The 105,484-nt window shown below is 70.8% G+C and carries 89 protein-coding genes, 2 tRNA genes and 1 riboswitch; of the genes, 52 read left to right on the top strand and 39 right to left on the bottom strand.

From position 1 onward, the window contains the following. Window positions 1-95: 95 nt before the first annotated feature. The 7 genes from ACWD26_RS34695 to ACWD26_RS34725 form a co-directional block, all read right to left on the bottom strand. Entirely contained in the window at window positions 96-629 is a 534-nt protein-coding gene (locus tag ACWD26_RS34695) for a hypothetical protein (protein WP_451276062.1), read from the bottom strand. Between the two features lie 112 nt (window positions 630-741). Then, entirely contained in the window at window positions 742-1,344 is a 603-nt protein-coding gene (pth, locus tag ACWD26_RS34700; RefSeq protein WP_451276064.1) for an aminoacyl-tRNA hydrolase, read from the bottom strand. 72 nt (window positions 1,345-1,416) lie between these two features. Then, window positions 1,417-2,010 carry a 50S ribosomal protein L25/general stress protein Ctc gene (locus tag ACWD26_RS34705; RefSeq protein WP_451276066.1) on the bottom strand — a complete coding sequence of 198 codons (594 nt, stop codon included), beginning with the start codon at window positions 2,008-2,010 and terminating at the stop codon, window positions 1,417-1,419. 202 nt (window positions 2,011-2,212) lie between these two features. After that, a complete protein-coding gene (locus ACWD26_RS34710; RefSeq protein ID WP_451276068.1) occupies window positions 2,213-3,187 on the bottom strand; it encodes a ribose-phosphate diphosphokinase in 975 nt (324 codons plus the stop codon). 110 nt (window positions 3,188-3,297) lie between these two features. After that, window positions 3,298-4,746, bottom strand: a complete 1,449-nt coding sequence (glmU, locus tag ACWD26_RS34715) for a bifunctional UDP-N-acetylglucosamine diphosphorylase/glucosamine-1-phosphate N-acetyltransferase GlmU (protein ID WP_451276069.1) — start codon at window positions 4,744-4,746, stop codon at window positions 3,298-3,300. Between the two features lie 122 nt (window positions 4,747-4,868). Continuing rightward, window positions 4,869-4,943: transfer RNA gene (locus ACWD26_RS34720), tRNA-Gln, on the bottom strand. A 23-nt stretch (window positions 4,944-4,966) separates the two neighbouring features. Then, entirely contained in the window at window positions 4,967-5,827 is an 861-nt protein-coding gene (locus ACWD26_RS34725) for a hypothetical protein (protein WP_451276071.1), read from the bottom strand. Between the two features lie 167 nt (window positions 5,828-5,994). Between ACWD26_RS34725 and ACWD26_RS34730 the strand changes: the two genes are divergently transcribed. After that, a complete protein-coding gene (locus ACWD26_RS34730) occupies window positions 5,995-7,344 on the top strand; it encodes a sensor histidine kinase (RefSeq protein WP_451276073.1) in 1,350 nt (449 codons plus the stop codon). Window positions 7,345-7,477: 133 nt separating this feature from the next. Here the strand turns inward: ACWD26_RS34730 and ACWD26_RS34735 are convergent, their stop codons facing one another. Genes ACWD26_RS34735 through ACWD26_RS34745 form a run of 3 tightly spaced genes read right to left on the bottom strand, consistent with a single transcriptional unit; the run spans window position 7,478 to window position 9,929 of the window. Next, window positions 7,478-8,263 carry an ABC transporter permease gene (locus ACWD26_RS34735; protein ID WP_451276075.1) on the bottom strand — a complete coding sequence of 262 codons (786 nt, stop codon included), beginning with the start codon at window positions 8,261-8,263 and terminating at the stop codon, window positions 7,478-7,480. Next, window positions 8,260-9,231 (bottom strand): ATP-binding cassette domain-containing protein, encoded by a 972-nt coding sequence (locus ACWD26_RS34740; protein WP_451276077.1) that lies wholly within the window; start codon window positions 9,229-9,231, stop codon window positions 8,260-8,262. Before ACWD26_RS34740 ends, ACWD26_RS34735 begins: the two co-directional genes overlap by 4 nt. 26 nt (window positions 9,232-9,257) lie before the next feature. Beyond that, on the bottom strand, window positions 9,258-9,929 hold the full coding sequence (locus tag ACWD26_RS34745; RefSeq protein WP_451276079.1) for a DUF4097 family beta strand repeat-containing protein: 672 nt from the start codon (window positions 9,927-9,929) through the stop codon (window positions 9,258-9,260). Window positions 9,930-10,151: 222 nt separating this feature from the next. On the opposite strand from ACWD26_RS34745, the gene ACWD26_RS34750 reads away from it, so the two are divergent. Then, on the top strand, window positions 10,152-10,913 hold the full coding sequence (locus ACWD26_RS34750) for a helix-turn-helix domain-containing protein (RefSeq protein ID WP_451276081.1): 762 nt from the start codon (window positions 10,152-10,154) through the stop codon (window positions 10,911-10,913). A gap of 253 nt (window positions 10,914-11,166) precedes the next feature. On the opposite strand, the gene ACWD26_RS34755 is transcribed toward ACWD26_RS34750, so the two are convergent. Both ACWD26_RS34755 and ACWD26_RS34760 read right to left on the bottom strand, forming a co-directional pair. Then, a complete protein-coding gene (locus ACWD26_RS34755; RefSeq protein WP_451276083.1) occupies window positions 11,167-11,658 on the bottom strand; it encodes an SUKH-3 domain-containing protein in 492 nt (163 codons plus the stop codon). A 153-nt stretch (window positions 11,659-11,811) separates the two neighbouring features. After that, complete coding sequence (locus ACWD26_RS34760; RefSeq protein WP_451276085.1) at window positions 11,812-12,312, bottom strand: YwqJ-related putative deaminase; 501 nt, start codon at window positions 12,310-12,312, stop codon at window positions 11,812-11,814. Window positions 12,313-12,683: 371 nt separating this feature from the next. Here ACWD26_RS34760 and ACWD26_RS34765 point away from each other — a divergent pair, with 371 nt between their 5' ends. The 3 genes from ACWD26_RS34765 (at window position 12,684) to ACWD26_RS34775 (ending at window position 17,887) form a co-directional block, all read left to right on the top strand. After that, complete coding sequence (locus tag ACWD26_RS34765; RefSeq protein ID WP_451276087.1) at window positions 12,684-13,694, top strand: SMI1/KNR4 family protein; 1,011 nt, start codon at window positions 12,684-12,686, stop codon at window positions 13,692-13,694. A gap of 7 nt (window positions 13,695-13,701) precedes the next feature. Beyond that, window positions 13,702-16,704 (top strand): SUKH-4 family immunity protein, encoded by a 3,003-nt coding sequence (locus tag ACWD26_RS34770; RefSeq protein ID WP_451276089.1) that lies wholly within the window; start codon window positions 13,702-13,704, stop codon window positions 16,702-16,704. A 277-nt stretch (window positions 16,705-16,981) separates the two neighbouring features. Continuing rightward, entirely contained in the window at window positions 16,982-17,887 is a 906-nt protein-coding gene (locus tag ACWD26_RS34775; protein WP_451276091.1) for a cellulose-binding protein, read from the top strand. Window positions 17,888-17,933: 46 nt separating this feature from the next. Here the strand turns inward: ACWD26_RS34775 and ACWD26_RS34780 are convergent, their stop codons facing one another. The 3 genes from ACWD26_RS34780 to ACWD26_RS34790 form a co-directional block, all read right to left on the bottom strand. Continuing rightward, window positions 17,934-19,586, bottom strand: a complete 1,653-nt coding sequence (locus ACWD26_RS34780; RefSeq protein ID WP_451276093.1) for a sodium/solute symporter — start codon at window positions 19,584-19,586, stop codon at window positions 17,934-17,936. After that, the gene (locus ACWD26_RS34785) at window positions 19,583-20,089 is read right to left on the bottom strand and encodes a DUF485 domain-containing protein (protein WP_451276095.1); all 507 of its coding nucleotides are present in this window, start codon (window positions 20,087-20,089) and stop codon (window positions 19,583-19,585) included. The genes ACWD26_RS34780 and ACWD26_RS34785 overlap by 4 nt, the downstream gene beginning before the upstream one ends. Before the next feature lie 337 nt (window positions 20,090-20,426). Beyond that, window positions 20,427-21,923 carry an MFS transporter gene (locus tag ACWD26_RS34790; RefSeq protein ID WP_451276097.1) on the bottom strand — a complete coding sequence of 499 codons (1,497 nt, stop codon included), beginning with the start codon at window positions 21,921-21,923 and terminating at the stop codon, window positions 20,427-20,429. Between the two features lie 402 nt (window positions 21,924-22,325). Between ACWD26_RS34790 and ACWD26_RS34795 the strand changes: the two genes are divergently transcribed. Together ACWD26_RS34795 and ACWD26_RS34800 are read left to right on the top strand one after the other, a co-directional pair. Beyond that, window positions 22,326-23,114, top strand: coding sequence for an ABC transporter ATP-binding protein (locus tag ACWD26_RS34795; protein ID WP_451276099.1), 789 nt, complete (start codon window positions 22,326-22,328; stop codon window positions 23,112-23,114). Next, window positions 23,111-25,690: an ABC transporter permease gene (locus ACWD26_RS34800; RefSeq protein ID WP_451276101.1), complete on the top strand. Its 2,580-nt coding sequence runs from the start codon at window positions 23,111-23,113 to the stop codon at window positions 25,688-25,690. The genes ACWD26_RS34795 and ACWD26_RS34800 overlap by 4 nt, the downstream gene beginning before the upstream one ends. Before the next feature lie 94 nt (window positions 25,691-25,784). On the opposite strand, the gene ACWD26_RS34805 is transcribed toward ACWD26_RS34800, so the two are convergent. Continuing rightward, the gene (locus tag ACWD26_RS34805) at window positions 25,785-27,233 is read right to left on the bottom strand and encodes a DUF2079 domain-containing protein (RefSeq protein ID WP_451276103.1); all 1,449 of its coding nucleotides are present in this window, start codon (window positions 27,231-27,233) and stop codon (window positions 25,785-25,787) included. 339 nt (window positions 27,234-27,572) lie between these two features. Between ACWD26_RS34805 and mfd the strand changes: the two genes are divergently transcribed. Further along, window positions 27,573-31,106 (top strand): transcription-repair coupling factor, encoded by a 3,534-nt coding sequence (gene mfd / locus ACWD26_RS34810; RefSeq protein ID WP_451276105.1) that lies wholly within the window; start codon window positions 27,573-27,575, stop codon window positions 31,104-31,106. Window positions 31,107-31,352: 246 nt separating this feature from the next. Continuing rightward, window positions 31,353-32,072, top strand: coding sequence for an HNH endonuclease family protein (locus ACWD26_RS34815; RefSeq protein ID WP_451276107.1), 720 nt, complete (start codon window positions 31,353-31,355; stop codon window positions 32,070-32,072). A 33-nt stretch (window positions 32,073-32,105) separates the two neighbouring features. Here ACWD26_RS34815 and ACWD26_RS34820 read toward each other — a convergent pair whose 3' ends face one another. Both ACWD26_RS34820 and ACWD26_RS34825 read right to left on the bottom strand, forming a co-directional pair. Continuing rightward, entirely contained in the window at window positions 32,106-32,843 is a 738-nt protein-coding gene (locus ACWD26_RS34820; protein ID WP_451276109.1) for a hypothetical protein, read from the bottom strand. Window positions 32,844-32,935: 92 nt separating this feature from the next. Then, window positions 32,936-33,319: a hypothetical protein gene (locus ACWD26_RS34825; protein ID WP_451276111.1), complete on the bottom strand. Its 384-nt coding sequence runs from the start codon at window positions 33,317-33,319 to the stop codon at window positions 32,936-32,938. A 212-nt stretch (window positions 33,320-33,531) separates the two neighbouring features. Here ACWD26_RS34825 and ACWD26_RS34830 point away from each other — a divergent pair, with 212 nt between their 5' ends. From ACWD26_RS34830 to ACWD26_RS34905, 16 genes are all read left to right on the top strand, one after another. Next, window positions 33,532-35,559: an N-6 DNA methylase gene (locus tag ACWD26_RS34830; RefSeq protein ID WP_451276113.1), complete on the top strand. Its 2,028-nt coding sequence runs from the start codon at window positions 33,532-33,534 to the stop codon at window positions 35,557-35,559. Window positions 35,560-35,765: 206 nt separating this feature from the next. Further along, window positions 35,766-36,374, top strand: coding sequence for a hypothetical protein (locus ACWD26_RS34835; RefSeq protein WP_451276115.1), 609 nt, complete (start codon window positions 35,766-35,768; stop codon window positions 36,372-36,374). A gap of 41 nt (window positions 36,375-36,415) precedes the next feature. Continuing rightward, window positions 36,416-37,909, top strand: a complete 1,494-nt coding sequence (locus tag ACWD26_RS34840) for a protein kinase domain-containing protein (protein WP_451276218.1) — start codon at window positions 36,416-36,418, stop codon at window positions 37,907-37,909. A 186-nt stretch (window positions 37,910-38,095) separates the two neighbouring features. After that, window positions 38,096-38,764: a SurA N-terminal domain-containing protein gene (locus ACWD26_RS34845; protein ID WP_451276117.1), complete on the top strand. Its 669-nt coding sequence runs from the start codon at window positions 38,096-38,098 to the stop codon at window positions 38,762-38,764. 110 nt (window positions 38,765-38,874) lie between these two features. Next, on the top strand, window positions 38,875-39,891 hold the full coding sequence (locus tag ACWD26_RS34850; RefSeq protein ID WP_451276119.1) for a nucleoside triphosphate pyrophosphohydrolase: 1,017 nt from the start codon (window positions 38,875-38,877) through the stop codon (window positions 39,889-39,891). A 190-nt stretch (window positions 39,892-40,081) separates the two neighbouring features. Then, window positions 40,082-40,222 (top strand): hypothetical protein, encoded by a 141-nt coding sequence (locus ACWD26_RS34855; RefSeq protein ID WP_451276120.1) that lies wholly within the window; start codon window positions 40,082-40,084, stop codon window positions 40,220-40,222. A gap of 82 nt (window positions 40,223-40,304) precedes the next feature. Beyond that, window positions 40,305-40,868, top strand: a complete 564-nt coding sequence (locus ACWD26_RS34860) for a hypothetical protein (protein ID WP_451276122.1) — start codon at window positions 40,305-40,307, stop codon at window positions 40,866-40,868. Further along, window positions 40,865-42,193: a cytochrome P450 family protein gene (locus ACWD26_RS34865; protein WP_451276124.1), complete on the top strand. Its 1,329-nt coding sequence runs from the start codon at window positions 40,865-40,867 to the stop codon at window positions 42,191-42,193. The genes ACWD26_RS34860 and ACWD26_RS34865 overlap by 4 nt, the downstream gene beginning before the upstream one ends. A gap of 126 nt (window positions 42,194-42,319) precedes the next feature. After that, on the top strand, window positions 42,320-43,408 hold the full coding sequence (locus ACWD26_RS34870) for a transglycosylase family protein (protein ID WP_451276126.1): 1,089 nt from the start codon (window positions 42,320-42,322) through the stop codon (window positions 43,406-43,408). 183 nt (window positions 43,409-43,591) lie between these two features. After that, a riboswitch (cyclic di-AMP (ydaO/yuaA leader) is annotated at window positions 43,592-43,791 on the top strand. Window positions 43,792-43,795: 4 nt separating this feature from the next. Continuing rightward, the gene (locus ACWD26_RS34875) at window positions 43,796-44,500 is read left to right on the top strand and encodes a transglycosylase family protein (protein WP_451276128.1); all 705 of its coding nucleotides are present in this window, start codon (window positions 43,796-43,798) and stop codon (window positions 44,498-44,500) included. A 365-nt stretch (window positions 44,501-44,865) separates the two neighbouring features. Beyond that, window positions 44,866-46,146, top strand: coding sequence for a phosphopyruvate hydratase (gene eno / locus ACWD26_RS34880; RefSeq protein WP_451276130.1), 1,281 nt, complete (start codon window positions 44,866-44,868; stop codon window positions 46,144-46,146). 131 nt (window positions 46,147-46,277) lie between these two features. Next, complete coding sequence (locus ACWD26_RS34885; RefSeq protein ID WP_451276132.1) at window positions 46,278-46,760, top strand: FtsB family cell division protein; 483 nt, start codon at window positions 46,278-46,280, stop codon at window positions 46,758-46,760. A 58-nt stretch (window positions 46,761-46,818) separates the two neighbouring features. Continuing rightward, window positions 46,819-47,433 (top strand): DUF501 domain-containing protein, encoded by a 615-nt coding sequence (locus ACWD26_RS34890; protein WP_451276134.1) that lies wholly within the window; start codon window positions 46,819-46,821, stop codon window positions 47,431-47,433. Further along, the gene (locus tag ACWD26_RS34895; protein WP_451276136.1) at window positions 47,430-48,371 is read left to right on the top strand and encodes a Ppx/GppA phosphatase family protein; all 942 of its coding nucleotides are present in this window, start codon (window positions 47,430-47,432) and stop codon (window positions 48,369-48,371) included. The genes ACWD26_RS34890 and ACWD26_RS34895 overlap by 4 nt, the downstream gene beginning before the upstream one ends. 493 nt (window positions 48,372-48,864) lie before the next feature. Beyond that, the gene (locus ACWD26_RS34900) at window positions 48,865-50,247 is read left to right on the top strand and encodes an NAD(P)/FAD-dependent oxidoreductase (protein WP_451276138.1); all 1,383 of its coding nucleotides are present in this window, start codon (window positions 48,865-48,867) and stop codon (window positions 50,245-50,247) included. A 327-nt stretch (window positions 50,248-50,574) separates the two neighbouring features. After that, entirely contained in the window at window positions 50,575-51,879 is a 1,305-nt protein-coding gene (locus ACWD26_RS34905; RefSeq protein WP_451276140.1) for a class I SAM-dependent methyltransferase, read from the top strand. Window positions 51,880-52,042: 163 nt separating this feature from the next. Here ACWD26_RS34905 and ACWD26_RS34910 read toward each other — a convergent pair whose 3' ends face one another. Together ACWD26_RS34910 and ACWD26_RS34915 are read right to left on the bottom strand one after the other, a co-directional pair. Next, the gene (locus ACWD26_RS34910; protein WP_451276142.1) at window positions 52,043-54,580 is read right to left on the bottom strand and encodes an ABC transporter permease; all 2,538 of its coding nucleotides are present in this window, start codon (window positions 54,578-54,580) and stop codon (window positions 52,043-52,045) included. Window positions 54,581-54,752: 172 nt separating this feature from the next. Continuing rightward, on the bottom strand, window positions 54,753-55,523 hold the full coding sequence (locus tag ACWD26_RS34915) for an ABC transporter ATP-binding protein (protein WP_451276144.1): 771 nt from the start codon (window positions 55,521-55,523) through the stop codon (window positions 54,753-54,755). 489 nt (window positions 55,524-56,012) lie between these two features. Here ACWD26_RS34915 and ACWD26_RS34920 point away from each other — a divergent pair. Next, a tRNA-Leu gene (locus ACWD26_RS34920) sits at window positions 56,013-56,095 on the top strand. A 372-nt stretch (window positions 56,096-56,467) separates the two neighbouring features. Further along, the gene (locus ACWD26_RS34925) at window positions 56,468-57,349 is read left to right on the top strand and encodes a Bax inhibitor-1/YccA family protein (RefSeq protein WP_451276146.1); all 882 of its coding nucleotides are present in this window, start codon (window positions 56,468-56,470) and stop codon (window positions 57,347-57,349) included. 162 nt (window positions 57,350-57,511) lie between these two features. Here ACWD26_RS34925 and ACWD26_RS34930 read toward each other — a convergent pair whose 3' ends face one another. Continuing rightward, complete coding sequence (locus ACWD26_RS34930; protein ID WP_045556307.1) at window positions 57,512-57,742, bottom strand: DUF4287 domain-containing protein; 231 nt, start codon at window positions 57,740-57,742, stop codon at window positions 57,512-57,514. Window positions 57,743-57,845: 103 nt separating this feature from the next. Between ACWD26_RS34930 and ACWD26_RS34935 the strand changes: the two genes are divergently transcribed. Then, the gene (locus ACWD26_RS34935; protein WP_451276148.1) at window positions 57,846-58,157 is read left to right on the top strand and encodes a hypothetical protein; all 312 of its coding nucleotides are present in this window, start codon (window positions 57,846-57,848) and stop codon (window positions 58,155-58,157) included. A 1-nt stretch (window position 58,158) separates the two neighbouring features. Here the strand turns inward: ACWD26_RS34935 and ACWD26_RS34940 are convergent, their stop codons facing one another. From ACWD26_RS34940 to ACWD26_RS34950, 3 genes are all read right to left on the bottom strand, one after another. Then, on the bottom strand, window positions 58,159-58,941 hold the full coding sequence (locus ACWD26_RS34940) for a hypothetical protein (protein ID WP_451276220.1): 783 nt from the start codon (window positions 58,939-58,941) through the stop codon (window positions 58,159-58,161). 294 nt (window positions 58,942-59,235) lie between these two features. Further along, on the bottom strand, window positions 59,236-60,456 hold the full coding sequence (locus tag ACWD26_RS34945) for an acetyl-CoA C-acetyltransferase (RefSeq protein WP_451276150.1): 1,221 nt from the start codon (window positions 60,454-60,456) through the stop codon (window positions 59,236-59,238). Between the two features lie 261 nt (window positions 60,457-60,717). Continuing rightward, complete coding sequence (locus ACWD26_RS34950; RefSeq protein WP_451276152.1) at window positions 60,718-61,806, bottom strand: SGNH/GDSL hydrolase family protein; 1,089 nt, start codon at window positions 61,804-61,806, stop codon at window positions 60,718-60,720. Window positions 61,807-61,966: 160 nt separating this feature from the next. On the opposite strand from ACWD26_RS34950, the gene ACWD26_RS34955 reads away from it, so the two are divergent. Next, window positions 61,967-63,361 (top strand): cystathionine beta-synthase, encoded by a 1,395-nt coding sequence (locus ACWD26_RS34955; protein ID WP_451276154.1) that lies wholly within the window; start codon window positions 61,967-61,969, stop codon window positions 63,359-63,361. Between the two features lie 381 nt (window positions 63,362-63,742). Here ACWD26_RS34955 and ACWD26_RS34960 read toward each other — a convergent pair whose 3' ends face one another. Next, window positions 63,743-64,192, bottom strand: coding sequence for a hypothetical protein (locus tag ACWD26_RS34960; RefSeq protein WP_451276156.1), 450 nt, complete (start codon window positions 64,190-64,192; stop codon window positions 63,743-63,745). Between the two features lie 148 nt (window positions 64,193-64,340). On the opposite strand from ACWD26_RS34960, the gene ACWD26_RS34965 reads away from it, so the two are divergent. The 3 genes from ACWD26_RS34965 (at window position 64,341) to ACWD26_RS34975 (ending at window position 67,517) form a co-directional block, all read left to right on the top strand. After that, window positions 64,341-65,981, top strand: coding sequence for an aromatic amino acid ammonia-lyase (locus tag ACWD26_RS34965; RefSeq protein ID WP_451276222.1), 1,641 nt, complete (start codon window positions 64,341-64,343; stop codon window positions 65,979-65,981). Further along, window positions 65,978-66,838 carry a MurR/RpiR family transcriptional regulator gene (locus ACWD26_RS34970; protein ID WP_451276158.1) on the top strand — a complete coding sequence of 287 codons (861 nt, stop codon included), beginning with the start codon at window positions 65,978-65,980 and terminating at the stop codon, window positions 66,836-66,838. The genes ACWD26_RS34965 and ACWD26_RS34970 overlap by 4 nt, the downstream gene beginning before the upstream one ends. Window positions 66,839-66,947: 109 nt before the next feature. Beyond that, complete coding sequence (locus ACWD26_RS34975) at window positions 66,948-67,517, top strand: hypothetical protein (RefSeq protein WP_451276160.1); 570 nt, start codon at window positions 66,948-66,950, stop codon at window positions 67,515-67,517. 71 nt (window positions 67,518-67,588) lie between these two features. On the opposite strand, the gene ACWD26_RS34980 is transcribed toward ACWD26_RS34975, so the two are convergent. The 7 genes from ACWD26_RS34980 to ACWD26_RS35010 form a co-directional block, all read right to left on the bottom strand. Beyond that, the gene (locus ACWD26_RS34980; RefSeq protein ID WP_451276161.1) at window positions 67,589-68,950 is read right to left on the bottom strand and encodes an APC family permease; all 1,362 of its coding nucleotides are present in this window, start codon (window positions 68,948-68,950) and stop codon (window positions 67,589-67,591) included. A gap of 144 nt (window positions 68,951-69,094) precedes the next feature. Beyond that, the gene (locus tag ACWD26_RS34985; RefSeq protein ID WP_451276163.1) at window positions 69,095-69,841 is read right to left on the bottom strand and encodes a lipoprotein; all 747 of its coding nucleotides are present in this window, start codon (window positions 69,839-69,841) and stop codon (window positions 69,095-69,097) included. Between the two features lie 104 nt (window positions 69,842-69,945). Then, window positions 69,946-70,320 (bottom strand): roadblock/LC7 domain-containing protein, encoded by a 375-nt coding sequence (locus ACWD26_RS34990; protein ID WP_257544620.1) that lies wholly within the window; start codon window positions 70,318-70,320, stop codon window positions 69,946-69,948. Between the two features lie 16 nt (window positions 70,321-70,336). Further along, the gene (locus tag ACWD26_RS34995; protein WP_451276165.1) at window positions 70,337-70,966 is read right to left on the bottom strand and encodes a roadblock/LC7 domain-containing protein; all 630 of its coding nucleotides are present in this window, start codon (window positions 70,964-70,966) and stop codon (window positions 70,337-70,339) included. A 37-nt stretch (window positions 70,967-71,003) separates the two neighbouring features. Then, a complete protein-coding gene (locus ACWD26_RS35000) occupies window positions 71,004-71,924 on the bottom strand; it encodes a hypothetical protein (protein ID WP_451276167.1) in 921 nt (306 codons plus the stop codon). After that, on the bottom strand, window positions 71,921-72,319 hold the full coding sequence (locus tag ACWD26_RS35005; protein ID WP_009327980.1) for a hypothetical protein: 399 nt from the start codon (window positions 72,317-72,319) through the stop codon (window positions 71,921-71,923). Before ACWD26_RS35005 ends, ACWD26_RS35000 begins: the two co-directional genes overlap by 4 nt. Before the next feature lie 380 nt (window positions 72,320-72,699). After that, window positions 72,700-74,133, bottom strand: a complete 1,434-nt coding sequence (locus ACWD26_RS35010; protein WP_451276170.1) for a diaminopimelate decarboxylase — start codon at window positions 74,131-74,133, stop codon at window positions 72,700-72,702. A gap of 155 nt (window positions 74,134-74,288) precedes the next feature. On the opposite strand from ACWD26_RS35010, the gene hutU reads away from it, so the two are divergent. The 4 genes from hutU (at window position 74,289) to hutI (ending at window position 80,147) form a co-directional block, all read left to right on the top strand. Next, complete coding sequence (hutU, locus tag ACWD26_RS35015) at window positions 74,289-75,953, top strand: urocanate hydratase (protein ID WP_451276172.1); 1,665 nt, start codon at window positions 74,289-74,291, stop codon at window positions 75,951-75,953. 323 nt (window positions 75,954-76,276) lie between these two features. After that, entirely contained in the window at window positions 76,277-77,482 is a 1,206-nt protein-coding gene (locus ACWD26_RS35020; RefSeq protein WP_451276174.1) for an allantoate amidohydrolase, read from the top strand. Then, entirely contained in the window at window positions 77,479-78,828 is a 1,350-nt protein-coding gene (locus ACWD26_RS35025) for a formimidoylglutamate deiminase (protein WP_451276176.1), read from the top strand. The genes ACWD26_RS35020 and ACWD26_RS35025 overlap by 4 nt, the downstream gene beginning before the upstream one ends. Continuing rightward, on the top strand, window positions 78,825-80,147 hold the full coding sequence (gene hutI / locus ACWD26_RS35030; protein ID WP_451276178.1) for an imidazolonepropionase: 1,323 nt from the start codon (window positions 78,825-78,827) through the stop codon (window positions 80,145-80,147). The genes ACWD26_RS35025 and hutI overlap by 4 nt, the downstream gene beginning before the upstream one ends. Window positions 80,148-80,238: 91 nt before the next feature. Here hutI and ACWD26_RS35035 read toward each other — a convergent pair whose 3' ends face one another. Further along, window positions 80,239-82,356 carry a ricin-type beta-trefoil lectin domain protein gene (locus tag ACWD26_RS35035; RefSeq protein WP_451276180.1) on the bottom strand — a complete coding sequence of 706 codons (2,118 nt, stop codon included), beginning with the start codon at window positions 82,354-82,356 and terminating at the stop codon, window positions 80,239-80,241. Window positions 82,357-82,653: 297 nt separating this feature from the next. Next, window positions 82,654-83,556, bottom strand: coding sequence for an RNA polymerase sigma factor SigF (locus ACWD26_RS35040; RefSeq protein ID WP_451276182.1), 903 nt, complete (start codon window positions 83,554-83,556; stop codon window positions 82,654-82,656). Window positions 83,557-83,802: 246 nt separating this feature from the next. On the opposite strand from ACWD26_RS35040, the gene ACWD26_RS35045 reads away from it, so the two are divergent. From ACWD26_RS35045 to ACWD26_RS35060, 4 genes are all read left to right on the top strand, one after another. Beyond that, window positions 83,803-84,174 carry an STAS domain-containing protein gene (locus ACWD26_RS35045; RefSeq protein WP_451276184.1) on the top strand — a complete coding sequence of 124 codons (372 nt, stop codon included), beginning with the start codon at window positions 83,803-83,805 and terminating at the stop codon, window positions 84,172-84,174. Between the two features lie 518 nt (window positions 84,175-84,692). Then, window positions 84,693-85,208, top strand: a complete 516-nt coding sequence (locus ACWD26_RS35050; protein WP_451276185.1) for an ATP-binding protein — start codon at window positions 84,693-84,695, stop codon at window positions 85,206-85,208. 175 nt (window positions 85,209-85,383) lie between these two features. Beyond that, the gene (locus ACWD26_RS35055; RefSeq protein ID WP_451276187.1) at window positions 85,384-86,136 is read left to right on the top strand and encodes an LPXTG cell wall anchor domain-containing protein; all 753 of its coding nucleotides are present in this window, start codon (window positions 85,384-85,386) and stop codon (window positions 86,134-86,136) included. Window positions 86,137-86,203: 67 nt separating this feature from the next. Beyond that, complete coding sequence (locus tag ACWD26_RS35060; protein WP_451276223.1) at window positions 86,204-87,250, top strand: hypothetical protein; 1,047 nt, start codon at window positions 86,204-86,206, stop codon at window positions 87,248-87,250. A 93-nt stretch (window positions 87,251-87,343) separates the two neighbouring features. Here the strand turns inward: ACWD26_RS35060 and ACWD26_RS35065 are convergent, their stop codons facing one another. Further along, window positions 87,344-88,882, bottom strand: coding sequence for a peptide MFS transporter (locus tag ACWD26_RS35065; RefSeq protein ID WP_451276189.1), 1,539 nt, complete (start codon window positions 88,880-88,882; stop codon window positions 87,344-87,346). Between the two features lie 514 nt (window positions 88,883-89,396). Between ACWD26_RS35065 and ACWD26_RS35070 the strand changes: the two genes are divergently transcribed. Continuing rightward, the gene (locus tag ACWD26_RS35070; protein WP_451276191.1) at window positions 89,397-90,074 is read left to right on the top strand and encodes a response regulator transcription factor; all 678 of its coding nucleotides are present in this window, start codon (window positions 89,397-89,399) and stop codon (window positions 90,072-90,074) included. 220 nt (window positions 90,075-90,294) lie between these two features. Next, the gene (locus tag ACWD26_RS35075) at window positions 90,295-91,563 is read left to right on the top strand and encodes an ATP-binding protein (RefSeq protein WP_451276193.1); all 1,269 of its coding nucleotides are present in this window, start codon (window positions 90,295-90,297) and stop codon (window positions 91,561-91,563) included. Window positions 91,564-91,617: 54 nt separating this feature from the next. Here ACWD26_RS35075 and ACWD26_RS35080 read toward each other — a convergent pair whose 3' ends face one another. Continuing rightward, window positions 91,618-92,160 (bottom strand): GtrA family protein, encoded by a 543-nt coding sequence (locus ACWD26_RS35080; protein WP_451276195.1) that lies wholly within the window; start codon window positions 92,158-92,160, stop codon window positions 91,618-91,620. Between the two features lie 249 nt (window positions 92,161-92,409). Between ACWD26_RS35080 and ACWD26_RS35085 the strand changes: the two genes are divergently transcribed. The 4 genes from ACWD26_RS35085 (at window position 92,410) to ACWD26_RS35100 (ending at window position 97,102) form a co-directional block, all read left to right on the top strand. After that, window positions 92,410-93,549 (top strand): 5-(carboxyamino)imidazole ribonucleotide synthase, encoded by a 1,140-nt coding sequence (locus ACWD26_RS35085; protein WP_451276197.1) that lies wholly within the window; start codon window positions 92,410-92,412, stop codon window positions 93,547-93,549. Next, window positions 93,546-94,070, top strand: coding sequence for a 5-(carboxyamino)imidazole ribonucleotide mutase (gene purE, locus ACWD26_RS35090; RefSeq protein ID WP_451276198.1), 525 nt, complete (start codon window positions 93,546-93,548; stop codon window positions 94,068-94,070). Before ACWD26_RS35085 ends, purE begins: the two co-directional genes overlap by 4 nt. A 45-nt stretch (window positions 94,071-94,115) precedes the next feature. After that, window positions 94,116-95,303: a dipeptidase gene (locus ACWD26_RS35095; RefSeq protein ID WP_451276225.1), complete on the top strand. Its 1,188-nt coding sequence runs from the start codon at window positions 94,116-94,118 to the stop codon at window positions 95,301-95,303. Window positions 95,304-95,980: 677 nt separating this feature from the next. Then, complete coding sequence (locus ACWD26_RS35100; RefSeq protein WP_451276227.1) at window positions 95,981-97,102, top strand: dipeptidase; 1,122 nt, start codon at window positions 95,981-95,983, stop codon at window positions 97,100-97,102. A gap of 119 nt (window positions 97,103-97,221) precedes the next feature. On the opposite strand, the gene ACWD26_RS35105 is transcribed toward ACWD26_RS35100, so the two are convergent. Next, the gene (locus tag ACWD26_RS35105; RefSeq protein WP_451276200.1) at window positions 97,222-97,584 is read right to left on the bottom strand and encodes a VOC family protein; all 363 of its coding nucleotides are present in this window, start codon (window positions 97,582-97,584) and stop codon (window positions 97,222-97,224) included. Between the two features lie 97 nt (window positions 97,585-97,681). Here ACWD26_RS35105 and ACWD26_RS35110 point away from each other — a divergent pair, with 97 nt between their 5' ends. Next, complete coding sequence (locus ACWD26_RS35110; protein WP_451276202.1) at window positions 97,682-98,188, top strand: CGNR zinc finger domain-containing protein; 507 nt, start codon at window positions 97,682-97,684, stop codon at window positions 98,186-98,188. A gap of 232 nt (window positions 98,189-98,420) precedes the next feature. Here ACWD26_RS35110 and ACWD26_RS35115 read toward each other — a convergent pair whose 3' ends face one another. Continuing rightward, on the bottom strand, window positions 98,421-99,764 hold the full coding sequence (locus ACWD26_RS35115) for a UDP-glucose dehydrogenase family protein (protein WP_451276204.1): 1,344 nt from the start codon (window positions 99,762-99,764) through the stop codon (window positions 98,421-98,423). A gap of 208 nt (window positions 99,765-99,972) precedes the next feature. On the opposite strand from ACWD26_RS35115, the gene ACWD26_RS35120 reads away from it, so the two are divergent. Next, window positions 99,973-101,130 carry an acyl-CoA dehydrogenase gene (locus tag ACWD26_RS35120; protein WP_451276206.1) on the top strand — a complete coding sequence of 386 codons (1,158 nt, stop codon included), beginning with the start codon at window positions 99,973-99,975 and terminating at the stop codon, window positions 101,128-101,130. Between the two features lie 200 nt (window positions 101,131-101,330). On the opposite strand, the gene ACWD26_RS35125 is transcribed toward ACWD26_RS35120, so the two are convergent. Then, window positions 101,331-102,515: a tyrosine-type recombinase/integrase gene (locus ACWD26_RS35125; RefSeq protein WP_451276208.1), complete on the bottom strand. Its 1,185-nt coding sequence runs from the start codon at window positions 102,513-102,515 to the stop codon at window positions 101,331-101,333. A gap of 140 nt (window positions 102,516-102,655) precedes the next feature. Here ACWD26_RS35125 and ACWD26_RS35130 point away from each other — a divergent pair, with 140 nt between their 5' ends. The 4 genes from ACWD26_RS35130 to ACWD26_RS35145 all read left to right on the top strand — a co-directional run bounded on the left by ACWD26_RS35130 (window position 102,656) and on the right by ACWD26_RS35145 (window position 105,456). Continuing rightward, the gene (locus tag ACWD26_RS35130) at window positions 102,656-103,201 is read left to right on the top strand and encodes a hypothetical protein (RefSeq protein WP_451276210.1); all 546 of its coding nucleotides are present in this window, start codon (window positions 102,656-102,658) and stop codon (window positions 103,199-103,201) included. Between the two features lie 316 nt (window positions 103,202-103,517). After that, window positions 103,518-104,147, top strand: coding sequence for a hypothetical protein (locus ACWD26_RS35135; protein WP_451276212.1), 630 nt, complete (start codon window positions 103,518-103,520; stop codon window positions 104,145-104,147). A 338-nt stretch (window positions 104,148-104,485) separates the two neighbouring features. Continuing rightward, window positions 104,486-104,830, top strand: coding sequence for a hypothetical protein (locus ACWD26_RS35140; protein ID WP_451276214.1), 345 nt, complete (start codon window positions 104,486-104,488; stop codon window positions 104,828-104,830). A gap of 14 nt (window positions 104,831-104,844) precedes the next feature. Next, on the top strand, window positions 104,845-105,456 hold the full coding sequence (locus ACWD26_RS35145) for a hypothetical protein (RefSeq protein ID WP_451276216.1): 612 nt from the start codon (window positions 104,845-104,847) through the stop codon (window positions 105,454-105,456). Window positions 105,457-105,484: the final 28 nt, after the last annotated feature.

Here is a 105,484-nt window from a genome sequence, read left to right on the forward strand (position 1 = left end):
GCCGTACCCGGGGTCTCCTTCGGGGCGGGTGGTGGCCGTGCGGTCGCCGCCACCGTCCCGACACCGTCCACCGGACCGTCAGCCGACAACCCGCCTCAGAGCGCCACCCACGCCGCCGTGATCAGCGCGACGCCCAGCCCGCCCAGCACCCACGCCGACCGCACCATCCGCAACCCACCCGCGACCACGACCGCGGCAAGCAGCAGCGCGCCGCCCAACGGCACCCAGGCGTGCAACAGCCCCGCCGTACCCGTCCGCACCACATCACTGCTGCCCGGCTTCACGACCACCGTGTACGTCCGGCCCGTCTCCACCGCCACCGACCGCTCGATGTCGACCCGGTTCCGCGCCTGCGACCCGGTCGACACCGGCTCGTACGGCCCCCAACAGACCTCGCCGTCGCAGCGGGACACCGTCATCGTCCCCTGCTCACGCCCCTTGCTCAGCATCACGTGCTGGGCACAGCCCCAGGAACCCCACACCCCGGCGACCAGGATCACCAGCGCCACCACACCCATCGCCGCCAGCCGCCCGTACCGCAACGCGACCGACGCACCCCCGCCACCCGGGCGCGGACGGCGCCGCGAACGGGGAGCGGGGGCTTTGGTCTCAGGCATGGCGGGGATCATTGGCCATGGCACAGCGGTCGGTCAACCCTCGCAGGCCAGCGCCTAGGACGGCGAAATCAGGACTTGTCCGGATCGCCTCGGGACTCGTACGGCTCGACGACCGCCCCCGCACTCACGAGTTGTACGTCCCCTGCGCCCGCTCCAGCCCCTCGATCACCAGACACTCCACCGCGTCCGCCGCCCGGTCCACGAAGTAGTCCAACTCCTTGCGCTCGGCGGAGGAGAAGTCCTTCAACACGAAGTCCGCCACCTGCATACGGCCCGGCGGACGACCGATACCGAACCGCACCCGGTGATAGTCCGACCCCATCGCCTTCGTCATCGACTTCAGCCCGTTGTGACCGTTGTCACCCCCACCGAGCTTCAGCCGCAGCGTCCCGTAATCGATGTCCAACTCGTCATGGATCGCCACGATGTTCGCCACCGGCACCTTGTAGAAGTCCCGCAGCGCGGTCACCGGCCCGCCCGAAAGATTCATGTACGACATCGGCTTGGCCAGGATCACCCGACGGTTCCCCGGCCCAGGCGGCCCGATCCGCCCCTCCACGACCTGCGCCTGCGCCTTCCCGGCCCGCTTGAACCTCCCCCCGATCCGCTCGGCCAGCAGATCGGCCACCATGAACCCCACGTTGTGCCGGTTCGCCGCGTACTCGGGCCCCGGGTTGCCGAGGCCGGCGATCAGCCAGGGGGCGCTCGGATCGGTCGTCACGTGCATGTCTCCTTGATACGCGCCAGCCGCTGCCCCCTGAAGGGAACAGCGGCTGACGAACCGAAAACAGAGCGAGGATCAGGCCTCGGCGGCCTCTTCGCCCTCGGCGGACTCCTCCGACGGCTCCTCCGCCTGCGCGGCCAGGACCTGCAGGACGACGGCGTCACCGTCGACGGCCAGCGTGGTGCCCTTCGGCAGGGTGATGTCCTTCGCGAGGATGGAGGCACCGGCCTCCAGGCCCTCGACCGAGACCGTGACGGACTCGGGGATGTGCGTGGCCTCGGCCTCGACCGGCAGCGCGTTCAGCACGTGCTCCAGCAGGTTGCCACCCGCCGCCAGCTCACCCTCGGTGTGCACGGGGATCTCGACCGTGACCTTCTCGCCGCGCTGGACCAGCTGCAGGTCGACGTGCTCCAGGAAACCCTTGATCGGGTCACGCTGCACGGACTTCGGGATCGCCAGCTCGCTGGTCTTGCCGTCGATGTCCAGGGAAATCAGGACGTTCGGAGTACGCAGCGCGAGCAGCAGCTCGTGACCCGGCAGGGTCAGGTGCAGCGGGTCGGAACCGTGACCGTACAGAACACCGGGAACCTTGGAGTCACGGCGGATACGGCGGGCGGCGCCCTTGCCGAACTCGGTACGCGTCGACGCGGCGAGCTTCACCTCGGACATGATCACTCCTCGTAGAAAGTAGGACGGACGTGGTCACCCGGCCACGAACGGCCTGCTACGAAGAGCGCGTCGATAACGGATCGCCGTACGGTCCGTGAAACGGAGTACGGCCTCCCTCGCCGAGCAACTGGAGCAGTCTACTCGGAGAGGAAGGCCGTACCCAAAACGATCTCCAACGATCGCCGGAGATCGCCGACGAGCTCTACTGCTCGTCGAACAGGCTCGTCACCGAACCGTCCTCGAACACCTCACGCACCGCACTCGCGATCGTCGGCGCGATCGACAGCACCGTGATCTTGTCCAGCTCCAGCTCACCTGGCGTCGGCAGCGAGTCCGTGAACACGAACTCGCTCACCTTCGAGTTCTTCAGCCGGTCCGCCGCCGGACCCGACAGCACACCGTGCGTCGCCGTCACGATCACGTCCTCCGCACCATGCGCGAACAACGCGTCCGCCGCGGCACAGATGGTCCCACCGGTGTCGATCATGTCGTCCACCAGCACACACACCCGGCCCTTGACCTCACCGACGACCTCGTGGACGGTCACCTGGTTCGCCACGTCCTTGTCACGCCGCTTGTGCACGATGGCGAGGGGCGCGCCGAGACGGTCGCACCAACGGTCCGCCACCCGCACGCGACCCGCGTCCGGCGAGACCACCGTGAGCTTGTTCCGGTCCACCTTCGCGCCCACATAGTCCGCCAGCAGCGGCAGCGCGAACAGATGATCGACAGGCCCGTCGAAGAAGCCCTGAATCTGGTCCGTGTGCAGATCCACGGCCAGAATCCGGTCCGCACCCGCCGTCTTCATCAGATCCGCGACCAGACGCGCCGAGATCGGTTCACGCCCACGGTGCTTCTTGTCCTGCCGCGCGTAACCGTAGAACGGCACGATGACCGTGATGGAGCGGGCCGACGCACGCTTCAGCGCGTCGATCATGATCAACTGCTCCATGATCCACTTGTTGATCGGAGCCGTGTGGCTCTGGATCAGGAAGCAGTCAGCACCACGGGCCGACTCCTCGTAACGGACATAGATCTCACCATTGGCGAAGTCGAAGGCCTTCGTCGGGACAACCCCGACACCCAACTGCTGGGCGATCTCCTCGGCAAGCTCGGGGTGGGCGCGGCCGGAGAAGAACATCATCTTCTTCTCGCCGGTCGTCTTGATCCCGGTCACAGCACTGTCTCCTCAGAGGTTCTCAGCCGGGCACGCGAAAACCGCTCGCTCAGCTGGGGTGCGGGTGTGCACTTATCACGGTACGACGTCCTCGGCGCACCTGTTTCCGGTCAGCTTCCGCTTTCGCCCTCCCGGGAAGCCGTCTCGGCAGCCTTGGCCGACGCGCTCCCCGGACGCTTACGGGCCACCCAACCCTCGATATTCCGCTGCTGGCCACGGGCCACGGCCAGCGAACCGGGCGGCACATCCTTCGTGATCACGGACCCGGCGGCGGTGTACGCACCGTCCCCGATGGTGACAGGCGCCACAAACATGTTGTCCGAACCCGTCTTGCAGTGCGACCCCACGGTGGTGTGGTGCTTGTGCTCACCGTCGTAGTTCACGAACACGCTCGCCGCACCGATGTTCGAGTACTCGCCGATCGTGGCGTCACCGACATACGACAGATGCGGGACCTTCGTCCCCTCGCCGATGCTCGCGTTCTTCGTCTCGACATACGTACCGATCTTGGACTTCAGACCGAGACGGGTACCCGGGCGGAGATACGCGTACGGTCCCACACTCGCCTGCGGACCCACCTCCGCCCCGTCCGCGACCGTGTTGTCGACGCGCGCGCCGGCCCCGACCGTCGTGTCCTTCAGCCGGCTGTTCGGACCGACCTCCGCGCCCTCGGCGAGGTGCGTCGCCCCGAGGAGCTGGGTGCCGGGGTGGATGACGGCGTCCTGCTCGAACGTCACGGTGACATCGACCCAGGTGGTGGCCGGGTCGATCACCGTCACCCCGCCGAGCATGGCCTCGGTGAGCAGCCGGTCGTTCAGGATGCGGCGGGCCTCGGAGAGCTGCACGCGGTTGTTGATCCCCGCGATCTCCCGGTGATCGCCGGCGACGGACGCACCGACCCGGTGACCCGCCTCGCGCAGAATCCCGAGAACGTCGGTGAGGTACTCCTCGCCCTGGCTGTTGTCGGTCCTGACCTTGCCGAGCGCGTCCGCGAGGAGCTGGCCGTCGAACGCGAACACCCCGGAGTTGATCTCACGGATCGCGCGCTGCGACTCGGTGGCGTCCTTGTGCTCGACGATCGCGGTCACGGCACCCGAGGCGCCGTCCCGCACGATCCGGCCGTACCCGGTGGCGTCCGGGACCTCGGCGGTCAGCACGGTCACGGCGTTGCCGTCGGCGGAGTGGGTGGCGGCGAGGGCCCTCAGGGTGGCGCCGGTGAGCAGCGGGGTGTCGCCGCAGACGACGACCACGGTCCCGTCGACTACCTCTCCGAGCCCCTCCAGCCCCATCCGCACGGCGTGCCCCGTGCCGTTCTGCTCCGCCTGGACGGCCGTACGTACGCCCGGGTCGACCTCGGTCAGATGTGCGGTGACCTGCTCGCGGGCGTGCCCGACGACCACGACGAGGTTCTCCGGGTCCAACTCGCGCGCGGCGGCGAGGACGTGGCCGACCAGGGAGCGGCCACAGATGCTGTGCAGAACCTTCGGTGTGGCCGACTTCATACGGGTGCCCTCACCCGCTGCGAGGACGACGACGGCTGCCGGGCGGGTTGCGCTCACGGGGATGCCCTTCGGCTGTGGATGGGTGAGGTGTGGACATCCGCAGGATACCGGGGCGTTGTGAGGGGGAAATGTGAGCGGGTCCTGACCCGTCTGTCTGGGGTCAGGACCCGAACTGTGCTTGGCTCCCCCGCCAGGACTCGAACCCGGACATATGGCACCAAAAGCCACAGTGCTGCCAATTACACCACAGGGGATCATTCTCAACCAAACCGGACATTTAGTCGGGCTGTCGAGTGGCGCCTTCTACTATGCCGTACCAGGCGCCTTCCGTGCGACGGTATAGATCGGCGCTCTGTCGGACGTAGATGGTCAGGCAGCCATGATAGGTCTCGCCCGTGTTCTTTCGGGCTGTGCGTGGGTTGTGCTTCTTGAGCGTGGCCTTGCTCAATGCGGACACGTCGACGCCGGCGATGTCGGCCCAATATTTCTCCGCGGCCTCAACGTCTGCGGACTCGTGGATGCTGACTCGCAGGGTCAAGCGGTCTGATGTCACGTCGAGGAGCGCCAGCCAGCGCAGGAAGACTCTGATCATGTTCGGATCGCTGTTGATGAATTGCAGGACCTCGGTGCGGCGGTAGGGCTTGTCCTTGGAGCCCTCGGCCCAGTAGAGGCCGACACCCACAAGGAACAGCTCACGGTCCGAGAGCCCACCGACCGCTGCTGCCGCAGCCTGCTTGACGGCCTGACGCTCGCGGCCCTGTTCCGCCCGCAGTCGTGTGAGTCCGGCGTTCATCCGTGCCCGCTGCTCCTCGGGTGTGCGGTGCGGCTCCGGTGTCGGCAAGTCGCGCACCCAGAGTGACACCGAGCTTTTCGAGCAACCCAGCTCGGCCTGGATCTGGTTGTACGTCCAGCCTTGTCGCCGAAGCTCTCGCGCCTTCTCGCGGAGGTCGTCCTTCGCGTTGGGGCGCTTCGTCCATTCCGGAGGTGGTTCGCCTTCAACGAGTCGCTGAAGTGTTTCGTTGTTACGGACGCCGAGTTCGTCTCTGATCTGCCGCAGGCTGCGTCCTGCCCGGCGCAGGGCGACAGCCCGCTCCCGGAGCCCCTCGAAGTCGGCGTACTTGTTGTGTGGATGTGCCATGGGCATACCGTCCAGGCGGAATGATGCGTTCCGGGATCGAACGGTGGGCGATTCGGCAGTTCGAGGGATACCGGGTGGTTTCGCTTCTGTTCGAATGTGGGGCGTGGTGTAGGCCCGTACGGGAAACTCGCCGGAAAAGCGGGGGCGCTCGAACGTAGGCTTGGGTTATGACCACGACGGGGGAAGACCACACCGGGGCCGGGGCGGAGGACAGGGCCGGGCCGTGGTGGTGGGAGCGGTGGCGTGGGGCCCTGCTCGACGGTGGGCTGGCGTTGGTGTCGGCGGTCGAGTGTTCGGTCGAGGGTGTCGAGTTCGCGCAGAGCGCCGGGCTGCCGGAGGCCGTGGGGGTGGTGTTCGGGGCGCTCGCCGGTTCCGTGCTGCTGGTGCGGCGGATGTGGCCCGTTGCCGTCGTGCTCGTCTTCATCGCTGTCGCGCCCGCTCAGATGGGGTATCTGATGGGGCTCGTGGGGCTGTACACGCTGGCGGCGTCCGAGGCGCCGCGGCGGATCATCGCGGCGTTGTCGGGGATGGCGTTCGTCGGTGTGTTCATCGTGTGGTTCGTGCAGGCGCGGCAGAGCAATATGCAGGGGGACGGGGCGGTCGGTGGCGGGGAGGCCTTCGCGACGTTCCTGGCTCTGACGATGGCGATCGGGCTGACGGCGCCGCCGGTGCTGCTGGGGCTGTATGTGGGGGCGCGGCGGCGGTTGATGGAGAGTCTGCGGGAGCGTGCGGATTCGTTGGAGCGGGAGTTGCAGTTGCTCGCGGAGCGGGCGGAGGAGCGGGCGGAGTGGGCTCGGGGGGAGGAGCGGACCCGGATCGCGCGGGAGATGCATGACGTCGTCGCGCATCGGGTGAGTTTGATGGTCGTGCATGCGGCCGCTTTGCAGGCCGTGGCGCGGAAGGATCCGGAGAAGGCCGTGAGGAACGCGGCGCTTGTGGGGGATATGGGGCGGCAGGCGTTGACCGAGTTGCGGGAGATGCTGGGGGTGTTGCGGTCGGGGGAGGGTTTCTCGTCGATGGCGCGGGTGGACGCGGTGTCGGGGCCGGCTCCGGTGCCTTTGGCGGCGGTGGGGGCGGCGGCCGCGGCGGCGGCTTCGCGGGCTGAGGACGAGGCGGGTGAGGGGCCTTGTCTGGCTGAGCTGGAGGTGTTGGTGGGGCAGTCGGCGGCTGCGGGGATGGTCGTCGAGTTGTCGGTGGAGGGGGAGGTGCGGGTGTATGCGGCCGAGGTCGAGCAGACGGCGTACCGGGTGGTGCAGGAGGCGTTGACGAACGTCCACAAGCATGCGGCGGGGGCGAAGACGCATGTGCGGTTGGCGCATCGGGCGGCGGAGATCGCGATGCAGGTGGAGAACGGTCCGCCGCCGGAGCCGGGGGCGGCGGGGGCGGCGCGTCTGCCGAGTGGGGGGAACGGTTTGCTCGGGATGAAGGAGCGGGTGGCTGAGCTGGGGGGCGTTTTTGTGTCCGGGCCTACGGAGGCCGGGGGTTTTCGGGTGTCCGCGGTGATTCCGGCGGCGTGAGGGTGTGCCGGCCTCCCGGGGGCGTGAGGGCGCTTGGCGTGTGAGACAGGGCGGCGTACTCCGACGTGGTGTGTCGGGGACGCCGCCCTTGGGTGGGACGGGTGGCGGGGTGTGGCCCGCGTTGTCATGGCGGTTACTTCGGGTCGTCGTTGAACTTCGAGGTCGACCAGAAGTAGCCGAGGATCGCGAGGCCGAGGCACCAGGCGGTGGCGAGCCATCCGTTGTGGCCGATCTCGGTGCCGAGGAGCAGTCCGCGCAGGGTTTCGATGGCGGGGGTGAAGGGCTGGTACTCGGCGATGGGCTGGAACCAGCCGGGCATCGAGTCGGCCGGGATGAAGGCGCTGGAGACGAGCGGCAGGAGGACCAGTGGCTGCGCGCTGTTGGCGGCGGCCTCGGCGTTCGGGCTGGACAGGCCCATGCCGACCGCGATCCAGGTGAGCGCCAGGGAGAACAGGGCGAGCAGTCCGAGCGCCGCGAGCCACTCCAGGACCGTGGCGTCGGTGGAGCGGAAGCCGATGGCGGCGCCGACGGCGCCGACGAGGACCACGCTGGCGACGCACTGGAGCACGCTGCCGGCGACGTGTCCGATGAGGACGGAGCCGCGGTGGATCGCCATGGTGCGGAAGCGGGCGATGATGCCCTCGTTCATGTCGGTGGAGACGGACACCGCGGTTCCGACGACGGTGCCTCCGATGGTCATCATGAGGATGCCGGGGACGATGTAGGCGATGTAGTCGGAGCGGTCGCTGCCGCCGATGCCCGTGCTCATCACGTCGCCGAAGATGTAGACGAAGAGCAGCAGCAGCATGATCGGGGTGAGGAGCAGGTTGAGGGTGAGGGAGGGGTAGCGGCGCGCGTGCAGGAGGTTGCGGCGCAGCATGGTGGACGAGTCGCGGACGGCGAGGGTGAGGGAGCTCATCGGACGGTCTCCTTGGGCTGGTCGGTGCGGGTGGGAGCGTCGGCGGGGCTGGTGAGGGCGAAGAAGACGTCGTCGAGGTCGGGGGTGTGGACGGTCAGTTCGTCGGCTTCGATGCCGGCGGTGTCCAACTGGTCGAGTACGTCGCGCAGTTCGCGTTGGGTGCCGCCGCTGGGGATCTGTAGGGCGAGGGCCTCGTCGTCGGGGGTGGCCTCGCGGAGTGCGGTGGCGGCGGAGCGGTAGGCGGTCGGGTCGGTGAAGCGGAGGCGGACGTGTCCGCCGGGTATCTGCCGCTTCAGTTCGTCGGCGGTGCCTTGGGCGGCGATTTTGCCGTTGTTGAGGACGGCGATGCGGTCGGCGAGTTCGTCGGCCTCTTCCAGGTACTGGGTGGTGAGGAAGACGGTGACGCCGCCGGTGACGAGTTCGCGGATGATCTGCCACATGTTGTGGCGGGAGCGGGGGTCGAGGCCGGTGGTGGGTTCGTCGAGGAAGATGATCCGGGGGTTGCCGACGAGGGTCATGGCGATGTCGAGGCGGCGTTTCATGCCGCCGGAGTAGGTGGAGGCGGGCTTCTTGGCGGCTTCGGTGAGGTCGAAGCGTTCCAGGAGTTCGGCGGTGACCCGTCGCCCCTCGCGTTTGGACAGGTGGTGCAGGTCCGCCATGAGGAGCATGTTCTCCTCGCCGGTGATCAGGCCGTCGACGGCGGAGAACTGGCCGGTGACGCCGATCGCGGCGCGGACGGCCTGTGGGTCGGTGGCGAGGTCGTGGCCGCCGACGCGGATCGTGCCGGAGGTGGGGTCGGGTGAGATGAGGGTGGAGAGGATTTTGACGGCGGTGGTCTTGCCGGCGCCGTTCGGGCCGAGCAGGGAGAAGATCGTTCCTTCGGGGACGGCCAGGTCGATGCCGTCGAGGACGGTCTTGTCGCCGTAGGTCTTGTGCAGCCCGTTCGCCGCGATGGCCAGGTCGGTCATGAGGGTGCTCCTTGGGTGGGGGCGGGTCAGAGGCTGCGGGCGGTGATGTCGCCGTAGCCGGTGGTGGCGTGGATGTCGAGCTGGGCGGCGGCGCCTTCGCTGTTCTTGAGCGCGTTGTGGATCCGGCCGTAGGAGGTGCCGGCGTCCAGGGAGGCGGAGATGCCGGCGGCGGCGCCGATGGAGATCGCGCCGTGTCCGGTGCGCAGGGTGACGGTGCCGCGTACGGCTTCGGTGACGTGTACGTCGCCCTTGCCGCTGGTGATCTCGGCGGGGCCGCCCAGGCGGCCGACGGTGGCGTCGCCGGCCAGGAGGGTCAGGCGGGCGCTCGCGGTCTCGTCGAACTTGACCTGTCCGTGCGCGCCGTCGACGGTGACGTCGCCGAGTCGTCCGACGCCGCGGAACTCGGCGCCGGCCGCCTTCGCCTCGACGCGGGAGCCGGAAGGGAGCTGGACGGTCACCTCCAGGGTTCCGGAGGGGCCGAAGAGTTCGTTCTTCGCCTTGGGGGCCTCGATGCGCAGCACTCCGTCGCGGTAGTCGACGGTGGTCTGCTCGGCGGCTTTGACGTCGCGGGCCTTGGCGGCGTCGGCGGGCCGGATCTCGACGGTGGTGTCGGGCCGGTCGGCGGCGATGAGTTGCACGCGTCCGGCGGGGATGTTCAGGACGGCGGAGATGGGGGCGGGGGTGTCGAACTTCTGCATGGTGGGCTCCTGCGGCTCGTCGTTTCTGACGATGGAAAAGCTACGTTGCGTTTGTTGTTATAGCAACAAGTTCGTTGCGGCTATTCGTTGAAGCTGCAGGTGAGAGCCGAGAAAGTGTTGCAATGGTTGTGGATTTAACGCAATGAACCCAGAGCGTCCGTTGCAATGTAATGCGGGTGAACGCTATGGTGGAGGCATCCGAGGAGTACGAAGGAGACCGCGATGCCCGGAGGCAGGCTCACCCAGCAGGAACGTCAGCAGATCGCGCTGGGGCTGGCCGACGGCCTCGCCTACGCCGAGATCGCCCGGCGCCTCGACCGCCCGACCTCGACGGTCACGCGGGAGGTGATACGCAACGGCGGCCCGACCGCCTACCGCGCGGACCTCGCCCACCGCGCCACCGAGCGCCGTGCGCACCGCCGCAGGAGCACCGGGCCCCGAGGCGGTCCGAAGGCGCCCGCGCCGGCCCATGGGCGTGACGTCGAGGCCGTACACGAGTACGAGGAGACGTTCACCACCGTCATGATGGCCTCGGGCATGCCCACGATGATGGCGCGGGTGATGGCCTGCCTCACCCTCACCGACACGGGCAGCCTCACCGCGTCCGAACTCGTCCAGCGTCTGCAGGTCAGCCCGGCGTCCGTCTCCAAGGCGATCGCGTTCCTCGACAGTCAGGGCATGGTGCGCCGGGAACGGGACGAAGGCCGCCGCGAGCGTTACGTCGTCGACGACGACGTCTGGTACCAGTCGATGATGGCCAGCGCCCGCTCCCTCGACCAGATCGTCGAGATCGCACGGCAGGGCGTCGGCGTGTTCGGCCCCGGCACTCCGGCCGGCACCCGTCTGGAGAACGTCGCGCGCTTCCTCGACTTCGTCTCCGAGAGCACCGTCCGCGCCGCGGAACAGGCGCGCGAGATCCTCCACACGAAGCCCGGAACACCTCCGGGCGACACGGCCGCCGGGCCGAGTACGGACCGCGGATAGAGGTCGCTCGTCAGCGGTCGGCCCGTCGGTCGGGCAGCGGGTCGGCCCGTCGGTCCCTCAGCCGGTTGTCCCGTCGGCCCGTCGGCCCGTCGGCCCGTCGGCCCGTCGGCCCGTCGTCCGGTCGGGCTGGCAGCCCGTCAGTTCGTCACCGGTCGGCCCGTATACCGGTCATCCGGACGGTCCCTCAACTCCTCGGCCCCTCAGCATGGTGGGCCCTCGGCCCCGGCGGGCCCTCGGTCGGCGGTTGGCGGGCTCAGCCGGACGTCAGGCGTGTCGGGGCGAGGCCGGCCAGGAGGGTGGTGAGGGCTGTGTCGATGGTGGCGCCCAGGTACCAGTCGCCGGTGTGGTCGAGGGCGTAGACGCGGCCCTCGGTGTCGATGGCGATGAGGGCTCGGGTGGTGGTCTCGTGGCCGAGGGGGCAGACCTCGGTGTCGAGGGCGCGGCCGAGGTCGCCGAGGGTGCGGGCCATGTGGAGGCCGTGCAGCGGGTCGAGGTGGAGGTCGGCGGGGGCGAGCTGGCGCCCGGGGCCCTGGGCGGTGAGGCGCAGGCCGCCGAATTCGGCCCAGGCCTCGACCGCCGCCGGGAAGACGGCGTGGCGGTGGCCGGCCGGGGAGGTGTGCTCGCGGAGGGTGTCGGCCCAGATTTCCGCCTGCTTTATGTCCCAGCGGCCCGGCTGCCACCCGGCGGCGCGCAGGGCGGCGTCGACGGGTACGGAGAAGCGCGTGGAGGTGCGGTCGGTGTGCATCTGCCCTTTGTTCGTCGGGGGTTCGTGTGCGGTTTGAACTGTGGTCGGGAGTGTGGCCGGGAGTACGGCCGGGACATCGGCGTACCAGGTGGGTCCGTGTTTCCGGGGCGGTTTCCTGGTTTCTGACGCGATCTTCCCGGGACGGGGTTCCCGTCAGTTGCCCTGTGTCGGGTCCACGATGCGGACGCCGAAGTGGGCGCTGAGGGCGGTGCAGGAGCGGCAGGGGGTGGCGAAGCCGCCGTGGAGAGGGTCGCCGTCCTCGCGGATGTGGCGGGTGGTGAGTTTGGCCTGCTTGAGGGCCTTGCGGGCCTCGCCGTTGGTCATGGGTCTGCGGGCGGCGCGCTTGCTGCGGGCGGCGTCGGCGCTGGTGATGTGGCGGGAGATGAGGATGGCCTCCGCGCAGCGGCCGGTGAAGCGGTCGCGCCGGTCGGTGGCGAGGGAGTCGAGGAACTCCTGCACCAGGGGGTGCAGCGGCGGGGCATGGTCGCCGCGGGCGGCGGTGCCGGTGAGGGTCTCGCCGCGTACGGAGAGGGCGGCGGCCACGGTCGGCAGGATGCCGTCGCGGCGGTGGAGGAGGGCGGGAGTGTGTGGCTGTTCGGCCGTGCTCCAGCCGATGCGAGGGTCGCCCGAAGGTCCCGCCTGCGTCGCGCTCATGGTCCTCATCCCCTCCTGTTACATCCCCCGTCAGCGGACACAGAGTGCCAAACGGCGTGGCGGGTGCGGAAGCTGGGGCAGTGCGACACGCCCGGGCTTCGGCGTTGCGTAAGGGTGGTGTGACGGCTGGTCACGGAAGCGGAGGCCCGGTGACCGGTGTCGTCGTACCGCATAGGCTGTCGACAACCGCGACCCGTACGGGTCCCGTGTTCGAGGGTAGATCGAGAGCAGGCCGAGGCAAGATCGAGGGCTGGTCGCGAGCCGATCGGGCAGGGGCGCAGGGCGGGTCGGGGAGTCGGAACGGGCCCGTCGCGGGTCTTTTCGCAGCCAGCCAGAACAGGTCACACAGAACGCCGCAGGGGGCTACCGCCATGACGACAGGTCGGCTCGGGCAGCAAGCCGCGCCGCCGAACGCGGCCTACGCCGGGCAGGTCGTGCAGTTTCCGGACCCGGTCCGGGCCGCGCGTCATCCGAGGGGTGTCCGTGTTGACGCACACGGCTATCCGGACTTCTCGCCCTATGCGCGTGCCGCGGCGGAGATCGCCGATCCTCCGGAGGGGTTCGGGGTCGATGAACTGCGGTTGACGGACTACGTGTCCGCGAACGCGGCGCTGGCGGCGACGGGGCACGAGCTGTGGGACACGATCCCGCCGGTGGCGACCCCGCACGGCTGGACGTGGCATCACGTACCGGGTGGCCGGCGGCTGGAGTTGGTGCCGGTCGAGGTGAAGGCGCTGCTGCGGCATCACGGGGGCGTGGCGACGGCGCGCGTGGACCAGCACAAGCGGGGCACGCGGCCGTTGCAGGAGACCCGGCCCGCGCACTTCGGGCTGCCGAAGTCGTCGGCGGTGGCGGTGACCGAGGCGCAGGTGCAGGGTGTCGAGGAGGATCTCGGCTACCGGCTGCCGGGCGCGTACCGGTCGTTCCTGAAGGCGGCCGGGGGCTGCGCTCCGGTGGGGGCGGCGCTCGACGCGGAGTTGGGGCTGTTGGTGGACCAGCCGTTCTTCACGGTGCGGGACGAGGCCGCCGTCAACGACCTGGTGTACGTCAACAAGTGTCTGCGCGACCATCTCACCAAGGACTACCTGGGGGTGGCGTTCGCGCAGGGCGGGCTGCTCGCGGTGAAGGTGAAGGGCGACCGGATCGGGTCGGTCTGGTTCTGCGCCTACGACGACGCCCGTGACGTCGATCCGACGTGGCCGCCGGCCGAGCGGGTGGAGCGGCTGCTGCTCCCCGCCGGTGAGGACTTCGACGTGTTCCTGTCCCGGCTCGCGGGCAATCCGCCGGAACTGGAGACGGTGGCCAACCTGATGGTGGACGGTGGCTTCGCACGTGCCGTGCCGGTCGCCGCGGGCGCCGCGGCGTCTTCGGTGGGGGAGTGAGTTTTCGATGGTGACGTTCGCTCAGGCGCAGGAGCGCGCCGAGGAGTGGATCAACGGCGACCTGCCGGCCTACCAGCACCGTGAGGTGCGGGTGCGGGAGTTCGACCTCGGGTTCGTGGTGTGGGCCGAGGACCGGGCGGACGGCCCGCGGTCCGACGGTGGCGCGCAGCGGCTGGTCATCGCCCGGGACAGCGGGGAGGCCACGCTGTGGCCGTCGCTGCCGGTGGGTGAGGTGATCCGCCGCTTCGAGGAGGAGTACGGCCGTACGGACGCGGCTCCGGCTGCCGCGCCGGCGGCTCCGGCGCGGGTGGATCTCAACCAGACGTCGTTCCTGCTGACTCCGCCGGAGTGGTTGCAGGACGCGGCGGACAAGCTGGGTATTCCGGACCACCGGCCGGGACGGGGGGCCGGGGCCTCCGACGGCGCCGGGTCCCGTCCGGCGGCCGCCGCGGACTCCGCGGGCGCCAACGGGGTGTCCGGGGGCGGCGGTTCGATGCCCGAGACGCTGCCGGGGCCGGTGGGGCAGTCGCCGTCGGCCGGGCGTGGGGTGCCCGCCGCGCCGGCCGATGCCACGCCGTGGCCCGCCGCCGCGTCGGTGGACGACGAGGTGCGCGACGCGGTGCCGCCGAGGGACGCCGAGCCGCGGGACGCGGTGCCCGGGGTGCCCGCGGGGGCGACTCCGTGGGCCGGGACGGACACCAACGCCGAGGCCGAGGACGACCGTTCGGTGCCCCTGCCGGATACCGTCTTCGCGCCGCAGCTGTCCGAGGTGAACGACGCGAACGACGCCCCGGTCGCGCCCAGCGCGCCGCCGGAGGCCAAGACCGCGCTGATGTCCGGGGGCAGCCGGCTGCCGCGTACGACGGTGGCGCCGGCCGTGGGTGGCCCGGGCCCCGACCAGGGCGCGCCCGGCGGCCCTTCACAACCGCAACAGCAACCGCCGACGGGTCCGGGGACTCCGCCGCCGGGTGCGCCGCCGAGCGCGCCGTCGTACGGGTACCCGCAGGGGCCCGGTGGCGCGCAGGGTCCGGGGACTCCGCCGCCGGGTGGGTCTTCGTACGGCTATCCGCAGGGGCCCGGTGGCCCTGGTACGCCGCCGCCCGGCCGTTCGCTGGCGGCCAACGCCGGTGACATCGCCGACGCCGCCACGAGCAAGGCGGCGCCGCCTCCGCGCCGGGGCGGCCGGAGCGGTGGTCCGGGCACGCCTCCGCCGCCTGCCCCGCCCGGCACCCCAGGGGCCCCGGGCGCGCGTCCGGGCGCCATGCCTCCGCCGCCCTCCGGGCCCGGGGCTCCGGGCACTCCGGCGGGCGGGTACGTCCCGACGCAACTGGTCTCCTCCCTCGGCCCGGACGGTCCCGAGGGCGGCGCTCCGGGTCAGCCTGGTGGACCCGGGGGCCCCGGCGGTCCCGGTTCGCCTGGGGCTCCCGGTCAGCCGGGTGGTCCCGGTGCGCCCGGTGCTCCTGGCGCCCCCGGTGCGCCGAATCCGCCCGGGAGTACGCCTCCGGGTGGCATGCACCACGCGGCGACGATGCTGGCCGGCCCCGCCGTGGGCGGCCCGGGCGCGCCGCAGCCGCCGGGGCCTCCCGGGGCTCCTGGCCGGCCCGGGCAGCCGGGCCCTCCCGGCGCCCCTGGCATGCCCGGCGCCCCCGGTCAGCCGGGCGGTCCTGGCGCGCCGGGTGCGCCCGGTGCCCCTGGTGCGCCGAATGCGCCCGGCGGTACGCCTGCCGGTGGCGTGCACCACGCGGCGACGATGCTGGCCGGGCCCGCCGTGGGCGGTCCGGGTGCGCCCGGGGCTCCCGGGCAGCCGCCGGGCGCCCCCGGACCCGTGCACCACGCCGAGACGATGCTCGCCGGGCCGCCGCTCGGTGGTCCCGGTGGCCCCGGTGTCCCGCAGCCGCCCGGTCCGCCCGGGATGCCGCCGGGGGCCCCGCAGGGGATGCCCGGTCAGCCGGGTCCGCCCGGGCCGGTCCCCGGTCCGCCGGGGCAGCCGATGGGCGCTCCGCCGGCGTACGGCTATCCGCAGCCGCCCGCCGGGCAGCCGACCGTAGGACCCGGCTATCAGGCCGTCCTGCGGTTCCGGGCGCCGGACGGCTCCGAGCAGCAGGTGATCCGGCGTTCGGCGCCGGGTACGCCGCACCCGGAGTGGCAGATCTTCCATGAGCTGCGCGGGATGAACATCCCGCCGGAGGCCGTGCTGGAGCTGCACACGGAGCTGGAGTCGTGCGAGCTGCCGGGGGCCTACTGCGCGCGGATGATCCGTGAGCAGTGGCCGAACGCGCGCATCACGTCGATCGCCCCGTACGGCAAGGACCATGCCAGCCGGCAGCAGGGCATGGCTCAACTCCTCGCGCACCAGGGCGAGTTGCACCAGGTCGCGGACGGTCCTGCGCGGCCCGCGCCGGTGCGGGCGCCGTTGCCGCCGGTGCCGCCGGCGCCGCCGGTCCCGCCGGAGGCGATCGGGCAGGAGCTGGCGGCCGTGTTCGGACCGGGGGTGTTCCGGTTCGACCAGCAGGCGGTGTCGCGGCAGGGTGTCCCGCCGATCGTGGCGCACACGCTCGTCGTGGCCGGACTGCCCGTCGACATGGGCCCGTTCTTCTGGGCGCAGGCCCAGCCGGGCCGCCCGGTGCCGACGCTGGCGGAGCTCGCGCAGGAGCGCGGGGTGCAGCCGGCGGCCGACGCGGGCTCGTACCTGGTGATGGGCAGCGACTTCGGCAAGGCGCTGTGTGTGCAGTACGGCACGGCGAACATCGTGGCGGTGCCGGTGGAGGCGGGGCCGGGCGGTGCGCCCGTACCGCCGCAGTTCGTGAACACGGGCCTGCCCGAGTTCGCGCGCTGCCTCGCCCTGCTCGGCCGGATGTGGCGTCTTCGCTTCGGCCTGAACCAGGAGCAGGCGGGCCGCTGGACCGTCGACTTCCAGGCCCAGCTCGCCGCCCTCGACCCGGCGGCGCTCGCCTCGCCGGAGAGCTGGTGGTCGGTGCTGCTGGAGCAGATGTGGGACGGGTTGCTGTGATCCGTCGCGGCTGACGGCCGCCCCACACAGGTCGGGCGGCCGACGGCTCGCCTCCCGCTTGTCGCGACGGCTCGTCCCCGCCTGTCGCCCCGTGTGTCGCCAGGGCCCGGCCCGGTCTCGTACGACCGGCCGGGCCCTTCCGCGTGCCCCGCGCCTCCTCCCGCCGCCTCTTCCCGTGCCCCTTGCACGGAGTGTCGCGTTATGAACACTTCCGTCCGATCCATCAGGATGTGCGCGAAATCATCATTTCGTGTGCGTCCGGCGGAGAGGGCCCAGCATGAGCAGCGCACCGACGGCACCCCATGGCTTCGACTTCGATGTCGTACGGCGGGGATACCGCCCCGACCAGGTCGACGCCTGCGCGGCGGCCCTGTGGCGGGACCGGGACGCGGCGTGGGAGCGGGCCGCCCGGCTGACCGTGCTGGCCCGGGAGATGGGCACGGAACTCGACCGGCTGCGCGAGACGGTCGCCGGGCTGACCCCGCAGACCTACGAGGCGCTCGGCGGGCGCGCACGGGAACTGTACGAACTCGGCGTCGCGGCGGCCGAGGCGGTCCGCCAGGGCGGGCGCGACGAGGCCCGGCGGATCGTCACCGAGGCGGAGGAGGCCGGGGCACGGCTGCGGGGGGCGGCGCAGGCGTACGCCGACGAGGTGCGCGGCGAGGCCGAGGAACGGGCCAAGAACCGCTTGCTGGCCGCCCAGGCCGAGGCCGACGACCTGCGGATCACGGCCCGGCGCTGGGTGAAGGAGGGGCGCGGCGAGGCCCTGGCCGCGCTGCGGGAGATGCGGGAGCGGACCGACGGGATGCTCGCCGAACTCGACAGGGAGTTCGACGACCGGGTGGCCGGCATCGAGCGGGAGATCGCCGAACGCGAGGCCGTCTTCGACGCCCGGCACGCCGAACGGGTCGCCCGCGCCGAGGCGGAGCTTCACGCCGCCGAGCGTGCCCTCGCCGACGCCAGGGCCGCCGCCGCGCAGCTGCAGGAGGATGCCGAGGACCGCGCCGCCGAGGCGATCGCGGAGGCCCGGCGCCGGGAGGAGTGGGCGGCCAGGGAGACGGAGAGGGTGCTGCGGGAACACGGGGAGCGATGGGACGAGGTGCAGGGACAGATGGACAACGTACGCAGCAGCCTCGCCGCGTTGACCGGCCATGCCCCGGAGGAGCCGACGCCGCGGCAGTGACGGCCCTTCCCCGGCGGAGCGGGAGCGCGACGCCGGCGCGCGCCCGTCACTCGTTCCGACGCGCCGCCCCCGCCAGGATCCAGCCCTCCACCGCCTCGTACTGCCTGCGTTGTTCCTCCGCCTTGGTGCGGCCAGAGAGCGTCGTGCCCAGCCAGCCGAAGGCGAAGCCCAGGGGGATGGAGAGCAGGCCTGTGGTGGTGAAGGGGAACCAGTTGAAGTCGGCGTCCGGGAAGGCGGAGTGGGGGGAGCCGGAGACGAGGTTGGTGCCGGTCATGAGGACGAGGACGGAGAGGGTGCCGCCGATGAGGGTGCACATCAGGCCGGTGCGGGTGTAGCGGCGCCAGAAGAGGCCGTAGACCAGGGCGGGGGCGATGGCGGAGGCGCCGAGGCAGAAGGAGAGGGTGACCAGGGGCTGCAGGCTGCGGTGCTGGACCAGTGTGGCGAGGACGATCGCGGTGACGCCGACCGCGCCCGCGGAGAGCCTGGCGATGGTCATCTCGCGGCGGGGGGTGAGGGGTGTGGTGGCGAGGGCCGCGAAGACGTCGTGGGCCAGGGAGTTCGCGCAGGCCAGGATCATGCTGGCCACGGAGGCGAGCAGGGTCAGGAAGACCGCCGTCGTGACCGTGGTGAACAGCAGGGTCTCCGCCGTGGACACCTCCGCGCCGAACGCGGCCATCGAGCCCAGCAGATAGGCCGTGTTGCCCTGGGGGTCGGCCGCGGCGATCACCTCGCGGCCGACCAGGGCCGTCGCGCCGAAGCCGATCACCGAGATGACCAGCACGAAGAGGGCGACCGAGGGGACCGCCCAGGACATCGAACGGCGGACCTGACGGGCACTGCTCGCCGTGTACATGCGCATGGTGACGTGAGGGAGGCAGGCGCCGCCGAGGACGACCGTCAACTGCGCGGTGATCATGTCGAGTTCGGGGTGCGGGCCGCCCGCGAACTGCAGCCCCGAGTGGAGGTATCCGGTGCCGATGCCGCTCTTGTCGGCCGCCGCGCCGAGCAGCAGGCCGGGGTCCCAGTCGAACTTGTGCAGGATCAGTACGGCGACAAGTCCGCCGGAGCCGAGCAGCATCACGATCTTGACGATCTGGACGAGGGCGGTGCCCTTCATCCCGCCGATCGCCGCGTAGCCGATCATCAGTGCGCCGACGATCACCACGACACCGGTTTTGAGGCTGTCGCTGGAGAATCCGAGGAGGAACGCCAACAGATCGCCCGTGCCCGCCAGTTGGACCAGCATCATCGGCATCAGCGCGGCGATCGTGACCACGCAGGCGGTGACGCGGACGCACCGGCCGGGCATCCGCCGCGCCAGCGCGTCGCCCATGGTGAAACGGCCCGCGTTCCGCAGGGGTTCGGCCAGCAGGAACATCAGCAGCATCAGGGACAGGGCCGTGCTGAGCGCGAGGACGACACCGTCGTAGCCGAAGAGGGCGATCACTCCGCCCGTGCCCAGCACCGTCGCCGCCGAGATGTAGTCGCCCGCGATGGCGAGGCCGTTGCGCACGGGGGAGAGCGAGCTGTAGCCGGTGTAGAACTCGTCGAGGTCGTCGCGGTCCGGGCCCGTCATCACGCACAGCAGCAGCGTGATCGTGGCGATCGCCGTGAACCCGACGAGCGACATGGTCTGGGCGGATCCGCCGAACTCGGCGAGACCGCCGGCGCCGATGACCGAGGAGCCGGCGGGGTTCATCGGCCGGCCCCCTGCCGCGCGTCACGCCTCACGCCACGTCTTGCGTCATGTGCCGCGTCATGCCTCGCCTCCCGTCGCGCGTCCACCGCCGCCAGGCCGCGTATGCGGTCGGCCAGCGGGTCGACCCGGCGGCGCGCGGTGTGCTCGTACAGCCAGATCGCCAGACAGGTCACCGGGATCTGCGCCAGCCCCAGCAACAGTCCCGTCGACAGTCCGCCGGAGACCGTGCCCCGCATGAACGACGGGGCGAACGCCGACAGGACGAGGAACAGCACGAAGTAGCCGAGCGCGGTCAGCGTCGCCACCCGCCGCTGCCACCGGTACGCGCTCCGCAGCACCCGCAGGTCGCTGTGGTGGCCGAGAGGGGAGTGGCGGGGGGCCGGCTTCGGCGCCGGGGCCGGGACCGGTTCCTGGGGTGTCCAGGGGTAGGTGAGGTACGAGGGGGACGAGGTGTGCGGTGGGTACGGCGGCTGGTGCGGGGGTGACGAGAAGGCGTCGGTCATCCCTTGATCTCCTTGCGCGGCTCGGGTCCGTGTGGACCGCAGGGAGTGGGGGGTGGGCGGGCGCGACGCTACTCGTGGGTGCGGAGGTGCGCGGGCTTTTCGACAAACTGAGCGGTCGGTATGCGCTTACTTGACGAATCTCGGGCTGACCTGGGGTGTTACCGGGATTAACTCAGGTTTTTCGCAGCGACTCCTGGGGCACCGGTCGTCCGCGACTCGGCTGACCTACAGTCCGCGACTTGGCTGACCTCGGTCCGCGACTTGGCTGACCTCGGTCCGCGACTTGGCTGACCTCGGTCCGCGACTCGGCCGACCTCAGCCCTTCACGCGGCCGGCCTCAGTCCTTGAGGACCGGAAACCTGCGCGGCGCCACCACCAGCAGCACCAGGAACGCCACCGCCGCCGCGCACGCCGCGCCCAGATACACGGCGTCGACCGCGTCCGCGACGGCCCGGCGGACCGGCTCGGCGGTCGTGTCGGCGTCGAGGGAGTGTGTGACGGCGTCCAGGTCTCCCGCGCCGCCGCCCAGCCGGGACGCCAGCACCCCGTTCGCCACCGCGCCGAACACCGCCGCGCCCAGGGTCTGACCCGTCTGGCGGCAGAAGAGGATCGACGCGGTGGCGGTGCCCCGCTCCTCCCACTCCACCGTCGACTGGACGCCCACGATCAGGGGGAGTTGGAACAGGCCCAGCGCGGCGCCCAGCAGGAGCATGAGCAGGGTCGGTTGCCAGGCCTCGCCCGGGTAGGGGAGGAACGGGAAGGCGAAGAGGAGGGCCGCCGCTGCCGCCATGCCCAGCAGGGCCGTGTCGCGGAAGCCGATGCGGCGGTAGACGTGCTGGCTGAGGGCCGCCGACACCGGCCAGCTCAGCGTCCAGACGGAGACGACGAAACCGGCGGCCACCGGTGCCAGGCCGAGCACCGACTGCGCGTAGGTCGCGAGGAAGACCGTCGGCGCCACCATCAGCAGGCCCAGCGCGCCGAGCGACAGGTTCACCGCCGCGATCGTGCGGCGGCGCCACACCCAGCCGGGAATGATCGGCTCGGCGGCGCGGCGTTCGATCAGCACCAGCGCCGCGATCAGGGCGACTCCCGTGCCCAGCAGGGTCAGTGAGGGCCAGGAGAGCCAGTCCCAGGCCACCCCGCCCTGCACCAGCGCCGTCAACAGGGCGCCTCCGCAGGCGAAGACCGTCAGCGCGCCGGCCCAGTCGATGCGCGGCCGGCTCGTCGACTCCCGCCGGGGCTCGTGCAGATGACGGACCAGCAGCCACAGCGCCGCCGCGCCCAGCGGGAGGTTGATGAGGAAGATCCAGCGCCAGTCCGCGTAGGCGGCGAGGACTCCGCCCACCCCGGGGCCCGCCACCGCCGACACCGCCCACACCGTGGACAGCTTGGACTGGATCTTCGGGCGCTCCTCCAGGGGGTACAGGTCGGCCGCCAGCGTCTGCACCGTGCCCTGCAGGGCCCCGCCGCCCAGGCCTTGCACGATCCGGAAGGCGATCAGGGACGCCATGTTCCAGGCCAGCGCGCACAGCAGCGAGCCCAGCAGGAACAGGACCGCGCCGACGATCAGTACCGGCTTGCGGCCGAAGGTGTCCGAGAGCTTGCCGTAGACGGGGAGGGTGACGGTGACGGCCAGCAGGTAGCCCGAGAACAGCCAGGAGAAGACGGAGAAGCCGCCGAGGTCGGCGACGATCTGCGGTACGGCGGTCGAGACGATCGTGGAGTCCAGCGCGGCCAGGCCCATCGACAGCATGAGGGCGGCGGTCACGGCTCTTCGTCTGCCGGTTCCGGTGTGCTGTGCCGAGTCGCGTACCGCGGGTCGCGTGTCGCCCACCGGATTCCTTCCCCCTGCATCTATCTGCCGGAGACCAGCTTCCCACTTGACCCTCACGCCACGGCAGGGTGCAACCTGGCTGCGCCGGAAGGAGGAGGCCAACCCTGAAGCGGCCTCCTCTCGGCGGGCGAGATCCCCTAGGGGTGCCTCCGTACTACGGCTGGGGGCGGGTTGGTACCGCCGGAGGACGAGAGTGGCTACCTCCCGTCCTTAACCTGGCTTTACGCCGCTGGGGGGCGGTGGACCGGAGCGGTGGGGGTGGGGTTTTCCCCAGCAGAAGACTGCGCTGGGCACCAGCGCGCCGGCCCCCCTCCGGGGGCCAGACTCATCGACACAGCACCTCGTACGAACCGGCACCTCGCCTCGTACGACTCATTCGCTGCCCGACTTAGGAGACATACCGTGACATCGGCTGTGACCATCACCAGGCACGGGGGTACTGGAGGGACTACGGCCGTTGCCGCGCGGGCGCGGCAGGTCGTGAAGGCGTACGGGTCCGGGGAGACCCGTGTCGTCGCCCTCGACCATGTGGACGTGGACATCGCGCGGGGACAGTTCACCGCGATCATGGGTCCCTCGGGGTCCGGAAAGTCCACCCTCATGCACTGCCTCGCCGGGCTCGACAACGTGACGTCGGGTCAGATCTTCCTCGACGACACCGAGATCACCGGGCTGAAGGACAAGAAGCTCACGCAGCTGCGCCGGGACCGGATCGGGTTCATCTTCCAGGCGTTCAACCTGCTGCCGACGCTGAACGCGATAGAGAACATCACGCTCCCGATGGACATCGCGGGGCGTAAGCCGGACAAGGAGTGGCTGGGCCGGGTCGTCGACACCGTCGGCCTGAGCGACCGGCTCAAGCACCGGCCCACCCAGCTCTCCGGCGGTCAGCAGCAGCGTGTCGCCGTCGCCCGGGCGCTGGCCGCGCGGCCGGAGATCATCTTCGGTGACGAACCGACCGGCAACCTGGACTCCCGGGCCGGCGCCGAGGTGCTCGGCTTCCTGCGCACGTCGGTCGACGAGCTCGGCCAGACCATCGTGATGGTCACGCACGACCCGGTGGCCGCCTCGTACGCGGACCGTGTGCTGTACCTGGCCGACGGCCGCATCGTCGACGAGATGTACCGGCCGACCGCCGAGGCCGTCCTCGACCGGATGAAGGACTTCGACGCCCGGGGGCGTACGTCATGAGCGTCATGAAGACCTCGATGCGCAACTTCTTCGCGCACAAGGGACGAATGGCCCTCTCGGCCATCGCGGTCATGCTGTCGGTGGCGTTCGTGACGGGCACCCTCGTTTTCACCGACACGATGGGGACGACGTTCGACAAGCTGTTCGCGGCCACCGCCTCCGACGTCACCGTCAGCGCCAAGGGCGCCTCGGACAGCGGTGAGACCCAGTCCGACAACGGCAAGCCGCCGGTCATGCCGGCGTCCGTCCTCGACAAGGTGGGCGGCGCGGACGGCGTGAAGTCGGCCGAGGGCACCGTCTTCTCCACCTCGGTGACGGTCGTCGACGCCGACAAGGACAACCTCTCGCCCACCAGCGGCGCCCCGACGATCGTCGGCAACTGGAACGCCAACGACGCCCGCACGATGAAGATCTCGTCCGGCAACGCGCCGCGCGGCCCCGACCAGATCGTCGTCGACGCGGACACCGCCGACAAGCACGACCTGAAGCTCGGCGACGAGATCGGTGTGATCAGCGCCGTCGGCACACACCGGGCGAAGGTCTCCGGCATCGCCGAGTTCCAGATCACCAACCCCGGCGCGGCGATCTTCTACCTCGACACCGCCACCGCCCAGAAGACCCTCGTCGGCGAGAGCGGCGTGTACACCAACGTCAACATCACCGCCGCCGCCGGCTTCACGGACGCGCAGGTGAAGAAGAACGTCCTCGCCCAACTGGGCACCGGCTACCAGGTGCAGACCGCCAAGGAGGTCGCGGACGCGGGCGCCAAGGACGTCGGCGAGTTCATGGGCGTCATGAAGTACGCCATGCTCGGCTTCGCCGGGATCGCCTTCCTCGTCGGCATCTTCCTGATCATCAACACCTTCTCCATGCTGGTCGCCCAGCGGACCCGCGAGATCGGCCTGATGCGCGCCATCGGCTCCAGCCGCGGCCAGGTCAACCGGTCGGTCCTCGTCGAGGCACTGCTCCTCGGTGTCTTCGGCTCGGTCCTCGGCGTCGCCAGCGGCGTGGGCCTCGCCATCGGCCTGATGAAGCTGATGAGCGCCACCGGCATGAACCTGTCCACCGACGACCTCACCGTCGCCTGGACGACCCCGGCGGTCGGCCTGCTCCTCGGCATCGTCGTCACCGTCCTCGCCGCGTACATGCCCGCCCGGCGCGCCGGCAAGGTCTCCCCGATGGCCGCCCTGCGTGACGTCGGCGCCCCGCTGGACGTCAAGGCCGGAGTCGTACGGGCCGTGATCGGCCTGCTCCTGACCGGTGCCGGCGGCTACTGCCTGTACCTGACGTCCGCGGCCGAGAAGGCGAGCGAGGGCTCGATGTGGCTGGGCGTCGGTATCGTCCTGTCCCTCATCGGCTTCGTCGTCATCGGCCCGCTGCTCGCCGGCGCCGTGGTGCGGGTGCTGGGCACGGTCGTCCTGCGGGCCTTCGGACCCGTGGGCCGCATGGCCGAGCGCAACGCGCTGCGCAACCCGCGCCGTACGGGGGCCACCGGCGCCGCGCTGATGATCGGCCTCGCCCTGGTCGCCTGTCTGTCGGTCGTCGGCTCCTCCATGGTCGCCTCGGCCACGGAGGAGCTGGACAAGACGGTCGGCACGGACTTCATCATCCAGTCCGACACCGGCCAGCTGATCACCCCGCAGGCGGTCGAGGCCGCGCGCTCCGCCGAGGGCGTCGACCGCCTCACCGAGTACAAGTGGACCCAGGCCGACTTCACCACGCCCGACGGCAAGACGCTCAAGGACACGGCCATCACGGCCGCCGACCCGAGCTACGCCACCGACCTCGCCACCAAGACCGTCGAGGGCAAGCTGGCCGACGCCTACAAGCCCGACTCGATGTCCGTCCACGAGGAGTTCGCCAAGGACCACGGCGTCGAACTCGGCTCCAGGATCTCCGTCGCCTTCAAGGACGGCTCCACGGCCCAGCTCACCGTCCGCGCGATCACCAGCAGCGACACCGTCATCGACGCCGGAGCCATGTACACGGCCATCGACACGATGGCCAAGTACGTCCCCGCCGACAAGATGCCCCTCGACCAGCTCCTCTTCGCCTCGGCGAAGGACGGCCAGGAGGCGGCCGCGTACAAGTCCCTCAAGGGCGCGCTGCACGACTACCCGCAGTACGAGGTCCGCGACCAGACCGACTACAAGGAAGCGCTCAAGGCCCAGATCGACCAGCTCCTCAACATGATCTACGGCCTGCTCGCCCTCGCGATCATCGTCGCGATCCTTGGCGTCGTGAACACCCTGGCGCTGTCGGTCGTCGAGCGGACCAGGGAGATCGGCCTGATGCGCGCCATCGGCCTCTCCCGCCGCCAGCTGCGCCGCATGATCCGTCTGGAGTCGGTCGTCATCGCCCTGTTCGGCGCGCTGCTGGGCCTCGGCCTGGGCATGGGCTGGGGCGCCGCCGCCCAGCAGCTCCTCGCCCTGGAGGGCCTGAAGGTCCTCGAGATCCCGTGGCCGACGATCACCGCGGTCTTCGTCGGCTCGGCCTTCGTGGGCCTGTTCGCGGCGCTGGTGCCGGCGTTCAGGGCGGGCCGCATGAACGTACTGAACGCCATCGCGACCGAGTAGCCACCGGGCACGGGGACACGGGGGACACGGGGGAAACCGGGGGAGAGCCCGGCGCCGGGAAGCGGATGCTTCCGGGTGCCGGGCTCCACCGCTGTCAGGACGTACGCTTCAGCAGCACATACCCCTGGATGACACCTTGCAGCGCGTACTCGTCGCGCGGATGCAGCTGACGGGCGTACCCGGGGACGTCCTTCACCCAGCCCGAGGCGTTGTTGAAGACGATGTAGTCGGGCGCGAGCCCCTTCGTCCGGCCGATCCAGAAGACACGGCAGCGTGAGGTCAGCCGGCTGATGGGGCCGACGTTGGACTCGACGGTGGCCCCGTCCGGGATGGTGTCCAGCAGCCTCTCGACGGCCCGGACACGGTCCGGGACGCGGTAGGCGTCGGCCTCGGTCAGGGTGCCGAGGGGCAGCGCCGTCGTCAGCGCGAGCGCCGCCGCGAGGACGGCGGTGGGCAGATGGACGGCGTACGAGCGCAGCCACGGGCGGGGGCTCTGGCGGGCGGCGGTCAGCGCGTCGACGAGCGCGAGGGTGATGATCGGCATCAGCACGGCGCTGTAGTGCCAGTCCGTGCCCCAGTAGTGGTCGTCGGCGGAGACGAACCGCCAGCCCAGGGTGGGCAGGACGGCGAGCACGATCGGGGAGCGCAGGGCGAGCAGTCCGCTGGTCGGGATCAGCAGCCAGAGGACGGTACGGATCTTGACGTCCGCGCCGGTCAGGGGCCCGGTGCCGCCGACCTTGGACAGGTAGTCGGAGGCGCCGCCCGTGTTGAAGGCTGGGATGATCATGGTGAAGGTGACCAGCGTGGCGACCGCGCCGAACGACGCGACCGCGACGGCGTACGGCACCGCCCGCGACGCACCGTGCCGCCGGGCCCGTACCGCGACGACCACGGCGATGACCGCCAGCGTCAGCCCCTGGTCCTCCTTGACCACCACCAGCGGCAGCGCCCATAGCAGGGCCGCGCGCCACCGGTGCCGCAGCAGCGCCTCCAGCGAGAACGCGATCAGCGGAACCGCGAAACAGATCTCGTGGAAGTCGAAGTTCACGGCCCTCTGCATCCCCCACGACAGCCCGTACGCCACCCCGAGCGCGAGCCCTCGCGCGCGCCCCAGCAGCCGCATCGCCACCCGCGTCACCGGCACGGCCGACAGCGCGAACAACGCGGCCTGGACGACCAGCAGCGTCACCGGGGACGGAAACACCCGGTAGAACGGCGCGAGCAGCATGGTGACCGGGCTGAAGTGATCCCCGAGCACGTTGTACCCGGGCCCCTTCAGCTCGACGATCGGCGCCTGGAAGTGCGCGTACGCCCGCACCGCCTGCTCGTAGATGCCCAGGTCGTACGAACGGGTGCCCATCCGCCGGTACCGCCCGACCGACACCGCCGCGTACGCCACGAACAGCACGACCGCGAGCACGTACGGCTCGCGTCCCGTGAGAGAGAGCCGCCGGCCGGGGCGAGCGGGCGAGCCCGCAGCCACGACCGGCGCGGGTATGAGCGCCGGCGCCGACGGTTGCGTGGACGGGGCGCTCGGGACCATGGGGGCTCACGTTCGGGTGGGGGCGGGGATGACGGGCGTGCCACAAGAGACTAGGCGCCCTGAGAAGCAGGAGGCGGAGCCCCTGCTTCTCAGGGGCGCGGGGAACTGCGCGAGCAACCCCCACCGGACCCGCGCCGGGGGGTCGAAGGGGCGCAGCCGCTTCTGGATGGGACGGGTAGGGGCGGCGGGGGCGAGACAAAACCGGTCCACAGCCCTCGCACCGCGCGTCGTACCCTGGACACCCCGGCCCCGTCACACGAGTCCGGGCGTTCGTGTTGCCCCGCCGTACCTCCCTCCCTGCCCACCCCCCTTGCCCACCCCGGACGGGAACCGCCCTTCATGAGCCTCCACGGTCTGCTAGACGCCGTAGTCAAGGACGCCCCCCTCGCGGAAGCGATCAGGACGGCAGCCGACGGCCACCGCACCCACCTCGACCTGGTGGGCCCCCCGGCCGCCCGCCCCTTCACGGTGGCCGCCCTCGCCCGTGACGCCGGCCGCCCCGTACTCGCCGTGACGGCGACGGGCCGCGAGGCCGAGGACCTGGCGGCGGCCCTGCGCTCGCTGCTCCCCCCGGACGGCGTCGTGGAGTACCCGGCGTGGGAGACGCTCCCGCACGAGCGGCTCAGCCCGCGCAGCGACACCGTCGGCCGCCGCCTCGCGGTTCTGCGCCGCCTGACCCACCCGACCTCCGACGACCCGGAGACCGGCCCGGTCTCGGTCGTCGTCGCCCCCATCCGTTCGGTCCTCCAGCCGCAGGTCAAGGGCCTCGGCGAGCTGGAGCCCGTGGCCCTGCGCACGGGCGGTTCGGCCGACCTCGACCGTACGGTGGAGGCGCTGGTGGCAGCGGCGTACTCCCGGGTCGAACTGGTAGAGAAGCGCGGCGAGTTCGCCGTACGCGGCGGCATCCTGGACGTCTTCCCGCCGACCGAGGAGCACCCCCTCCGAGTGGAGTTCTGGGGCGACGACGTCGAGGAGATCCGGTACTTCAAGGTCGCCGACCAGAGATCGCTGGAGGTCGCCGAGCACGGTCTGTGGGCCCCGCCCTGCCGTGAGCTGTTGTTGACGGACGAGGTCCGTGAGCGCGCGCGGGTCCTCGCCGAACGCCACCCGGAGCTGGGCGAACTGCTCAACAAGATCGCCGAGGGCATCGCCGTCGAAGGCATGGAGTCCCTCGCCCCGGTCCTCGTCGACGACATGGAACTGCTGATCGACGTCCTGCCGAAGGGCGCCATGGCGGTCGTGTGCGACCCGGAGCGCGTGCGTACGCGCGCGGCGGACCTGGTGGCGACCTCGCAGGAGTTCCTGCAGGCGTCCTGGGCGGCCACGGCCGGTGGCGGCGAGGCGCCCATCGACGTCGGCGCGGCCTCCCTGTGGTCCATCGCGGACGTCCGCGACCGGGCCCGTGAGCTGGACATGATGTGGTGGTCGGTGTCGCCGTTCGCGGCGGACGAGGAGCTCGACGCGGACACCCTCAAGCTGGGCATGCACGCGCCGGAGACGTACCGCGGTGACACGGCGAAGGCGCTGGCCGACACCAAGGGCTGGCTCGCCGACGGCTGGCGCACGGTCTTCGTGACCGAGGGCCACGGCCCCGCCGCCCGTACGGTCGAGGTCCTGGGCAGCGAGGGCATCGCGGCCCGCCTGGAAGCCGACCTCGGGCAGATCGCCCCCTCCGTCGTGCACGTGGCGTGCGGTTCGATCGACTACGGCTTCATCGACCCCGCCCTGAAGCTGGCGGTCCTCACCGAGACCGACCTCTCCGGCCAGAAGGCGGCCGGCAAGGACGGCGCCCGCATGCCCGCCCGGCGCCGCAAGACCATCGACCCGCTCACCCTCGAACCGGGCGACTACATCGTCCACGAGCAGCACGGCGTCGGCCGCTACATCGAGATGGTCCAGCGGACCGTGCAGGGCGCGACCCGCGAGTACCTGGTCGTGGAGTACGCCCCCGCCAAGCGCGGTCAGCCCGGCGACCGCCTCTACATCCCCACCGACCAGCTGGAACAGATCACCAAGTACGTCGGCGGCGAGGCCCCGACCCTGCACCGCCTCGGCGGCGCCGACTGGACGAAGACCAAGGCGCGGGCGAAGAAGGCGGTCAAGGAGATCGCCGCCGACCTCATCAAGCTGTACTCGGCCCGGATGGCGGCGCCCGGACACGCGTTCGGCGCGGACACCCCCTGGCAGCGCGAGCTGGAGGACGCCTTCCCCTACGCGGAGACGCCCGACCAGCTGACGACGATCGCCGAGGTCAAGGAGGACATGGAGAAGACGGTCCCGATGGACCGCCTGATCTGCGGCGACGTCGGCTACGGCAAGACGGAGATCGCGGTCCGGGCCGCCTTCAAGGCCGTCCAGGACGGCAAGCAGGTGGCTGTGCTGGTGCCGACGACGCTGCTGGTGCAGCAGCACTTCGGCACGTTCAGCGAGCGGTACTCGCAGTTCCCGGTGAACGTCCGGGCCCTGTCCCGCTTCCAGACGGACACCGAGGCCAAGGGCACGCTGGAGGGCCTGCGCGAGGGCGCGGTCGACATCGTCATCGGCACCCACCGCCTCTTCTCCTCCGAGACCAAGTTCAAGGACCTCGGCCTCGTCATCGTCGACGAGGAGCAGCGCTTCGGCGTCGAGCACAAGGAACAGCTGAAGAAGCTCCGCGCGAACGTGGACGTGCTGACGATGTCCGCGACACCGATCCCGAGGACGCTGGAGATGGCGGTGACCGGCATCCGCGAGATGTCGACGATCACCACCCCGCCGGAGGAGCGCCACCCGGTCCTCACCTTCGTCGGCCCGTACGAGGAGAAGCAGATCGGCGCGGCCATCCGAAGGGAACTCCTTCGAGAAGGCCAGGTCTTCTACATCCACAACCGGGTGGAGTCCATCGACCGCGCGGCGGCCCGACTGCGTGAGATCGTCCCCGAGGCGCGCATCGCGACGGCCCACGGCCAGATGTCGGAACAGGCCCTGGAGCAGGTCGTCGTCGACTTCTGGGAGAAGAAGTTCGACGTGCTCGTCTCGACGACGATCGTGGAGTCGGGCATCGACATCTCGAACGCGAACACGCTGATCGTGGAGCGGGGAGACACCTTCGGTCTCTCTCAGCTGCACCAGCTGCGCGGCCGGGTCGGCCGCGGCCGGGAGCGGGGGTACGCGTACTTCCTGTACCCGCCGGAGAAGCCGTTGACGGAGACGGCCCACGAGCGCCTGGCCACGATCGCCCAGCACACGGAGATGGGCGCGGGCATGTACGTGGCGATGAAGGACCTGGAGATCCGGGGCGCGGGCAATCTGCTGGGCGGCGAACAGTCCGGCCACATCGCGGGCGTCGGCTTCGACCTGTACGTCCGCATGGTGGGCGAGGCGGTCGCGGACTACCGGCGGCAGCTGGAGACCGGGGAGGTCGAGGAGGAGCCGCCACTCGAGGTCAAGATCGAGCTGCCGGTCGACGCGCACGTCCCGCACGACTACGCGCCCGGGGAGCGGCTGAGGCTTCAGGCCTACCGTGCGATCGCCTCCATCAACAACGAGGCCGACGTCGCTGCCGTACGCGAGGAACTCGTCGACCGCTACGGCAAGCTGCCCGAGCCCGTGGAGAACCTGCTGCTGGTGGCCGGCCTGCGGATGCTCGCCCGGGCCTGCGGGGTGGGCGAGATCGTCCTCCAGGGCACGAACATCCGCTTCGCGCCGGTGGAGTTGCGGGAGTCGCAGGAGCTGCGCCTCAAGCGGCTGTATCCGGGCACGGTCATCAAGCCCGCTGCCCACCAGGTGCTCGTCCCTCGGCCGAAGACGGCGAAGGTGGGCGGGAAGCCGTTGGTCGGGCGGGACTTGCTGGGGTGGACCGGGGAGTTCCTGGCGTCGATTCTGGGGTCTTAGCGGTTCCGGGAGGGCCGGTGTGAGGGCGTAGCCGTTCTGGGTGGTGGCGTCACGGCGTCACGGCTGTGGTGGGGGCACGGCCGCCCACTCACCACCGCAGGTACGCCCGGCGTGCACCTTGATGACCGTTGATGACGGTCGGGTGCCGGTCTGGCCGCACCGGGCGGCGGCTACCGTGTCGAGCAGGGGAGACGGGGAACCCCACGCAGGACCGCGTGAGTGCACGGACGAAGGAAGGGGTGTCGCGTGGTGCGTCTGAGGGGTGGGGTCGCCGCCGTCGCTCTGGTGCTGGTCGCCGCCACCGGTTGCGAACTGGACGCGGAGGGGTCGGGCGCCGGACCGCAGGAGAACCCCGGCGGGGGCGGCGCCGCGTTCGCCGCCGCGGAGGCGTTGACCGTCAAGGGGCGGGCGCCCAAGACCAACTACGACCGCGGCGAGTTCGGCAGCCCCTGGGCCGACACGGACTCCAACAGCTGCGGCACCCGCGACGACATACTCAAGCGCGACCTGAAGGAGGTGAAGTTCCGGGACGACGACTGCACGGTGGTCTCCGGTGTGCTCGACCCGGACCCGTACACCGGCGGGGACGTGCCGTACGTACGCGGCCGCAGCAAGATCGACGTGGATCACATCGTGGCCCTCTCCGACGCCTGGCAGAAGGGCGCCCAGCAATGGGACGACAGCAAGCGCATAGCGCTGGCCAACGACCCGCTGAACCTCCTCGCGGTCGACTCCGGCACCAACCGGAGCAAGGGTGACGGCGACACCGCCACCTGGCTCCCGCCCAACAAGGCGTACCGCTGCGCCTACGTGGCCGCGCAGGTCGCCGTGAAGACCAAGTACGGCCTGTGGGTCACCTCGGCCGAACAGTCCGCCATGAAGCGCGTTTTGACGACCTGCCCCAACCAGAAGCTCCCCACCGGCGGCAACCCGACCAAGGCCCCGGCCCGCTTCCACGCGGACTGAAGCAGCCGCGGTGCCGCCTCGCGGAAGGGCGCGTCAGCTGAAGTCCTCGTCCAGGTCGATGACCTTGCCCTTGGGCGCCTCGGCCGGGACCGGCTTGTCGTAGTCGGTGAAGGTGAGGTCGCCGGGCTCGTCGGCGGACTTGCTGACGACCCGCAGGAGGTACGGCTTGCCCTCGGTGGCCACGTACAGGGTGTAACTGTCCTTGCCGTCCTTCTCGTTGAGGACGATCGCGGGGGTGCCGGCGACCGCGGCGGTCTTGCCGCGCTCGGCGTCGGAGTTCACGTCCTCGAAGTCGGCGAGCACGGTGTCGAGGTCGCAGAAGCCCGCGATGTCCTTGGAGTCCTCGGCGGTCGCGGACGTCTTGGTCCACTTGTCGGCGAGCCACTCGACGGCCATGTCGGCCTCCTCCTTGGAGGCGTCCTTCGACTGGGCGCGCAGGAAGGCCTCGTCGTACTTCATGTAGATGGTGTCGCCGACCTTGATCAGCTCGGCCTCGCCCTCGCCGTCCATGCTCAGCGTGCCGGCGCAGTCGCCCTTCTTGTTCATGGCCATGTCCATCTGGACCGTGCCGCCGGCGGAGTCGTCCTGGACCTCGCCCTTCATCCGGAGCGAGTCGGCGTCCGAGGTGGCCTTCACGGCCTTGTCGGCGATCTCGCCGCCGGTCAGCCCGGCGAACGGGCCTTCGGGCTTGTCCTCGCCGGGGAGGCAGCCGGTGAGCGAGAAGGTGGCCGCGGCGGCGATGCAGACAGCGGCGAGTGCGGTGCGACGCATGGGAGTTCCCCCCTGGGAATCGATGGGTGAGTCGGTGAGTGAGGTGAGTGGAACGAGTGGTGTGTTTCGCGCGGGTCGGTGAGCGGCGCGCGTCAGTACGTGCGGGTGTCGAGCGGTTCGCCCGCGGAGTCGTAGACCGTGACGCGGCCCCGCTCACCGTGCTTCCAGTCGGCGAAGGCGGCGGAGATGAGCCGGGCGGGACCGAGGCCGCCGCCCGACGGCCCGCCGGTTAAGTCCGTGTGGACGTCGGCCGAGTCGGCGTCGCCCGCGGGCGGGGCGGGCCTGTGAACCTCGGTGACATGAGAGACGGCGGCTCGCTCGGCGGAGGTGCCGTGACTGTTCACAAAGGCCTTGAAGTGGTCGGCTGAACCGCTGCCACTCACGATGCTGTCACCGCTCCCGGCGTTCGCCGAGACCACACCGATGACGAGAAGTCCGACCGCCGCGTTCGTCGCGATCTGGGCTTTCATCCCCATGGCCGTGCTCCTCCCCCGGTGTGTGACAACGCAGCCGACGTGTGACCACCCGGATCGGGCGGCCGGTCGTTTGATGGGTCAATGACAGCAGATCGTGTGAACCGAGTCAACGCGGTTCACGAGATGGAGCGTGTACACGGCGTGTATGGGTAGATCTTGCGTACGTCGGTATGCTCGACGCCACACACCAGGTACAGAGGGGAGCCGGGCGCGTGCAGGGGAACGGGACAGAGGTCACCGCCGCGGACATCGCGCGGCTCGCCGGCGTGGGCCGCGCCGCCGTCAGCAACTGGCGCCGCCGCCACGCCGACTTCCCCAAACCGGTGGGCGGCACCGAGACCAGCCCGGCCTTCGCGCTCGGCGAGGTCGAGGAGTGGCTGCGCAAGCAGGGCAAGCTCGCCGAGGTGCCCCTCAAGGAGCGGGTCTGGCAACAGGTCACCGGCCACCCCGAGGGCCCCGTCACGGCCCTGGTGCACGCGGGCTGCGCCCTGCTGTACCTCCACGACCGCCCCCTGGCGTGGCTGGAGTTCAGCGCCTGCCCCGACGACGAACAGCTGGCCCGGATCCTGCCCGAGCCGCTCTGGCACGTCCTCACCCCGCGCTTCGGCCTGGTCCGCGAGCCGGCCGTGCCCCACCCCACGCCTGCCGAGTTCCTGCCCTCGATCCCCCTGCTGCGCGCTGCGACCGAGCTCGCGGCCGACCTGGGCGCGCGGCAGACCTTCGAGTTCCTGCTCGCCCGCCACCTCGACGCCAACCCGCGCCAGTACACGCTCACTCCGGGCGAACTCGCCGAGCTGATGGCCGAACTCGCCGGTTCCGCCCGCTCGGTGCTCGACCCGGCCTGCGGCACCGGCGCCCTCCTGCGTGCCGTCGCCGCCCGCCCCGGCCAGGAGCTGTACGGCCAGGACAGCTCCCGTGAACTGGCCGCCCTCACCGCGCTCCGCCTCGCCCTGCGCACCAAGAGCACCATCCGCACCGCTCCGGGGGACAGCCTCCGCGCGGACGCCTACGAGCACCTCAGGGCCGAGGCCGTGCTCTGCCACCCGCCGTTCAACGAGCGCAACTGGGGCCACGACGAACTCGCCTACGACCCGCGCTGGGAGTACGGCTTCCCGGCCCGTACGGAATCCGAACTCGCCTGGGTGCAGCACGCCCTGGCCCGCCTGGAGGACGGCGGCACGGCCGTCCTGCTGATGCCGCCGGCCGCCGCGAGCCGCCGCTCCGGGCGCCGTATCCGCGCCGACCTGCTGCGCCGCGGCGCCCTGCGCGCGGTGATCGCCCTGCCGGTGGGCGCGGCACCCCCGTACAACATCCCGCTGCACCTGTGGGTGCTGCGCAGGCCCGGCAAGACGCCCACGCCGCCCGAGCTGCTGCTCGTCGACACCGGGCGGCTGGCCGCCGAAGGGCGCGGCGGGTTCGACTGGGCGGCGGTGCGCACCGCCGTGCTCGACGCCTGGCGGCCCTTCGACCGGTCGGGCGAGGTGACGGAGCGGCCGGGGCTCAGCCGTTCGGTGCCGGTCATCGAACTGCTCGACGACGACGTGGATCTGGCGCCCGCCCGGCATCTGCCGCCCCCGGCCGCGGGCGGCGGCGCCGAGGAGCTGACCGCCGTACGCGAACGCCTCGGTGAGACCCTCCGCCTGACCGCCGACCTCACACCCCCGCTCGCCGACGACGCGCAGCCCGCGCGCTGGCCCCTCACCACGGTCGGTGAACTCGCGCGCGGCGGAGCCCTGATGCTGCGCACGGGCGGAAACGGCCCCCACGCGCGCGTCCTCACCGATCACGACGTCCTGGCCGGCACGGCACCGTCAGGGGCACTGCCCGAGACCGGCGAGGAGCCCGTGCTGGTGGAACTGGGCGACGTCGTCGTCCCGGTCCTCGGCGGCGGCGGTGTCGCGCGGGTCGTCGACGAGGAGACCGCAGGCGCCGCCCTCGGCCGCAACCTGACGCTGCTGCGCCCCGATCCGGCCGCGCTCGACGCGTGGTTCGTCGCCGGCTTCCTGCGCGGCACCGCCAACAGCCGCCAGGCCAGCAGTTACGCCTCCACCGCGACCCGCCTCGACGTACGCCGCCTCCAACTGCCCCGGCTCCCGCTGGATCAGCAGCGCCGCTACGGCGAACGGTTCCGCGCCCTCGCCGCCTTCGAGGACGCCCTCCGCCAGGCCGGCCGCCTCGGCGAACGCCTCGTGCGCGGCATGTACGACGGACTAACGGACGGTTCGGTCGCCCCGGACTGAACCGGCGGGCGGCGGTCCGGCCCCACCAACTCCCTCCACGCTCCCCACGATCACGCCTACCGGACGGAACCACTCCGCGTCGGGCGGCGTGACCTGCACTGCGGTACTACAACGGTTGTCCACAACCCTGGACCTCATGTCGTGACCGACCTATACCCTCGGAACGACATCGCTCGTCCGCTCTCATCAGGCCCTCAGGAGCAGCCATGCACGGCCACGGCTACGCGCCGACACCGCCCCCCGGCCCCGACCAAGGGGGCCAGGTCACACTCCGTGTGATCTTCGTGGTGGTCGCGGTCATGAGCTGTGGCCTGCTCGCCTGGGCGTGCCTGCTGCGGCTCGCCTCGGTGACCCGCAGGCCCCGCGACTGGTGGCTGTTCGCGCTGGCGCTGGTCCACATCATCGTGACCCTGTACATCATCGGCACCGACCCGGGCAAGGAGGAGTTCACCACCTGGCGCGGCGACGTGGGCATGTCGTTGCTCTTCGGCGGGCTCGCGGCGATCGTCGCGTACTACCTGTACGCGGACATACGCCACTTCAGCCCGCCCCGGATGGCCCCGCCCGTGTCGTACACCCAGACGACGGCGTACTCGCAGCAGACCGGCTACGGCTACCCGCCGGCCCAGGCCCCGCAGCCCTACATACCGGCCCAGCCGGTCCATCCGCAGCCCGTCCAGCCGCAGCCCCAGCCTCCGCAGCAGCCCCAGCCGGGGCCGGAGCCCCAGCGCCCCGGGCCCGCCCGGCTGGACCAGGTGCGCGCCGAACTCGACGAGCTCAGTGACTATCTCCGCAAGCACGAGGGAGACAGGTGACCCAGCAGGGGACCGGACGCCTGATCACCGGCCGCTACGAGCTGTCCACGCTCATCGGACAGGGCGGCATGGGCCAGGTGTGGACGGCGTACGACCAGCGCCTCGACCGGCGCGTGGCGGTGAAGCTGCTGCGCCCGGACAAGGTCGCGGGCCAGGAGGCCGACGAACTGCGCCGCCGCTTCGTGCGCGAGTGCCGCGTCACGGCCCAGGTCGACCACCCCGGCCTGGTCACGGTCCATGACGCGGGCAGCGAGGGCGAGGAGCTGTTCCTCGTCATGCAGTACGTCGACGGGGCCGACCTCGCCGACCACCTCGCCGAGCACGACCCCTACCCGTGGCAGTGGACGGTGTCGGTCGCCGCCCAGCTGTGCGCGGTGCTGTCCGCCGTGCACGCGGTGCCGATCATCCACCGCGACCTCAAGCCACGGAACGTGATGGTCAAGCAGGACGGCACGGTCACCGTCCTGGACCTCGGCGTCGCCTCCGTCATGGACACCGACACCACCCGTCTGACCCACACCGGCTCACCCATCGGCAGCCCCGCCTACATGGCCCCCGAACAGGCCATGGGCGGCGCGGTCGGCCCGTACACCGACCTGTACGCGCTCGGTGTGCTGATGCACGAACTGCTCAGCGGTAACGTCCCGTTCACCGGCTCCACGGCCCTCGGCGTCCTCCACCGCCACCTCTACGAGCCGCCCGTCCCCGTCCGCCGACTGCGCCCCGAGGTCCCGGAGAACCTGGAGACCCTGGTCCTCCGGCTGCTCTCCAAGGACCCGCAGCACCGCCCGTCCTCCGCACAGGAGACATACGAGCAACTCCTCCCGCTGCTCCCCGCGCGCGGCATGCCCACCGGCTCCCCGCTCGACCCCACCCGCCCCTTCCTGCGCCCACACGCCCCCTGGCCGGACCGCGCCCGCATCCCCGCGCCGCAGCCCTCCGCCGCACCCGACCCCGCGCCCGCGGTCGACAAGCCCGACGTGGCCGGCGCCGTCGACGAGGTCAAGCGGCTCCTCGGCGAGGGCCGCATCACCCAGGCCGTCGACATCCTCGGCGCGATCCTCCCGGCCGCCGCCGCCCAGCACGGCGAGCACTCACCCGTCGTCCGCACCCTGCGCAAGCAGTACGCGGCCACCCTCATGGACGACGGCCAGTACCGCCGCGCCCTGCCGGAGCTGCGCCGCCTCGCCGACGAGCGCGCCGCCGAGGCCGGCCAGGCCGACCCGCAGTCCCTGCGCTTCCGCTACGAGTCCGCCCAGTGCCTCGAACAGCTCGGAGAACCGGCCGCGGCCCTCGCCGAGTACCGCTCGCTGCTGCCGTACTTCGAGAACCAGTACGTCGGCGGCGACCCCGAGCTGTCTCTCGACGTCCGCCGCCGCATAGGCCACCTGCTCCTCGCCCTCGGCGACCGAGGCGCCGCCCACGAGACCCTGGGCCGCCTGCTGCTCGACGTGGAACGACTGCGGGGCCCAGGCCACCCGCTGGCAGCCGAGGTCCGGCGCACACTGCAGTGGCTGGGACAGGTACGAGGCTGACGCATACGGCGGCCGAAGCGAGCGCGGACCGGTGGTGTGGGTGGGCTGAGCCGGACATGGCACGGGGCGGTGCCCGAAGTCGGTGTGAATCGTTGGTCGAATGGCTGGCCGAGAGCAGGGCCACTGCCTAACATCGATCACCGCAAGACTTTGTGCACCGCCGCACAATCTCCTCGGGAGGCCCACTTGCACCGCCGCCGTCGCACCGCGCTCCTCCTCTCCGCAGCGATCGCCGCCGCGGCCCCGCTCCTGACCGCCTGCGGAAGCGAGGCGCATCCCGGCGCGGCGGCCGTCGTCGGCGGCGACCGGATCACCGTCGCGCAACTGGAGAACCGGGTGAACGAAGTGCGCGCGGCCCAGCGCGCCGCCACCCCCGACCAGGCCCAGTACCAGCAGGTCGTCGCCCAGACCAGCGCCCTGACCCGCAACACCCTCAACGGCATGGTCCTGGAGAAGGTCCTCGACCAGGCACTCGCGGACGCCGGCGTGACCGTCACCCGCAAGGAAGTCCAGAAGTACCGTTCCGACCTGGAGTCGGACGCCGGTGGCGCCGAAGCCCTGGAGCAGGCCTATCTGCAGCGCTACAGCGTCGCCCCCGAACAGCTGGAAGAGAGCCTCCGCAGCGACGTCGAGGTCCAGAAACTCTCCACCGCCCTCGGCGCCGACCTGAACACGCCGCAAGGCGGCACCGTCTTCTGGCAGGCCCTCTCCGAGGCGTCCAAGAAACTCGACGTCGACCTCAACCCCCGCTACGGCAGCTGGGGAGTCGACCAGAACGGCCGGGTGGGCCTCGTGGACGCTAAGACACCATGGCTGCGACAGGTCACGGCCACGGACACACAGCAGCCGGCGTAACGACCACGGACGGGGGGCGGGTCGGCGGCCGCGCCGCGCAGGAACCGACCCTTCCTCCCGGCCTGTGGATAACTTCGGAGGTCGTCCGTGACGTGGGTTACGTTCGTGGGGTGAACGCAAACCGCCCCGACGGCGCTCCCGACACCACGGCCGCGGCCTCCGCCGACGAGACCGCCCCCGGCCGAGTCGTCCTGCTCACCACCAGCCACCGTGTCGCGCCCGGCCTGCTCTCCTGGCCCGCCTGGCGAGCGCTCCACGGGGCCGACCGCGTCCTCTGCGCGGACGAGGCGCACCCCCAGCTCCCCTATCTGCGCGAGGCCGGCATCACGGTCGAGCAGGCGACCCCGACGGCCGAGGAACTGGTCGACACCTGCGCCGGCGACCGCACGGTGGTCGTCGTGGCGACCGCCGAGGGCGAACCGCACCTCACCGACGGCCTGGCCCGCCTCGCCGGCTCCGGCCGCGTCCGCATGCCGTCCCTGGAGCTCCTCCCCGCCTCCTACGACCTCCCCGGCGCCCGCCTCCTCGACCTCGTCCAGGTCATGGACCAGATCCGCGCCGAATGCCCCTGGTCCTCCCAGCAGACCCACAAGGGCCTGGCCAAGTACGGCATCGAGGAGGCCTACGAACTCGTCGAGGCCATCGAGGAGGGCGACCGCGACGAACTCCGCGAGGAACTGGGCGACGTCCTCCTCCAGGTCGTCTTCCACTCCCGCATCGCCGAGGACGACCCCGACACCCCCTTCTCCATCGATGACGTCGCCGCCGGCATCGTCACCAAACTCATCCACCGCCACCCCCACGTCTTCGGCGACGAAACGGCCACCACCCCGGAGGAGGTCAAGGCCCACTGGCTCCGCACCAAGGCCGTCGAGAAGCGGCGCGAGTCGGTGACGGACGGCATACCCCTCGGCCAGCCGGGACTCGCCCTCGCCGCCAAGCTCTCCTCACGGGTACGGACGGCAGGCCTGGACGTCCCCCTCCCCACGGGCGAGGGCGCCGGATACGAGCTCCTGGCGCTGGCGGTGCGGGCGGAGGCCGCCGGCGTCGATCCGGAGGCGGCCCTCAGGGCTGCGGCGCGGACCTACAGGGACGCGGTGCGGGCTGCCGAGGGACTGGACGCTTAGTACGGTTGACCTCACGGCTGGTTGCGACGCGGGGGCGTGTGTGGACCGCGCAGGACCTGGAACCCGTGCCGGACGAGGTGTGTGGCTGTTGCCGGACGAGGCCGAGGCAGGTGCGCCGATTGGGCGTGGAGCCGTACTGGACGCGGCCCGGGCGGCGCTGCATACGCGTGTCGAGGCGGGAGAAGCGCCCTTGATCTTCGCCTTGGCCGAGCGCACAGGGGGTGACGAGCGGCAGGAACTGCTGCGCAGGGCGGCGGACGCGGGACACCCACAGGCGGCCGAGGAGTGGGCGGAGCACCTGCTGCACACCGGGGACGAAGCGGGGCACTGAGGTATCTGGAAGCCGCGGCGGAGAGCGGAAGTGTCAGCGCCGCGCGCGAGGCGGGACGGGTACACCGGGAGCGCGCCAAGCGGTGCTGCGCAGGGCCGCCGAGACCGGTGACAGTGATGCCGCGCGCCAACTGGGTGACCTGTTGTTCGGAAGCGGCGACGACGACGAGGCGTGGAATCTCTACCTGACCGCGACCATTTTCGGCAACGCCCAGGCCGCGCTGAGCATGGGCAGGTGGCACCTCAGGTGGAACGAGGGCGAGGTGGCCCAGGCCTGGCTGCGACGCGCGGTGGACGCGGGCAGCCGGACGGCGGCGGAAATGCTGCAGCACGCGCAGAACCCGCCCCAGACCTTGGCGGAAGCCGAAGAGCACTTCGAGGACACCGACGGCTACCCCTTGGACTGCGCCCACCACGGCCTCGTACTCGAGAAGCAGGGGCGGCTCACGGAAGCGTGCGCGCAGTACGTGGAGGGCTACGAGGCCGGCGACTCCTATGCCGCCTATCGCCTTGCCGTCCTGTTGCACAAACAGGGCACGTTCGACGAGGCCAGGCGCTGGTGCCGCAAGGCCGCCGACATGGGTTACCCGCGTGCGCTGACGGCACTCGACGGGACCTCGGAGACTCCGGCTACCGTCGGGGAGTGACCAACCAGCCCCACCCCGGCCCCGCGGCGCCCCCCGACCTCTTCACCTGGGAGTTCGCCACCAACCCCTACCCGGCGTACGCCTGGCTCCGCGACCACGCCCCCGTGCACCGCACACAACTCCCCAGCGGGGTGGAAGCCTGGCTGGTCACCCGCTACGGCGACGCCAAGCAGGCCCTCGCCGACGCGCGCCTGTCCAAGAACCCGGCGCACCACGACGAGCCCGCGCACGCCAAGGGCAAGACCGGCATCCCCGGTGAGCGCAAGGCCGAGTTGATGACGCATCTGCTGAACATCGATCCGCCGGATCACACGCGACTCCGCCGCCTCGTCTCCAAAGCGTTCACGCCCCGACGGGTCGCGGAGTTCGCCCCCCGCGTCCAGGAACTCACCGACCACCTCATCGACCAGTTCGCGCAGAAGGGCGAGGCCGACCTCATCCACGAGTTCGCCTTCCCCCTCCCCATCTACGCGATCTGCGACATGCTCGGCGTCCCCCGGGAGGACCAGGACGACTTCAGGGACTGGGCCGGGATGATGATCCGGCACGGCGGCGGCCCCCGCGGTGGCGTCGCGCGATCGGTGAAGAAGATGCGCGGCTACCTCGCCGACCTCATCCACCGCAAACGGGACGGTCTCACCGAGCATCCGACCCCCGGCGAAGACCTCATCTCCGCGCTCATCCGCGCCTCCGACCACGGTGAGCACCTCACCGAGAACGAGGCCGCGGCGATGGCGTTCATCCTGCTGTTCGCCGGGTTCGAGACGACCGTCAACCTCATCGGGAACGGCACGTACGCCCTCCTCACCCACCCCGAGCAGCGCGCCGGCCTCCAGGCATCCCTCGTCGCCGGGGAGACCACGCTGCTCGAAACCGGCGTCGAGGAACTCCTCCGCTACGACGGCCCCGTCGAACTCGCCACCTGGCGCTTCGCCACCCAGCCCCTCACGATCGGCGGGCAGGCCATCGCCCCCGGCGACCCCGTCCTCGTCGTCCTCGCCGCGGCCGACCGTGACCCGGCCCGTTTCCACGACCCCGACACCCTCGACCTCTCCCGCCGCGACAACCAGCACCTCGGCTACGGCCACGGCATCCACTACTGCCTCGGCGCCCCCCTGGCCCGCCTCGAAGGTCAGACGGCCCTGGCCACGCTCCTCACCCGCCTCCCGGACCTACGACTCGCGGCGGACCCGGCTGATCTGAGGTGGCGCGGCGGGCTCATCATGCGTGGATTGCGCACGCTTCCGGTGGCATTCACTCCGCGCGAGCGGCCCGTAGCAGTACCCCGATCCACGCCAGAAAATGACACACCCTCAAGTCTGTGATCTTCACGTGATCTGCGCTGCATTGACTTGTGACAACTGATCAACTGTCGATACGTTCACACGTCAGTGCGAAGGAGTCACCACATCCCTCGCGCAGGTCACTGCTGTCGCGTGAAAGGCAACCGCATGCTCTCCGGGACCGGTCGTCACCGTCGCCCCCGCCAGGCTCCGGCCCTCCTCGTCGCGGCCGGGGTGACCGGCTCGGCCATCGCGATCCCACTCCTCGGCGCCACCGGCGCGAGCGCGGCCAGCGGAACCACCTGGGACCAGGTGGCGGAGTGCGAGAGCGGCGGCTCCTGGAGCGCGGACACCGGCAACGGGCGCTACGGCGGCCTCCAGTTGACGCAGGAGAACTGGGAGACGTACGGCGGCCTCGACTACGCGACGAGCGCCGACCAGGCCAGCCGTTCGCAGCAGATCGCGGTCGCCGAGAGGGTGCTCGCCGACCAGGGCGTCGGCGTCTGGTCCACCTGTGGCGTGCTCCACAACCTCGCCGGCGACTCCGGCTCCGCCGATGTGGACCCGGGGGGCGCGGGCGACTGGACGAAGTCCGACGATTCCTCCAGTTCGTCCAATACTTCCAGTTCCTCCGGTTCGCCGGATTCGTCTTCTTCGGCTGGATCGACCGGATCGACCAAGTCGGCTGATTCCGCCGACTCCACCGACTCCACCGACTCCGGCGACTCCACCGGCTCCAACGATCCGAAGCGCTCCAGCGGCTCCGGTGACTCCGCTGACTCCAGCGGTTCTGGCGAATCATCCGATTCATCGGAATCGTCCGCGCATGTCAATGAAGGGTCCACCAAGGCCGCCTCGGGCGCCGACTCCGACGATTCCGCGAAGTCCGGCACCGACAACTCGGACGACTCGTCTCAGAGTGGCGGCTCCTCCACGGTCGACGGCAGTGAAAGCAGCGCCGGTCGTCACCGTGGCGCCAGTGCCTCCGAGGGTGCGGGCGCCGCCGACGGCTCGCGCGCCGATTCCTCACCCTCCGGCCGTCACGCCTCCCGTGGCGGCGACGCGGCCCGCGAGGCCGTGGAGGGCTCGTACACCGTCCGTGCGGGCGACAATCTGACGGGCATCGCGAACTCGCTCGGACTCGACGGCGGGTGGCGGGAGCTGTACGCCGAGAACGAGGGCACGGTCGGAACTGACCCGGACCTTATCCTTCCCGGTCAGACCCTCGAAGTCGGTGCCGAAACGGGCGAAAAGTAGCGGGAGTTCGGGTTGGGGTTCGCCCCTGAATGCCCGATTTGATCTCGGTGGGAGATGAATCACAGACCCCCTGATCGGCTTTGAAATTCGGCGAATCACGTGTTTACGGTCGTGACCGCTCGCCACAGCGGGCCCCTGCGGTCGGCACGCCGAATCCTGCCAACGGCCGTATGGGAACAGTCGTCGCGTCAAGCGCCGTAGGCAGGAGCGGGGGACCCAAGGTAAGTGCCGGGTCCGGAAGTTGAGGCCCTTCGGGGTCGCACGACCGGAACCGGCTCGGGGTGAAGCCGCGCGACGTGAGCCGAAAGGCGAGCGAGCGCGGCCGGGCAACTCAACCGGCCCGAACCCGACAGCTCACCTCGCAGGCGTCGGTGAGGGGATCACTCCATGCTGTTTTCCAGCAAGGGCAAGCACCGCCGCCCGTCCAAGGCCGCCCGTGCCATCGCCGTCGCCGGTGTCACCGGCGCCGCCGCCGTCGCGGCTCCGCTGATGGCCGCCGGCAGCGCCTCCGCCGCCACCGCCTCCGAGTGGGACGCCGTCGCCCAGTGCGAGTCCGGCGGGAACTGGTCCATCAACACCGGCAACGGCTACTACGGCGGTCTGCAGTTCTCGGCCTCCACCTGGGCCGGGTACGGCGGTACGAAGTACGCCTCCACCGCCGACCAGGCCAGCAAGGCGCAGCAGATCGAGATCGCCGAGAAGGTCCTCGCGGGTCAGGGCAAGGGCGCCTGGCCGGTCTGCGGCAAGGGCCTGTCCGGTGCCTCGTACAGCGGTGCCGCCGCCTCCGGCAGTGGCTCCTCGAACTCGAACTCCGGCTCGAACTCCGGTTCCTCCTCGCAGGAGAGCACCCAGAAGAGCACTCAGGAGACCCGCGCCTCCCGCTCCTCCGAGCGCGCCACCGTCGAGACCCCGACCGGCAAGAAGGTCAAGAAGGGTGACGGCGAGTACAAGGTCGTCAGCGGTGACACCCTCAGCGCCATCGCCGAGAAGAAGAACGTCAAGGGTGGCTGGGAGAAGCTCTACGAGCTGAACAAGGACATCATCGACGACGCCGACTTCATCTACCCGGGCCAGCAGCTCCACCTGAGCTGACCCTGCATGGCCGGACCGGATGTGGCCGGGCTGAGCTGGGCCGAAAAACAGGCCGCTCCCCAGCTGAACCACAGCCCGCTCACATCCGTGTCCTCCATAGTGAAGACCTCGTGAGGGCCGTCCCCCCGTCCCCACGGGCTCCCCGCCTCGGTGCGCATTCCCCCGTACGCACCGGGGCGGGGCTTTTTCCTTCCTGCGGGGCCCATTTCCCTTCCTGTTCACCTCTCCTGTTCACCACGGCTTTGTTCCGGGTGGGAACAATGGATACCGTCTGTCTGTCCATGGGGCGGTCGGTCGAGGACCGAGGGCCCCGTGGCGGTTAGGCTCTAGTCGCCATCGCGTCACATCCCAAGAAGGAGATGCTCGTGCCGTCCATCGACGTCGTCGTAGCCCGGGAAATCCTGGACTCCCGAGGCAACCCCACGGTCGAGGTCGAGGTCGGCCTCGACGACGGCAGCACGGGTCGTGCCGCCGTCCCCTCCGGCGCCTCCACGGGTGCCTTCGAGGCCATCGAGCTCCGTGACGGCGACCCCAACCGCTACCTCGGCAAGGGCGTCGAGAAGGCCGTCCTCGCGGTCATCGAGCAGATCGGCCCGGAGCTCGTCGGCTACGACGCCACCGAGCAGCGCCTGATCGACCAGGCGATGTTCGACCTGGATGCCACCGACAACAAGGGCTCCCTCGGCGCCAACGCCATCCTCGGCGTCTCCCTCGCCGTCGCCCACGCCGCCTCCGAGGCCAGCGACCTCCCGCTCTTCCGCTACCTGGGCGGCCCGAACGCGCACCTGCTGCCCGTTCCGATGATGAACATCCTGAACGGCGGCTCGCACGCCGACTCCAACGTGGACATCCAGGAGTTCATGATCGCCCCGATCGGCGCGGAGTCCTTCTCCGAGGCCCTGCGCTGGGGCGCCGAGGTCTACCACACCCTCAAGAAGGTGCTGAAGACCAAGGGCCTGTCCACCGGCCTCGGCGACGAGGGCGGCTTCGCCCCGAACCTGGAGTCCAACCGCGCCGCCCTCGACCTCATCCTCGAGGCCATCAAGGAGGCCGGCTACACCCCCGGCGAGCAGATCGCCCTGGCGCTCGACGTCGCCGCCTCCGAGTTCTACAAGGACGGCTCCTACGTCTTCGAGGGCAAGGAGCGCTCCGCCGCCGAGATGACCGAGTACTACGCCGAGCTCGTCGAGGCGTACCCGCTCGTCTCCATCGAGGACCCGCTGTTCGAGGACGACTGGGCCGGCTGGAAGATCATCACCGACAAGCTGGGCGACAAGGTCCAGATCGTCGGCGACGACCTGTTCGTCACCAACCCCGAGCGCCTGGCCCGCGGCATCGAGGAGGGCGCGGCCAACGCCCTGCTGGTCAAGGTCAACCAGATCGGTTCGCTGACCGAGACCCTGGACGCCGTCGAGATGGCCCAGCGCAACGGCTTCAAGTGCATGATGTCCCACCGCTCCGGCGAGACCGAGGACGTCACCATCGCCGACCTCGCCGTCGCCGTGAACTGCGGTCAGATCAAGACCGGCGCCCCGGCCCGCTCGGACCGCGTCGCCAAGTACAACCAGCTCCTGCGCATCGAGGAGATCCTCGACGACGCCGCGGTGTACGCGGGCCGCAGCGCCTTCCCGCGCTTCAAGGGCTGAGCCGTCGGCTGACCCGTTAAGGGCCGAGCCCGAGCCAGTCGTACGTACGTCCCCGTACCGGTCCCGTACCGTGTGCGGGGACGTACGCACATGCGCGCAGGAGAAGGCAGAAGCGGAAGGGGAAGCGGGACATGGCCGTGAAGGACCGGGACCGGGACCGTTTCTCCACCGCGACCCGGCTGAAGGTGCTCGGCGAGCAGACGGCGGCCCGGGTCTACCGCTCCCAGACCAAGCGCCAGGCCCGCCGCTCCCGGCTGACCGGCCGGGCCGCGCTCCTCGCCCTCGTCCTCTGCTCGATGATCGTGGCGCTCGCCTATCCCATAAGGCAGTACGTCTCCCAGCGCGCCGAGATCGCCGACATGCAGCGGCAGCGCGAGGAGGCGCGCGAGCGTGTCGAGGAGCTGCGCGACCTCAAGGCGCGCTGGCAGGACGACGCGTACGCCGAGCAGCGCATCCGGGAGCGGCTGCACTACGTGATGCCGGGCGAGACCGGCTACACCATGATCGACCCGGACGCGGTGAAGCAGTCCCGTACGACACAGGGGGCGGCCGACCGCCCCTGGTACAGCAACGTCTGGGACGGGGTCGACAAGGCCGACGCCGCCGACAGCTGAACGGCCACCTTCGTGACCGTCAACCGATGAGCCACACCGAGGACTTGAGTAGCAGGTTATGCAGACCCCTCCGCCGCCCACCCCGCGCACCGAGCCGACCGACGCCGACGTCGAGGCCTTCCAGCAGCAGCTCGGGCGCCCGCCGCGCGGGCTGCGCGCCATCGCGCACCGCTGCCCCTGCGGACAGCCGGACGTCGTCGAGACGGCACCGCGCCTGCCGGACGGGACGCCCTTCCCCACGACGTACTACCTGACGTGCCCGCGTGCGGCCTCCGCGATCGGCACGCTGGAGGCGAACGGCGTGATGAAGGAGATGACGGAGCGGCTGTCGACGGACCCCGAGCTGGCCGCCGCGTACCGCGCCGCCCATGAGGACTACATCGCCCGCCGTGACGCGATCGAGGTCCTGGAGGGCTTCCCGAGCGCGGGCGGCATGCCGGACCGCGTGAAGTGCCTGCATGTCCTCGTCGGGCATTCGCTCGCCGCCGGACCGGGCGTCAACCCGCTGGGCGACGAGGCGATCGAGATGCTGCCGGAGTGGTGGGCCAAGGGCCCCTGCGTGGTGCCGTCCACGCCGCCCGCCGGCGAGGGCACGGAGGTGGACGAGGGCGAGTCCGGCCACTTCGCGGCCAAGCCCCTCGACGAGGACGAGTCCACGGAGGCCGGCAAGTGACCCGGGTCGCCGCCGTCGACTGCGGTACGAACTCCATCCGGCTCCTCGTCGCCGACGCCGACCCGGCCACGGGTGAACTCGTCGAGCTGGACCGCCGGATGACCATCGTCCGGCTCGGCCAGGGAGTGGACCGTACGGGCCGGCTGGCCCCCGAGGCGCTGGAGCGGACCTTCGCGGCCTGCCGGGAGTACGCGGAAATCATCAAGGAGCACGGCGCCGAGCGGATCCGTTTCGTCGCGACCTCCGCCTCCCGCGACGCCGAGAACCGGGACGAGTTCGTGCGCGGGGTGCTGGACATCCTCGGCGTCGAGCCCGAGGTGATCTCCGGCGACCAGGAGGCCGAGTTCTCCTTCACCGGCGCGACCAAGGAGCTGAAGGGACGCGCCGACCTCACCAAGCCCTACCTGGTCGTGGACATCGGCGGCGGCTCCACCGAGTTCGTCGTCGGTGACGACCACGTGCGCGGCGCCCGTTCCGTGGACATCGGCTGCGTACGGCTGACCGAGCGGCACCTCGTACGGGACGGCGTCGTCGTCGATCCGCCCGGGCCGGAGCAGATCGACGCGATCCGCGCCGACATCGAGGCCGCCCTCGACCTCGCCGAGCGGAACGTCCCGCTGCGCGAGGCGCACACGCTGGTCGGGCTCGCCGGGTCGGTCACGACCCTGTCCGCGATCGCCCAGGACCTGCCCGCGTACGACTCGGTCGCCATCCACCACTCCCGGATCCCGTACGAGCGCGTCCGGGAGATCACCGAGTGGCTGCTGCGGTCCACGCACGCCGAGCGGGAGGCCGTCCCGTCGATGCACCCGGGGCGGGTGGACGTGATCGCCGCCGGCGCCCTCGTCCTCCTCTCGATCATGGACCGGATCGGTGCGGCGGAGGTCGTGGTGAGCGAACACGACATCCTGGACGGAATCGCCTGGTCCGTGGCGTAGGTTCCGGGCGGGTTCCGGGGCTCTCCCAGCGGTGCGGCGGGGCTTGTGAGCGAGTGTTTACTACTCGTCGGTAGCCTCGCCTGAGCTGTTCGGATAACGTATGAGCGCGCCCAAGGGGTGCTCCGGCACACCTCGTCGATCCCTCGTCGGGAAAGTTCGTGAAGTTCTTCACAAGAGAATCGGCCCTGTTGGGCGACCTTTTGAGGCTCCGCAGAGCCTTCGGGGGTTCCAGGGGGTCAACAGGGCGCCGTGGAGGGGGTCCCGCGAGGGTCTCGTCCGGGTGAAATCGGGGGCCGGTTCGGGGTGTCCTCAGGGGGTCCGAGAGGCCGGAACGGCAGTTCACGCGGCCTTGACATCGACCTGTCGTACAGTCGGGTTCCCGGTCGGCGCCATGGGGTGCGTCACGAGGGTCGCGCAGTGTAGCAGAGGGTGTGGGTAAGCTTGTGAAGGGGCGCACGAGCGACCCCCGGACGGCGGGTACATACTCGATGGCATGAGCACCACGGAGCGTCCCAGGATCCTCGTAGTAGGCGGTGGGTACGTAGGCCTGTACGCAGCTCGGCGCATCCTCAAGAAGATGCGCTACGGCGAGGCGACCGTCACGGTCGTCGACCCCCGGTCGTACATGACCTACCAGCCCTTCCTCCCCGAAGCCGCCGCCGGCAGCATCTCCCCGCGGCATGTCGTCGTCCCGCTGCGACGCGTGCTCCCCAAGGCGGAGGTCCTCACCGGCCGGGTCACCACCATCGACCAGGACCGCAAGGTCGCCACCGTCGCGCCGCTGGTCGGCGAGGCGTACGAGCTGCCTTTCGACTACCTGGTGATCGCGCTCGGCGCGGTCTCCCGCACCTTCCCGATCCCCGGCCTCGCCGAGCAGGGCATCGGTATGAAGGGCATCGAGGAGGCCATCGGCCTGCGCAACCACGTCCTCGAGCAGCTCGACAAGGCCGACTCCACGACCGACGAGGACGTCCGCCGCAAGGCGCTGACCTTCGTCTTCGTGGGCGGTGGCTTCGCCGGCGCGGAGACCATCGGCGAGGTCGAGGACATGGCCCGCGACGCCGCGAAGTACTACAAGAACGTGTCCCGTGAGGACATGCGCTTCGTGCTCGTCGACGCCGCCGACAAGATCCTCCCCGAGGTCGGCCCGAAGCTCGGCCTCTACGGCAAGGAGCACCTCGAGGGCCGCGGTGTCGAGGTCTACCTCAACACCTCCATGGACTCCTGCGTCGACGGCCACGTCGTGCTGAAGAACGGCCTCGAGGTCGACTCCAACACGATCGTCTGGACCGCCGGCGTCAAGCCGAACCCGGTCCTCTCCCGCTACGGCCTGCCCCTCGGCCCCCGCGGCCACGTCGACACCGCCCCGACCCTCCAGGTCCAGGGCACCGACTACATCTGGGCCGCCGGCGACAACGCGCAGGTGCCCGACGTCGCCGCCCGCAAGGCCGGCGTCGAGAACGCCTGGTGCCCGCCGAACGCGCAGCACGCGCTGCGTCAGGCCAAGGTCCTCGGCGACAACGTGGTCTCCGGTATGCGGGGCTTCCCGCAGAAGGAGTACGCGCACTCCAACAAGGGTGCGGTGGCGGGCCTCGGCCTCCACAAGGGCGTCGCGATGATCGTCATGGGCAAGATGAAGATCAAGCTCAAGGGCCGTCTCGCCTGGTACATGCACCGTGGCTACCACGGTCTGGCGATGCCGACCTGGAACCGCAAGATCCGCGTCTTCGCCGACTGGACCCTCGCGATGTTCCTCAAGCGCGAGGTCGTCTCCCTCGGCGCGATCGAGACCCCGCGCGAGGAGTTCTACGAGGCGGCGAAGCCGGCGCCGGTCGCTGCCGCGAGCAAGCCCGCGGAGAAGGCCAAGGCCTCCTGACCCCTCTCGGTCACTCTCTGCTCGACCCGAAGGACCTCCCGCCATCCGTGGTGCGGGGGGTCCTTCGGCGTTCGCGTGAGAGCTCGGGGGTGGGATTCGTTCGGCGGGTGCGGGTGGGTGGGGGTTGCTCGCGCAGTTCCCCGCGCCCCTGAAGAGCAGGGGCTGCGCCCCGTGCTTTTCGTTTTTGGGGGCGCGGGGAACTGCGCGAGCAACCACCCACCACCCGCAGCCGAACAACACACCTCCCCGCGGGAATAGGGCGCAGCCCCGCAGGTGATTACGTTGGCGTTGGACATTCCGGGATCTCTTGTCACGGAGGTGTGCGCCATGCAGGACGCCGCGTCGCGGCTGAAGACCCTGTTCGAGCAGATGCTGGGGGCCCCGCTCCCGCTCCGGCTGCGGGCATGGGACGGTTCGGAGGCCGGCCCCCCTCAGGCCCCCGCACTGGTGGTACGGAACCGCAGGGCCCTGCGCCGGCTGCTGTGGAAGCCCGGCGAACTGGGCCTCGCCCGCGCATGGGTCGCCGGCGACCTCGGCATCGACGGCGACCTGTACGCCGTACTGGATCTGATGGCCGGACATGTGTGGGAGCGGGACGAGGACGCCCGGAGCCTCGCCGACGCCCTGCGCGACCCGGACGTACGGGCTGCCGTCAAGGGCCTGCTGAAGCTGGCCGGGCCCGCCGTCCTCCTCCCGCCCGAACCGCCCCGCGAGGAGGTCCGCGCCACTCGTCACCTGCACACCAGACGCACCGACAGACGGGCCGTCAGCCACCACTACGACGTGGGCAACGACTTCTACGAGCTCGTCCTCGGCCCGTCGATGGTGTACTCCTGCGCCTACTGGTCGGCCGGCGACGGCAGCACCACCCTCGAAGCCGCCCAGTACGACAAACTCGACCTCATCTGCCGCAAACTCGACCTGACCCCGGGCACACGGCTCCTCGACGTCGGCTGCGGCTGGGGCTCCATGGCCGTCCACGCCGCCCGGGAGTACGGCGCCCACGTCGTCGGCGTCACCCTCTCCCAGGAGCAGGCCGCGTACGCCCGTAAACGGGTCGCCGACGAGGGTCTCACCGACCGCGTCGAGATCCGCGTCCAGGACTACCGGGACGTCGTCGACGGGCCCTACGACGCGATCTCCTCCGTGGGCATGGCCGAACACGTCGGCGCCGACCGGTACTTGGAGTACGCCCAGCACCTGTACCGGCTGCTCGCCCCCGGCGGCCGGCTGCTCAACCACCAGATCTCACGGCGGCCGCAGCGCGACGAGAACACGTACTCCGTCGACGGGTTCATCGACGCGTACGTCTTCCCGGACGGCGAACTCGCCCCCGTCGGCACCACCGTCACCCTGCTCGAACGCGCCGGGTTCGAGGTCCGCGACGTGGAGTCCCTGCGCGAGCACTACGCCCTCACCCTGCGGGCCTGGGGCACCAACCTGGAAGAGCGGTGGGCCCAGGCCGTCGACCTCGTCGGCGCCGGCCGGGCCCGCGTCTGGCGCCTCTACATGGCCGCCTCCGCCCTCGGCTTCGAACGCAACCGCCTCGGCATCAACCAGGTACTGGCCGTACGGGCCCCGGAAGGGGGTGCGTCGGGGCTGCCGCTCAGGGCCCGGACCTGGGGTGCCTGACCGCCCGTACGGGGGCGTGAGCGGCCCTGCACGGGCGTGCGGCGAGGCTCCGTGCGCGGGTCCATGAGCGGCCCTGGCAGAGCCTCGTGCACGTGAGTGTGAGTGGCCCCCGTTCCGGTGCGGAACGGGGGCCCACTCGTCTGCTGTCACGCCTCCCGCGCGGCTACTCCGACTTGATCGCCGCCAGCATGTTCAGCTTCGCCGCGCGGCGGGCCGGCCACAGGGCGGCCAGGATGCCGACCGTGGCGGCCAGGAGGAGGAAGACGGCCATCCGCGCCCAGGGCAGGACCAGTTCGTACGTCGGCAGACTGCTGGCGAGGAGTTCGCCGGCGGCCCAGCCGAAGAAGACGCCGAGACCGATGCCGAGGACGCCGCCGAAGAGGGAGATGACGAGGGACTCCAGCCGGACCATCCGCTTGATGCCCCGCCGGTCGAGGCCGATCGCGCGGAGCATGCCGATCTCCTGGGAGCGCTCGAAGACCGACATGGCCAGGGTGTTGATGACACCGAGGACGGCGACGATCACGGCCATGGCCAGCAGGCCGTACAGCATGTTCAGCATCAGCGTGAACATGCTCGCGACGTCGTCGGAGAGGTCCTGCCGGTCCTGGATCTTGATCGCCGGGTTCTCGCCGAGTGCCTGCTCCAGGCGGTCCTTGACGGTGTCGGAGGCACCGGCCGAGGTCTTGACCATGACCATCATGTCGGCCGGGTCGGCGGAGGCCGGCAGCCGCTCGGTCAGCGTGGCGTTGTCCAGGAGGATGCCCCGGATGAGTTCGTTGTTCTCGTAGATCCCGGAGACCGTCAGCTTCTCCTTCTCGCCGCCCTGGAACCCCGCGGTGATCTGTGAGCCGGCCTTCCAGCCGCGCCGGGCGGCGGTGTCCGCGTCCACGACGACGTCCGTGCCGCCCACCTTGAACGTCCCGTCCTCGACGGGGAGGTCGGTGAGCTTCCCGATGGCCGAGCCGTTGACGCCGGTGAGGTACTCGGTCTCACCGCCGATGCGGGACTCGGCGTTGCGCAGCGGCGAGACGTCGGTGACGCCCTCGGCGGCGGAGAGCTTCTTCTCCACGTCCGGGGAGAGGTAGTTGCCGTTGGCCATGGAGACGACGTAGTCCGCCTTGATCGCGTCGGCCGCCATCTTGTCGATGGACTTCTGCAGACTGCCCGCCATCACCGTCATACCGGTGATCAGCGTCAGGCCGATCATCAGCGCCGAGGCGGTGGCGGCCGTGCGACGCGGATTGCGTACGGAGTTCTGCCGGGCGAGCTTGCCGGAGACCCCGAAGACACGCATGAGCGGGGCGGCGGCCGCGATCAGCGGGTGGGAGAGCAGCGGCGTCAGGACGAAGACGCCGATGATCAGGAGCACCGCGCCGATGCCCATCGGGGCCTGGCCGTCCGAGCCGTCCATGGTGGTGGCGTACAGGACCGTGGCGATGCCCACGCCGGCGAACAGCCCGCCGATCGTGTTCCGTACGACGAGGGACTTGGTCGTGGCCTTGGCGTGCACGCTGCCCATCGCGGCGACCGGTGGGATCTTCGCCGCGCGGCGGCCCGGCAGCCAGGCGGCCAGCATGGTGATCAGTACGCCGACGAGCAGGGCGGTGGCGACCGTGCCGGGGGAGACCACCAGCGGGCCCTCGGGGACGGTCTCGCCGAGGGTGCCGATCAGGTCCCGCATCCCGGCCCCGATGCCGACACCGGCGGCGAGACCGGTGACCGCGGCGACCATGCCCACCACGAACGCCTCGAGCAGCACGGACCGCGTCACCTGGCGGCGGGAGGCGCCCACCGCGCGCATCAGCGCCAGCTCCTTGGTGCGCTGGGCGACGAGCATCGTGAAGGTGTTGGCGATGATGAAGGTGCCCACGAACAGGGCGATCCCGGCGAAGACCAGCAGCGCGTTCTTCATGCCGCTCATCTGGTCGGCGATCTGTATGGCCTGCTGGTCGGCGAGCTGCTGTCCGGTGATGGTGGAGGCGGTGTCCTCGGGGAGGATCTTGTCGATGGCCTTCTGCAGCTGGGCCTGGCTGGTGCCGGGCGCCGCCGTCACGTTGATCGCGTCGTACTCGCCCTCCATGTGGAAGAGCTTCTGCGCGGTCGGCGTGGCGAACAGGGCGAGGCTGCCACCTGCCGCGACATTGCCGTCGTCCGTCGTGAAGATCGCGGTGATGGTCGGGGTGAGGACCGGGCCGTCGACGGACATCCGGGCGGTGTCGCCCACCTTGTACCCGGCCCGCTCGGCGGTCCGCGCGTCGATGGCGATCTCGTTCTCGCCCAGGGGCGCACGGCCCTCCCGGATCGGATACCGGGGGTCGTCGGTCCCCCAGTAGTTGCCGCCCTGCGACTGGAAGCCGCCGCCGACCAGCTTGCCGTCCTTGCCGGCGAGCGCGGTGAACCCGCTCACCGCACCGATCGCCGACTCGGCGCCGGGCGCCCGCTCGACCTTCCTCAGCAGCTCCGGGGTCAGCTTCGGCTGCTCGGTGACACTGTCGCCCTCGTCCGGCCGGTACCCCGGCTCGATCGCGACGTCCACATGGTCGAAGCCCTTGGCCGAGCTCTTCTGGAAGGCGTCCGAGATGGTGTTCGTGAAGACCAGCGTGCCGGACACGAAGGCGACGCCGAGCATCACCGCGAGCACGGTCATGAGAAGCCTGGCCTTGTGCGAGAGCACGTTGCGCAGGGCGGTACGGAACATGAAGGGGTCCCTGTTTCGGGGTCGGGGCACACGAATCAGCCCGTCCGGCGATTGAGGACGAGGCCGAAGGCCGATGGGGGTCCGGGGGGCGCGGCCCTCAGGACAGTCGGGGTCGATGGGGCGGTCCCCCTGGGAGGGGACGGGTACGGGGGCGGGGCGGGGGCGAACTCCCCTAGCTCGTGCGCCCCTTGCTGTCGAACCTCTTCATCCGGTCCAGGACGGAATCCGCCGTCGGCTCGTGCATCTCGTCCACGATGCGCCCGTCGGCGAGGAAGATGACCCGGTCCGCGTACGCCGCCGCCACCGGGTCGTGCGTCACCATCACCACGGTCTGCCCCAACTCCCGTACGGAGTTGCGCAGGAAGCCCAGCACCTCGGCGCCCGAACGCGAGTCGAGGTTTCCGGTCGGCTCGTCGCCGAAGATGATGTCCGGCCGTGAGGCGAGCGCCCGTGCCACGGCCACGCGCTGCTGCTGGCCGCCGGAGAGCTGCGCGGGCCGGTGGCTCAACCGGTCGGCCAGGCCCACCATCCCGATCACGGTGTCCAGCCACTGCTTGTCCGGCTTGCGGCCCGCGATGTCCATCGGGAGGGTGATGTTCTCCAGCGCCGTCAGCGTCGGCAGCAGGTTGAACGCCTGGAAGATGAAGCCGATCTTGTCCCGGCGGAGCTTGGTCAGCTGCTTGTCCTTCAGCGAGCCCAGCTCGGTCTCACCGATGCGGACGGAGCCGGCCGAGAAGGTGTCCAGACCCGCCACGCAGTGCATCAGCGTGGACTTGCCGGACCCGGAGGGACCCATGATCGCGGTGAACTGGGCCTGTCGGAAGTCGACGGTGACCTGGTCCAGGGCGACCACCCGGGTCTCGCCCTGTCCGTAGACCTTCGACAGATCCGTGGCACGGGCGGCCACGGCGGTGGCCCGGTCGGCGAGGGGAGTGGTGGTCACGGGTGGGAACTCCTGTCGGACGACGGCGTTTGGGGCGTACGAGGGACGGCCGGGCGCGTCGGCGGGGTGCCGAGGGGCGTGCCGGAGGCCGTTCGTTTCGGATGCCTCCATCGTCCCGACGGAAGGGCGCGGTGTAGTCAGCCGCTGTTCTGGTTCCGGGGGCAGACTTCTGACGGACGGTGGGGCGTCGCGTCATACCTGGGTATGACGGCGGGCCTTGACCGGGTCTCCGGGGCGCCATGACCGACACGAGTCACCGCGTCACCGCGCGTGCTGCCGGTGGGTCCGCTCGTTCGGGCGGTGAAATTCCGTCATTCCGCATACACCCGGCCGTGCCGTCCGAAAGGCTACTGGCAAGTGCGGATGGCGTGTTCCGTGGGCTGATGCACCCTCAGACGTCAATAAAATAAGACAACATCGGTCCGCTCGCCGACTGTTCGGGGGAAGCCTCCCGATAGGCTCAGAGCCTCAGCGCGGAGCCCATGGCCTGCCCGGATGGTGGAATGCAGACACGGCGAGCTTAAACCTCGCTGCCCCTCGCGGGCGTACCGGTTCAAGTCCGGTTCCGGGCACCTCCGACCAACGTCGAACATTTCCCCACACACCCGTACGCCTCTCCTCGCCCCTCTTCCAGGCGACCCGCGCTCGACATCCGGGCGCGCGGCGGGGGCGCCCGGCATCCGGGGCGCTCGGGATCTGAGCGCCCGGCATCTGAGCGCCCGGCATCGCCGAGAAGCTCCCGGTCGCTTCCTTGATCTCCGGCGGGTCGCGGGCTTGTACCGGGTTGGTCATGGGTTGAGGGGGGTGGGGCGGGGAATCAGGGAGACGCGTAGCGTGTTCGATGTCAGGGCAAGGGAAAGATCCTCCCCAAGCACTAGAGTCAATCCTTTGCCTACCTATTACTCTTGAGCCAAGGCCACGCAGGGTGGCCATGGAGGAGTGAAATGAGGAGCAGCAACCCGGTCTTCTCGCGACGGGGGTTCAGCCGCGACAACGGCTACGCGGGCTTCAACACCGCGCCGCAGGCCGGGGGAGCAGCTGTCGGCACCCAGGGCAACCCCTACGCCCAGCAGGGTGGCAACCCGTACGCGACGAACCCGTACGCCCAGCAGGACGTGCAGCACGGCGTCCCGCCGCAGGCCCCGGCCCGCACGGGCGCCATGACCATGGACGACGTGGTCATGCGCTCGGCCATGACGCTCGGCACGGTCGTCGTCGGCGCGGTCCTCGCCTGGGCCCTCCTGCCGGTGTCGCCCACGAGCTACGGCCTGGCCATCGGCGCCGCGCTCATCGCCTTCGTCCTGGCGATGGTGCAGTCCTTCAAGCGCAAGGCCTCGCCCGCGCTGATCCTGACGTACGCCGCCTTCGAGGGTGTCTTCCTCGGTGTGCTCAGCGAGATGTTCAACTCGCAGTGGAGCGGCGCGCCCTTCCAGGCGGTGCTCGGCACGATGGCCGTCTCCGGCGCCACCCTCCTGGTCTACAAGGCGGGCTGGATCCGGGTCACCGCGCGGTACGCCCGTATCGGCATGACCATCGCGATCGCCTTCATCCTCGTCATGGCGGTCAACCTGCTGCTGGTCGTCTTCGGGCTCGCTCCCGACGGCGGACTGCGCAGCATGGGCCCGCTCGGCGCGATCGTCGGCATCCTGGCGATCCTGCTCGGCGCGTTCTTCCTGACCCTCGACTTCAAGCAGATCCAGGATGGCATCGCCTACGGCGCCCCGCGCGAGGAGGCCTGGCTGGCCGCGTTCGGCCTGACCATGACCCTCGTGTGGATCTACGTCGAGATGCTCCGCCTGGTCGCCATCTTCAGCGGCGACGACTAGGGCGCCCTGTAAGGGCGCGGGGAACCGCGTGACCGGCCCCCACCGGGGCCACCGGCCCCCATCCGGGGCCACGGCGCGGTGACAACGTGACAACGGTCGAAGGGCCCGCGAACCGGACGGTTTGCGGGCCCTTCTCGGTTCTCGGCTGCCCGAACGTCCCCGTCAGAGCAGCTTTCGCGCGGCCCTCCTCAGGTCGTACTCATGGATGATCGCTTTGGCGTGGCCGTACGCGAGGTCGTACTCGTGCCGGAGCCAGCTGACCTTCTCCTCGAAATTGAAGAGAGCGGGGCCTTCGTCGACTTTGCGGAGCCAGTCGGAGACTTCACGACCGGTGCAGTGGGGGATGCGGGCGAGCAGATTGCGATGGGTCTCCTCGGAGAAGACTTGGGACATCGGCGCCTCCGGACGAAAGGGAATGTAAGCCGGTCCTTCAGGTCACGTTGCCTGAGTGGCGGCCTGTTGGCAACAGTCAGGCCGGGGCGCGTACGCTCGCGGCGTGCTTGATACGACGCCGTTGACCCGTGCCGTGGACCATTTCGCCGACCGGTTGCGGGCCGCTCCGCAGAGCCGGCTGCAGCGGGGCGCTGCCGCGGAGGCACTGGGGCTGGCCAGGGAGTTGGCACTGCGTGCCCAGCGGTTGGAGTCCCCGGACACCGCCGCTCGGGAGATGCCGGACGCGGGGATGTTCGCGGCGGCTGATCAGGTCATGGTCGCCGGAAACGATCTCGCACTGGCCCTGGCGGACGAGCGGGAGCTGGCGGAGGCGGTGGCGCTGGTGGAGGAGGCCCAGCGGCGGGCCGGAGTGTGAGTCAGAGGGACGCGATCACCCTGTCGGCGAGGATGTAGACCATGTCGTCGCCGCACTCGAAGGTGAGGGTGTACGCGCCCGATATGCCGGAGCCGCCCAGGAGGACGGGGGTGTCCCCGGCCTGGAGGGCCGCGGCCAGGCGTTCGGCGGTTTCGCGGTGGCCGGGGGTCATGCAGAGGGTGGTGCCGTCGGCGAAGACGTAGACGTCGAGGGTGCCGAGGGGACCGGGGCGGACGTCGGCCAGCTCGGTACGGGAGGCGGCGAGGTCCTCCAGGCAGGCGACCGTGCGCTCGTGGTCGTTGGTGACAGGTGACTGCACCGGCACGAAATCGGGGTGCGAGGGGTGGCGGCGGCGGGCCGCGGCCAGCTCCGCGGACTCCCCGGCGAACTCGTCGCCCTCGAGACTGGGCTCGATCACAGGCTCCAGGTGCTCCAGACCCGCGAAATCGGACTGCCGGGGCAGGAACAGCTCACTGTCGGGCAGACCCAGCAGGGAGGGCGTGTCGGTGACGTCACGGGACTCCTGGGCGGCCCAGAACGCCCGCGCCTCGGCGAGCTCACGCTCCCGCTCCTCGGCGAGCGCCTCGGCGACGGCGGCGCGTATCTCCTCCGTGTCGGCGGGCGGCCGGGCGGCCGGTACCAGGGCGCGCGCACCGGAGGCCCGGCTCTCGGCGAGCTCGGTGCGCAAGGCAGCGACCTGTCGGCGCAGCCCGCTGAGGGTGCGCAGGACGGCGACGCCCACGGCGGCGGTGGCGGCCGTGGTGAGCAGCAAGGCGATCGGCATGGCGCTCACTGACGTACTCCCGGTTCAAAGTCGACCCCCGACTTCCTACATCAGCTTGAAGGGCGGACTAACCAGCTGTCAGTGCGTAACATCACGAAACGGACAGGACTTCGCGCCCATGTTTGGTGGTGAAACGGCTCTGACCTGCGTAAATCGCTCTCCGGCGGGAGATAGGTCACATCCTGGGGGAGATTGGATCACAAAACGGCCCGGAGTCCCGCAGGAACAGGGACTCCGGGCCACAGCATCACGGTGCGCATCCGTACGGTCACGGGGTCACGCGGGCGCGGTCGGTCAGCTGAGGCGCTCGACGACCATCGCCATGCCCTGGCCGCCGCCGACGCACATCGTCTCCAGACCGAACTGCTTGTCGTGGAACTGGAGGGAGTTGATCAGCGTGGCGGTGATGCGGGCGCCGGTCATGCCGAAGGGGTGGCCGACGGCGATGGCGCCGCCGTTCACGTTCAGCTTGTCCAGCGGGATGTTCAGGTCGCGGTAGGAGGGGATCACCTGGGCGGCGAAGGCCTCGTTGATCTCGAACAGGTCGATGTCGTCGACGGTGAGGCCCGCGCGGGACAGGGCCTGCTTCGACGCCTCCACCGGGCCGTAGCCCATGATCTCGGGGGAGAGGCCGGAGACGCCGGTCGAGACGATCCGGGCGAGGGGCGTGAGGCCGAGCTCGCGTGCCTTGGTGTCGGACATGATCACGAGGGCGGCGGCGCCGTCATTCAGGGGGCAGCAGTTGCCGGCGGTGACCAGGCCGTCCTCGCGGAAGACCGGCTTCAGGCCCTGCACGGCCTCCAGGGTGACGCCCGCGCGCGGACCGTCGTCCTTGCTGACGACCGTGCCGTCCGGCAGCGTCACGGGGGTGATCTCGCGCTCCCAGAAGCCCTTCTTGATGGCTTCCTCGGCGAGGTTCTGCGAGCGGACACCGAACTCGTCCATGTCCTGGCGGGTGACGCCCCACTGGCGGGCCAGGTTCTCGGCGGTCTGACCCATCGCGATGTACGGGTCGGGGAGCAGGCCGTCCTCGCGCGGGTCGTGCCAGGAGGCGCCGACCGACTTGGAGACGGCCTCCGTACGGGCCTCCGCCTCGGCGAAGAGCGGGTTGTGCGTGTCGGGCAGGCCGTCGCTGGTGCCCTTGACGCTGCGGGACACGGTCTCGACACCGGCCGAGATGAAGACGTCGCCCTCGCCGGCCTTGATGGCGTGCAGGGCCATGCGGGAGGTCTGGAGCGAGGAGGAGCAGTAACGGGTGATCGTGCAGCCCGGAAGGTGGTCCATGCCCAGCTGTACGGCGACGATCCGGCCCAGGTTGTGGCCCGCCTCGCCGCCGGGAAGGCCGCAGCCGAGCATCAGGTCGTCGATGTCCTTCGGGTCCAGCTCCGGGACCTTGGCGAGGGCGGCCTCGACGATCGTGGCGGTCAGGTCGTCGGGGCGCAGGTCCTTCAGCGAGCCCTTGAAAGCGCGGCCGATGGGGGAGCGGGCGGCTGAGACGATCACGGCTTCGGGCATCACGGCTCCATTGGCATGCGTAAGGAAAGCTGGGCTGTGGGGGAAGTTACCCGTACGTATGGTCCGGGTCACGGGCATCAGGGTGTGACTCCGACCGCACTTTTCTAAGCGCTTGCTTTTTTTGCGGCGCCTAGGGGGCTGGGGGGCTTCCCCGCGCCCCTGAAAACCCCGGGCGCCACCCATGCTTTTAAGGGGCGCGGGGAACTGCGCGACCAGCCCCCACGCACCCGCACCCGCCAACGAACACGCACCCCCGAGCTACTAGGCGCCCGGCTGCGCCTCGGCGGCAGCGTTGGGCGCGGGGTCCGCCTCCGGCACCCTCCGCCGACGCCGCCGCTTCAGCAGGGCCCAGGGCCCGCGCGGCCCCGTGGGCATCGCGGCCGTCACCTCGGTGCCGGCTTCCGACGCCGCCTCGGCGGCGGCGCGGGCCACCGGCAGGAAGCCCTCGCGGCGGCTGACGTCCGGCCGCTCCTCCTCGGCCGGCCACAGCCCCAGCGCCGCGCAGACCGTCGGCAGGACGGCCATCGCCGCCGTCGCGTACCCCTCCGCGGAGGGGTGGTAGTTGTCGGGTCCGAACAGCTCACGCGGGTTCTGTTCGAACTCGGGGCCGAGAAGGTCGCCCAGCGACACCGTGCGGCCCCCCTGCTCGACCGTGCCGATCGTCTGCGCGGCGGCCAGCTGCCGTGAGGCCCGGCGGGCGAGCCAGCGCAGCGGCTGCTGCACGGGCTCGATCGTGCCGAGGTCGGGACAGGTGCCGACCACCACCTCCGCGCCGGCCGTGCGCAGCCGCCGTACCGCCGCCGACAGATGGCGGACCGAGCGGGTCGGGGGCATCCGGTGGGTCACGTCGTTCGCGCCGATCATGATGACGCAGACGTCGGGCACCTGGGCCGGGTCCTCCAGGACCAGTGCCACCTGCCGGTCCAGGTCGTCCGACTGGGCGCCCGGCAGCGCGACGTTCCGCAGCAGCACCGGGCGCTCGGCCACCGCCGCGAGCCCCGAGGCGATGAGGGCGCCCGGGGTCTGCCGGGACCGGTGGACACCCTGGCCGGCGGCCGTGGAGTCGCCGAGCATGACGAGGCGGAGCGGATCGTCAGGGGCGTCGTACGAACTCCCGTAGGAGCCGTAGCCGTACGCGCGGCCGTACCGGCTGCCGTGCGTGTGGCCGTACACGCCCTCCGCGCTCGGCGGGTGCGGGCTGTGCCCGTTGCCCACGATGCGCTTGGCCATCCGCACCTCGGCCAGCAGCACACCCACGGCCGCCGCACCGAGCAGCCCGATGCCGCCACCGCCGTACGCCGCGCCCGCCGCGATGCGGCGGGCCACCCTTGCTCTGGACATGCTCGTCATGCGTCGCCGCCACCTCCTCGTACCCGTACAACCACTCATTGCCCCGTACCGGCCCTCGGCCAATCCCGACGGGAGGTGAACAGGGAGAAGAAGAGTGAGGCCGGGGCTTAGGCTGGCGGAACATCACGGCCATCCCCTTTTTGCAGCTCCGGAGACAACGGTGCAATTCCACGACTCGATGATCAGCCTCGTCGGCAACACCCCGCTGCTGAGGCTCAACAGCGTGACCGAGGGCATCCAGGCGACCGTCCTGGCCAAGGTCGAGTACTTCAATCCCGGCGGTTCCGTGAAGGACCGCATCGCCCTGCGCATGATCGAGGCGGCGGAGCAGAGCGGGGAGCTGAGGCCCGGCGGCACGATCGTCGAGCCCACCAGCGGAAACACCGGCGTGGGGCTCGCCATCGTCGCCCAGCAGAAGGGGTACAAGTGCATCTTCGTGTGCCCCGACAAGGTGAGCACCGACAAGATCAACGTACTCAGGGCGTACGGCGCCGAGGTCGTCGTCTGCCCCACCGCCGTCGCCCCCGAGCACCCCGACTCGTACTACAACGTGTCCGACCGGCTGGTCCGTGAGACGCCCGGTGCCTGGAAGCCGGACCAGTACTCCAACCCCAACAACCCACTTTCCCACTACCACTCGACCGGCCCTGAACTGTGGGAGCAGACGGAGGGGCGGATCACCCACTTCGTGGCGGGCGTGGGGACCGGCGGCACCATCTCCGGCACCGGCCGGTACCTGAAGGACGCCAGTGACGGCCGCGTCCAGGTCATCGGCGCCGACCCCGAGGGGTCCGTGTACTCGGGCGGGTCCGGGCGGCCGTACCTCGTCGAGGGCGTCGGCGAGGACTTCTGGCCGACCGCGTACGACCGGACCGTCGCCGACGAGATCGTCGCCGTGTCCGACAAGGACTCCTTCCAGATGACCCGCCGGCTGGCCAAGGAGGAGGGCCTGCTCGTGGGCGGCTCGTGCGGCATGGCCGTCGTCGCCGCGCTGAAGGTCGCCGAGCGGCTCGGTCCTGACGACGTCGTGGTCGTGCTGCTGCCCGACAGTGGACGCGGATACCTCAGCAAGATCTTCAACGACGAGTGGATGGCCGACTACGGCTTCCTGGAGGACGAGGGCCCGAGCGCGCGCGTCGGTGACGTCCTCAGTCACAAGGAGCACGGCGCCATCCCCTCCCTCGTCCACATGCACCCGGACGAGACGGTCGGTCAGGCGATCGAGGTGCTGCGGGAGTACGGCGTCTCGCAGATGCCGATCGTGAAGCCGGGCGCCGGTCACCCGGACGTCATGGCGGCCGAGGTGGTCGGGTCCGTCGTCGAACGGGAGCTGCTCGACGCCCTGTTCACCCAGCGTGCCTCGCTCGACGACCCGCTGGAGAAGCACATGTCGGCGCCGCTGCCGCAGGTCGGTTCCGGTGAGCCGGTCGGCGACCTGATGTCCGTGCTCGGTTCGGCGGACGCGGCGATCGTGCTCGTCGAGGGCAAGCCGACGGGTGTGGTCAGCCGGCAGGACCTGCTCGCGTTCCTCGCCAAGGGCGGGGTGAAGCAGTAGACGTGCCCGATCGCGGGACGGAACACCCGTAAAAGTCCTCCGTGTCGCAGATCTGCCCGGAGATCTGCCCGGTCGGGGGTTTGAACTTCGCAGAAGTGGTACGAGCGCGTCACGTCCGCGCAGCACCCGCTTAACACGGGTCCGGCACATTGGTGGATGTCGGCAGGGCGGGAGCGGCTCCCCGCCCGGGCCGGCACCGAAACGGCGCCAAGGACCTCCGGAGCGGCTCCCGGACCTCCATGGACGCCACGGACGCGTAAGCCCGGTCCTGACCCGGCCCGCGTCCCTCGCGGGGACCGCCGTCGTCCCGCCCCCCGTCACACGGGGGTGCGGCGGTCCCCGCGCATATCTCTCGCGGTCCCCTCCGGGATCTCCCCGGGGTCACTCCTGCCAGTCCCGGTCCCCGCTCCTGGCCTCCCCGCGCCCGCGCAGGGCCGAGGTACCGCGCAGGGCCCACGCCAGGTTGACGCCCACGATCCCCGCCCAGGTGACGAAGAGGCCCGGGAGTTCGGCGACGGCGCCGCCGATGCCGGAGAGGGGGATGGCGACGACGAGGGAGACGACGCCGAAGCCGTAGCGTTCGCCCCAGGTGTCGGTCGACTTGGGGGAGCGGCTGCCCCGGGCCACCACCATCTGCTGCTCGGCGACCTGACGCCGGACCCGGCGGTCGACCGCGCCGTCGATGCGCTGGTCGACCTTCTCCAGGAACGACTCCACGAGCGCGGACTCGTAGTCCTCCCCCAGCTCCCTGCGGGCGTGCAGGGTGGCGGCGAGTTCCTTCTTCAGCTCGGTGTCCCCGAGCTGTGCGTCACGGGCATCCATACCGGTCATGCCGTTCACGGTAGGGAGCCGGGGGGCGCCTGGCACTGGGGATAGCCCCCCTGTTCCCTCGCTCCCTTGCCTGGTCTGTATAACCTCATGCAGAGTTCTCGGTGTCTGAATATATGGCGTCTGTCTGAGGTTGAGGAGGCTGCGGATGATGGCGTCTCGGATGGGTGCGGCCAAGGCCCCCGCCGTCACCGCCGCGGCGGTTCCGGTCGCTCCGGCGGTTCCGGCTGGTGCGGCTCTGCCGGCCGGTCCCGTCGTCCTCGACGGGGACGGGCTCGGGGTCGCCGATGTCGTACGGCTCGCCGACGGGCTCGCGCGGCCCGTGCCCGACGGCGCGGCGATGCGGCGGGTCGAGGAGGCCTGGGAGGCCGCGCGGCTGATCGCGGCCGCCGGGCGTGTGTACGGCCGCTCCACGGGCGTCGGCGCCAACCGCTCCGAGGACGTGCCCACCGAAGCCGCCGCCGAACACGGTCTCCGGCTGCTGCGCAGCCACGCCGGGGCCATCGGGGAGGAACTGCCCGCCCGGCAGGTACGGGCCATGCTCGCCGTACGCGCCAACCAACTGCTCGCGGGCGGCGCCGGGCTCCGGCCGACCGTGGTCACCGCGCTCTGCGACGCGCTGGATAGCGGCGCGCACCCCGTCGTGAACGAGTTCGGCTCGGTCGGGACCGGAGACATCGCGGCCCTGGCCCAGGTGGGGCTGGCGCTGGCGGGGGAGCATCCGTGGCGGGCGACTCCGGGACCGACTCCCGGAGCGGGGGCGGGGACGGAGGCGGGGGCCGGGGGCGGCGGTGTTCCCGATGCGCAGCCGCTCGACAACAACGACGCCCTCGCCCTGATCAGCAGCAACGCGCTCACGCTCGGCCAGGCCGCGCTGGCGCTGCACGAGTTGCGGGGGCTGATCGCCGCCACGCAGGTCGTCGCCGCGCTGTCGCTGCTCGCGGTGGACGGCTCGCACGAGGCGTACGCGGCGCCCGTGCACCTCGCGCGCGCCCACCAGGGGTCGCGCGAAGTGGCGCGGCGCATGCGGGAGTTGATCGGCGCTGCCGACCGGCCCACTCCGCCGCTGGGGCGGATCCAGGACCCGTACGGCTTCCGGTGCGTGCCGCAGATCCACGGGCCCGCGCTGGACGCGGCGGACGCGCTGGGGGGCGTGCTGGAGGTGGAGATCAACGCGGCCGCGGAGAACCCGCTGATCTGCCCCGAGGACATGGCGGCCTACCACCACGGCGGCTTCTACCAGGCCCAACTCGCCCTCGCCCTGGACCACTTCCGACTGGCCGTGACCCAGGTGGCCCGGCTGTCGACGTCCCGGCTCTCCTCGCTCAACGAGCCCGCGTACACCCGGCTGCGGCCCTTCCTCGCCGACCACGAGCCCGCCTCGTCGGGCGTGATGATCCTGGAGTACGCCGCCGGGGCCGCCCTCGGTGACCTGCGGGCCTTCTCCGCGCCCGCGTCGCTCGGCCACGCTGTACTCTCCCGGGGCGTCGAGGAACAGGCCAGCTTCGCCTCGCTCGCCGCACGTCAGACCCTGCGGGCGTGCGGCGCGTACCGGCTGGTCGTCGGCTGCGAACTCGTCGCGGCCGTGCGGGCGCTGCGCCAGCGGGACCTGCGGCCGGATCCGCGGCTGCCCGTCGGGCGGGCCCTGGAACTGGCGGAGGCCGTCCTCGACGCCGACCCGGCCGACCGGCCGCTCACGGCGGACGTGAGCGCGGCGGCCGTACTGCTCGATCGGTTCACCGAGATCTGGACGGACGTCCAGGCGGACCCAGTGAGGGGGAGCGCGTCATGAGCGCGAACAAGGGCACGGGCGTGACGGACACTCCCGGCGCCCGGCTGCAGGCGCTCTTCGAGGGGCACCGGCTGACGCCCACCCAGCGGCGCATCGCGCACAGCATGGTGCGGCGGGCGGCGGACGTGCCGTTCCTGTCGAGCGTGGAGCTGGCGGAGCTGGCCGGCGTCAGCCAGCCGTCCGTGACGCGCTTCGCGGTGGCGCTCGGCTTCGACGGCTACCCGGCGCTGCGCAGGCATCTGCGGGACGTCGCGCCCGCCGAGCCGGTCGCGGACACCCTCGCGTACAACGAGTACCAGCAGGCCGTCGAGGCCGAGATCGAGAACCTGCGGCATCTGGCGGACGTGCTCGCCGACCCCGCCCCGGTGACGCGGGCCGGGCGGCTGCTGGCCGGGTCCCGGCCACTGCCGGTCCTCGGGCTGCGGGCGGCCGCCTCCCAGGCGTACGGCTTCGCGTACTTCGCCGCCAAGGTCCACCCCGACGTACGGCTGCTGCACGAGGGCGGCAGCATGCTCCACGACCGCGTCGACGCGGCCGTACGGGCCGGTGCGACCGCCCTGCTCTGCTTCGCGCTGCCCCGGCATCCCCGCGAAGTCGTCGAGACCCTGGCGTACGCCAAGGAGGCCGGGCTCTTCGTCGTCACGGTCGCCGATTCCGCCTTCGCGCCCGTCGCCAAGGTCTCCGACCTGCTCCTGCCCGCCGCCGTCGGCACCGGGCTCGCCTTCGACACCGCCTGCGCCCCGATGCTGCTGGGCCGGGTGCTCCTGGAGGCCATGTGCGACGACCTGCCGGAGGCCCAGGCCCGCCTGGAGGAGTTCGACGCGAAGGCCGCGCAGCGGGGCCTGTTCGTGGAGTAGCCCGTCCGTTCGGCCGCGAAGTTTCGCGATTCTCAGGCGCGTTTCACGTTCGCTGGTTACCGTGCCCGGCGACTGTCGTACGACCTGGGGACAGCGGGAGGCGGGGAGCATGGCGCGCGGAGGGCAGGGGCTGGCTCGGGTGGCCGTGGTGGTGCGGGCCGGGGCGGCGCCGCTGTGGTGGCTCGGAGTGGTCGCGGCGGGGGTCGGCGTGCTGCCGTCGGGGCTGACCGGGCGGCGGATCGGAGTGCTGGCCGGGGCGGCGCTGTTCATCGTCGCGGCGGTGGTGGTGGCGGGCGTGCGGCGCGGGCGCCACGCGGAACTCGCGCGCGGCGCCACCCGCGCCGCCAAGCACGACATCCTCCAGGACCGCGCCGTCACCCTCCGCACCTGGCGCCGCGGACACCGCTGGTGGCTGCTCCTCGGCTTCCTCGCCGCCCTCGGCTCCTCCTTCGCCGTCCCCGCTGCGGGCGGCCTCCTCCTCGCCGGGCTCGGCACCGGCCTCCGGCTCAGGGCGGCCTGGCTCGGCCGCCGCGAACTCTCCACCGGCCGGCTGCTCTGGGTCCGCGTCGACTGGCTCTCCGCCCGTGGCGGCCGCCCGACCGGCAAGCGGGTCGCCGGGTACCGGGTCACCGGCATCGACGCGGGGGACGCGGGGCCCGGGGGAGGGCGGCGGAAGTAGGGCCGCTCGACGGTAGTGCTGTTCGACGGCCCCCGACCTGAGGCTGCCCCTCCACGGGGTCGGCGTGGGCGCTACTCGCCCCGGGCCCGGAGGACCAGCTTGTTCACCGCCCACAGGGCGATGCCGATGGCCAGGAGGACGCCGGCGCGGATGTAGACGTCGGCGGGGCGGTCGGCCAGGGGGCTGGCGAGGATGAGCGCGGTGAGGGCGCCGAGGACCGGCAGGACCGTCGGGGTGCGGAAGTGGGCGTGGTCGACGCGGTCGCGGCGCAGGACGAGGACCGCGATGTTGACGACGGCGAAGACGCACAGGAGGAGGAAGGCGGTGGTGTCGCCGAGGCCCTCGATCTCGCCGGTGGAGACCAGGCCGATGGCGAGGAGGGTGACGAAGACGATGCCGACGACGGGTGTGCGGCGGCGGGGCAGGACGCGGGCCATGCCGCGCGGGAGGATGCGTTCGTTGGCCATGCCGTAGCAGAGGCGGGAGGCCATCATGATGTTGATCAGGGCGGAGTTGGTGACCGCGAAGAGGGCGATCAGGGCGAAGAGCTTGTGCGGGAAGTCGACCCCGCCGGCCTTCACCACTTCGAGGAGCGGACCGCTGGAACCCTCCAGGGTCTTGGCGTCGACCAGGAGCGACGAGACCAGGGCGACCAGAACGTAGATCGTGCCCGTGACCGCCACCCCGATGAAGATCGCCCGGGGGAAGGTCCTGGTCGGGTCCTTCGTCTCCTCCGCCATGTTCACCGAGTCCTCGAAGCCCACGAAGGCGAAGAAGCCGAGGGCGGTGGCGCCGAGGACGCTGGTGAGCAGGGCGTATCCCGTGCCGCTCGCCTCGAACTCGGTGAGGCGGGACGGTTCGCCGTCGCCCGACAGGACCGCCCAGGCACCGATCGTGAGGATGATCAGCAGGCCGGTCAGTTCGACCAGGGTCAGCACCACGTTCGTCTTCACCGACTCGGAGACGCCCCGCAGGTTCAGGGCGGCCAGCAGGACGATGAAGGTGATGGCGACGAGGGTCGGCGGCAGGGCGCCGTTCGTCAGCTCGTCCAGGTAGTCACCGCTGAAGGCACGCGCGGCGGCGCTCGCGGACGACAGGCCCGAGCACATCACCATGAAGGCGACGATGAACGTGAGGAAGGGCAGCTTGAACGCCCTCTGCGTGTAGAGCGCCGCCCCGGCCGCCTTCGGGTACTTGCCGACCAGTTCGACGTACGACGCCGCCGTCAGGATCGCCACCACGAAGCCGATGACGAAGGGCAGCCAGAGCGCTCCGCCGACCTTCCCGGCGACCTTGCCCGTGGTCGCGTAGATGCCGGTGCCGAGGATGTCGCCGATCACGAAGAGGATCAGCAGCTTGGGGCCGAGGACCCGCTTGAGGCCGCTCTCCTCGGCGGGCGCGGGCCCTGCGGCGGTGCTTTCCGTGGTGGACATGAGAACCTCCCCCGATCGGTGATCCGTCCGGGGGAGTCCTGCCCTTTCACGGCCCATGGATGCGTTCGCAACCGATTCTCAGAGCTTCACCAGAGGTTCGCGGGCACGGGCCGGCTCGCGGGGTGCGCCTGGGGCGCTCGAGGCTCAGGTGGTGCGCAGGGTCCGCTTGGCGAGCTCGTACGCCGGGAGCATCTGCTCGTGCTCCTGGGTGTCGAGGCCGCCGAGGTGGACGACGACGGGCCCGTCCGGGGTGACCGCGACGAAGGCCCGCTCCTTCTTGGTCTCGTCCAGGGCCTCGCTGGTGTAGAGGTACTCGACCTCGGTGCCGGACACGTCGGAGTCCGAGGAGAACTCGCTGTACTCGGCCTTGCTGGTGCCGCCCTCGGCCGCCACGAACTCCTTGAGCAGCGCCTCCGCGTCGCCCTCCTTCGCGCCCGCCTCACCGGTCCAGACACGGAGGAAGCCGATGTTCCCGGCGGGCTTGGCGTCGATCTCGCACGCGGCGGTGAACGGGCCCTGGTGGAGCAGCCCCTCGGCCAGCTCCGCCGCGAGCTCGTCCTCCTCGGAACCGCTCCCACCGCCGGGCGCCCCGGTCTCGACGGCCTCCGGCCGCCACTTCTCGGCCGTGTCGAAGGTGACCGGCAGTTCGCAGGCGGAACCGGCCGCGCCGACGCTGCCACCGCTCTTGGCGGTGTCCGTGGCCTGCCCCTCCGCGTCCGAATCCGTGTCCGAATCCGTGTCCGACCCGGTGGCCGTCTCGGTGGCGCTCGCCGAGGCCTTCGCCTCACCGTCCCCCGCCGGCTCCGAGCACCCCGTCAGCACCCCGGCCACCAACGCCAGCTGCGCCAGCACCGTCCCCCGTACCGCTCTTCGCACGGTCGCCCTCCCCATCTCGGTCCAGGGCGGACACGGTAACCGAGGGGCCTCTCCGAGGGATGCGCCGGGCGGCGCTCCCCGGGTGTGGGGTGCGCCGCCGGAGCGAGGTGCCAGGGTCGTCAGACCTCCAACTCCGCCTCGATCCTCTTCAACTGGTGCCTGGCCATCGCCAGGTTGGCCCGCTTGGAGTCGAGGACCAGGTAGAGGAAGAGGCCGTTGCCGCCGCGCCCGGTGAGCAGGCGGATCAGGTGGTACGCGTCGGAGAGGGTGATCAGGATGTCCTCGATCTCGCCCTTGAGGCCGAGGTGTTCCATGGTGCGCAGCTTGGCGCGGACGACATCGGTGTTGCCGGCGGCCGCGACGGTGAGGTCGAACCCCTTGCTGCCGCCGATCGTGCCCAGTGCCATGCCGCTGGTGTAGTCGACCAGGGCGGCGCCGGTCGCGCCCTCGATGGACGCGAGGGCCTCTTTCAACGCGGTCTCGGTGTTGGCCATGGTGGGTGGTGTCCTTTCAACTCTCAGTGGTGGTAGGTGTGTGGGGAGCGGTTCGGGGGGTGGTGCGTGGGGCGGGCGTGGGGACGGCGCGGGGGGTCCGGCGGGGCATGGTCGACCTGACCGTGGCCTTGGCCGGTGTCTGAGGCGGTGTCTGGGCCGATGTCTGGGGCGGGGGCGCGGTGGTGGCGGCGGTCGTGGCCGCGCTCGCGGTCTTCGCCACCGACCGGGCAGGGTTCCTGGTGGCCGCCTTGACCGTGGCCGCGTCGTCCGGCCGGGGCAGGGCGTCCATCAGTTCGCCGATCCGGCCGCCGGCCCGGCGCCCCTCCAAGTGCAGTCGACCCACGTTGACCCGGTCCTGGGCCAGCAACGTGAGCACGGCCGAGGAGCCCGCCGCGTACGTGGCCACATAGCCGTGGTCACCGCGCAGCAGCAGTTCGCGAAGCTCGCCCCGGCCGGCGGCGTCCGTCATCCGTACGGCGACGCCGAGCGCGGCGGCGGTGAGCGCCGCCAGGCCCTCCGGTTCGACGCCGGGGGTGTCGTGGGCGAGGACCAGCCCGTCCACACTGGCCGCGAGCGCGCCGGTCAGCTGGGGTACACGGGCCCTCAACCGGTGCAGTTCGTCGAGGACTTCGGCCTCCGCGGCCATGGGCGGTCTCCTCTCTGCGGGACGCTCCCGCTGCCGCTCAAAGGGCCTCCAGCGCATCCCTGAGCCTTTGCAGTAGGGTCACGTCGGGGTCTGTGGTGGTGAGCGGCCAGGGCGGGGTGGGGGACGGCGCCTCGCCGTCGGCCGCGGGTGCGGCCGGCGTGGCACTGCCCGGGTCGTCCGGTGGGGCGTGCCCCGGGTGGGCGGCCGGGGCGAGGGCCGGGCCGGTCGGCGTCGGTGGTCCTCCGGCCGGGCCGGGCCGCGCTGTCGATATGAGGCCCGCTGCCGCCAGGCGGCGTACGTCGACCAGGGTGTGGAAGGCGGGGCGTCCCAGGGCCAGGGAGATCTCGGCGGCCGTGCGAAAACCGTTGACCTGGCCGAGCACGGCTCCCTGGCGGGCCGGGACCGGTGGTACGTCGAGGCTGGCCGCCCTGATCAGCGGGGCGTCGTCCATGGCCGGGTCGGGCCAGATGCGGTGCAGGAGGGCCCGGCGGCGCAGCGCCTCGCGCTCCACGGTGGCCACCGGCACCGGGCGGATCGTCCCGAGCCAGTGCGCGGCCCCGGGACGGAAACTGGCCGGCGCGCTGCTCGGACCGAGCACGAAGTACGCCGCGTCGAAGAGCGCCCCCGCGTGACACAGCTCCAGCGCGCCCCGCGCGACCCGGCCGCTGTCCACGAGGAACCGCCCGACCCGCAGCCCGGCCCCGGCCGTGTCGACCGCCTCCCGCCAGCCGTCGGTGTCCAGGATGCCGCCGGTGGTGAGCAGCACGTCGAGGCCCGGGGACCGGGGGCTCTCGGCGTGCACGACCGCACCCTCGGACAGATACAGCGAACCGCTCTCGCGCAGCAGCACCCCGGTGGCCCGCTCGGCGGCGAGCCGGCTCAGCAGCGGGAGGACGGCGTGCCGCGCCTGCTCGTCACGCACGGGCAGCGAGGGCGCCGGTGTGGTGATCACACTCATGCCAGCACCAGCCGTCCCGCCATCTCGCCGAGCCGGATCCGGGCCAGCGCCAGATTGCCGTCCGTACGGGCCAGCCACAGATGCAGGAACACACTGCTGTCGAACGTCGTCCGCACGAACCGCAGCACGTGGTACGTGTCCCGGTTGCTGACGATCAGGTCCTCGACCGGCAGATCCGCCCCGGACCAGTCCGACCCCTCCTCCGGTGCGAACGCCCGGTGTTCCGCCGCGAGCCGTGCCAGTTCCGCCGCCTCCGCCGCGGTCGTCTCGTGGTCACCGCCGGGGGCCTCCCCGACCGTGCCCAGCGCCAGCCCGCTGGTCCAGTCGACCACCGCGGCGCCCAGCGCACCGGGCAGCCTCATGGCCTCCACCAGACACTCGTCGATTCCGGGCACCGTGGCTCCCCTCCTGCCTGCGGTTCGGCTGAGTGACGCAGACGCTACGCAACGTGTGCGCGAGGGGTGAGGGATCTGGCATTTTCCAGCGGAACATGCGGACAGGTGACTAAGGTGGGTCGAATTGCCTGCTTTTCACCGCTGTTGGGCCCCGGAAGACACAAGGGCACGCTGAGGTGGGCATATGCGGGCACCCCGCATGCCCGGGCACGGACGAAGCGCCGGGCGGCGATCCTTCCGGGGGGCTTGAGGGGCGTGTGGATGGGGGCACATGCCGCCACCGGGCGCCCCAGCTCTTCCGGGGGCGCGGGGAACCACGCGAGCAGCCACAACCAACCCGCGGCCGCCGTACGGCGGTTCCCCCCGAGCTACGAGGCGACTCACAGCCCCAGCAGCCCCGCCCTCTCGGCGCCCCCCGCCTCAGCCACGATCTCCTCCGCGGTCTGCGCCCCGCGCACCACCGCGAACCGCATCCCCCTCTCCCCGGGCGCGTACCCGTAGATCCCGGGCCGGGGCAGGGAGTTGTACGCGTAGTGGTGCGCGAAGTAATACGCGCCGGTGTCCAACGCGGCCGCGGCATCCCCCGGCTCGAACAACGGCAGCGAACGCCCCTCCGCCAGCAGGTCCCCAGCGAAACAGGCGGGCCCCGCCACGTCCTGCACCACCGCGGGCCCCTCCTTCACACGCCCCTTCGCGTCGTACGCGGCGATCCGCAGTGGCCAGGACCCGGGCGCGTACACCGTCCGGGTCGCCACCTGCACCCCGGCATGGGTGACCGCGATGGCCCGGCCGCCCGCCTGCTTGGTGTACTCCACGCGGGCGAGAATCGTCCCGTTCTTCGCGAGCAGCGACCGCCCGAACTCGGTGACCAGCCCGTACCGCCCGCCGAACAACCCCGGCACCGCCTCCGCCAGCAACCGCGCGTACTGCTCGTACGTCGGTGTCGCCGCCTCCGACGCGAAGTTCACCGGCAGCCCGCCGCCGATGTCGATCGTGTCGATCTGCCGCCGCCCGATCCGCCGGTTGATCTCCTCCGCCAGCTCGTACGTCTCGGTGATCCCCCGTGTCATCAGCGACAACGGCAGCCCCTGCGACCCGGCGTGCGCGTGCAGCCGGCTCAGCCAGGGCCGGTCCAGATACGCCTGGACGACCCACTCCCGCGCACCCTCGTCCCGGAGCGCCACCCCGAACTTCGACGTGGCCGTCGCCGTGGACAGCGCGCCGATCGAACCGCCGCCGACCTGCGGGTTCACCCGGATACCGATCGGCGAGCGGGTGGTGGCCGACCGGACGAGCGCGTCGATACGGTCCAGCTCCTGCGGATTGTCCGCGTTCACCGCGATGCCCAGCGCCAGCGCCTCGCGCAGCTCGGCCGGGGTCTTGGCGGGCGAGTCGAGCACGGTCCGCTTCGGCGACACCCCGGCCGCCCGCGCCAGGGCCAGCTCCCCGGCGCTCGCCACCTCCGCGCCGATCCCCGCCTCGCGCAGCAGCCGCAGCACCGGCACGAGCGGTGTCGCCTTGACCGCGAACGCGTGCAGCACGGGCGTGCCAGGCGCCGTCACCGCGTCGAACGCCCTCCGCAGCGCCCCCGCCGAGGCCCGGATCCCGGTGACGTCGAGGAGCCCGACCACCGGGGCGCTGGGACCGAGCAGCCCCTGCTCCACCGCCGCCCGCACAGCCTCGTCCCGCCGGGCGGCCCGCTCGCCGTCCGTGTCGAACAGCCGCAGCGTGCGCTCGCTGTCCCCCTCGTCCTGCGGGTGGGCGCGGCCCCCGGCCGCCCCCTCCGCGCCAGTCCCGTTCGTCACGTCTCCCATCTCTTCCCCCGTTGTCCGTCGATGGCCGAACCCTTGCGGCCACTGTGTCCAGCCAAACACCCGCGGCGCGCCGTCGCTGGCCGTACGGCCGTATTGACTAGCTCTATTCACCGAGCCAGGATGTGAATAGTTGCTGTAAAGCGAGGAGGCAGACCGTGTCAGGACCCCGCCCCGTCCGAGCACCACGAGGTACGGAACTCAGCACCCTGGGCTGGCAGCAGGAAGCCGCGCTGCGCATGCTCCAGAACAACCTCGACCCCGAGGTCGCCGAGCACCCCGACAAGCTCGTCGTCTACGGCGGCACGGGCAAGGCCGCCCGTGACTGGCGCTCCTTCGACGCCATGGTCCGCACCCTGCAGACCCTCAAGCAGGACGAGACCATGCTCGTCCAGTCCGGCCGCCCGGTCGGCGTCATGCAGACCCACGAGTGGGCGCCTCGCGTCCTCATCGCCAACTCCAACCTGGTCGGCGACTGGGCCAACTGGGAGGAGTTCCGCCGCCTGGAACAGCTCGGCCTCACCATGTACGGCCAGATGACCGCCGGCTCCTGGATCTACATCGGCACCCAGGGCATCCTCCAGGGCACCTACGAGACCTTCGCCGCCGTCGCCGCCAAGAAGTTCGGCGGCACCCTCGCCGGGACCATCACCCTCACCGCCGGCCTCGGCGGCATGGGCGGCGCCCAGCCCCTCGCCGTCACCATGAACGACGGCGTCGCCCTCTGTATCGACTGCGACCCCCGCGCCATCGAACGCCGCATCGAGCACCGGTACCTCGACGTGCGGGCCGACTCGCTCGACCACGCCCTCCAGCTGGCGGTGGAGGCCCGTGACGCCCGCCGTCCCCTCTCCATCGGCGTCCTCGGCAACGCCGCCGACCTCGTCCCCCAGCTCCTCGCGATGAGCGCCCCCATCGACATCGTCACCGACCAGACCTCCGCCCATGATCCGCTGGCGTACCTGCCGGTCGGCGTGGACTTCGACGACATGGCGTCGTACGCGGCGAAGGACCCGGCGGGCTTCACCACCCGCGCCCGCGAGTCGATGGCCAGGCATGTCGCGGCCATGGTCGGCTTCCTGGACGCCGGCGCGGAGGTTTTCGACTACGGCAACTCCATCCGGGGCGAGGCCCAACTCGCCGGGTACGAGCGGGCGTTCGCCTTCCCCGGTTTCGTCCCCGCTTACATCCGGCCCCTGTTCTGCGAGGGCAAGGGCCCCTTCCGGTGGGCGGCCCTGTCCGGCGACCCCGCCGACATCGCCAGGACCGACCGGGCGATCCTCGACCTCTTCCCCGAGAACGAGTCCCTCCACCGCTGGATCAAGATGGCGGGGGAGAGGGTCCACTTCCAGGGCCTGCCCGCGCGTATCTGCTGGCTCGGCTACGGCGAGCGGGACCGGGCCGGGGAGCGCTTCAACGACATGGTGGCCTCCGGGGAGCTGGCGGCGCCGCTCGCGATCGGGCGTGACCACCTCGACTGCGGCTCCGTCGCCTCCCCCTATCGCGAGACCGAGGCCATGCTCGACGGCTCCGACGCGATCGCCGACTGGCCGCTGCTGAACGCGATGGTGAACGTGGCCTCGGGAGCGTCCTGGGTGTCCCTCCACCACGGGGGCGGTGTGGGCATGGGCCGGTCCATCCACGCCGGTCAGGTGACCGTGGCCGACGGCACGAAGCTCGGCGGGGAGAAGATCCGCCGGGTGCTGACCAACGACCCCGGGATGGGTGTGATCCGCCACGTCGACGCGGGCTACGACATCGCGGAGTCCGTCGCCGACGACCGGGGTGTGCGGGTGCCGATGCGTGAGGGTGGCGGCGCGTGACCCGGAGCGAGGGCGGGCGTAGCGGCGACTCCCCGGTGGGGGCTGGGGCTTCGTCGCCGTCCGAGGCTCCGACTGTGCCCACCCGTTCCGCCCTGCGGGACGCCTGCCCACAGCCCGCACAAGGGACCGGCCGGGCCGACGGCCCACAGTCTGTAGAGGGGGCCGGTCGGGCTGGTGGGCTACGGCCTGGGGAGGGCAGCGGTCATGCTGATGGGGTGCAGTCTGTGGAGGGGACCAGTCGGCCTGACTGCCCACAGCCTGTGGAAGGGACCGCACACAAACCTGGGCGTCCGCCCATCACCCGGGGTGCCTCCTTCCACGAGATGTGGCGGGAGCTCCGGCCCATCGGGCGGCACCCCGAGTCCGGTGGGTACCGGCGGTTCGCCTGGACCGCCGCCGACGCGGACTGCCGGGCCTGGTTCGAGGAGCAGGCCAGGGAGCGGGGGCTGGAGTACGAGGTCGACCGGAACGGGAACCAGTGGGCCTGGCTCGGGGATCCCGCTGCCGGGGACGCCGTCGTCACCGGGTCGCACCTCGACTCCGTGCCCGACGGCGGGGCCTTCGACGGCCCCCTCGGTGTCGTGTCCTCCTTCGCCGCGCTCGACGAACTCCGCGCCCGGGGCACTCGCTTCGACAAACCCTTCGCCATCGTCAACTTCGGTGATGAGGAGGGCGCGCGGTTCGGGCTGGCCTGCGTCGGGTCCCGGCTGGCTGCCGGAGAGCTGACCGTCGAGCAGGCGGGGCGGCTGACCGACGCGGACGGGATCACGTTGCCGCAGGCCATGGAGGCGGCCGGGTACGACCCGGAGGCCATCGGGCCGGATCCGGAGCGGCTCGCGCGGATCGGGGCGTTCGTCGAACTGCATGTCGAGCAGGGGCGGGCGCTGGACCTGTCGGGAGACGCCGTCGGCATCGCCAGTGCCATCTGGCCGCACGGGCGGTGGCGGTTCGACTTCCGGGGCGAGGCCAACCACGCCGGCACGACCCGGCTCGTCGACCGCCGGGACCCCATGCTGTCGTACGCGGAGACCGTGCTCGCCGCCCGGCGCGAGGCACGCCTCGCCGGCGCCGTCGCCACTTTCGGCAAGATCTCGGTCGAGCCGAACGGGGTGAACGCCATCCCCTCCCTCGTGCGCGGCTGGCTCGATTCCCGCGCTGAGGACCAGAAGACCCTGGACACCGTCGTCGGGGCCATCGAGGAGGCGGCCCGTGACTACGCCCGGGAGCACGGGATCGCACTCGATGTCGTCCGGGAGTCCTTCACCCCCGTCGTGGAGTTCGAGCACGCGCTGCGGGACGAGATCGCCCGCATCCTGGGCCGGGACACGGCCGATCTGAAGGTGCCGGTACTCGGCACCGGGGCCGGACACGACGCCGGGATCCTCTCCGGGAGCGTCCCGACCGCCATGCTGTTCGTGCGCAACCCCACGGGCGTCTCGCACTCCCCGGCCGAGCACGCCGCCGAGGACGACTGCCTGGCCGGGGTGATCGCGCTCGCCGACGTACTGGAAGGGCTGGCCCACAGGTGACGGAGACGACCTACTGGCTCGAACACGCCTGGCTCGGCACGAACGTCGAGCCCGGCGTGACCCTCACGGTGACCACCGACGGCTCCGACGGCCGCATCACTGCCGTGCGCACCGAGACGCCCACCCCGCCCCCGGGCGCGGTCGTCCTGCGCGGCCTCACCCTGCCCGGCCTCGCCAACGCCCACAGCCACGCCTTCCACCGGGCCCTGCGCGCCACCGTGCAGGTCGGCTCGGGGACCTTCTGGACCTGGCGCGAGGTCATGTACCGGGTGGCGGACCGGCTGACCCCGGACACGTACCACGCCCTCGCCCGCGCGGTGTACGCGGAGATGGCCCTGGCCGGCATCACCGCCGTCGGCGAGTTCCACTATGTGCACCACGCGCCCGGCGGCACCCCGTACGCCGACCCGAACGCCATGGGCGAGGCGCTCATCGAGGCCGCCGCCGAGGCGGGCATCCGGGTCACCCTCCTCGACACGGTCTACCTCTCCGCCGGCTTCGGACAGGCGCCCGACCACCACCAGCTCCGCTTCTCCGACGGGACGGCGGAGGCCTGGGCGGAACGCTGTTCAGTTCTCAAGGACCGGGATCACGCGCGGATCGGTGCGGCGGTCCACTCCGTACGGGCCGTGCCGGCCGGGCAGTTGGCGACGGTGGCCCGGTGGGCCGAGGAGCGGCGGGCCCCGCTGCATGTGCACCTGTCGGAGCAGACGGCGGAGAACGACGCCTGCCGCGAGGCACACGGCCGCACCCCCGCCCAACTCCTCGCCGAGCACGGCGTGCTGGGCCCGCGCACCACCGGCGTCCACAACACCCACCTCACCGACGAGGACATCGCCCTCATCGGTGGCAGCGGCACCGGCACCTGCATGTGCCCCACGACGGAACGCGACCTCGCGGACGGCATCGGCCCCGCCATCGCCCTCCAGCGGGCCGGCTCCCCGCTCTCCCTCGGCTCCGACAGCCACGCCGTCATCGATCTGCTCGAAGAGGCGCGCGCGATGGAGCTGAACGAGCGGCTCCGCACCCGAACACGAGGTCACTGGACGGCGGCGGCCCTTCTGCGGGCGGCCTCGGCCGACGGCCACGCGGCGATCGGCTGGGACGACGCCGGTGCCCTGGAGACGGGCGCGCTCGCCGACTTCACGACGATCGCGCTCGACTCGGTCAGGACAGCGGGACCGCTTCCACGACTGGGCGCGGAGACGGCTGTATTCGCCGCGTCGGCAGCAGACGTGTCGCACACGGTCGTGGGTGGTCGGCACGTCGTACGGGACGGGGCGCACGCTCTCGTACCGGATGTGCCGAGAGCCCTCGCGGACGCCGTCGCAGCCCTGCGCGCATGACCCGCGATCCCACGAACGATCGCCCCGCACCCGCACCCGCACCCGAATCCGAGCCCGCACCCCACCCGACCGCCGAGAAGGCCACCGAGGACGCCATGAGCAGCCCGACGACCGTCAGCCCCGCCAGCTCAGCGAGCACCGCCAGCACGCTCATCACCAACATCGCTGCCCTGGTCACCAACGACCCCTCCCTCGGCGACGGATCCCCCCTCGGACTGATCCAGGACGCGGCCGTCGTCATCAACGGTGAACGCATCGCGTGGACCGGTGACCAAAGCAAAGCACCCGCCACTGACAATCGGGTCGACGCAGGTGGGAGGGCGGTGATCCCCGGCTTCGTCGACTCCCACTCCCACCTCGTCTTCGCGGGCGACCGGACCGCCGAGTTCAACGCCCGGATGTCCGGCCGGGCCTACAGCGCGGGCGGCATCCGCACGACCGTCGCCGCCACCCGCGCCGCCACCGACGAGGAACTGGAGGCCAACCTCACCCGTTACCTCCGCGAGGCCCTCCGCCAGGGCACGACGACCTTCGAGACGAAGTCCGGCTACGGCCTGACGGTCGAGGACGAGGCGAGGGCCCTGCGCATCGCCGCCGCCCACACCGACGAGGTCACCTACCTCGGCGCCCACATCGTCCCGCCCGACCACGCCGAGGACCCCGCTGGTCCCTCGGAGTACGTCGCCCTCGTCACCGGCGAGATGCTCGACGCCTGCGCCCCGTACGCCCGTTGGATCGACGTCTTCTGCGAGAAGGGCGCCTTCGACGGCGACCAGGCCCGCGCCATCCTCACGGCCGGCAAGGCCAAGGGCCTGCACCCGCGCATCCACGCCAACCAGCTCTCGTACGGCCCGGGCGTGCAGCTCGCGGTCGAGGTGGACGCGGCGAGCGCCGACCACTGCACCCACCTCACCGACGCCGACGTGGACGCCCTCGCCCACAGCGACACGGTCGCCACGCTCCTCCCCGGCGCGGAGTTCTCCACCCGCGCGGAGTGGCCGGACGCCCGCCGTCTCCTGGACGCGGGCGTCACCGTGGCCCTCTCGACGGACTGCAACCCGGGGTCGTCCTTCACCTCGTCCGTCCCGTTCTGTGTCGCGCTCGCCGTGCGGGACATGGGGATGACGCCGGACGAAGCGCTCTGGTCGGCCACGGCGGGGGGCGCGCGGGCGCTGCGCCGCGACGACATCGGCCGCCTCACGCCGGGCGCGTACGCCGATCTCGCGCTGCTGGACGCGCCCAGCCATGTCCACCTCGCCTACCGGCCGGGCGTTCCCCTGGTCACGGGGGTGTGGCGCAGGGGCGTACGCGTGGTCTGACCGGGACTCAGGACCGGGGCGTCTCAGGCGTGGACCGGGACTCAGGACCGGGTCGTCTCAGGCGTGGACCGGGACTCAGGACCGGGTCGTCTCAGGCGTGGACGGGCCCCGCCCCCGCCCTCCACCGTTGCCCGTCGCGCCCCGTGGCCTTGGCGAAGGCGACGGAGCCGAGCGCGTCCGGGGTCACGGCGTGCCCCGGCGCGATCGCCGGGCGGATCATCCCCCGGGAGTCGACCTCGAACGTCAGGTTCTCGCCGTTGTCCCCGTCGAGCGAGTCGCAGTCCCAGATGCCCACACCGTCGTCGGTCGCCCCCCGGCTGTCGAGGCACAGGTCGGGATCGGCGAACGACTGGAGGGCGTTCCGGTGGGAGTCGACGCGCCACCGCTGGGTGGCGCGCGAGGAGCAGGTGGCCGTGACGACGTCTGTGCCCTTCTCCAACTCGCCCCGGATGTCCAGGCACAGGCCCGAGGCGACGTTCACCACCTGGGTGTAGCCACCGTTCAGCGGCGGCCCGTACGGCAGCTCGGGTGTCGGGCGGCCCGGTTTCGACGGGCTCGGACTCGGGCTCTTGGTCGGCTTCTCCGGGGGCTTCGAGGGGCTCTTGGTGCGCGAAGGGGTCGGGGACGGCGTCGGGCTCGGCGGGGGCGTCGGCGTCACGGACACCGAGGGCGGGGGCGCGGGCGTGGCGCCGGAGCCCGCCGCGTCGTCGGACGACGACGAGTCGCCCGTGCCCGAGAACACCAGGAACGCCAGCAGCGGTGCCAGGGTCACGCCCAGAGCCACCGAGGTCAGCATGAACCGACGGGACCGCGGCCACCCGGCTTTCAGCGTCCTGTCTTCACTACCGTCACCGCCACCGGCACCAGCACCGCCGCCGGCCGCGCTCCCGGCCGCCGCCGGCACTCCGGCCCTGGCCCCCGCCAGGCCCACGGCTTCCGCCCCGGCCCGGACGCCGACGCCGACTTCGGCGCCGGTTTCTCCCCACGCCTCCGCCCCGGCCACCGCACCGAACGGCGTCTCGGCCTTGCCCCCGTCCACCGCACGACCCTTGCGGCCGGAGCCGGAGCCGGAGCCGGAGCCGGAGCCGGAGCCGGAGCCGAACTCCGTCCAAGCCCCAACCGCCGAGCCTCCCCCTCCCCCTCCCCCTCCCCCTCCCCCTGCCCCTGCCCCTGCCCCTGCCCCGGCGCCGGGCCCCGCGAAGTTGTCCCCGAAGTCCTGCCCGAAGTCCTGCCCGAAGTCCTCCCCGAGGCCGGCCCCGAAGTCCTCCGCCCCTGCCACCCCGGCCCCAGGACCGCGCCCGCCCCGGGCACCCGCCCGACCCTCCGTGCCGGCTCCGCCCCGCGCCGCCGGCTCCTCGCGCGCGTACGCCCTGCCACCCCACGGCAGCAGCCCCTCCGCGAGCGTCGCGCGCGGGCTGTCACGCAGGGCGCAGAGCTCCTCGTACGCGCCGGTGCAGTGGGTGCAGTGCGCCATGTGGCTCTGCAGATCCGTGCTGTGGCGAGGGGTGTCCGGGCGTACGGACTCCTCGATCAGGCGCCGGAAGTCCTGGCAGCGCGGGTCCTCGGAAGCGGCGAGGCGGACCTTGAGGCAGGCCTGGCGCAGTAGGTGGAGCGCGGACTCCAGCTTGTACGTCACGTCGTCGGGGGTGAGCCCGAGGAGGACGGCCGTACGGTCGTCGGGCTCGCGCTCCACGACGCCGTACCAGATGAGGCCCTGGGCGCGGGCCGGCAGGGATTCGAACGCCGCGAGCAGGGGCGGGACGGGGCCCTCGGGGCCCGCCGTGCGCAGCACGAGGAGCAGGGCCGCATCGAGGCCGGAGGCGTGGTGGTCCGTGGCCCAGCGGGCGGACACCCGGGCGGTCAGCAGGAGCAGTTGGTGGCGCCAGGGGACGGTCGGCTCGCTGCCGCGTGCCGTCTCCCGGGCGGCGGTGGTGAACACCTGGGACGCCAGCTGCCGGGCCGAGGACTCGCTCGCGGCACACAGCCGTGCGTAGGCGAGGACCGACGGATGATGGCGTTCACGCAGTTCGCGCAGTGCCGAGTACGCGATGGGTGTATCGGCGCGTAACAGCGTGGTGAGGCGCGCGTCGGACGTGTCCGCGTGCCGGTGCTCCGGCGCGTCGCCGGGGCGTGCGCGTGACGCGCCGGTGTTCCGGTGGTCCTCATGGCTGTCGTCGTCGCCGGGGCGCTCGTCCCGAGCCCGAGCCATCCTCGTGCCTCCTCGCACCCCCGTGTACGCCCGTCGGCCTCTGGCACACCGAACAGTCTGGCGCGTGACCATAGTGGCGGAAGGTGAACCGTGGGGAAGGGGTTTCTTGCGGTAAGGGGGCGAGACAGGGGGCGGGCCGGGAGCAGTTCGGCCGGGTACGGGAGGAGTTACGACACTCCTCCCGTACCCGGCCGACTTGTGTCACTGCCGACGCCATCGTCACCGATGTCGTCGGCGAGCCGCCCTCACCGATGTCGTCGGCTCAGGCGTCACCGATGTCCTCGGCTCCGGCGCCGCTCACTCCTCCAGCGTCAGTCCCTTGCGCAGCCGCACCAGCGTGCGGGACAGCAGTCGGGAGACGTGCATCTGGGAGATGCCCAGCTCGTCCCCGATCTCGGACTGCGTCATGCCGGCCACGAACCGCAGGGACAGGATCTTCCGGTCACGCGGCGCCAGTTCGGCGATCAGCGGCTTCAGGGACTCGACGTACTCGATGCCTTCGAGCCCGTGGTCCTCGTAGCCGATCCGGTCCGCCAGGGCGCCCTCGGAGTCGTCCTCCTCGGGCTGGGCGTCCAGCGACGAGGCGGTGTACGCGTTCGACGCCGCCATGCCCTCGACGACCTCGTCGTTCGTCAGGCCGAGGCGCTCCGCCAACTCTCCCACTGTCGGAGCGCGATCGAGCTTCTGGGCGAGCTCGTCACCGGCCTTGGCCAGGTCGAGCCGGAGTTCCTGAAGTCTGCGTGGCACGCGCACGGACCAGCTCGTGTCACGGAAGAAACGCTTGATCTCGCCGACGATCGTCGGCATCGCGAAGGTGGGGAACTCGACGCCCCGGCTCAGTTCGAAGCGGTCGATCGCCTTGATCAGGCCGATCGTGCCGACCTGGATGATGTCCTCCATGGGTTCGCTGCGCGAGCGGAACCGGGAGGCGGCGAACTTCACCAGAGCCAGGTTGAGTTCGACCAGGGTGTTGCGCACGTACGAGTACTCGTACGTGCCTTCCTCAAGGGACTCCAGCCGCTCGAAGAGGGTCTTGGACAGGGCCCGTGCGTCCACCGGCCCCACCTCGTCGAACGGGGGGATCTCCGGAAGGTCGGCGAGCGCGTCGCCCGGATCGTGGGCGAGGTCGTCCCGCGTGTCTTCCGGGGCGGATGCCGACGTCGCCTTCTGGGTATGCGATTCGTCGAGCCGGGGTGACATGATGCCTCCATCGTTCTCGGCATATGGCCGCCGATGCCAATACGTGCACTGCGGTGTGCGGCGCCTCCAAAGCCGGCCGTGTCGATTGGTGTCACTACTAGCCCTACCCGGTTTCACGACGTCGTCGCAAGTGCCTCCTGTGGCGAAATGTCCATTTGTGGGCGATTGTTCAGGTGTCGGAGAGTGTGGAGAAGGCGTAGTGTTCGAGGGCGAGTCAGCAGTCACGACGGTCGGGAGAGAGACGGCATGGACCGTGGGACGGTCGGCAGCGCACAGTCGGGCCGACTACGGGTCGAGGTGCGGGAAGAGGGCCCCAGTGCCGTCGTGACCCCGGCGGGTGAGCTCGATCACCACACCGCCGATCTGTTGCGTGAGCCACTGGAGAGCTGCCTGGAGAAGGGCTTCGCGCGATTGGTGGTGGACTGCTCACGGCTGGAGTTCTGCGACTCCACCGGGCTGAACGTCCTGTTGGGCGTCCGGCTCAGGGCGGAGGCCGCGGGCGGCGGGGTCCATCTGGCGGGGATGCTCCCGGCGGTGGCGCGGGTGTTCGAGATCACCGGGGCGGACGCGGTGTTCACCGTCCACGACACCCTCGAGGCGGCCCTGGGCGACCAGTGAGGCGGCCGAGGGTGACCGTGCCGTGGCCGACCCGGCCATGGCCCTCCTCACGGGAGGCCGTTCGAACGGTCTCCGCCGGACCGTTTCGAACGGTCCCCGCCGGACCGTTCGGAGTCCTCGGACCGGTCGCCCGCCCTCGGGCCCGTCCCCCAGATGCCCCACCCCTACCGGCGGGTTATTCGCGTCACAGGTTCTGTGCCGAAAACGTGGGTGTTCTCACGGTTCGCTCGGGCAGGAGACATCCTGAACGTGTCGGCAGCGGCCCGGAGACGCTCGGTGACGGCGGCGCGTACAGAGGCGGCGCCGACGGCAGAGGTCCCGGAGCGGTCCCGGCGGGAGCTCGGCAGAGGCTTGGCACAGGCTTGGCGGTACGACGCAAGCGCGGTAGCGCGGAAGTACGGATGGCATACGGATGGCATACGGATGACAGCAGAAAACGGCACGCGCCGCGGGTCATCGTCCCGCACCCTTGATGAGTCCTGAATCGTGAACTGGTGAATCGGTGAGGTGAAGCGCTGATGAGCACCACCCGGCCTTTCTCGCCGGGCGACCGCGGCCCGGAACCGGGTGCCGGCGGCGCTTCCGGGGCACCCGGCGAGGATCCGCCCGCGGCATCCACCGCGAGTCGCCAGTCCCGTCGGCTGAGCTTCGAGGGGGAGAGCGGTGTGGTGCCGCTCGCCCGTGACTTCACCCGGCAGGCGCTGTACGCGTGGGGGTGGTTGCCGGCCGCGACCGCGGATCAGCGGGCGGCGGCGGAGGATGTGCTGTTGGTGGTGTCCGAGTTGGTCACCAACGCGTGTCTCCACGCGGGAGGCCCGGCCGAGTTGTGGATCCGGTGCGACAACAAGGTCCTGCGGATCGAGGTGACCGACCGGGGGGCGGGCAATCCGGAGCCGCGTACGCCTCACCGGGCGGGGCGTCCGGGCGGGCACGGGATGTTCATCGTGCAGCGGCTCTGTCTGGACTGGGGGGTCGTACGGACACCGGGGGCGGCCGGGAAGACCGTGTGGGCCGAGTTGGGGGCACCCGCGTAGACGCTCCGCCGGGTGAGCCGAGAACCACCGTGGTCGCGGTGCGGCGTTCAGCAGCCGGCGGTATTCGGGCTCGGAGCCGAGCCCCATTCATCGACACACATCCGACACTTACGTGTGTCTTCCCTCTCCAAGAGCCCCGGCGTACCTTGAGCGGCCGATCTGATGTTCCGTCAGAATGTGGGGTGCCGAGGTGTCGTACCGGACGTACCAGAAACGAACCGCCGCGCTCGCGTCCCTCGTGGCGCTGGCCGGCTCGGCGGTGCTGATGGCCGCCCCGGTGGCCCATGCCGAGGTCGTGGACGTGGAGTACAACTGCAAGACGCCCATCGGGGACAAGTCCGCGGTGTCTCCCATCGACATCAAGGGCGTCGAAAGCGGCGACGGCTACCGGATCACGATGTCGTGGCAGAAGGGCGTGTCGTCCAGCCCGGTCGAGCTGGGCAAGGGCGCGATGACGCCGAGTGCCACGATCGAGCTGGGCGGGGCCGAGAGCGGGACGCTCACGGTGACGGGGCCGGCGAACGAGGAGGCGATCCCGGCCAACACGCCCATCAAGATCAACGACCTGAGCGGTACGTACACCCCGAAGGAGACCGGCAAGGTCGACTTCACCGCCGGTGTGCTCACCATCAAGGCCCTCGGGACGGTGACGACCTGCACGCCGGGGAACGATCCCGGGCCCTCGTTGACGCTGGACGTGACGGCCGCGGGCGGAAGTGCCTCGGGCGGTACGGGAGGCGGCTCCGACACGGGCGATACAGGCGGTACGGGTGGGTCGGGCGGCTCGGACGGTTCCGGGGGCGAGCTTCCGCAGACCGGGCCCCTGGACTCGGCGGTCGCGCTCGGCACGCTCGGCGGCACGGTGCTGCTCGCCGGGGCCGCCGGGGTGCTGTGGGTGACGCGCAGGAATCAGGCCGTACGTCGCTGACGGGAGCGGTGACGTGATCGAAGGACGGCGGTTCCCCGCGTCGGCGGTGGTGTTCGCGTTCACGGTCGTGCTCGCGCTGACCGTGGTGCTCGTGTCGCCGTTCGCGGACGGGTCCGCCCGGGCCGCGGACAAGCCGACCGTGAAGCTCTCCAAGTCACAGGCGGGGACCGGCGGTTCGGTCACCGTGACCGGCGGTGGCTGGCGGCCGAAGGCGATCCTGATGGTCCTGGTCTGCGGGCAGTCCGACCCGTCGCGTGGGGTGCCCGGCGGCACGGACTCCTGTGCCAACGCCGACGGACGGGCCGTGACCGCCGACGACGAGGGCGAGTTCCGCCGGGAACTGCCGGTGGCCGAGCCGCCGGTGCCGTGTCCGTGCGTCGTGCACGTCAGCACCATCACGGGTCCGAAGGCGGAGGCTGACGCGGTCCTCCAGGTCGCCGGGCACTCGGTCGAGCCGTTGCCCCGGGAGGCGGACGGCGGACGGCTCTCCCTCCTGGCGGACAGCCGTCTTGAGGGCTCCGGCGGGCTGTTGACCTGGTTCGGGGCGCCGCCCGCCCGCGAGCTGGTCCTCACCGTCGGCAACGTCGGCACCTCCCCGGTCGAGAACCCCGTCTTCCAGGTCGGCACCTCCCACGGCGTGTACGCGCCACGGTGGGAGGAACAGCGCTGGCGCGGCACGATCCAGCCCGGCCGCGAGGCCCGCGTCACCCTGCCCGTGGAGCTCGCGGCCGGGGCCCACGGCGACTACACCGTCTCCCTCAAGTACGGCGGCAAGGTCCTCGCCGAACAGCCGTGGGGCGTGGGCCGCCCCTGGGGCGTCACCCTCTTCTGGCTGATGCTCTGCGCCGTCGTACCGGCCGCGCTGTTCCGGACCGGGATGGCGGTGGTGGACCGGGTACGGCCGGGAGGGGGCACGGCCGAGCGGCGCGGGCGGAGGATGCCCGGACTTCCCGTGTGGGTACCGAGGCCGGGCACCTCGACCGCCGCGCACGCGCAACCCCGTACGCCGTCCCGATCGCGTACGACGTCGGCCCTGCCGTGGTTCACACCGGACACCGATCCGGGCGGGACGCCCGCCGCGCGGCTCTCCGCAGGCGGGGAGGACTCCCCGTGAGGGCGGCGGGAGGACTGCCCGCGCGTGGCACGGGGAAGGGCCGCCGCACCCGGGGGTGCGGCGGCCCTTCCCGCGAACCGTAAGGCGCCGGTCTCAGTTGACGTCGCCCGTGAGGGCCCTGACCTTCTTGCGGTACATGTGGATCGCGAAGCCGGCGAGGATGGCGAGGGTGGCCTCGACGGCGACCATCCCGGTGCCGCTGAGGTCGAAGCCGCCGACGGCCGGGTTGGAGAGCAGACCGGTGATCGAGTCGCCCGCGGTGACGGCGAGGAACCACACGCCCATCATCTGGCTGGCGTACTTGGCCGGGGCCATCTTCGTCGTGACCGACAGGCCGACCGGGGAGAGGCACAGTTCACCGACGGTCTGGATGAAGTAGATGCCCACCAGCCACATCGGGCTGGCCAGGGTGCCGTCCGCCGCCATGCCCAGCGGGATCAGGAAGAAGAAGAACGAGACACCGATGAGCACCAGGGCCATCGCGAACTTCACGGCCGTGCCGGGCTCCCGGCCCTGACGGTTCAGCCACAGCCACAGCCAGGCGAAGACCGGGGCCAGCGCCATGATGAACAGCGGGTTCAGCGACTGGTACCAGGAGGTCGGGAAGGCGAAGCCGAACAGCGAGCCGGCCACCTTCTCGTCGTTCGAGCCGAACGCCTGGACCGTGGACGCGCCCTGGTCGTAGATCATCCAGAACACGGCGGCGGCGACGAAGAACCAGATGTAGCCGGTCATCTTCGACTGCTCGGCCGTGGTCAGTTCGTTGTCCCGCTTGATGCGCAGCAGCACACCGGCCGGGACGACCAGACCGATGACGGTCAGCGGGATCATCGCCCAGTTCAGGGTGAAGTGGCCGCTGAGGCCCACGGCGCCGTAGAAGACGGCCGCGACGGCCAGCCAGAGCAGGCCCTTGCGCAGCCACGCGGCACGCTCCTCGGCGGCCAGCGGCTTGGGGACGACGTCGCTCCTCGGGCTCAGGGTCCGGCTGCCGGCGAGGAAGGCCGCGAGACCGATGGCCATGCCGACGGCGGCCAGGCCGAAGCCGAGGTGCCAGTTGACCTCCTGGCCCACGGTGCCGATCGCCAGCGGCGCGAAGAAGGCACCCGCGTTGATGCCCATGTAGAAGATCGTGAAGCCGCCGTCGCGCCGCGGGTCTCCGGGGCCGTCGTACAGGTGGCCCACCATTGTGGAGATGTTGGCCTTCAGCAGACCGGAGCCGGCCGCGACCAGCGCCAGGCCGGCGAAGAACGGGGCCTGGCCGCCGGGCAGGGCGAGCACCAGATGGCCGCACATGATCGTGACCGCGGCGATCGCCACCGTCTTGCGGGGGCCCCAGACCCGGTCGCCGAGCCAGCCGCCGGGCATCGCGAGCAGGTACACCATCGCCGAGTAGACGGCGACGATCGTGGTGGTGGTGGCCAGGTCCATGGCCAGGCCGCCGCCCATGCTCCCCTTGCCGGCGTCGGGACCGCCGGAGAGCAGATAGACGGTGAGGAGGGCCTTCATGCCGTAGTAGGAGAACCGCTCCCACATCTCGGTCATGAAGAGAGTGGCCAGTCCGCGGGGGTGGCCGAAGAAGGTGCCACCGGCGGGGGTTCCCCGGGCCGGGTCCTTCGTCAGGCTGGACGCCATGGTCGTTCCTTGCAGGTCGGGACGCAGCACGTGGGGGTGCGCGCCCGGTGGAGGGGGAGGCCGGGAGACGTGCCCCGGCCACAGGCCAGTCCACACACAAAAGAGACCTTCAGCGCGGATATGCCGCCAAAGGTCCCCACGTGCAGCTAAAGGCGTTCCGTCACCATACGTCAGAAGACTGCGGAAAAAGAAAGAGCTTGAGAGGTGAATCACAGGTAAGAAGGGGCTTGAGATCGCACATTCGAAGGTACAGCACCGCATCGCGGATGTGGACGCAGGGCGTGACCGCGGGGATGGCGGCGCGGTGGGGGCCGTGTTCACGGGATCAGCGCGCGATCCGCACCGTATCCGGGCCTCGCCTTCACGCCCCGCGCGGACCTTCGCCGGGGGCGGGACGAAACGCCCACCGGAGTCGATCATGCCCGGTGGAGGTAAGACAGCGGTGGGACAAAGGTGTGAATCGCGCTTGCCGATCACCCTCCACCTGCGGTTCTCGGCGGACTACCATCACCCCATGACCCGTGTACTGCTCGCCGAGGACGACGCGTCCATCTCGGAGCCGTTGGCTCGCGCACTGCGCCGGGAAGGGTACGAGGTGGAGGTCCGTGAGGACGGACCCACCGCGCTGGACGCCGGAATGCAGGGCGGAATCGACCTGGTCGTCCTGGATCTGGGGCTGCCCGGCATGGACGGCCTGGAGGTCGCCCGCCGGCTGCGCGCCGAGGGCCACGCCATCCCGATCCTCATCCTGACCGCGCGCGCCGACGAGGTGGACACCGTCGTGGGCCTCGACGCGGGTGCCGACGACTACGTCACCAAGCCCTTCCGGCTGGCCGAGCTGCTCGCCCGTGTCCGGGCGCTGCTCCGGCGCGGCGCCACGGAGCCGGCGCAGCCGGCCGCCACCCATGGGGTGCGGATCGACGTCGAGTCGCACCGGGCGTGGATGGGGGACGAGGAGCTTCAGCTCACCGCCAAGGAGTTCGACCTGCTGCGGGTGCTCGTGCGCGACGCGGGACGGGTCGTCACGCGCGACCAGCTGATGCGCGAGGTCTGGGACACGACGTGGTGGTCCTCGACGAAGACGCTGGACATGCACATCTCCTGGCTGCGGAAGAAGCTGGGCGACGACGCGGCGAATCCGCGGTACATCGCGACGGTACGAGGGGTCGGGTTCCGGTTCGAGAAGAACTGAGCGGGGTGGTGAGGCGGGGCGCCTGACAGCTCTGGGCGTGTGTGGTGTGGCGGCCGCGAGTGATTCGTGGCTGGTCGCGCAGTTCCCCGCGCCCCTTTCGGGGCTTCGCCCCCGTTCCGGGTGGTGCTGGTGAGCGACATCGCCCCCCGCCCAGCGGCAGGCGCCTGGTGGCGCACAATCGAAGGTCCCAGAACAACCCCGCCCCGCCCGGAGGGCAACCGTGCGTCGCCGTCTCATCCAGTCCACCCTCGCCGTGGTCCTCGTGGTCATCGCGGTCTTCGGCGTCTCCCTCGTCATCGTCGAGACCCGCACGATCGGCAACAGCGCCCAGGAACGCGTGGAGTCCGAGGCCGTCCAGCTCACGAGCATCGTGGACAGCCGCATCATCGGCGACGAACGCATCACCGCCGAGGTCCTCAGGGACCAGGTCGGCGACGAGCGCTACGCCCGTATCGAGATCCCGGGCCAGCCCACGATCGAGATCGGCGAGAAGCCCGTCGGTGACGTCATCAGCCACGAGGCCAAGGGCGAGAAGGACGAGGTCGTCACGGTCGAGGAGTCCCGCTCGGCGGTCAGCCGCGAGGTCGGCCGTACGCTGCTGATCATCGCGGCGGTCGCCCTGCTCGCCGTCATCGCCGCCGTCCTCCTCGCCGTACGCCAGGCCAACCGCCTCGCCTCCCCCCTCACCGACCTCGCCGAGACCGCCGAACGGCTCGGCTCCGGAGACCCGCGCCCCCGCCACAAGAGATACGGCGTCCCGGAGCTGGACCGGGTCGCGGACGTGCTGGACTCCTCCGCCGAGCGCATCGGCCGCATGCTGACCGCCGAGCGGCGCCTCGCGGCGGACGCCTCCCACCAGCTGCGTACGCCGCTGACCGCGCTGTCGATGCGGCTGGAGGAGATCACCCTCACCGACGACCTCGCCACGGTGAAGGAGGAGGCGCACATCGCGCTCACGCAGGTCGAACGCCTCACGGACGTCGTGGAACGGCTCCTCACCAACTCCCGCGACCCCCGTAACGGCTCCGCCGTCTCCTTCGAGCTCGACGAGGTCATCAAGCAGCAGCTGGAGGAGTGGCGGCCGGCCTACCGCAGCGCCGGGCGCGCGGTCGTCAGCTCGGGCAAGCGGCATCTCCAGGCCGTGGGGACGCCGGGCGCGGTCGCGCAGGTGCTGGCCGCGCTGATCGAGAACTCGCTCATGCACGGCGGCGGCACGGTGGCGTTGCGTACGCGGGTCACCGGCAACCAGGCGGTGATCGAGGTCACCGACGAGGGGCCCGGTGTTCCCGCCGACCTCGGGGCGCGGATCTTCGAGCGGGCGATCAGCGGGCGCAACTCGACGGGCATCGGGCTGGCCGTGGCGCGGGACCTCGCGGAGGCCGACGGGGGGCGGCTGGAGATGCTCCAGGCGCAGCCGCCGGTGTTCGGGTTGTTCCTGTCGCGTACGCCCGTGAGGACGCCGTCGAGTGACGACCGGCCGGTTCGGTAGGGGTGCGCGTCCGCCGCTGAAGGGCGTTCTCGGGCGCGCGGCTCGTCCTGATCCTCAGCGGCGTTTGCCGGTGACCGCAGGCGGGTGGGCGGCCCCCGCTTCGAGGAACGATTCGGCGCCGGTCACCGCGTCGCGGCCCGGCAGCGCCCGGAACACCCAGGTGCGGTACGACCAGAAGCGGAAGAGGGTGGCGATGCCGATGCCGAGGAACTTGAAGATGTTGGACTGCAGCGGGCTGTCCCAGCCGAAGCCGTACGTGGCGGTGTAGAGGACCCCGTTCTCGATCACCAGTCCGACCGCGCTGAACAGCAGGAAGAGCGACATCTCCTTCGTACGGCCGCTCTTGTCGCGGTCACGGTAGGTGAAGTAGCGGAAGCCGACGTAGTTGAAGGCGATGGCGACGACCGTGGCGATGACGCTGGCCCGGACGACCTGCAGGTCGGTGGTGTGCCGCACGAGGTTGAACACGGCGAGGTTCACCAGGAGCCCCGCACCGCCCACCGCGCCGAATTTCGCGACCTCCCGTACGAGCAGGTCGATCCGGCGGCGCAGGGCGCCGCGGGGCTTCGTATCAGGCCCCGAGGTGGTACTTCCCATCGTGTGCGGCCCCCGTCGTTCGGTCCGGTCGGTGTGTACCGGTGGTCAGCCGGTTGCTGTTCCGTCCGAAATGAGTGATCTTCGGTCGAACTCCACTGGCTCAGCCATGCTAACCAGCGCCTCTCGGCAATGCCTGTGGAGAAGCTCACAGGTGCTGTCCGGCGGTGGTACGGGGGCGGTCCAGGGGGAAAAGGGCGGGGCAACCGGACGGCCGGGAGTGGCCGATTCCGCGGCCGATAGTCTGGGGGTGTGACGTTCCCGGTAGTCGGCATGGTCGGCGGTGGCCAGCTCGCTCGTATGACACACGAGGCGGGCATCCCGCTCGGCATCAGGTTCAAGCTCCTCAGTGACACCCCTCAGGATTCCGCGGCGCAGGTCGTCGGTGATGTCGTCATAGGCGACTACCGCGACCTGGACACGCTGCGTGCGTTCGCGCAGGGCTGCGACGTGATCACCTTCGATCACGAACACGTACCCACCGAGCATCTACGCGCTCTGGAGGCGGACGGCATCCCCGTCCGCCCGGGGCCGGACGCGCTCCAGCACGCCCAGGACAAGGGCGTGATGCGCGCGAGGCTCGACGCGATCGGTGTGCCGTGCCCCCGGCACCGCATCGTCGCGGACCCCGACGACGTGGCCGCTTTCGCCGCCGAGGGCGAGGGGTTTCCGGTCATCCTCAAGACGGTGCGCGGCGGCTACGACGGCAAGGGGGTGTGGGTCGTCCGGTCGGTCGAGGACGCCGCCGAGCCCTTCCGCGCCGGGGTCCCGGTCCTCGCCGAGGAGAAGGTCGACTTCGTCCGGGAGCTGGCCGCCAACGTCGTACGGTCGCCGCACGGCCAGGCCGTCGCGTACCCGGTCGTGGAGTCGCAACAGGTGAACGGGGTCTGTGACACCGTCATCGCGCCCGCACCCGACCTCGACCCGGCCCTCGCGCTCAAGGCCGAGGAGCTGGCCCTCACCATCGCCAAGGAACTGGACGTGATCGGCCACCTGGCCGTCGAGCTCTTCCAGACCCGCGACGGCCGCATCCTCGTCAACGAGCTGGCCATGCGCCCGCACAACTCCGGCCACTGGTCGATGGACGGCGCGATCACCAGCCAGTTCGCCAACCACGTACGGGCCGTCCTCGACCTGCCGCTGGGCGACCCGCGCCCCCGCGCCAAGTGGACCGTCATGGTCAACGTCCTCGGCGGCGACTACCCGGACATGTACTCCGCGTATCTGCACTGCATGGCCCGCGACCCCCAGCTCAAGATCCACATGTACGGCAAGGACGTGAAACCCGGCCGTAAGGTCGGCCATGTCAACACCTACGGCGACGACCTCGACGACGTGCTGGAGCGCGCCCGTCACGCTGCCGGTTACCTGAGAGGCACGATCACAGAATGAGCCCCGTCGTAGGCATTGTCATGGGGTCGGACTCCGACTGGCCCGTCATGGAGGCCGCCGCGCAGGCCCTCGACGAGTTCGAGATCGCGTACGAGGTCGACGTCGTCTCGGCGCACCGGATGCCGCGCGAGATGGTCGCGTACGGCGAGGAGGCCGCGGGCCGGGGCCTCAAGGTGATCATCGCGGGTGCGGGCGGCGCCGCCCATCTGCCCGGCATGCTCGCGTCGGTGACCCCGCTGCCGGTCATCGGCGTCCCCGTGCCGCTGAAGTACCTCGACGGGATGGACTCCCTCCTGTCGATCGTGCAGATGCCGGCCGGGGTGCCCGTCGCGACCGTCTCCGTCGCGGGGGCCCGCAACGCCGGGCTGCTGGCCGCGCGCATCCTGGCCACGCAGGACGAGGAACTTCTCGGCCGTATGCGGGAGTTCCAACAGGAGCTGAACGACCAGGCCACCGAGAAGGGCAAGCGCCTGCGCACCAAGGTCGAGGGAGCCGGCAACGGCTTCGGCTTCGGGAAGTAGACGTACGCGATGACCGGGATCACGGGGGACATGGGGGACACGGGTATGGCATCGCTGGAGGCGGCCCGGGAGCTGCTGCGGGAGTTCCCGGTCGCGGACGGGCACAACGACCTGCCCTGGGCGCTGCGTGCGCAGGTCCGCTACGACCTCGACGCGCGGGACATCGCCGCCGACCAGAGCGCCTATCTGCACACCGACCTGGCGCGGCTGCGCGCGGGCGGCGTCGGGGCGCAGTTCTGGTCGGTGTATGTGCCCTCGGACGCCGCGTTCCTGCCGGGGGCCGTGCCCGCGACGCTCGAACAGATCGACTGCGTACGGCAGTTGATCGACCGTTACCCGGCCGAGCTGCGGGCCGCGCTGACCGCCGCCGACATGGAGGCGGCCCGCGCCGAGGGCCGCGTCGCCTCCCTGATGGGCGCCGAGGGCGGCCACTCCATCGACAACTCCCTGGCCACCCTGAGGGCGCTGTACGCGCTCGGCGTCCGCTACATGACGCTCACCCACAACGACAACATCGCCTGGGCGGACTCGGCGACCGACGCCCCGGCGGTCGGCGGTCTGTCGGCCTTCGGCCGCGCGGTCGTCCGGGAGATGAACCGCGAGGGCATGCTCGTCGACCTCTCGCACGTGGCCGCGACGACGATGCGGGACGCGCTGGACACGTCCGTCGCCCCGGTGATCTTCTCCCACTCCTCGTCGCGGGCCGTCTGTGACCACCCCCGCAACATCCCGGACGACGTCCTCGAACGCCTCCCGGTCAACGGGGGAGTGGCGATGGTGACGTTCGTACCGAAGTTCGTGCTGCAGGCAGCCGTCGACTGGACGGCCGCCGCCGACGAGAACATGCGTGCGCATGGCCTCCACCACCTCGACACCACCCCCGAGGGGATGGCGGTCCACCGCGCCTTCGAGGAGCGCAACCCGCGCCCCGTCGCCACGGTGTCGACGGTCGCGGACCATCTCGACCACATGCGCGAGGTCACCGGGATCGACCACCTCGGCATCGGCGGCGACTACGACGGCACGGCCTTCACCCCGGACGGCCTGGACGACGTCTCCGGCTACCCGAACCTGATCGCGGAACTCCTCGACCGCGGCTGGTCCAGGACCGACCTCGCCAAGCTGACCTGGCAGAACGCGGTCCGCGTGCTGGGTGCGGCGGAGGACGTGGCCCGGGACCTCCAGTCCCGTACGGGCCCGTCGAACGCGACGCTGGAGCAGCTGGACGGGTGACCCCCGGTGCCACCCGGGGTCACCCGGGTGGCGTACGGCGGCCTCGCGGCGGCGCGTACAACCCGAACGCCCCACCCACCAGGAAGGCGGGCGGCCCCCGTGCCACGGTGACTAGTACTGCGATCACCCAACGGCTACGGAGGTCCGCCATGGCAGATCTGCAGGACGAACTCCAAGCGGGGGAGGCGGGCGAGCTCGACACCCCGCCCACCACCGGCACGAACCCCAAGCCGAAACCGGGCGAACGGCCGCCGGAGGGAGAGCGGATAGCCTCCGGCGACGAGCGGGCCGGTGATGGCCGGGCTGATGGTGAGCGGGCTGGCGACGACCGGGCTGGTGGCGAGCGAGCGCACGCCGACCGGGCTGGCGCCGACCGGGCCGGTGGCGATTGGGCCGACCACGAGCAGGCCGGCACCGAGCAGGCCGACACCGAGCGTGGCGGCGGTCGCGAGCGAGCCGACGGTGGCCCAGTCCGCGGTCGCCGAGCCGACCGCAGACCCGATGCAGTCGGCACCGCCGAGGGTAGCCGGGCCGCGGGCGTCTTCCCCACCTCAGCCGCCCCCACTTCAGCCGCCCCCGCCTCAGCCGCCCCCGGCACCACCTTCCCCGGCACCCTCAGCCCCGACGGCCGGCCGTCCGAGGCCAGGACGGCCCGGGCTCGGACCGCCGGGACCGGGATCGGCGCGGACTCCGGTGGCGAGGCCGCCGCGTCCTCCGGGGCCGCGTCGGCGAAGGCTGAGGTCGGCGACGGCTCCCCGACCGGTGCCGTCGCGGCCTACGTCGGTGAACCCGCGTCGGAGCTGGCCGAGGCGGACGCGTTTCTCGTCGCGCACCCCGTCGCCGACGGTTACAGCGGCCTGCCGTGGGTGCTGCGCCAGCTGCCGCGGTTCGACCTGGAGCTGGGCGAGGGCGGGGTGGACACCGATGTGCCGCGGATGCGCAAGGGCCACATCGGCGCGCTGTTCTGGTCGCTGCACCTCCCGGAGGGCCTGACGGGCGAGCGCGCCGTCAGCGCCACCCTGGAGCAGCTGGACCTCGTCCGCACGGTCGTCGACGCCCACCCCGAGGGCCTGCGGCTCGTGCACAGCGCGGGAGAGACCACCGACGCCCGCAACTGCGGCCGCGTCGCCGTCCTGCTCGGCCCCGCCGGAGCCCCCGCGATCGGCGACTCCCTCGGCATCCTGCGCGCCCTGCACGCCCTCGGCCTGAAGGCCCTCACCCTCGCCGGCGCCTCCTGGGCGGGCGAGTCCGGCCTGAGCAGGTTCGGCGAGGAGGTGGTCCGCGAGATGAACCGCGTCGGCGTCCTCGCCGACCTCTCCGGCGCCTCGGAGGCGACGATCCGCCGGACGATCGCGGTCTCCCGCGCCCCGGTCCTGTGCACCCGCTCGGCGGCCGGCGCCCTGCGCTCCCACCCCGCCAACCTCCCCGACGAGCTCCTCGCCGCGCTGGGGGAGGCCCACGGCCTGTGCATGGTGCCGCTCACCGCCGAGCAGACCGGCCCGTCGATCAGCGACGTCGCCGACCACCTCGACCACGTCCGCGCGATCGCCGGCCCGGAGTGCGTCGGCCTCTCCGGCACCTACGACTCCGGCGCCGCCCACCCCCAGGACCTCACCGACGCCTCCTGCTACCCCCGCCTCGTCGCCGAGCTCATGCACCGAGGCTGGCCCGAACCCGACCTCGCCCTCCTCACCTGGGGCAACGTCCAACGAGTCCTCCGCACAGCCGACTTCACGGCAAGAGCGGCAAGGGACCGCCGAGAGGCCTCTACGGCGAGAATCGCGGAGCTGGACGGTTGACGAGAGGCGCGCCCCGGCCAGGGGGCGCAGCCCGTCAGGTGCGCGGGGAACCGCGCGACCAGCCACGGACAGCCCGCGGCCGCCGGATTACCCCGCATCCCCCTCCCCCTACGGCGTACTCACACCGCACACAGACAGAACGGATGCCCCGCAGGATCCGCGTACACCCGGAACCCCCGCTCACGATCCTCCGCGTCGAGCACCGTCGCTCCCAGTGCCAGCACCTCCTTCTCCGCCGCGTCCAGATCCTCGACGTTCAGGTCGAGATGGAACTGCTGCGACCGCTCCGCCGAGGGCCACTCGGGCGCCACGAACCCCGGCGCCTCCTGGAACGCCAGCCGCGCACCTCCGCCCGGCACCTCCAGGTCCACCCAGTCGCCCTCTCCGCTGACCTTCCCGCCGATCACCTCGGCGTAGAACCCGGCGAGCGCGGCCGGGTCGGGACAGTCCAGGACGACGACGTCCAGCTTGGCGATGGCCATGGCCTTCTCCTTGCCTCATGGGGCATCGGTTACCTGTAAGGCAGAGTAACCAGTAACGGTTACCTCATGCACCCCCATAAGAGGTAACGTCGCCGGTATGAGCGAGAGAGCGTCCGCCCCTGGCGGCCTGGCACTCGTCGAGAGCCTGGTGAACACGCTGGATGTGGAGACGGGCGCCGACGTCCTGGACACCCCGGAGAGCCGGACCCGCCTGGACCTGGCGCCCGGAGAGGACCTCACGGCCGTACGCGAACTGCGGGAGTCCCTCCGGGCGACCCTGCTCGCCCACGCCGGCCACCCGCCGCACCGCGCGGTGACCCCGCTCGGCGACCTCCTGGCCGCCGCGCCGCTGGTCGTCGCGGTCTCCGCCGAGGACGGCTCCGCGACCCTGCGCCCCGCCGCCGACCCGGCCCCCCTGCTCTCCCGCGTGGCCGCGGCTGTCGCCGAGGCCCTCTCGGCCGGCACCTGGCAACGCCTCAAGGCCTGCGAGGCCGACGACTGCCTCTGGGCGTACTACGACCGCAGCCCGGCCGGCCGGGGCCGCTGGTGCTCGATGCAGGTCTGCGGCGCCCGCGCGAAGATGCGCCGGTACCGCGCGAAGTAAGCGCTTCGCCCCCGCTCGCCGCCCGAACGATGGAGAATGGGGGAAGACGCCGTTCCGGCCGACTGAGCCTCGGCCGGAACGGCGTCACCTTCTTGCTCTGTCCGGGGCCGCACGCCGCACCGCAAAGGCGGCCCTACGCCGTCGCCCGCTCATCGCTCGGGCGGCCCTACGCCGTCGCCCGCTCATCGCTCGGGCGGCCCTACGCCGTCGCCCGCTCATCGCTCGGGCGGCCCTACGCCGTCGGCCGCCCCATCGCCCGGTACGTCCACCCCGCCCGCCGCCACAGCTCCGGGTCCAGCGCGTTGCGCCCGTCCAGCACGAGCCGCGTCGACGCGACCTCGCCCAGCGCCGCCGGGTCCAGCTCACGGAACTCGCGCCACTCGGTCAGATGCAGCACGATGTCGGCGCCCCGTACGGCCTCGATCGCGGAGTCGGCGTACCCGAGCGTCGGGAAGAGGCGCCGGGCGTTGGCCATGCCCTTGGGGTCGTAGACGGTGACCTGGCCGCCCTGGAGGTGGATCTGCCCGGCCACGTTGAGGGCGGGGGAGTCGCGTACGTCGTCGGAGTCGGGCTTGAAGGTGGCGCCAAGGACGGCGACCCGCTTGCCGAGGAAGGACCCGCCGCCCAGCGCCTGCCGGGCCAGCTCCACCATCTGCCCGCGCTGGCGCATGTTGATGGAGTCGATCTCGCGCAGGAACGTCAGCGCCTGGTCGGCACCCAGCTCACCGGCGCGCGCCATGAACGCCCGGATGTCCTTTGGCAGACAGCCGCCGCCGAAGCCGATGCCCGCCCGCAGGAACTTCTTTCCGATCCGGTCGTCGTGCCCGATGGCCTCCGCCAGCTTGGCGACATCGCCCCCGGAGGCCTCGCACATCTCGGCCATGGCGTTGATGAAGGAGATCTTGGTGGCGAGGAAGGAGTTCGCGGAGGTCTTCACCAGCTCGGCGGTCGGGAAGTCCGTGACGACGAACGGGGAGCCCTCCTCGACCGGCGTCGCGTACACCTCGCGCAGCAGCTTCTCCGCCTTCTCGCTCCGCACACCGACCACGATCCGGTCGGGGTGCAGCGTGTCGTTCACGGCGAAGCCCTCGCGCAGGAACTCCGGGTTCCACGCCAGCTCGGCGTCCCCCCCGGCGGGCGCGTGCTCGGCGAGATAGGCGGCCAGCCGGTCGGCGGACCCCACGGGCACGGTCGACTTGCCGACGACGAGCGCCGGGCCCGTCAGATGCGGGGCGAGCGAGGCGAACGCGGCGTCGACGTAGGACATGTCGCAGGCGTACTCGCCGTGCCGCTGCGGGGTGTTCACACAGACGAAGTGCACGTCGCCGAAGGCCGCGACCTCGGCGTAGTCGGTCGTGAACCGCAGCCGTCCGCTGGACCCCTCGATCCCGGCGACATGCCTGCGCAGCAGCTCCTCCAGGCCCGGCTCGTACATTGGGACCTCGCCCCGCCGGAGCATGTCGATCTTCTCTTCGACGACATCGAGCCCGAGCACCTCGAACCCCAGCTCGGCCATGGCCGCGGCGTGCGTGGCGCCGAGATAGCCGGTGCCGATCACGGTGATCTTGAGGGCCATGGGGTGCTCCTGGATGTCCGGCCGTGGGGTGTCAACCATGTACGGGTCGAGTGCGCGGCACGAGCATAGTCGGGGCGTGTCCGAGCTCTTGACCGGGCAGATTCCCCACGGGCCGTGGCCTGTCGTCAAGCTCACGTATCACTGGCGTGGACAGGCCACTAAAATTCGGGTTACTTAACGGTAGTTAGCGTCAGGAGCGTGAGAGACCTTGGCCGGATCGGCTGATTTCGACCTGTACCGCCCGTCCGAGGAGCACGACATGCTTCGCGACGCGATCCGTTCCCTCGCCGAGGCGAAGATCGCGCCCTACGCGGCCGCCGTGGACGAGGAGGCGCGCTTCCCGCAGGAGGCGCTCGACGCGCTGGTCGCGAACGACCTGCACGCCGTGCACGTCCCCGAGGAGTACGGCGGCGCCGGCGCCGACGCGCTCGCCACGGTCATAGTGATCGAGGAAGTGGCCCGCGCCTGCGTGTCCTCCTCCCTCATCCCGGCCGTCAACAAGCTCGGCTCGCTGCCCGTGATCCTCTCCGGCTCCGAGGACCTGAAGAAGAAGTACCTGGGCCCGCTCGCCAAGGGCGACGCGATGTTCTCGTACTGCCTCTCCGAGCCGGACGCCGGCTCCGACGCGGCCGGCATGAAGACCCGCGCGGTCCGCGACGGCGACCACTTCATCCTCAACGGCGTCAAGCGCTGGATCACCAACGCGGGCGTCTCCGACTACTACACGGTCATGGCGGTCACGGACCCGGAGAAGCGCTCCAAGGGCATCTCCGCCTTCGTCGTCGAGAAGGCCGACGAGGGCGTCTCCTTCGGCGCCCCGGAGAAGAAGCTCGGCATCAAGGGCTCCCCGACCCGCGAGGTCTACCTCGACAACGTCCGCATCCCCGCCGACCGCATGATCGGCGAGGAGGGCACCGGCTTCGCGACGGCCATGAAGACCCTGGACCACACCCGCATCACCATCGCCGCCCAGGCCCTCGGTGTCGCGCAGGGCGCCCTCGACTACGCCAAGGGCTACGTCCAGGAGCGCAAGCAGTTCGGCAAGCCGATCGCCGACTTCCAGGGCATCCAGTTCATGCTCGCCGACATGGCCATGAAGATCGAGGCCGCCCGCGCCCTGACCTACCAGGCGGCGGCGAAGTCCGAGCGCGGCGACAGGGACCTCACCTTCCAGGGCGCCGCCGCCAAGTGCTTCGCCTCCGACGTCGCCATGGAGGTCACCACGGACGCCGTCCAGCTCCTCGGCGGGTACGGCTACACCCGCGACTACCCGGTCGAGCGCATGATGCGCGACGCCAAGATCACCCAGATTTATGAAGGCACGAACCAAGTGCAGCGGATCGTGATGGCAAGGAACCTTCCCTAGCAGGGTTTTCGCAGGTCAGAGGCGGTTCAGAGGCTCCGGAGGAGCTCTCTCCGCTTTCTGCCCGCTGCGGCCTGATCAGGGCCGTTCATGGGCGTCATGCTGGGGGAATCCTGGGGAGCTGGCGACTCGAAAACAGTCGCTGACCAGCACAAACGAACACAGCCCCCGGCGATCCGCCGGGGGCTGTTGTCGTGTGGGGATCAGGCGACCTCTGACGCGTCTGTGGGGTCGTCGGGGTCATCGGCGCCGGGCGTCAGCATGGTTGCGATGGCGACTCGGCCGCGCTGCTGGGCGCCTTCGAAGATGTAGTGGTAGTGCTCCCTGAGCACGTCCGTGCTGCTGTGGCCCATCCAGTCCGCCACGTCGTTCTCAGGGACTCCGGCGTACAGCAGGCGGGAGCCGTAGTAGTGCCGGAGCGAGTGGGGCTTGCAGTAGGTCACTCCGCCCTTGTCCAGCGCCACCATCCAGATCTTCGGGTAGAAGTACGACGCGTACAGGTACCCGGTCCGCGTCACGTTGGGGAAGAGGAGTCGTTCCGGCCCCCACACACCATGGTTCTTGATGTGTCGCCGCAGCTCGAAGGCGACGTTGGGCGGCAGGGGGATGATGCGCCCCGGCTCTTCCTCATCCCGAGCCTTGATGTGCCGCCGCTGAAGAGCGCTGTTCTTGCCTGACTCGGTCTCCCCGTCTTCGGTGATCTGGAAGTCCACTCGAAGGGTCTCGGCCTTGAAGTCGATCTGATCGCGGGAGACGGCCATGGCTTCGCCCAGCCGCAGACCACACCCCGCCATCAGCCACAGCATCGCGCGGTAGCGAGGAGGGCAGGCTTCCAGCATCGCCAGCACTTCCCGCGTCGTGAGCCGACGACCCTTGCTCTTGTGCTCCCGGATCTCCTTGGCGCGGCTCCCGGCGCCCTTGACCTTCTTGCAGGGGTTCCGTCCGATGATCTCGTTGACAACAGCCCAATCCATCATTCCGGAGAAGAACGAGAAGCGCTGACGCCGCGTCCGGGCCGAGAGCTTGCGGTCCTGCTCCATCCACAAGAGCCACTGCTCAACGTCGGCCACCTTCAGGGACACGATGGAACGGGCCTTGAAGAACGGCTCGATGGTCGTGTTGAGGATGGACCGGTACTGCTTCTTGGTGCTGTTCGTCAGCTTCCTTTGATTGGTCCACTGCTCCCAGACGGCCGTTACGGGCTGCTTTCCCAACCGGTCGTCGAGATACGTCCCGGCGTCGAGTTCCTGTTCCTTGCGCTTGCGCTGGTCGTCCGCCCGCGTCTTGGTCGCGAAGGTCTTCTGACGCTGCTTGCCGTCGGGGTCGTACCAGAACGTCGTCCACTTCTTCGGGTCGTCCTTGGACCGTGCGACCCATGCCCTTGCCACTGAGGCAGCCCCCTCCTGCTGTCGACGCACGGGACCGCCCCGCCGTCGCGCCGGTCATTCCCGGCACCTCAAGTCTGCGCAGTGTCCACCCTGGGTTGTCAACCCAGGGTGGAACCCTCTGGGTGTGCTACGTTGAGGGTATGGAAGCAGATGACAGCGGGTTCGAGATCACGCAGCAGCAAGGCGCATGGGTGGTGCGCATGTGGTGGCCCGTAGGGCCGATCAACGGCGGACCCCAGCGGATCACCATCGAGCCGGCCGAAGATGCGCCTGCTCGTGAGACCGCGCGCGGCATCTCGACCACAGTCCTGCGCAGGCTCGACGTGGGGGCGGCCCTGAACTTGGCGAAGCAGGCCCCTGAAGCCCAGCGGACGCTGGACGAGGTGGCAGCGAAGCTCAACGAGATGGGAGAAGCCGCCGGACTCGCCCTGGAGGGGGAAGGGGTCTCCGAGCGGTACTTGGCACTGCTCGCGGCCACGTACACCGCCATGGCTGACATGGGGGCGCCTGCGCCTGTTCCGTGGCTGTCCCGGCTCATCGGCCGTCGACCCGAGACGGTGAAGGATCACCTGAAGCGGGCCAGAAGGGACGGTTTCCTGACCACGGTCGCTGGCAAGGCCGGAGGCGAGTTGACGAACAAGGCCAGAACTGTGCTTGGGGAGCCGGCTGAAGCCGGAAGCGAATGAGATCGGCTGAATTCCCCAGCACCTGCTAAGCATTGAGCCCCCGAGGGTCTTCGGGGGCTTTCTTGTTTCTTGAGGGACAAAAATGACGAGTGTCAAGCTCATGACGGTGGACGAAGTGGCCAACTACCTGAACAAGCCCCGATCGTGGGTGTACGGGAACTGGAGGCCGAACAGATCCCGTTCCGCAAGGTGGGTCAGTCTCTCCGCTGCCGACCGGCCGACTTGGAAAAGTGGCTGGACTGCCAGAACTGAAGAGCTGCAAGAAGTGAGCGCCCCCGAGGCAATTCGGGGGCTTTTTGTTTGCTGAGAGGGCTACGTGACCAAGACGATTCCACCTCTGGACGAACGCGGACAGGCCGAGTTGGAGAAGCGTGTGGATGCACTGCTAGAGGCTGCTGGAGAAGAAGCATCCGAGGAATGGCCGAACCTCTGGCCGGAGCAAGCGGAAACGGAGTTCGAGCGGATAGCAGCAGCTCATACCGGGATGGTCCCCCTGTGCTGGGCTCCCCTCGTGGCGGCACTACCCACCTTCGATCCCGAGTCGACACGCGGAGATCTGGAACCCCTCATGCGGGAGCGCCCCGGAGCGGAGGAGCCCGACCGCTATGGCGAACTGCTCGCCCTGTTTTCTGAAGCAGAGGAGGCAGATGCGGGACACGGTTCCGGCTTTTCGATGGAGCGCCGGAACTTCTCACCAGAATCGTGTCGATGGCCCGGTTGCAAAGATCCTTTGTATGCCCCTGAGACATCCCGAGGGAGAGGCAGGCCCCGGAAATACTGCGACGACCACAGGAAGGCCGCTGAAGCACGCAGGAGGGCGCTTCAGCGGCGGGGAGTGCTGATTGGCAGGAACCGAAACCTGGTCTATGACTTCGTGGGCCTGGAGGAGCAGGACCTCTCTGGCTACCGGGAGCTGTGGGTCCGGATTAACACCACGGGGACGTGACATGCGTGGGGCCGCTACCGGGGGCCTTTGCTGTGTCGCATTAATTCAGAACAGTGGAGGGTCATACCTCTGGGGCCATGCACACTCGGCGGTGTGCCTCTGGCACGGCCAACAGGCCGGGCAGTTCCTAAGTCTTTATGAGGCTCTGCGGACACCTCCCTGTGAGAGGGGCAACGTAGAGAAACACTTCTCCCCTTGCTTCCTACTTGCATCGTTCACAGTGGGGGGTAAGGGGGGCAGTGTCTTCTCTTACGTTGTCCTCTTGTGAGGCTGAGGGCCGCTCTTAGGCGGCCCTTCTCTCTAATTCTTTTCATTAATTAGCTCTCTAGGAGGTCGCCATGAGCGACGCAGAACCGATTTCTGAGGCCATGCCAGCCGACCCTTCCGACCCTGTTCGAGCCGAGGTTGAGCGGGAGTATTCCGGAAAGCTGGCACGGGCTGAACTCAAGGGCTACGCGGCCCAGGCCGGGATCAATCTCCCGGATGGATTCACCGATTACCTGGATGGTTCCAAGCTGCTTGGTGAAGATGGCAAGCCTTCGGCCGCGGCGATGGATAAGGCCCTTGCACCTTTCAAGTCCACCGAACCGGCTTTCCCTCATCTTGCGGGCGCAGGCCCTAACCGTAGCGGTGGCCCTATGCCGGAGCGCCGCCGCATTTCTCTCGATGTTCGTAAGCGATAATTAGGAGTACCCGCATGGCCCTTGCTTATCAGAACCCTGCCACCAGCACTTTCATCCCCGAGATCTGGGATGCTGAACTCATTGTCGCCTTCGATCCGCTCCTGGTCTGGGCCTCCCCGATTGTTTCGAATAACAAGTACGAGGGTGAGATCCGGGCCAAGGGTGACGTCGTCCACATCAACAGCCTGCTTCGGCCGACCGTCGGCGATTACACGATTGCTGACGGGATGACGGCTCAGCGGCCGGAAACGGTTGATCAGAAGCTGATCATTACTGAGGCGAAGTACCTTCAGGTTCTCGTGGAGGATGCGGAACGGGTGCAGCTCGCCGCTGGCCTGGATTCTCCGATCAACCAGCAGATGATTCGGGCCCTGGCCCGTGAGGCCGACACCTTCATGGGCAACATCATTGCCACAGGGGCGACGGCTCTTCCGGCGATCACGCCGACGGCCGACAACATCCCTCAGAGCCTCTACAGCGCAATTCTGGACATGATGCTGGCCCTGGATGACAACGACATCCCGGCAGGCCGTTACGTGGTCGTCTCGCCACGCGTTAATACTCCAGCTGTAGATCGTGATCTTGTTGGTGAGGGCCAGTGCGGAGACGAGCACGGCCACCGTTGATCATCGTGAGTTGTGTGGACAAACGACG

This window comes from Streptomyces sp. NPDC002787, from assembly GCF_053592095.1.

Coding starts and splice junctions, on each gene's coding strand:
- ACWD26_RS34695 (WP_451276062.1), bottom strand. CDS start 629: ATGATCCCCGCCATGCCTGAGACCAAAGCCCCCGCTCCCCGTTCGCGG.
- pth (WP_451276064.1), bottom strand. CDS start 1,344: ATGCACGTGACGACCGATCCGAGCGCCCCCTGGCTGATCGCCGGCCTC.
- ACWD26_RS34705 (WP_451276066.1), bottom strand. CDS start 2,010: ATGTCCGAGGTGAAGCTCGCCGCGTCGACGCGTACCGAGTTCGGCAAG.
- ACWD26_RS34725 (WP_451276071.1), bottom strand. CDS start 5,827: ATGGCACATCCACACAACAAGTACGCCGACTTCGAGGGGCTCCGGGAG.
- ACWD26_RS34730 (WP_451276073.1), top strand. CDS start 5,995: ATGACCACGACGGGGGAAGACCACACCGGGGCCGGGGCGGAGGACAGG.
- ACWD26_RS34735 (WP_451276075.1), bottom strand. CDS start 8,263: ATGAGCTCCCTCACCCTCGCCGTCCGCGACTCGTCCACCATGCTGCGC.
- ACWD26_RS34740 (WP_451276077.1), bottom strand. CDS start 9,231: ATGACCGACCTGGCCATCGCGGCGAACGGGCTGCACAAGACCTACGGC.
- ACWD26_RS34745 (WP_451276079.1), bottom strand. CDS start 9,929: ATGCAGAAGTTCGACACCCCCGCCCCCATCTCCGCCGTCCTGAACATC.
- ACWD26_RS34750 (WP_451276081.1), top strand. CDS start 10,152: ATGCCCGGAGGCAGGCTCACCCAGCAGGAACGTCAGCAGATCGCGCTG.
- ACWD26_RS34755 (WP_451276083.1), bottom strand. CDS start 11,658: ATGCACACCGACCGCACCTCCACGCGCTTCTCCGTACCCGTCGACGCC.
- ACWD26_RS34760 (WP_451276085.1), bottom strand. CDS start 12,312: ATGAGCGCGACGCAGGCGGGACCTTCGGGCGACCCTCGCATCGGCTGG.
- ACWD26_RS34765 (WP_451276087.1), top strand. CDS start 12,684: ATGACGACAGGTCGGCTCGGGCAGCAAGCCGCGCCGCCGAACGCGGCC.
- ACWD26_RS34770 (WP_451276089.1), top strand. CDS start 13,702: ATGGTGACGTTCGCTCAGGCGCAGGAGCGCGCCGAGGAGTGGATCAAC.
- ACWD26_RS34775 (WP_451276091.1), top strand. CDS start 16,982: ATGAGCAGCGCACCGACGGCACCCCATGGCTTCGACTTCGATGTCGTA.
- ACWD26_RS34780 (WP_451276093.1), bottom strand. CDS start 19,586: ATGAACCCCGCCGGCTCCTCGGTCATCGGCGCCGGCGGTCTCGCCGAG.
- ACWD26_RS34785 (WP_451276095.1), bottom strand. CDS start 20,089: ATGACCGACGCCTTCTCGTCACCCCCGCACCAGCCGCCGTACCCACCG.
- ACWD26_RS34800 (WP_451276101.1), top strand. CDS start 23,111: ATGAGCGTCATGAAGACCTCGATGCGCAACTTCTTCGCGCACAAGGGA.
- ACWD26_RS34805 (WP_451276103.1), bottom strand. CDS start 27,233: ATGGTCCCGAGCGCCCCGTCCACGCAACCGTCGGCGCCGGCGCTCATA.
- mfd (WP_451276105.1), top strand. CDS start 27,573: ATGAGCCTCCACGGTCTGCTAGACGCCGTAGTCAAGGACGCCCCCCTC.
- ACWD26_RS34820 (WP_451276109.1), bottom strand. CDS start 32,843: ATGCGTCGCACCGCACTCGCCGCTGTCTGCATCGCCGCCGCGGCCACC.
- ACWD26_RS34825 (WP_451276111.1), bottom strand. CDS start 33,319: ATGGGGATGAAAGCCCAGATCGCGACGAACGCGGCGGTCGGACTTCTC.
- ACWD26_RS34835 (WP_451276115.1), top strand. CDS start 35,766: ATGCACGGCCACGGCTACGCGCCGACACCGCCCCCCGGCCCCGACCAA.
- ACWD26_RS34870 (WP_451276126.1), top strand. CDS start 42,320: ATGCTCTCCGGGACCGGTCGTCACCGTCGCCCCCGCCAGGCTCCGGCC.
- ACWD26_RS34875 (WP_451276128.1), top strand. CDS start 43,796: ATGCTGTTTTCCAGCAAGGGCAAGCACCGCCGCCCGTCCAAGGCCGCC.
- ACWD26_RS34885 (WP_451276132.1), top strand. CDS start 46,278: ATGGCCGTGAAGGACCGGGACCGGGACCGTTTCTCCACCGCGACCCGG.
- ACWD26_RS34890 (WP_451276134.1), top strand. CDS start 46,819: ATGCAGACCCCTCCGCCGCCCACCCCGCGCACCGAGCCGACCGACGCC.
- ACWD26_RS34900 (WP_451276138.1), top strand. CDS start 48,865: ATGAGCACCACGGAGCGTCCCAGGATCCTCGTAGTAGGCGGTGGGTAC.
- ACWD26_RS34905 (WP_451276140.1), top strand. CDS start 50,575: ATGCAGGACGCCGCGTCGCGGCTGAAGACCCTGTTCGAGCAGATGCTG.
- ACWD26_RS34910 (WP_451276142.1), bottom strand. CDS start 54,580: ATGTTCCGTACCGCCCTGCGCAACGTGCTCTCGCACAAGGCCAGGCTT.
- ACWD26_RS34925 (WP_451276146.1), top strand. CDS start 56,468: ATGAGGAGCAGCAACCCGGTCTTCTCGCGACGGGGGTTCAGCCGCGAC.
- ACWD26_RS34930 (WP_045556307.1), bottom strand. CDS start 57,742: ATGTCCCAAGTCTTCTCCGAGGAGACCCATCGCAATCTGCTCGCCCGC.
- ACWD26_RS34940 (WP_451276220.1), bottom strand. CDS start 58,941: ATGCCGATCGCCTTGCTGCTCACCACGGCCGCCACCGCCGCCGTGGGC.
- ACWD26_RS34945 (WP_451276150.1), bottom strand. CDS start 60,456: ATGCCCGAAGCCGTGATCGTCTCAGCCGCCCGCTCCCCCATCGGCCGC.
- ACWD26_RS34950 (WP_451276152.1), bottom strand. CDS start 61,806: ATGACGAGCATGTCCAGAGCAAGGGTGGCCCGCCGCATCGCGGCGGGC.
- ACWD26_RS34960 (WP_451276156.1), bottom strand. CDS start 64,192: ATGACCGGTATGGATGCCCGTGACGCACAGCTCGGGGACACCGAGCTG.
- ACWD26_RS34965 (WP_451276222.1), top strand. CDS start 64,341: ATGGCGTCTCGGATGGGTGCGGCCAAGGCCCCCGCCGTCACCGCCGCG.
- ACWD26_RS34970 (WP_451276158.1), top strand. CDS start 65,978: ATGAGCGCGAACAAGGGCACGGGCGTGACGGACACTCCCGGCGCCCGG.
- ACWD26_RS34975 (WP_451276160.1), top strand. CDS start 66,948: ATGGCGCGCGGAGGGCAGGGGCTGGCTCGGGTGGCCGTGGTGGTGCGG.
- ACWD26_RS34980 (WP_451276161.1), bottom strand. CDS start 68,950: ATGTCCACCACGGAAAGCACCGCCGCAGGGCCCGCGCCCGCCGAGGAG.
- ACWD26_RS34985 (WP_451276163.1), bottom strand. CDS start 69,841: ATGGGGAGGGCGACCGTGCGAAGAGCGGTACGGGGGACGGTGCTGGCG.
- ACWD26_RS34990 (WP_257544620.1), bottom strand. CDS start 70,320: ATGGCCAACACCGAGACCGCGTTGAAAGAGGCCCTCGCGTCCATCGAG.
- ACWD26_RS34995 (WP_451276165.1), bottom strand. CDS start 70,966: ATGGCCGCGGAGGCCGAAGTCCTCGACGAACTGCACCGGTTGAGGGCC.
- ACWD26_RS35000 (WP_451276167.1), bottom strand. CDS start 71,924: ATGAGTGTGATCACCACACCGGCGCCCTCGCTGCCCGTGCGTGACGAG.
- ACWD26_RS35010 (WP_451276170.1), bottom strand. CDS start 74,133: ATGGGAGACGTGACGAACGGGACTGGCGCGGAGGGGGCGGCCGGGGGC.
- ACWD26_RS35020 (WP_451276174.1), top strand. CDS start 76,277: ATGTGGCGGGAGCTCCGGCCCATCGGGCGGCACCCCGAGTCCGGTGGG.
- hutI (WP_451276178.1), top strand. CDS start 78,825: ATGACCCGCGATCCCACGAACGATCGCCCCGCACCCGCACCCGCACCC.
- ACWD26_RS35035 (WP_451276180.1), bottom strand. CDS start 82,356: ATGGCTCGGGCTCGGGACGAGCGCCCCGGCGACGACGACAGCCATGAG.
- ACWD26_RS35040 (WP_451276182.1), bottom strand. CDS start 83,556: ATGTCACCCCGGCTCGACGAATCGCATACCCAGAAGGCGACGTCGGCA.
- ACWD26_RS35045 (WP_451276184.1), top strand. CDS start 83,803: ATGGACCGTGGGACGGTCGGCAGCGCACAGTCGGGCCGACTACGGGTC.
- ACWD26_RS35050 (WP_451276185.1), top strand. CDS start 84,693: ATGAGCACCACCCGGCCTTTCTCGCCGGGCGACCGCGGCCCGGAACCG.
- ACWD26_RS35055 (WP_451276187.1), top strand. CDS start 85,384: ATGTGGGGTGCCGAGGTGTCGTACCGGACGTACCAGAAACGAACCGCC.
- ACWD26_RS35065 (WP_451276189.1), bottom strand. CDS start 88,882: ATGGCGTCCAGCCTGACGAAGGACCCGGCCCGGGGAACCCCCGCCGGT.
- ACWD26_RS35070 (WP_451276191.1), top strand. CDS start 89,397: ATGACCCGTGTACTGCTCGCCGAGGACGACGCGTCCATCTCGGAGCCG.
- ACWD26_RS35080 (WP_451276195.1), bottom strand. CDS start 92,160: ATGGGAAGTACCACCTCGGGGCCTGATACGAAGCCCCGCGGCGCCCTG.
- purE (WP_451276198.1), top strand. CDS start 93,546: ATGAGCCCCGTCGTAGGCATTGTCATGGGGTCGGACTCCGACTGGCCC.
- ACWD26_RS35095 (WP_451276225.1), top strand. CDS start 94,116: ATGGCATCGCTGGAGGCGGCCCGGGAGCTGCTGCGGGAGTTCCCGGTC.
- ACWD26_RS35105 (WP_451276200.1), bottom strand. CDS start 97,584: ATGGCCATCGCCAAGCTGGACGTCGTCGTCCTGGACTGTCCCGACCCG.
- ACWD26_RS35110 (WP_451276202.1), top strand. CDS start 97,682: ATGAGCGAGAGAGCGTCCGCCCCTGGCGGCCTGGCACTCGTCGAGAGC.
- ACWD26_RS35115 (WP_451276204.1), bottom strand. CDS start 99,764: ATGGCCCTCAAGATCACCGTGATCGGCACCGGCTATCTCGGCGCCACG.
- ACWD26_RS35130 (WP_451276210.1), top strand. CDS start 102,656: ATGGAAGCAGATGACAGCGGGTTCGAGATCACGCAGCAGCAAGGCGCA.
- ACWD26_RS35140 (WP_451276214.1), top strand. CDS start 104,486: ATGAGCGACGCAGAACCGATTTCTGAGGCCATGCCAGCCGACCCTTCC.
- ACWD26_RS35145 (WP_451276216.1), top strand. CDS start 104,845: ATGGCCCTTGCTTATCAGAACCCTGCCACCAGCACTTTCATCCCCGAG.